Source organism: Desulfovibrio sp. X2, assembly GCF_000422205.1.
In the GTDB taxonomy this organism is placed as follows: domain Bacteria; phylum Desulfobacterota; class Desulfovibrionia; order Desulfovibrionales; family Desulfovibrionaceae; genus Alkalidesulfovibrio.
Genome location: NZ_ATHV01000044.1, coordinates 57,672 through 149,648, shown reverse-complemented (window position 1 = coordinate 149,648; position 91,977 = coordinate 57,672). Strand labels below are relative to the sequence as shown.

71 protein-coding genes and 1 tRNA gene (1 of these 72 cut by a window edge) are annotated in these 91,977 nt (G+C 69.5%); 43 read left to right on the top strand and 29 right to left on the bottom strand.

Annotated features, from left to right (window positions below; genetic code table 11):
- Positions 1 to 231: 231 nt before the first annotated feature.
- Entirely contained in the window at positions 232 to 1,659 is a 1,428-nt protein-coding gene (locus tag DSX2_RS12905) for a sigma-54 dependent transcriptional regulator (protein ID WP_020881265.1), read from the bottom strand.
- A gap of 3 nt (positions 1,660 to 1,662) precedes the next feature.
- Positions 1,663 to 4,413, bottom strand: a complete 2,751-nt coding sequence (locus DSX2_RS12900; protein ID WP_020881264.1) for an ATP-binding protein — start codon at positions 4,411 to 4,413, stop codon at positions 1,663 to 1,665.
- A 550-nt stretch (positions 4,414 to 4,963) separates the two neighbouring features.
- Between DSX2_RS12900 and nifJ the strand changes: the two genes are divergently transcribed.
- The 12 genes from nifJ to DSX2_RS17720 all read left to right on the top strand — a co-directional run bounded on the left by nifJ (position 4,964) and on the right by DSX2_RS17720 (position 24,906).
- The gene (nifJ, locus tag DSX2_RS12895; RefSeq protein WP_020881263.1) at positions 4,964 to 8,587 is read left to right on the top strand and encodes a pyruvate:ferredoxin (flavodoxin) oxidoreductase; all 3,624 of its coding nucleotides are present in this window, start codon (positions 4,964 to 4,966) and stop codon (positions 8,585 to 8,587) included.
- A 195-nt stretch (positions 8,588 to 8,782) separates the two neighbouring features.
- Positions 8,783 to 10,498, top strand: coding sequence for an L-lactate permease (locus tag DSX2_RS12890; RefSeq protein WP_020881262.1), 1,716 nt, complete (start codon positions 8,783 to 8,785; stop codon positions 10,496 to 10,498).
- Between the two features lie 746 nt (positions 10,499 to 11,244).
- Positions 11,245 to 12,885, top strand: a complete 1,641-nt coding sequence (locus tag DSX2_RS12885; protein WP_020881261.1) for an L-lactate permease — start codon at positions 11,245 to 11,247, stop codon at positions 12,883 to 12,885.
- 153 nt (positions 12,886 to 13,038) lie between these two features.
- Positions 13,039 to 14,430: an FAD-binding oxidoreductase gene (locus DSX2_RS12880; RefSeq protein WP_020881260.1), complete on the top strand. Its 1,392-nt coding sequence runs from the start codon at positions 13,039 to 13,041 to the stop codon at positions 14,428 to 14,430.
- A gap of 25 nt (positions 14,431 to 14,455) precedes the next feature.
- Positions 14,456 to 15,742: a (Fe-S)-binding protein gene (locus tag DSX2_RS12875; protein WP_020881259.1), complete on the top strand. Its 1,287-nt coding sequence runs from the start codon at positions 14,456 to 14,458 to the stop codon at positions 15,740 to 15,742.
- A 39-nt stretch (positions 15,743 to 15,781) separates the two neighbouring features.
- Positions 15,782 to 17,893, top strand: coding sequence for a phosphate acetyltransferase (gene pta, locus DSX2_RS12870; RefSeq protein WP_020881258.1), 2,112 nt, complete (start codon positions 15,782 to 15,784; stop codon positions 17,891 to 17,893).
- Between the two features lie 4 nt (positions 17,894 to 17,897).
- Positions 17,898 to 19,112 carry an acetate kinase gene (locus tag DSX2_RS12865; RefSeq protein ID WP_020881257.1) on the top strand — a complete coding sequence of 405 codons (1,215 nt, stop codon included), beginning with the start codon at positions 17,898 to 17,900 and terminating at the stop codon, positions 19,110 to 19,112.
- A 65-nt stretch (positions 19,113 to 19,177) separates the two neighbouring features.
- Positions 19,178 to 19,807, top strand: a complete 630-nt coding sequence (locus DSX2_RS12860; protein WP_020881256.1) for a lactate utilization protein — start codon at positions 19,178 to 19,180, stop codon at positions 19,805 to 19,807.
- On the top strand, positions 19,807 to 21,960 hold the full coding sequence (gene ldhH, locus DSX2_RS12855; RefSeq protein ID WP_020881255.1) for an L-lactate dehydrogenase (quinone) large subunit LdhH: 2,154 nt from the start codon (positions 19,807 to 19,809) through the stop codon (positions 21,958 to 21,960). Before DSX2_RS12860 ends, ldhH begins: the two co-directional genes overlap by 1 nt.
- 567 nt (positions 21,961 to 22,527) lie before the next feature.
- A complete protein-coding gene (locus DSX2_RS12850) occupies positions 22,528 to 23,178 on the top strand; it encodes a hypothetical protein (protein ID WP_020881254.1) in 651 nt (216 codons plus the stop codon).
- Between the two features lie 10 nt (positions 23,179 to 23,188).
- Entirely contained in the window at positions 23,189 to 24,484 is a 1,296-nt protein-coding gene (locus DSX2_RS12845; protein WP_020881253.1) for a (Fe-S)-binding protein, read from the top strand.
- The gene (locus DSX2_RS17720; protein WP_020881252.1) at positions 24,484 to 24,906 is read left to right on the top strand and encodes a cytochrome c3 family protein; all 423 of its coding nucleotides are present in this window, start codon (positions 24,484 to 24,486) and stop codon (positions 24,904 to 24,906) included. Before DSX2_RS12845 ends, DSX2_RS17720 begins: the two co-directional genes overlap by 1 nt.
- 354 nt (positions 24,907 to 25,260) lie before the next feature.
- Here the strand turns inward: DSX2_RS17720 and feoB are convergent, their stop codons facing one another.
- From feoB to DSX2_RS12815, 5 genes are all read right to left on the bottom strand, one after another.
- Positions 25,261 to 27,477, bottom strand: a complete 2,217-nt coding sequence (feoB, locus tag DSX2_RS12835) for a ferrous iron transport protein B (RefSeq protein ID WP_020881251.1) — start codon at positions 27,475 to 27,477, stop codon at positions 25,261 to 25,263.
- 28 nt (positions 27,478 to 27,505) lie between these two features.
- Positions 27,506 to 27,757, bottom strand: coding sequence for a FeoA family protein (locus DSX2_RS12830; RefSeq protein ID WP_020881250.1), 252 nt, complete (start codon positions 27,755 to 27,757; stop codon positions 27,506 to 27,508).
- 134 nt (positions 27,758 to 27,891) lie between these two features.
- The gene (locus DSX2_RS12825; protein WP_020881249.1) at positions 27,892 to 28,134 is read right to left on the bottom strand and encodes a FeoB-associated Cys-rich membrane protein; all 243 of its coding nucleotides are present in this window, start codon (positions 28,132 to 28,134) and stop codon (positions 27,892 to 27,894) included.
- Positions 28,135 to 28,364: 230 nt separating this feature from the next.
- Positions 28,365 to 28,616, bottom strand: coding sequence for a FeoA family protein (locus DSX2_RS12820; RefSeq protein WP_020881248.1), 252 nt, complete (start codon positions 28,614 to 28,616; stop codon positions 28,365 to 28,367).
- Positions 28,617 to 28,890: 274 nt separating this feature from the next.
- Positions 28,891 to 29,328: a Fur family transcriptional regulator gene (locus DSX2_RS12815; RefSeq protein WP_035042316.1), complete on the bottom strand. Its 438-nt coding sequence runs from the start codon at positions 29,326 to 29,328 to the stop codon at positions 28,891 to 28,893.
- Between the two features lie 115 nt (positions 29,329 to 29,443).
- Between DSX2_RS12815 and DSX2_RS12810 the strand changes: the two genes are divergently transcribed.
- The 3 genes from DSX2_RS12810 to DSX2_RS12800 all read left to right on the top strand — a co-directional run bounded on the left by DSX2_RS12810 (position 29,444) and on the right by DSX2_RS12800 (position 32,255).
- The gene (locus DSX2_RS12810; RefSeq protein WP_020881246.1) at positions 29,444 to 30,859 is read left to right on the top strand and encodes a diguanylate cyclase; all 1,416 of its coding nucleotides are present in this window, start codon (positions 29,444 to 29,446) and stop codon (positions 30,857 to 30,859) included.
- 59 nt (positions 30,860 to 30,918) lie between these two features.
- Positions 30,919 to 31,470 (top strand): DinB family protein, encoded by a 552-nt coding sequence (locus DSX2_RS12805; protein WP_020881245.1) that lies wholly within the window; start codon positions 30,919 to 30,921, stop codon positions 31,468 to 31,470.
- Positions 31,471 to 31,682: 212 nt separating this feature from the next.
- Positions 31,683 to 32,255 (top strand): hypothetical protein, encoded by a 573-nt coding sequence (locus DSX2_RS12800; RefSeq protein ID WP_035042313.1) that lies wholly within the window; start codon positions 31,683 to 31,685, stop codon positions 32,253 to 32,255.
- Positions 32,256 to 32,312: 57 nt separating this feature from the next.
- On the opposite strand, the gene larB is transcribed toward DSX2_RS12800, so the two are convergent.
- The 5 genes from larB to DSX2_RS12775 all read right to left on the bottom strand — a co-directional run bounded on the left by larB (position 32,313) and on the right by DSX2_RS12775 (position 38,124).
- A complete protein-coding gene (gene larB / locus DSX2_RS12795) occupies positions 32,313 to 33,149 on the bottom strand; it encodes a nickel pincer cofactor biosynthesis protein LarB (RefSeq protein WP_236615119.1) in 837 nt (278 codons plus the stop codon).
- Positions 33,150 to 33,189: 40 nt separating this feature from the next.
- Positions 33,190 to 34,035 carry an ATP-dependent sacrificial sulfur transferase LarE gene (larE, locus tag DSX2_RS12790; protein WP_020881242.1) on the bottom strand — a complete coding sequence of 282 codons (846 nt, stop codon included), beginning with the start codon at positions 34,033 to 34,035 and terminating at the stop codon, positions 33,190 to 33,192.
- A gap of 7 nt (positions 34,036 to 34,042) precedes the next feature.
- Positions 34,043 to 35,335, bottom strand: a complete 1,293-nt coding sequence (larC, locus tag DSX2_RS12785; protein WP_020881241.1) for a nickel pincer cofactor biosynthesis protein LarC — start codon at positions 35,333 to 35,335, stop codon at positions 34,043 to 34,045.
- Positions 35,336 to 35,424: 89 nt separating this feature from the next.
- On the bottom strand, positions 35,425 to 36,630 hold the full coding sequence (locus DSX2_RS12780; RefSeq protein ID WP_020881240.1) for an aldo/keto reductase: 1,206 nt from the start codon (positions 36,628 to 36,630) through the stop codon (positions 35,425 to 35,427).
- Between the two features lie 315 nt (positions 36,631 to 36,945).
- Positions 36,946 to 38,124, bottom strand: a complete 1,179-nt coding sequence (locus DSX2_RS12775) for an NADH:flavin oxidoreductase (protein ID WP_020881239.1) — start codon at positions 38,122 to 38,124, stop codon at positions 36,946 to 36,948.
- Between the two features lie 244 nt (positions 38,125 to 38,368).
- Between DSX2_RS12775 and DSX2_RS12770 the strand changes: the two genes are divergently transcribed.
- Complete coding sequence (locus DSX2_RS12770) at positions 38,369 to 39,271, top strand: AraC family transcriptional regulator (RefSeq protein WP_020881238.1); 903 nt, start codon at positions 38,369 to 38,371, stop codon at positions 39,269 to 39,271.
- Here DSX2_RS12770 and DSX2_RS12765 read toward each other — a convergent pair.
- From DSX2_RS12765 to DSX2_RS12755, 3 genes are all read right to left on the bottom strand, one after another.
- Positions 39,268 to 40,161 (bottom strand): YkgJ family cysteine cluster protein, encoded by an 894-nt coding sequence (locus DSX2_RS12765; RefSeq protein ID WP_020881237.1) that lies wholly within the window; start codon positions 40,159 to 40,161, stop codon positions 39,268 to 39,270. The genes DSX2_RS12770 and DSX2_RS12765 overlap by 4 nt on opposite strands.
- Positions 40,162 to 40,303: 142 nt before the next feature.
- Positions 40,304 to 41,140 (bottom strand): TVP38/TMEM64 family protein, encoded by an 837-nt coding sequence (locus tag DSX2_RS12760; RefSeq protein ID WP_020881236.1) that lies wholly within the window; start codon positions 41,138 to 41,140, stop codon positions 40,304 to 40,306.
- Positions 41,141 to 41,144: 4 nt separating this feature from the next.
- On the bottom strand, positions 41,145 to 41,870 hold the full coding sequence (locus DSX2_RS12755) for a glycosyltransferase family 2 protein (protein WP_020881235.1): 726 nt from the start codon (positions 41,868 to 41,870) through the stop codon (positions 41,145 to 41,147).
- 90 nt (positions 41,871 to 41,960) lie between these two features.
- Here DSX2_RS12755 and DSX2_RS12750 point away from each other — a divergent pair.
- The 6 genes from DSX2_RS12750 (at position 41,961) to queD (ending at position 45,562) form a co-directional block, all read left to right on the top strand.
- Positions 41,961 to 42,037, top strand: a tRNA-Met gene (locus DSX2_RS12750).
- 107 nt (positions 42,038 to 42,144) lie between these two features.
- Positions 42,145 to 43,119 (top strand): hypothetical protein, encoded by a 975-nt coding sequence (locus DSX2_RS12745; protein WP_152512943.1) that lies wholly within the window; start codon positions 42,145 to 42,147, stop codon positions 43,117 to 43,119.
- A 202-nt stretch (positions 43,120 to 43,321) separates the two neighbouring features.
- Complete coding sequence (queF, locus tag DSX2_RS12740; protein ID WP_020881233.1) at positions 43,322 to 43,741, top strand: preQ(1) synthase; 420 nt, start codon at positions 43,322 to 43,324, stop codon at positions 43,739 to 43,741.
- Between the two features lie 2 nt (positions 43,742 to 43,743).
- The gene (queC, locus tag DSX2_RS12735) at positions 43,744 to 44,463 is read left to right on the top strand and encodes a 7-cyano-7-deazaguanine synthase QueC (RefSeq protein WP_020881232.1); all 720 of its coding nucleotides are present in this window, start codon (positions 43,744 to 43,746) and stop codon (positions 44,461 to 44,463) included.
- A complete protein-coding gene (gene queE / locus DSX2_RS12730; RefSeq protein WP_020881231.1) occupies positions 44,463 to 45,128 on the top strand; it encodes a 7-carboxy-7-deazaguanine synthase in 666 nt (221 codons plus the stop codon). Before queC ends, queE begins: the two co-directional genes overlap by 1 nt.
- 47 nt (positions 45,129 to 45,175) lie before the next feature.
- Entirely contained in the window at positions 45,176 to 45,562 is a 387-nt protein-coding gene (queD, locus tag DSX2_RS12725) for a 6-carboxytetrahydropterin synthase QueD (RefSeq protein ID WP_020881230.1), read from the top strand.
- On the opposite strand, the gene DSX2_RS17715 is transcribed toward queD, so the two are convergent.
- On the bottom strand, positions 45,559 to 46,062 hold the full coding sequence (locus tag DSX2_RS17715; protein ID WP_020881229.1) for a bacteriohemerythrin: 504 nt from the start codon (positions 46,060 to 46,062) through the stop codon (positions 45,559 to 45,561). The two genes, queD and DSX2_RS17715, sit on opposite strands and share 4 nt — an antisense overlap.
- 101 nt (positions 46,063 to 46,163) lie before the next feature.
- Entirely contained in the window at positions 46,164 to 47,360 is a 1,197-nt protein-coding gene (locus DSX2_RS12715) for an NAD(P)-dependent alcohol dehydrogenase (protein WP_020881228.1), read from the bottom strand.
- A gap of 155 nt (positions 47,361 to 47,515) precedes the next feature.
- On the opposite strand from DSX2_RS12715, the gene DSX2_RS12710 reads away from it, so the two are divergent.
- Complete coding sequence (locus tag DSX2_RS12710) at positions 47,516 to 48,940, top strand: SLC13 family permease (RefSeq protein WP_020881227.1); 1,425 nt, start codon at positions 47,516 to 47,518, stop codon at positions 48,938 to 48,940.
- Here DSX2_RS12710 and DSX2_RS12705 read toward each other — a convergent pair.
- From DSX2_RS12705 to DSX2_RS12695, 3 genes are all read right to left on the bottom strand, one after another.
- Positions 48,937 to 51,510, bottom strand: a complete 2,574-nt coding sequence (locus tag DSX2_RS12705) for a molybdopterin-dependent oxidoreductase (protein WP_020881226.1) — start codon at positions 51,508 to 51,510, stop codon at positions 48,937 to 48,939. The two genes, DSX2_RS12710 and DSX2_RS12705, sit on opposite strands and share 4 nt — an antisense overlap.
- A 196-nt stretch (positions 51,511 to 51,706) precedes the next feature.
- Positions 51,707 to 52,291, bottom strand: coding sequence for a dienelactone hydrolase (locus DSX2_RS12700; protein ID WP_020881225.1), 585 nt, complete (start codon positions 52,289 to 52,291; stop codon positions 51,707 to 51,709).
- Positions 52,288 to 52,602 (bottom strand): GIY-YIG nuclease family protein, encoded by a 315-nt coding sequence (locus DSX2_RS12695; protein WP_020881224.1) that lies wholly within the window; start codon positions 52,600 to 52,602, stop codon positions 52,288 to 52,290. Before DSX2_RS12695 ends, DSX2_RS12700 begins: the two co-directional genes overlap by 4 nt.
- A 174-nt stretch (positions 52,603 to 52,776) precedes the next feature.
- On the opposite strand from DSX2_RS12695, the gene DSX2_RS12690 reads away from it, so the two are divergent.
- Together DSX2_RS12690 and DSX2_RS12685 are read left to right on the top strand one after the other, a co-directional pair.
- Positions 52,777 to 53,160, top strand: a complete 384-nt coding sequence (locus DSX2_RS12690; protein WP_020881223.1) for a response regulator — start codon at positions 52,777 to 52,779, stop codon at positions 53,158 to 53,160.
- Positions 53,161 to 53,562: 402 nt separating this feature from the next.
- Positions 53,563 to 55,503: a PAS domain-containing sensor histidine kinase gene (locus DSX2_RS12685; protein WP_020881222.1), complete on the top strand. Its 1,941-nt coding sequence runs from the start codon at positions 53,563 to 53,565 to the stop codon at positions 55,501 to 55,503.
- Between the two features lie 48 nt (positions 55,504 to 55,551).
- Here DSX2_RS12685 and DSX2_RS12680 read toward each other — a convergent pair whose 3' ends face one another.
- On the bottom strand, positions 55,552 to 60,204 hold the full coding sequence (locus tag DSX2_RS12680) for a two-component regulator propeller domain-containing protein (protein WP_020881221.1): 4,653 nt from the start codon (positions 60,202 to 60,204) through the stop codon (positions 55,552 to 55,554).
- 703 nt (positions 60,205 to 60,907) lie between these two features.
- On the opposite strand from DSX2_RS12680, the gene DSX2_RS12675 reads away from it, so the two are divergent.
- The 9 genes from DSX2_RS12675 (at position 60,908) to DSX2_RS12635 (ending at position 74,923) form a co-directional block, all read left to right on the top strand.
- The gene (locus tag DSX2_RS12675) at positions 60,908 to 62,572 is read left to right on the top strand and encodes a SulP family inorganic anion transporter (protein WP_236615118.1); all 1,665 of its coding nucleotides are present in this window, start codon (positions 60,908 to 60,910) and stop codon (positions 62,570 to 62,572) included.
- 199 nt (positions 62,573 to 62,771) lie between these two features.
- Positions 62,772 to 64,682, top strand: coding sequence for a malto-oligosyltrehalose trehalohydrolase (gene treZ, locus DSX2_RS12670; protein ID WP_020881219.1), 1,911 nt, complete (start codon positions 62,772 to 62,774; stop codon positions 64,680 to 64,682).
- On the top strand, positions 64,679 to 67,147 hold the full coding sequence (locus DSX2_RS12665) for a DUF3536 domain-containing protein (RefSeq protein ID WP_020881218.1): 2,469 nt from the start codon (positions 64,679 to 64,681) through the stop codon (positions 67,145 to 67,147). Before treZ ends, DSX2_RS12665 begins: the two co-directional genes overlap by 4 nt.
- Complete coding sequence (gene treY, locus DSX2_RS12660) at positions 67,144 to 69,987, top strand: malto-oligosyltrehalose synthase (RefSeq protein ID WP_020881217.1); 2,844 nt, start codon at positions 67,144 to 67,146, stop codon at positions 69,985 to 69,987. The genes DSX2_RS12665 and treY overlap by 4 nt, the downstream gene beginning before the upstream one ends.
- Positions 69,988 to 69,998: 11 nt before the next feature.
- Entirely contained in the window at positions 69,999 to 70,379 is a 381-nt protein-coding gene (locus tag DSX2_RS12655; protein ID WP_020881216.1) for a Dickkopf N-terminal cysteine-rich domain-containing protein, read from the top strand.
- A 180-nt stretch (positions 70,380 to 70,559) separates the two neighbouring features.
- Positions 70,560 to 71,384 (top strand): hypothetical protein, encoded by an 825-nt coding sequence (locus tag DSX2_RS12650; RefSeq protein WP_020881215.1) that lies wholly within the window; start codon positions 70,560 to 70,562, stop codon positions 71,382 to 71,384.
- A complete protein-coding gene (locus DSX2_RS12645) occupies positions 71,381 to 72,847 on the top strand; it encodes a RimK family alpha-L-glutamate ligase (protein WP_020881214.1) in 1,467 nt (488 codons plus the stop codon). Before DSX2_RS12650 ends, DSX2_RS12645 begins: the two co-directional genes overlap by 4 nt.
- On the top strand, positions 72,844 to 74,115 hold the full coding sequence (locus tag DSX2_RS12640) for a glutamate-cysteine ligase family protein (RefSeq protein ID WP_020881213.1): 1,272 nt from the start codon (positions 72,844 to 72,846) through the stop codon (positions 74,113 to 74,115). The genes DSX2_RS12645 and DSX2_RS12640 overlap by 4 nt, the downstream gene beginning before the upstream one ends.
- A gap of 43 nt (positions 74,116 to 74,158) precedes the next feature.
- The gene (locus tag DSX2_RS12635) at positions 74,159 to 74,923 is read left to right on the top strand and encodes an N-formylglutamate amidohydrolase (protein ID WP_020881212.1); all 765 of its coding nucleotides are present in this window, start codon (positions 74,159 to 74,161) and stop codon (positions 74,921 to 74,923) included.
- Between the two features lie 45 nt (positions 74,924 to 74,968).
- On the opposite strand, the gene greA is transcribed toward DSX2_RS12635, so the two are convergent.
- From greA to DSX2_RS12620, 3 genes are all read right to left on the bottom strand, one after another.
- Positions 74,969 to 75,448: a transcription elongation factor GreA gene (greA, locus tag DSX2_RS12630; protein ID WP_020881211.1), complete on the bottom strand. Its 480-nt coding sequence runs from the start codon at positions 75,446 to 75,448 to the stop codon at positions 74,969 to 74,971.
- A 269-nt stretch (positions 75,449 to 75,717) separates the two neighbouring features.
- Complete coding sequence (locus DSX2_RS12625; RefSeq protein WP_020881210.1) at positions 75,718 to 77,511, bottom strand: ATP-binding protein; 1,794 nt, start codon at positions 77,509 to 77,511, stop codon at positions 75,718 to 75,720.
- 189 nt (positions 77,512 to 77,700) lie between these two features.
- Positions 77,701 to 78,270 carry a putative molybdenum carrier protein gene (locus DSX2_RS12620; RefSeq protein WP_020881209.1) on the bottom strand — a complete coding sequence of 190 codons (570 nt, stop codon included), beginning with the start codon at positions 78,268 to 78,270 and terminating at the stop codon, positions 77,701 to 77,703.
- Between the two features lie 226 nt (positions 78,271 to 78,496).
- Between DSX2_RS12620 and DSX2_RS12615 the strand changes: the two genes are divergently transcribed.
- From DSX2_RS12615 to DSX2_RS12585, 7 genes are all read left to right on the top strand, one after another.
- Positions 78,497 to 79,447, top strand: coding sequence for a UDP-glucuronic acid decarboxylase family protein (locus DSX2_RS12615; RefSeq protein WP_020881208.1), 951 nt, complete (start codon positions 78,497 to 78,499; stop codon positions 79,445 to 79,447).
- Between the two features lie 133 nt (positions 79,448 to 79,580).
- Positions 79,581 to 80,138 carry a hypothetical protein gene (locus DSX2_RS12610; RefSeq protein ID WP_020881207.1) on the top strand — a complete coding sequence of 186 codons (558 nt, stop codon included), beginning with the start codon at positions 79,581 to 79,583 and terminating at the stop codon, positions 80,136 to 80,138.
- Between the two features lie 12 nt (positions 80,139 to 80,150).
- Positions 80,151 to 81,476, top strand: coding sequence for an alkaline phosphatase family protein (locus DSX2_RS12605; protein WP_020881206.1), 1,326 nt, complete (start codon positions 80,151 to 80,153; stop codon positions 81,474 to 81,476).
- A gap of 76 nt (positions 81,477 to 81,552) precedes the next feature.
- Positions 81,553 to 83,712: an ATP-dependent helicase gene (locus DSX2_RS12600; RefSeq protein WP_020881205.1), complete on the top strand. Its 2,160-nt coding sequence runs from the start codon at positions 81,553 to 81,555 to the stop codon at positions 83,710 to 83,712.
- Entirely contained in the window at positions 83,709 to 84,674 is a 966-nt protein-coding gene (gene thiL / locus DSX2_RS12595; protein WP_020881204.1) for a thiamine-phosphate kinase, read from the top strand. Before DSX2_RS12600 ends, thiL begins: the two co-directional genes overlap by 4 nt.
- Before the next feature lie 22 nt (positions 84,675 to 84,696).
- Positions 84,697 to 85,692: a tRNA (N6-threonylcarbamoyladenosine(37)-N6)-methyltransferase TrmO gene (gene tsaA, locus DSX2_RS12590; RefSeq protein ID WP_020881203.1), complete on the top strand. Its 996-nt coding sequence runs from the start codon at positions 84,697 to 84,699 to the stop codon at positions 85,690 to 85,692.
- Entirely contained in the window at positions 85,689 to 86,702 is a 1,014-nt protein-coding gene (locus DSX2_RS12585) for an HD-GYP domain-containing protein (RefSeq protein ID WP_020881202.1), read from the top strand. The genes tsaA and DSX2_RS12585 overlap by 4 nt, the downstream gene beginning before the upstream one ends.
- 508 nt (positions 86,703 to 87,210) lie before the next feature.
- Here DSX2_RS12585 and DSX2_RS12580 read toward each other — a convergent pair.
- The 4 genes from DSX2_RS12580 to DSX2_RS12565 are packed head-to-tail and all read right to left on the bottom strand — an operon-like array spanning position 87,211 to position 89,982.
- Positions 87,211 to 88,254 (bottom strand): low specificity L-threonine aldolase, encoded by a 1,044-nt coding sequence (locus DSX2_RS12580; protein WP_020881201.1) that lies wholly within the window; start codon positions 88,252 to 88,254, stop codon positions 87,211 to 87,213.
- Complete coding sequence (locus DSX2_RS12575) at positions 88,251 to 88,865, bottom strand: GDSL-type esterase/lipase family protein (RefSeq protein WP_020881200.1); 615 nt, start codon at positions 88,863 to 88,865, stop codon at positions 88,251 to 88,253. The genes DSX2_RS12580 and DSX2_RS12575 overlap by 4 nt, the downstream gene beginning before the upstream one ends.
- 14 nt (positions 88,866 to 88,879) lie before the next feature.
- Entirely contained in the window at positions 88,880 to 89,503 is a 624-nt protein-coding gene (locus DSX2_RS12570; protein ID WP_020881199.1) for a LysE family translocator, read from the bottom strand.
- A gap of 2 nt (positions 89,504 to 89,505) precedes the next feature.
- Positions 89,506 to 89,982: a pyridoxamine 5'-phosphate oxidase family protein gene (locus DSX2_RS12565; RefSeq protein ID WP_020881198.1), complete on the bottom strand. Its 477-nt coding sequence runs from the start codon at positions 89,980 to 89,982 to the stop codon at positions 89,506 to 89,508.
- A 21-nt stretch (positions 89,983 to 90,003) separates the two neighbouring features.
- Between DSX2_RS12565 and DSX2_RS12560 the strand changes: the two genes are divergently transcribed.
- Both DSX2_RS12560 and DSX2_RS17710 read left to right on the top strand, forming a co-directional pair.
- On the top strand, positions 90,004 to 90,810 hold the full coding sequence (locus DSX2_RS12560) for a TIGR04283 family arsenosugar biosynthesis glycosyltransferase (protein ID WP_020881197.1): 807 nt from the start codon (positions 90,004 to 90,006) through the stop codon (positions 90,808 to 90,810).
- Positions 90,807 to 91,709: a DUF2064 domain-containing protein gene (locus DSX2_RS17710; RefSeq protein ID WP_020881196.1), complete on the top strand. Its 903-nt coding sequence runs from the start codon at positions 90,807 to 90,809 to the stop codon at positions 91,707 to 91,709. The genes DSX2_RS12560 and DSX2_RS17710 overlap by 4 nt, the downstream gene beginning before the upstream one ends.
- On the opposite strand, the gene DSX2_RS12550 is transcribed toward DSX2_RS17710, so the two are convergent.
- Positions 91,699 to 91,977 carry the final stretch of a tetratricopeptide repeat protein gene (locus tag DSX2_RS12550; protein ID WP_020881195.1) on the bottom strand. Its footprint extends 600 nt past the window's final position, so the window shows 279 of its 879 coding nt (coding positions 601-879); the start codon falls outside the window, past its right edge; the stop codon is at positions 91,699 to 91,701. The two genes, DSX2_RS17710 and DSX2_RS12550, sit on opposite strands and share 11 nt — an antisense overlap.

Genomic DNA, 91,977 nt, shown 5'->3' with positions numbered 1-91,977 from the left:
CCACGCCCAGGTCGCCCGTGTTCATGGGCCCTGCGTGCCGCGTGCGAAGCGGGTCCAGGCTCAGCCTGGCGCGGGAGGGTCCAGGGAGGGGCGCGCAGCCCCTCCCTGGCCGCCGGAGGCATTCTGTCTTCGGCTGTCTTCTAGATATGTCCGGGCGAGATGCCTGCCTCTTCAATACGCGAGGATTCGGAGTCTTCGCGGCGACGCCGCAGATGGCGTTTTTTCAGCGGCCTAAAGATGTCCGGGAGAGATGCCTGCCTTCTTCAGCAGGGCATAGAGGTGGGACTTGGAGACGCCGGAGCGTTCGATCATGGCGTCGACGTCGCCGTTGGTCTCGCGGGCGAGGGCTTTGAGGTAGCGGCGTTCCATCTCGTCCTTGAAGACGCGCAGCGGCAGGGAGGTGTCCACCGCGCCCGGCCGGGCGCCGAAGCCGTTGTCGTCGCGCGGCAGGGCCTGTCCGGCCTCGCCGTGTCGGCCCTTGGCGATGTTGGCGCGGGCCAGGGCCACGCGCACCTCCTGGGGCAGGTGGCGGGCGTAGAGGATCTCGGTGCCGCCCGCGGCGTGGAAGGCGGTCTCGAGCACGGCGAAAAGCTCGCGCACGTTGCCGGGCCAGGGGTAGGCGGCCAGAGCCTGGAAGAATTCGGGATCGTAGCGCTTGGCGGGCAGGGAGTTCTGCTCGCACAGGGCGGAGATCTTGTACATGGTCAGCAGCTTCACGTCCGCGGTGCGTTCGCGCAGGGGGGGCAGGCTGATGACGAAGGTCTTGAGGCGGAAGTAGAGGTCCTGGCGGAAGGCGCCTTCCTCGACCATGGCTTCGAGGTCGCGGTTGGTGGCGGCGATGAGGCGGAAGTCGCTGGCCTCCTCGCGCATGCCGCCCACGGGGCGGAAGCGGCGTTCCTGGAGCACGCGCAGGAAGGACTTCTGCAGGGCCAGGGACATCTCGCCGACCTCGTCGAGGAAGAGGGTGCCGGTGTTGGCCAGGGCCACGAGGCCGGTGCGGTCGGCGCTGGCGCCGGTGAAGGAGCCTTTCTTGTGGCCGAAGAGGGCGCTCTCCACGAGGTTTTCGGTGAGCGAGGCGCAGTCGATGACCACGAAGGGGCCATCCTTGCGCTCGGAGTTGGCGTGGATGGTGCGGGCGAAGAGTTCCTTGCCGGTGCCGGTCTCGCCGGTGATGAGCACGGAGGCGTTGGTGTGGGCGGCACGGGCGATCTCCTCGTAGCAGCTCTTCATGCGCTGCGAGAGTCCGACCACGCCTTCGAGGTCGACCTCCACGGGCGGCTGGGCGGCCATCTTCTCCTGGCGGTAGAGCAGGGCGCGTTCGAGGGAGAGCATGGTGTCGCGGATGGGGGTGGGCTTGACGAGGTAGTCCCAGACGCCTTCCTGGATGGCGAGCTCGGCGCCGTCCGGGTCTCCCTGGCCGGTGAGGATGATGACCTCGGGCGCGCCGGGCAGGGATTTTATGCGCGGCAGGGCGTCCAGGCCGTTGCCGTCGGGCAGGCTGATGTCCAGGAAGACCACGTCCACGCCGCCGTGCTCCACCTCGGCCAGGCCGAGGGCCAGGGTCGGGGCGACCAGGGCGGTGTGGTGCATGCGCTCGATGATGCGGCGCATGGTTTCGAGGATGCGTTCGTCGTCGTCTATGACCAGGATGTTCGCCATGCGTCACTTCCGTTCGGCGGCCGGGGCCGGGCCGTCCAGTACCTGCCCCAGGGCGCGGGAGAGATCCGAGGCATTGTACGGTTTGGGGAGCACGAGCCGGATGGAGGGCGCGCGCACCGCGGCGTCCACCGCTCCGCGGCGGCCGGAGACCATGACCACGGGCAGTCCGGGCGCGATCTGGGCCAGGTTGCGGGCGAACTCCACGCCGTCCACCTCGGGCATGTCGTAGTCGGTGATGACCACGTCGAAGGGCCGCTCGGTGCGGGCCAGGGCGTCCAGGGCCTCGTGGGCGTCGCGCGCGGGGGTCACGGCGTAGCCGAGGCGTTCCAGCGCCTTGGGCACGGTCATGAGCTGGTCCGGGTTGTCCTCGACGAAGAGCACGTGCTCGGTGCCGGGCCTGGGGGAGGAGGGCGCGTCCTCGTCTTCTCCGGGCGCGCTCATGCAGGCGGCGATGCAGGGCAGCCAGACCTCGAAGCGCGCGCCCTCGCCCGGCGGGCTCGAGAGGATGACGGCGCCCTTGTGCGCGGCGATGATGCCCTGGACCACGGCCAGGCCGAGGCCGGTGCCTTCGCCCTTGCCCTTGGTGGTGAAGAAGGGGTCGAAGATCTTGTCGCGGATGGAGGCCGGGATGCCGGGGCCGGTGTCGCCGACCGCGAGCATGAGGTAGTCGCCCGGGGGCAGGCTCGGGGCCTCGGGGTGGATCTGCGCCAGGTGGTGGTGGGCGAGCCCCACGGAGAGGATGCCGCCCGTCTCGCGCATGGCCTGGAAGGCGTTGGTGCACAGGTTCATGACCACCTGGTGGATCTGGGTGGGGTTGGCGAGGCTGGTGGCGTGGCCCGGCTCGATCTCCTCGGAGAGGCGGATGTTGCCCGGCAGGGAGGCGCGCAGGAGGTTCAGGGCCTCGCGCACGGCCTGGGCGATGTCCACGGGGCGGAAGCCCTCGCGCGAGGGGCGCGAGTAGGTGTGCATCTGCGAGACGAGGCGCGAGCCGCGCTGCGCGGCGCGGAGCGAGCGGGCGATGTCGCGGGTGGCTTCGGTGTCCTTGGGCAGGTCGAGGAGGGCGAGCTCCGCGGAGTTGATGATGGTGGTCAGGATGTTGTTGAAGTCGTGGGCGATGCCCGAGACGAAGGTGCCGAGCGCCTCCATCTTCTGCGACTGGATGAGCTGGCGCTCGAGGCTCAGGCGGCCGGAGATGTCCTCGGCCGTGGAGAGCACGCCCACGACCTGGCCCTTGTGGTCGCTCAGGGGGACCTTGGAGACCTTGAGCACGGCCACGGAGCCGTCGGCGCGCTCGAGCTCCCAGGTCATGCGCGCCGGGCCCTGGCCCGAGACGAGCACTCCCTGGTCCGCGTCGTCGCCGCGCTGGGCGTGCTCGTCGAGGTCGATGAGGTCGCGGTTGGTGAGGCCGATGACCTGGGTCACGTCGCCCAGGCCGAAGAAGTCGACGAAGGACTTGTTGGCCCCCATGTAGCGGCCCTTGGTGTCCTTCCAGTAGACGAGCTGGGGTATGGTGTCGAGGAGGAGCTGCATGAAGGTCAGCTGCTCCTTGACCTGGGTCTCGGCGCGGCGGCGCTTGGCGTTGATCAGGATGAGCTGCACGAGGATGGCGCTCATGATCATGAGCGAGGCGATGATGGTCCAGAAGACGGGCTTCTGCAGCTCGTAGAAGGGCGCGGGCTCGTTGATGAAGACGCTGCCCGCGGGCAGCAGGCGCGTGGGGATGCCCAGGCGCTTGAGCACCAGCCAGTCGAAGATGTACTCGTCCTGCGGCTCGGTGTTGATGGGGATGTTCCTGGGGTTCGCGCCGTTCAGGATGTCGATGACCGTGCGCGCGGCGGCCTCGCCGTGGCGCACGCCGGAGAGCAGCTTGCCGCCCACGATGCCGTGGCCGAGCATGAACATCCAGGCGCTGTACACGGGTCCCTTGAAGCGGCGGGAGACGAAGGCGGTGATCTCCTCGGTGGAGTAGGAGTAGCCCTGCTCGTCCATGTAGAAGGGCACGAGGAAGATGATGGCGTCGTCGCCCACGGCGGCGGCCTTCCTGCCTATCTCGGCCATGCTGTGCACGATCTCGAAGTCGAAGTCGAAGCGCTTCTCGAAGGCGGGCATGGCCTGGCGGAACTGGGCCATGATGGCCTTGGAGGTCACGGCCTCGTCCGAGATGACCACGCAGCGCCTGCGCGTGGGGTGCAGCCGCGCGGCCAGGGCGAGGTTGGCGGCGATGTCCGGGTTCTCCACTAGTCCGGTGAAGGGCAGCCCCTTGATGCGATCGGGCTTGAAGTCGTTCACGCCGCAGAAGACCACGGGCACGCCCGGGAAGAGCTTGGGCTGCTGCTCGATCATGAAGTCGTAGGCGTCGTTGTCCGAGACGATGATGGCGTCGAGGTGGGTCTTGGCGAACTTGGCGGCCAGGAGCTTGGCCAGGAGCATGGCCTTGTCCGGGCCGGGGTGCTTCTTGGCGTCCAGGTACTCGACCTGCAGGTCGATGTCGTAGGGCGCCTTGTCGAGCCCCAGGCGCACGCCCTCGAGGATGTGATCCGACCAGGAATAGCCGTTCTGGTAGCTGTTCAGGTAGAGGACCTGGCGCTTGGGCGTGGACAGGTAGCGCTCCTCGTCCGCATCGCTGAACCCTGCCTGCCCGGGCCGCTGCGCGATGGCGTGCTCGGCGGCGTGGACGGGGTGCAGCGGCCGGGATGCGGCCAGGGCCGCCAGACAGACGACCAGGAGACAGAGAGCGCGCGAAAACAGTTTCATCGTCTTGGCGTATACCACTTTTCCCAGGTTTTTCCGACCGATCAGGGCCTGGATACCGGACGCGGGGAAAAATGCAAGCGGCCCCCCGTCTGCATCCCCGGTCCGGCGCGGGGGGGCCGTCTTCCGGTCCGCTTTCCGGCATTCCGGAAAAGCGGTCCTGTTTTACGGAATTTAAGAATGCTTTTTATTTTGGCAAGATATGCCGACTCCGCGTTCCTGGCCCCTCTCGACCGATCAACACGAGAGCGCCGTATTTTCTTGACAATACAGCGATAAGTCCGGTTTAAACTAAGGTAAGCCCGCTTCTCCATTTTTTCTCCGCTATTCCGGAATCGGACACCCTGCGGCCCCTCCTCCTGCGGCCCACTCTCCTGTTGAAAGCCCGTGATAATTCTGTAACCTAGCGGACCAGTGCCATGGCATGTTTCTTGTTTAAGCTTTGACCGGATCACTTCGCGCGCGTGGCGGGCGCGTGCCGGACGCGAGCCGGCCGAAGTTCGAACCAATCCTGGCCGGGGATCCCCCCGGCCGACTCGGAAGGAGAACACTGATGTCTAAGAAGAAGATGACAGTCGACGGAAACACCGCGACCGCCTACGTGGCCTACGCCCTGAGCGAGACCACGGCCATCTACCCCATCACCCCGTCCTCGACGATGGGCGAGGTGTGCGACGACTGGGCAGCCCAGAAGCGCAAGAACGCCTGGGGCGAAGTCCTGGCCGTGCGCGAGATGCAGTCCGAGGCCGGCGCCGCCGGCGCCGTGCACGGCTCCCTCGCCGCCGGCGCCCTGACCTCGACGTTCACCGCGTCGCAGGGCCTGCTGCTGATGATTCCCAACATGTACAAGATTTCCGGCGAGCTGCTGCCCGGCGTGTTCCACGTCTCGGCCCGCGCCATCGCCGCGCACGCCCTGTCGATCTTCGGTGATCACCAGGACATCTACGCGACGCGCCAGACCGGCTTCGCCATGCTGGCCTCCAACTCCGTCCAGGAAGCCCACGACATGGCCCTGGTCGCCCACCTCGCGGCCATCGAGACCAGCGTGCCCTTCCTGCACTTCTTCGACGGCTTCCGGACCTCGCACGAGATCCAGAAGATCGAGGTCCTGCCCTACGAGGACATGCTCGGCCTGGTGAACCAGGAGGCCCTGGCCCGCTACCGCGCCCGCGCCATGAACCCCGAGCATCCGAACATCCGCGGCACCGCGCAGAACCCCGACGTCTACTTCCAGGGCCGTGAGGCCTCCAACCCGTACTACCTGAATGTCCCGGCCGTGGTCTCCTCCTACATGGAGAAGGTCGCCGCCCTGACCGGCCGCCACTACAAGCTCTTCGACTACGTGGGCCACGCCGAGGCGGACCGCGTGATCATCTGCATGGGCAGCGGCTGCGAGGCCATCGAGGAGGTCGTGAACCACCTCCAGGCCAAGGGCGAGAAGATCGGCCTGATCAAGGTCCACCTCTACCGTCCCTTCAGCGCCGAGGCCCTGTTCTCGGTCCTGCCGGCCACGGCCAAGACCGTCACCGTGCTCGACCGCACCAAGGAGCCGGGCTCGCTCGGCGATCCGCTCTACCTCGACGTCTGCGCCGCGGCCGTCGAGCGCGGCCTCTCCGGCGTGAAGTTCCTGGCCGGCCGCTACGGCCTGGGCTCCAAGGAGTTCACCCCGGCCATGGTCAAGGCCGTGTACGACAACATGTCCGCGGCCGCTCCCAAGAACCACTTCACCGTGGGCATCGAGGACGACGTCACCGGCACCTCCCTGCCCGTGGACGCCTCCTTCCCGGACACCACCCCGGCCGGCACCATCCAGTGCATGTTCTGGGGCCTGGGCGCCGACGGCACCGTGGGCGCGAACAAGCAGGCCATCAAGATCATCGGCGAGGCCACCGACCTCTACGTGCAGGCGTACTTCGCCTACGACTCCAAGAAGTCCGGCGGCATCACCATCTCCCACCTGCGCTTCGGCAAGGCCCCGATCCAGTCCACCTACCTGGTGACCAGCGCCGACTACGTGGCCTGCCACAACCCGGCCTACGTGACCGCCTACGACCTGCTCGAGGGCATCAAGGACGGCGGCACCTTCGTGCTCAACTCCCCCTGGTCCCTGGCCGAGATGGAAGAGCACCTGCCCGGCGCCATGAAGCGCCAGATCGCCGCCAAGAAGCTCAAGTTCTACACCATCGACGCGGTCAAGATCGCCCAGGAAGTGGGCCTCGGCGGCCGCATCAACATGATCATGCAGACCGCCTTCTTCAAGCAGGCGGGCGTCATTCCCTTCGAGCAGGCCGTGGCCATGCTCAAGGACTCCATCAAGAAGGCCTACGGCAAGAAGGGCGAGAAGATCGTCTCCATGAACGTGGCCGCCGTGGACAAGGCCATCGAGGCCCTCGAGCCCGTGGCCTACCCCGAGTCCTGGGCCACCGCCGCCGACACGGCCGCGCCCGTGCGCAACGAGCCGGAGTTCGTCTCCAAGGTCATGCGTCCCATGCTGGCCCAGCAGGGCGACAAGCTGCCCGTCTCGGCCTTCTCCGTGGACGGCACCATGCCCTCGGGCACCACGCAGTACGAGAAGCGCGGCGTGGCCATCAAGGTCCCCGAGTGGATCAAGGAAAACTGCATCCAGTGCAACCAGTGCGCCTTCGTCTGCCCGCACTCCGCGCTCCTGGCGGTCCTCGGCACTGACGCCGAGCTCAAGGGCGCCCCGGCGGCCTTCGAGACCGTCGAGGCCAAGGGCAAGGAGCTGAAGGGCATGAAGTACCGCATGCAGGTCGACACCCTCGACTGCATGGGCTGCGGCAACTGCGCCGACATCTGCCCGGCCAAGGACAAGGCCCTGGTCATGAAGCCCCTGGCCAGCCAGACCGACGCCCAGGTGCCCAACTACGACTTCGCCGTCTCCGTGCCCCTGAAGGACTCCCTGCTCTCCCGCTCCACGGTCAAGGGCAGCCAGTTCCAGAAGCCGCTCATGGAGTTCTCCGGCGCCTGCGCGGGCTGCGGCGAGACGCCGTACGTGCGCGTCCTGACCCAGCTCTTCGGCGAGCGCATGATGGTCGCCAACGCCACGGGCTGCTCCTCCATCTGGGGCGCCTCGGCTCCGGCCATCCCCTACACCGTGAACAAGGACGGCCACGGCCCGGCCTGGGGCAACTCGCTCTTCGAGGACGCGGCCGAGTTCGGCTTCGGCATGGCCATGGGCACCCGCCAGCGCCGCGAGAAGCTGGCCCTGCGCATGCAGGAGGCCATCGCCGCGGGCGTCTCCGACGAGCTCAAGGAGGCCATGCTGGCCTGGATCAACGGCAAGGACTACGCCGACGCCTCCAAGGCCGCCGGAGACAAGCTGAAGGCCCTGCTGCCCGCCGAGACCTCCCCGATCTGCAAGGAGATCGCCGCCCAGGCCGACCTCCTCACCAAGAAGTCCGTGTGGATCTTCGGCGGTGACGGCTGGGCCTACGACATCGGCTACGGCGGCGTGGACCACGTCCTCGCCTCGGGCGAGGACGTGAACATCCTCGTCATGGACACCGAGGTCTACTCCAACACCGGCGGCCAGTCCTCCAAGGCCACCCCGACCGGCGCGGTGGCGAAGTTCGCCGCCTCCGGCAAGCAGGTGCGCAAGAAGGACCTGGCCCGCATGGCCATGACCTACGGCTACGTCTACGTGGCCTCCGTGGGCATGGGCGCCAACAAGAACCAGCTGCTCAAGGCCTTTGCCGAGGCCGAGAGCTACAAGGGCCCGTCCCTGATCATCGCGTACGCCCCGTGCATCAACCAGGGCATCCGCAAGGGCATGGGCAAGACCCAGGAAGAGACCAAGCTGGCCGTGGATTCCGGCTACTGGCCGCTCTTCCGCTACGATCCGCGCCGCGCGGGCAAGGGCGAGAACCCCCTGGTGATCGACTCCAAGGCCCCGGACGGCACGGTCAAGGACTTCCTCTCCGGTGAGAACCGCTTCGCCATGCTGGAGAAGTCGGCCCCCGAGGAGGCCAAGATCCTGCGTCAGGCCATCGAGAACGAGGTCAACGAACGTTGGCGCATCCTGAATCTGATGGCAGATCAGAACCCCTACACCGCGGAAGAGGTCGCCCCGCTTCCGCAGTGCGTGCTGTCCGATACGGCCGAGCATGTTCGCCCCACCGCCGGGGGCGAGCCCTGCGACGCCGGCCTCGGCGGCTAATACAGGGGGGAATCGGCCGGGGTCGCAAGGCCCCGGCCGCATTCCTCGAAAGACCGGTTTCAGGGACAGAGGAGGTCCCCCCACGCGCCAGTCGGACAACGGCGCCGGGGGGAGAATGCGGCCGAGCCGAGCCGGATGAGGAGGCGAGGCGAGACCGCGAAGAGGCAACACGCAACACATTTCGGAGGCTCGTTGATGTCAATCGGAGCACTGGCGATAATCGCCGCAATTCCAATCATCCTGGCACTCGTTCTCATGGTGGGCATGCGTTGGCCCGCCACCCGGGCCATGCCCCTGGCCTGGCTCGTCACGGCCCTGGCAGGCGTCTTCGTCTGGCAGCTGCCCGTCGGCTACATCGCCGCACTGTCCATTCAGGGCGTGATCACGGCCATCGGCATCCTGATCATCGTCTTCGGCGCGATCTTGATCCTCTACACGCTGCGTGACTCCGGAGGCATGGAGACCATCCAGTGCGGGATGCAGAACATCTCGCCGGACATGCGCGTGCAGGCGATCATCATCGGCTACCTGTTCGCCGCCTTCATCGAGGGCGCGGCGGGCTTCGGCACCCCGGCCGCCCTGGCCGCTCCGCTGCTCCTGGCGCTGGGCTTCCCGGCCATGGCCGCCGCGGTCATCTGCCTCGTGTTCAACTCCTTCCCGGTCACCTTCGGCGCGGTCGGCACGCCCATCGTGCTCGGCCTGACGCCCCTGAAGGACCTGGTCGCCAAGGCCGCTGCCGCCGGCGGCGCCAACGTCAACTTCACCGACCTCGCCTCCTTCAACGCCCTGATCGGCCAGTGGGCCAGCCTCATCCACGTTGTCATGGCCTTCATCCTGCCGATCTTCATGCTCGGCTTCATCACCCGTTTCTTCGGCCCCAAGCGCTCCTGGAAGACCGGCTTCCGCGCCTGGAAGTTCTGCGTCTTCGCGGCCGTGGCCTTCTCCGTGCCCTACCTCTTCTTCGCCTGGGTGCTCGGACCTGAGCTGCCGTCCCTGATCGGCGGCCTGGTCGGCCTCGGCGTGGTGGTCTGGGGCGCCAAGCAGGGCTTCTGCCTGCCCAAGGACGAGGTCTTCACCTTCGGCCCGCAGAGCAAGTGGGATCCCGAGTGGACCGGTTCCGTGAGCGCTGCCGAGGACTGCAAGTTCACGGCGCACATGAGCCAGTTCCGCGCTTGGCTGCCCTACGTGCTGATCGGCATCATCCTGGTCATCACCCGCATCCCGGCTCTGGGCCTCAAGGGCTTCCTGGCGCACCAGGCGATCAGCTTCAAGGCCATCCTGGGCTTCCCCACGGTCAACGCCTCCATCGCCTACCTCTACCTGCCCGGCACCATCCCCTTCATGCTCGTGGCCATCCTGACCATCGCCATCCACGGCATGAACGGCGCCAAGGTCAAGGCCGCCTGGACCGACTCCATCGCCAAGATGAAGAACCCGGCCATCGCCCTGTTCTTCGCCGTGGCCCTGGTCTCCATCTTCCGCGGCTCGGGCATCGGCGACACCACCCTGAACCCCAACGCCTACCCCTCCATGCCGCTGGCCATGGCCCACGCCGTGGCGGCCATCGTGGGGCTCGGCTGGCCCATGTTCGCCTCCTTCGTGGGCGGCCTGGGCGCCTTCATCACCGGCTCCAACACGGTCTCGGACCTGCTGTTCTCCGAGTTCCAGTGGGGCGTGGCCACCACGTTGCACCTGCCCAGGGAGATCATCGTCGCGGTCCAGGCCGTCGGCGGCGCCATGGGCAACATGATCTGCATCCACAACATCGTCGCCGCCTGCGCGGTGGTCGGCCTCTCCGGCAGGGAAGGCGACATCATGCGCAAGACCTTCTGGCCCTTCCTTCTGTACGGGTTGGTCACGGGCATCATGGCGCTCATCTTCTGCTTCGTCCTGTTCCCGGGGACCTTCTAGGCCCAGGACCGATCGAAACAGACGCAACGACGAAAACGGCAACGGTATAAAGACATGCGGCTTCCCGTTCTGAACCCACCCTCTCCCGCACGCGCGGCCTCCCTCGCATCACTGCGAACGGCGACCCGGTCGGAGACATCCAAGCGGATGGTGAACAACACCACCGGCGTTCCCACGATGGCGACCCCAAGGCCCCAGGCCGCGGCTGTCGCGCAGATCGCGGGCTCGTCCTGGCCGTTGTTCCCCTCTCGCGAGAGGAACGACGGCTGCCGGTCCCGGGCAGGCGAACTCATGGTTCGCCTGGCCACGGACCCCGGCGGCACCTCTGCCTGGATTCTTCCTCCTGGACATCGTCGCGCCGGTAGCCGCGGGCGGAACGACGGGACAAGGGACGGGCGGCTTCACGCCGCTGCAACGGTACCGACGTCCGGAGAGGTTCGGACGGGGCGCGAAAGCGCCCCGTCTTCCGCCTCTCCGGACGGTCGGCCCCGTGACGAAGAGCGAGGCATGATCTCCATATACCGTCCATCGAGAACCTGACGAGTTGCAATGAGGCGTCACCCGAAGGCCGCGCGGCCCGAGGGCTCATCCGACCCGAAACCTCAACGGCAAGTGCACGGAAGACCAAACCATGATCTCAACGCCGAACCATACCGGACACGCGCAGCGCTCCTGCGCCGCGTCCGCGCACGGACCGGCGCGAGAAAGAGGTTCCCGCGGCGTGGGATTCCCCTGGGAGTGAGAACATGACTTGGTTGCAAGTGTATAATCCGCTCGGCGGCATCGTGCTGTCGGCGCTCGTAGCGGGCATTCCCCTCTACATCCTTTTCTACATGCTGGCCGTGAAGCGCGCCAAGGGACATTGGGCAGCCCTGGCGTCCGTCGTGGCCGCCCTGGTGCTGGCCGTGGCCGTGTGGGGCATGCCCGTGGGCATGGCCGTGAGCTCCGTGTTCTACGGCGCCGCCATCGGCATCTTCCCCATCGTCTGGATCGTGGTCTGCGCCATCTGGGTCTACAACATGACGGTCGAGTCCGGGCAGTTCGAGATTCTGAAGACCTCGCTCGCCAGCATGACGGAAGACCGCAGGCTCCAGGCCATCTTCATCGCCTTCGCCTTCGGCTCCTTCATCGAGGGCACGGCGGGCTTCGGCACGCCGGTGGCCATCACCGCCGCCATGCTCGTGGGTCTCGGCTTCGAGCCGCTGTACGCCGCGGGCATCTGCCTCATCGCCAACACCGCGCCCGTGGCCTTCGGCGCCCTGGGCATCCCCATCGTGGTCGCCGGACAGGTGACAGGCCTCGACATCCACACCATCTCCCAGATCGTCGGCCGCCAGCTGCCCTTCCTCTCGGTCATCGTGCCCCTGTGGCTGACCGTGACCATGTGCGGCTTCAAGCGGACCTTCGAGGTCCTGCCCGCGATCATCGTGGCGGGCCTGTGCTTCGCCGTCTCGCAGTTCACGGTCTCCAACTTCATGGGCCCCTACCTGCCGGACATCATCGCGGCCATCGTGACCATCCTGGGCCTCGGCCTGTTCCTCAAGGTCTGGCACCCGAAGAACATCTGGCGCTTCGCGCACGAGCCCAAGGCCACCTGCGCCCGCTCGCAGTGCCCCTACACCCAGGGCCAGGTCATGCGCGCCTGGATTCCGTGGATCATCCTGGCCTTGTTCGTCTTCCTGTGGGGCCTCGATCCGGTCAAGAAGGTGCTCGGCTCCGCGCTGGTCGTCTCCCTCAACTGGCCCGGCCTGCACAACCTGGTCGTCAAGACCGTCCCCATTGTGGCCAAGGACGCGCCTTACGCGGCCGTGTACAAGCAGGCCCTGCTCGCCTCGGCCGGCTCCGCCGTGTTCTTCGCGGGCTTCGCGTCCCTGCCCTTCCTGCCGAACTACGGCCTGGGCAAGGCCGTGAACTGCTTCGGCCGGACCATCCTCATGCTGCGCTACCCGATCCTGACCATCGCCCTGGTCCTCGGCCTGGGCTTCATCATGAACTACTCGGGCATGAGCGCCACGTTGGGCCTGGCCTTCACCATGACCGGCGCGATGTTCCCGTTCTTCTCGCCGTTCCTGGGCTGGCTCGGCGTGTTCCTGACCGGTTCGGACACGTCCTCCAACGCCCTGTTCGGCGCCCTGCAGAAGACGACCGCGCAGCAGATCGGCGTGGACCCGCACCTGTGCGTGGCCGCCAACTCGTCGGGCGGCGTCACCGGCAAGATGATCTCCCCGCAGTCCATCGCCGTGGCCACCGCGGCCTCGAACATGGTCGGCCGCGAGGGTGACATCTTCCGCTTCACCGTCCTGCACTCCATCGCCATGCTCGTGGTGGTGGGCATGATCACCCTGGCCCAGGCATACTGGCTCAAGTTCATGCTGCCGGGGGGATAGACTGTCTTTGGGGAACGGTCCGGCGAGAGATCGCCGGACCTCCCCGTTCCGAAGCGCCCTGCCCCGCGGGACGCTTCGGAACGCGGAGGTCCGGAAGCGGCCACAAGGCCGCCGGAAGACCCGAAACGCGATAACGACAAAAGGAGAGCCATCATGACGTCCAAGGCCCTCGTTAGCGAATTCGAAGCCGTCGTCGGCAAGGACAACGTCCTGACCGACGCCACCGATCTGCACGCCTACTCTTACGACGCCGCGGTCCTCGACAAGGTCGAGCCCGCCCTCGTCGTCCGGCCCGCCACCTCCGAAGCCCTCGGCAAGGTGGTCAAGCTGTGCAACGACAACGGAATCAAGCTCACCGTGCGCGGTTCCGGCACCAACCTCTCGGGCGGCACCATCCCGCATCCCGGCGGCGTGGTCTGCCTGACCACCGCCCTGGACAAGATCCTCGAGCTGAACGTCGAGGACATGTACGCCGTGGTCCAGCCCGGCGTGATCACCGCCAAGTTCGCGGCCCAGGTCGCGGCCAAGGGCCTGTTCTACCCGCCCGATCCGGGCTCCATGGCCGTCTCCACGCTCGGCGGCAACGTGGCCGAGAACGCCGGCGGCCTTCGCGGCCTCAAGTACGGCGTGACCAAGGACTACGTCATGGGCGTCGACTTCTTCGACGTGAACGGCGAGCTGGTCCACTCCGGCTCCAAGACCGTGAAGTGCGTCACCGGCTACAACCTCGCCGGGCTCATGGTCGCCTCCGAGGGCACGCTCGGCGTGTTCGAGAAGCTCATCCTGAAGCTCGTGCCGCCCGCCGCGGCGCACAAGTCCATGATGGCCATCTTCGACGACGTCATGGCCGCCTCGCGCACCGTGTCCGCGATCATCGCCTCCAAGATCGTGCCCGCCACCCTCGAGCTCATGGACAACTTCACCATCCGCACCGTGGAGAACTTCCGCAAGGCCGGTCTGCCGACAGAAGCCGCGGCCCTCCTGCTCATCGAGGTGGACGGCCACCCGGCCCAGGTCGAGGACGAGGCCGCCAAGGTCGAGGCCATCTGCAAGGAGCACAAGGCCAGCGCCGTGCAGGTCGCCAAGAGCGAGGCCGAGCGCAACGCCGTGTGGCAGGCCCGCCGCGACGCGCTGCCCGCCCTGGCCCGCATGCGCCCGACCACCGTGCTCGAGGACGCCACCGTGCCCCGGTCCAAGATCCCGGCCATGATGGAGGCCCTGGGCAAGATCGCCAAGAAGTTCGAGCTGACCATCGGCACCTTCGGCCACGCGGGCGACGGCAACCTCCACCCGACCATCCTCACGGACAAGCGCGACCACAACGAGTGGGTGCGCGTGGAGAAGGCCATCGACGCCATCTTCGACGAGGCGCTGGCGCTGGGCGGCACGCTCTCGGGCGAGCACGGCATCGGTCTGGCCAAGGCCAAGTTCATGAAGAACGAGATCGGCGTCGCGGGCATCGAATACGCCCGCCGCATGAAGAGCGTGCTCGATCCCAAGGGCATCCTCAACCCCGGCAAGCTGCTCGGCCCCCTGCTCGGCTAGCCCGGACGGTCCATAGGAGGAACCCATGGCGGACATCAAGAAACTCGTGTCCATGCTCAAGGAGCTGGACGATCTCCTGACCGGCTGCATGCGCTGCGGCATGTGCCAGGCGCAGTGCCCGGTCTTCGCCCAGACGGGCCGCGAGACCGACGTCACGCGCGGCAAGCTGGCCCTGCTCTCCGGCCTGGTCGAGGAGATGGTCAAGGACCCCGAGGCGGTCAACGAGAAGCTGCAGCGCTGCCTGCTCTGCGGCACCTGCGAGGCCAACTGCCCCTCGGGCGTGAAGGTCACGGACATCTTCCTGCGCGCCCGCGCCATCCTGGCCGGCTACCTCGGCCTGCCCCCGGCGCAGCGCCTGATCTTCAGGAAGCTCCTGACCAACCCCAAGCTCATGAACAACCTGCTCAAGTTCGGAGCCTCCTTCCAGGGGCTGTTCACCAAGGACGCCGATGCGATCATCGGCACGTCCTGCGCGCGCTTCAACGCGCCGGTCATCGCGGATCGCCACTTCAAGAAGCTGGCGGCCAAGCCCCTCGGCTCCCTCGTGCCCCGCATGGACACGCCTCCGGGCAAGTCGGGCCTTCGCGTGGCCTTCTTCCCCGGCTGCGTCACGGACAAGATCTTCCCGAACGTGGGCCTTGCGGTCCTGAAGATCCTGGAGCACCACGGCGTCGGCGTCTTCATGCCCGCGAACCAGGCCTGCTGCGGCATCCCCGCGCTGTCCTGCGGCGAGCCGGAGTCCTTCGACAAGCTCGTGCACCAGAACCTGGACCTCTTCGCCAAGGCGCCCTGGGACTACCTGCTCACCCCCTGCGCCACCTGCACCTCGACCATCTCCCACCTCTGGCCCAAGTACTACGGCGACCAGCTCGACCAGGGCCGGGTGCGCATGGTGGCCTCCAAGGTCATGGACGTGAGCCAGTTCCTGGTCGACGTCCTGGGTGTCACGGCGCTTGCGGGCAAGCCCTCCAACGTGGCCAAGGCCGCCTACCACGACCCCTGCCACCTGCGGAACGCCCTCGGGGTTACCAAGCAGCCCCGCACGATAATCGAGGCCACCGCCGGATACTCCGTGGCGGAACTTCCCGGCGGCCCCTCCTGCTGCGGCAACGGCGGCAGCTTCAACCTCAAGCACTACAAGCTCTCCGAGACCATCGGCCTGAAGAAGGCGGAGAGCATCGCCGCGACGGGGGCCCAGGTCGCGGCGACGTCGTGTCCGGCCTGCATGATGCAGATCGCGGACATGCTTTCCAGAAGCGGGCACTCCATTCCCGTGAAACATGTTATGGAGCTATACGCCGAATCGCTCTAGCGTCGGGCGAGACGGTAACACCGAACAAGAAGGTGCATCATGGCCAAGAACCTCTATGTCATCAACACCGAGGCCCGCAGCGGCAAATCCGCCATCTGCCTGGGGCTCATGCAGCTGCTCATGCGCGACATCCGCCGCGTGGGCTTCTTTCGGCCGATCATCAGCGGCAGCGTCGAGGGCAAGCGTGACCACGACACGAACCTGATCCTCTCGCAGTTCTACCTGAACGAGACCTATCAGGACGCCTACGCCTACACCCTCGAGCAGGCCCGGGACCTCATCAACCGCGGCGAGCACGCCCTGCTCATGGAGAACATCCTGGCCAAGTACAAGGCCCTGGAGTCGCGCTTCGACTTCATCCTGTGCGAAGGCACGGACTTCATGGGCGGCGACGCCTCCTTCGAGTTCGACATCAATGCCGAAATCGCGGCCAACCTCGGCGCACCGGTGGTCCTCGTGGCCAACGGACAGGGCAAGACCGCGAAGCAGATCATCGCCCAGACGCAGATCGTGATCGACACCTTCACGGACAAGAACCTCGACATCCTGGCGACCATCGTCAACAGGGCCGAGGTCCAGGACAAGAACGAGATCCTCACCGGGCTGCGCTGCAAGTACCGGGTCAACGAGGAATGCCTGGCCTACGTCATCCCCGAGGTGGCGTCGCTCGGCAAGCCGACCATGCTCGACGTGCAGAAGTGGCTGAACGCCGAGCCCCTGTCCGGGCGCGAGCACCTGGACGTGCAGATCGACGACTACGTGGTCGCCGCCATGCACGTGGACAACTTCCTGGAGTACGTCTCCAAGAACTGTCTGGTCATCACCCCGGGTGACCGCGCGGACATCATCCTGGCCTGCTTCGCCACCCGCCAGTCCCACTCCTATCCGGAAGTGGCCGGCATCGTGCTCACCGGCGGACTCAGGCCCCCGCAGACCATCCAGAAGCTGCTCGAGGGCTGGACCGGCGTGCCCCTGCCCGTGCTCGTGGCCGAGGGCCACACCTACAAGACCACGCGCACGCTGACCGAGCTCTACGGCCGCATCGACCCCGAGGACCAGAAGAAGATCGCCACCGCGCTCGGCTCCTTCGAGGAGCACGTGGACACCCGCGAGCTTCGCGACCGCCTCGAGGCCAAGCGCTCCACCAAGGTCACCCCGATCATGTTCGAGTACAGCCTGATCGAGAAGGCCAAGGCGGACAAGCGCCACATCGTGCTGCCCGAGGGCTCCTCGGACCGCATCCTGCAGGCCGCCGACATCCTGCTGCGCCGCGGCATCGTGGACCTGACCATCCTCGGCGACGTGGACAAGGTCGTCGACCGCGCGGGCCAGATGGGGCTGAGCCTCGACACCGCCCAGATCATCGACCCGGTGAACTCCGCCATGTACGAGGAGTACTGGAACACCTTCCTCGAGATGCGCAAGACCAAGGGCGTGACGCCCGAGCTGGCCCGCGACACCATGGCCGACCCGACCTACTTCGGCACCATGATGGTCCAGCTGGGCGCGGCCGACGGCATGGTCTCGGGCTCCATCACCACCACGGCGCAGACCATCCGGCCCGCGCTCCAGATAATCAAGACCAAGCCCGGCATCTCGCTGGTCTCCTCGGTCTTCCTCATGTGCATGCCCGACCGCGTGCTGGTCTTCGGCGACTGCGCGGTCAACCCGAACCCCACGGCCCCGCAGCTGGCCGAGATCGCCGTGGCCTCCGCGGAGACGGCCGTGCAGTTCGGCGTGGAACCGCGCGTGGCCATGCTCTCCTACTCCACGGGCGAGTCCGGCTCGGGCCAGGACGTGGACAAGGTCCGCGAGGCCGTGGCCCTGGCCAAGAAGATGGCCCCGAACATGGCCCTCGAGGGGCCGCTGCAGTACGACGCGGCCTACGACCCGGAGGTCGCCCGCACCAAGATGCCGGGCAACCCGGTGGCCGGAAAGGCCACGGTGTTCATCTTCCCGGACCTGAACACCGGCAACAACACCTACAAGGCCGTGCAGCGCGCCGCCAACGCCATCGCCGTCGGCCCCGTCCTGCAGGGCCTGAGAAAGCCTGTGAACGACCTGAGCCGCGGCTGCACGGTGCCCGACATCGTGAACACCGTGGCCATCACCGCCATCCAGGCCCAGTTCAGCAATACCAAGGGAGCTTAAGACCATGAAGATTCTCGTCCTCAACTCCGGAAGCTCGTCGCTCAAGTACCAGCTTCTGGACATGGACAGCACCACCGTCCTGACCACGGGCCTCGTCGAGCGCATCGGCGAGAGCATCGGCGCGGTGCGTCACAAGCGTTTCCCCGGCTCCCCCAAGGAGGAGTCCTTCTCCTACGAGATGCCCATCAAGGACCACGCCTTCGGCCTGACCAAGGTCATGGACCTCATCGTGGCCAAGGACACCGGCGTGCTCGAGAACATCTCGGACGTCGACGCCATCGGCCACCGCGTGGTGCAGGGCGGCGACCTCTTCAGCCAGCCCATGCTCGTGGACGACTCGGTCGTCGAGGGCATCCGGAAGCTCATCCCGCTGGGCCCGCTGCACAACCCCGGCCACCTGGCCGGCATCGAGACGGCGCGCAAGCTCCTGCCCGGCGTGCCCAACGTGGTCGTCTTCGACACCGCGTTCCACCAGACCATGGCTCCCGAGGCCTACCGCTACGCCATCCCCAAGGAATACTACACCGAGCTGAAGATCCGCCGCTACGGCTTCCACGGCACCTCGCACGGCTACGTGGCCAAGCAGTGCGCCAAGCTGCTCGGCAAGCCCTTCTCCGAGACCTCGTGCATCACCGTGCACCTGGGCAACGGCTGCTCCATGGACGCGGTCAAGAACGGCAAGTGCATCGACACGAGCATGGGCCTGACCCCGCTCGGCGGCCTGGTCATGGGCACGCGCTGCGGCGACATCGACCCGGCCGTGATCGCCTTCCTGGCCTCCAACAAGGGGCTGACCGCCGAGGAGATCGACACCATCCTGAACAAGCAGAGCGGCCTCAAGGGGCTTTGCGGCTACAACGACATGCGCGACATCCACGCGCGCGTGAGCGAGGGCGACGCGGACGCGGAGCTGGCGCTCAAGGTCTTCTGCCGCCGCGTGACCCAGTTCATCGGCCAGGACCTGGCGGTCCTGGGCGGCTGCGACGCCATCTGCTTCACGGCGGGCATCGGCGAGAACGACGCCGTGGTGCGCCAGCTCGCCTGCGCGACCCTGGCCCCCCTCGGCGCGGTCATCGACAGCGACAAGAACATGCACGCGCCGCGCGGCCAGGCCGTGGAGATCAGCGCCGCGGGCAGCCCGATCAAGATCTTCATCATCCCGACCAACGAGGAGCTCGAGATCGCCACCGAGACCCTCGAAGTGCTGCGTAACCAGTAAGATCAAACGCCGCGCCGCCGCTGTCGGACGATACGGCGGCGGCGCGGCAATCCCGGAGGTGCCACGTGGTGCAACAAGAGATCGAATCCCTTTTCACCCAGAAGGCGGAGGCCGTCTCCGCCGTCGTGAAGAAGGTGAAGTCCATGAAGGAGGCCTACGCCTACGCCGTGGACATCTGCCTGAAGAAGGAAGCCTGCCAGCTGCTCATGTCCGGCTGCGGCGAGCCCGTGTCCGATGCGGCCGGTGAGCTCTGCGGGCAGAAGACCGCCGAGCGCGTCATCGCCGCGCCGCAGCTGTCCGGCAAGGCGCTCAAGGAGCTGAAGACCCTGGCCGACAAGGCCGGGATCAAGCTGCTCACCAAGGACATGCGCGACCACCTGGCGGGCATCGACATCGGCTTCACCCTGGCCGACTACGGCCTGGCCGAGACCGGCACCGTGGTGGTGGACTCCTCCGCCGAGGAGGTCCGCCTCTCGACGATGGTCAGCGAGATCAACGTCGTGGTCCTGCCCGAGTCCAAGCTCAGGGCCGGCACCTACGAGTGCGAGGAAGAGCTCCTGGACATCGTCAACAAGACCCCGAGCTACATGGCCTTCATCACCGGCCCGAGCCGCACCGCCGACATCGAGCGCGTGCTGGCCATCGGCGTGCACGGCCCCCTGGAGCTCCACGTTCTTCTTCTGGAGGCTGCCTGATGCAAACCGCGACCACTCTCGACCAATACCTGTCCGAGCTCGAGGATTCGCTGAGCAACGACTTCCAGCGCAAGATCCTCGACACCTTCGCCGTGGCCTACCGCACCGGACGGGCCAACGCCTTCGCGGGCATGGACGTCAAGGGCCTGATCGCCGAGATCGCCAAGGCCAAGGACGAGGCCATGCCGCGCATGGACGAGCTCTTCGAGCAGTTCAAGGCCAAGGCCGAGTCCATGGGCATCAAGGTGCACCTGGCCAAGACCGCCTTCGAGGCCAACGAGATCATCGCCAAGATCGCGCGTGAGAACGACGTCAAGAAGATCATCAAGTCCAAGTCCATGACCGCGGAGGAGACGCTCCTCAACCACCACCTGGAGGACGTGGGCCTCGACGTCGTGGAGTCGGACCTGGGCGAATGGATCATCCAGCTGCGCCACGAGGGGCCGTCCCACATGGTCATGCCGGCCATCCACCTCTCCCGCTACCAGGTGGCCGACCTCTTCACCGAGGTCACCCACAAGAAGCAGGAAGTGGACATCCAGAAGCTGGTCAAGGTCGCCCGCCGGGAGCTTCGCCGCAAGTTCGTCGAGGCCGACATGGGCATCTCGGGCGGCAACTTCGCCGTGGCCGAGACCGGCACCATCGGCATCGTGACCAACGAGGGCAACGCCCGCCTGACCACGACCCTGCCGCGCGTGCACGTCGCGATCATGGGCCTGGACAAGCTGACGGGCACGATGCACGACGCCTTCCGCGTGCTGAAGGTCCTGCCGCGCAACGCCACGGGCCAGCAGCTGACCTCCTACGTGACCTGGATCACCGGCCCCAACGAGTGCAAGAGCGCGCCCGAGAACAAGAAGATCATGCACGTGGTCTTCCTGGACAACGGTCGCCGCGCCCTGGCCAAGGACAAGGACTTCGGCCAGGCCCTGCGCTGCGTGCGCTGCGGCGCCTGCGCCAACGTCTGCCCGGTGTACCGCCTGGTGGGTGGCCACAAGTACGGCCACATCTACATCGGCGCCATCGGCATGATCAACACGTACTTCTTCCACGGCCGCGACAAGGCCAAGTTCCTGGTGCAGAACTGCGTCAACTGCGGGGCCTGCAAGGAGGTCTGCGCCGCGGGCATCGACCTGCCGCGCCTGATCAAGGAGATCCACGCCCGCATCCAGGACGAGGAAGGACATCCCACGCAGAGCAAGCTCCTGGGCCTGGTGCTGAAGAACCGCGCCCTGTTCCACACCCTGCTGAAGAACATGCGCTGGGCCCAGAAGCCCTTCTCCGACAAGGAAGGGCAGTTCATCCGCCATCTGCCCACCGTGTTCATGAAGGGCCAGGACTTCCGCAAGCTGCCGGCCATCGCCCCCAAGGCGTTCCGCGACATGTGGAAGGACGTGAAGCCGAACGTCCCGCACCCCACCCTCAAGGTGGCGCTCTTCTCGGGCTGCGTGCAGGACTTCGTCTACCCCGAGCAGATGGTCGCCGCGGTCAAGGTCATGACCAAGCGCGGCGGCGTGGCGCTCGACTTCCCCATGAAGCAGTCCTGCTGCGGCCTGCCCGTGACCATGATGGGCGAGAAGGAAGCGGCCAAGGACGTGGCTCGCCAGAACCTGACGGCCATGGACCCGGCGGACTACGACTACATCGTCACCCTGTGCGCCTCCTGCGCCTCGCACCTGAAGCACGGCTACCCCAAGCTGCTCGAGGACGACACGGCGCTGGCCGCCAAGGCGGAGCAGTTCTCGGACAAGGTCATCGACTTCAGCTCCTTCGTGCACGACGTGCTGGGACTTGACGAGAACGACTTCACCAACTCCGGCAAGGCCGTGGGCTTCCACGCCCCCTGCCACCTCTGCCGCGGCATGGACGTGCACGAGGCCCCGCGCGAGCTCCTCGGCACGGCCCACAAGTACGTGCCCACGGACGAAGAGGAGGTTTGCTGCGGCTTCGGCGGCTCCTACTCCATGAAGTTCCCGGTCGTCTCCAGGACGCTCCTGGCCAAGAAGCTGGCCAACCTGGAAGCGGGCGGCGTCTCCGTGGTCGCCACGGACTGCCCGGGCTGCGTCATGCAGATCCGCGGCGGCATGAACGCCTCCGGCCGCAAGATCGAAGTCAAGCATACCGCCGAGCTCCTCGCCGAGCGCCTGAAGTAGCGGCGATCCCGAAAAAAAATACGGCCGGGGGGGCTTCCCCCGGCCGTATTTTGCTTATAGATAATACACATGAGTCTCATTGAGGTGCGCACGGTTGCACGGGAACGCCTCACGAGGTATTGCCGCGGCAGACGGGTACGCCGCGACCGCGATGCGGCCGGTCTTCGGACCGGCGCCCGGTCGGGCGTCTTGTTGCGCGCGCAGGAACAGGGACCCTCTTCCGGAGATGGTGGGATCGACGGAAGCGGCCGCCTTCCCGCGGGCGCGACCCTGGCGGCAGGCCTTGTCACGGCTGGATGGGCCGGATCGTCGGTCGACTGCGGCGCAGTGTGCGCACGGCGGGCCGCGCTCCTTGCCCCGAGCCTTGGGCCGGAATGATCTTCCGGCCCGGCCTGTCGGGCTTTCCCTCTTCTGAGTGAGCGCCTCAAACGGCAACGGCGGAGCCGAAATTTCCGCCCGCGTCAGAAGGGAGCAGCCTGTCCGGCAGGTGGCGTGCCGGACTCCGACACAGGCATCGGCTGCACAAACAATCATCATCCCTGCCCACCACGGGCAGAAGGAGAAGACATGTACGATTTCGTGAACGGTCCCTTCCTGTGGATCGCCTTCACCGTGCTGATCTTCGGGAGCATCTGGCAGATAGGCTCGCTGGTTCTGCGCTCCCGTCGCACGGACAAGGTCTTTTTCGATCACGCCAAACCCGGCTGGATGTTCGCCTCCATCGTCAACTGGCTGATCCCCTACGGCTCGCGCAGCTGGCGCGAGCATCCGGGGACCACGGTCCTGACCTTCGCCTTCCACTTCTGCCTCATCTTCGCCCCGCTCTTCGCCCTGGGCCACGTGGTGACGCTGGCCTACAACTGGGGCGTGGACTGGCCGAGCGTGTCCGATCCGGTCACCGACGGCCTGACCATCGTCTTCCTGATCGCGGCCGCGGGCCTGCTCATCCGCCGCCTCGTGAAGCCCGAGGTGCGCATCGTCACCGGCCCGGCCGACTGGCTGCTGTGGGCCATCACCATCCTGCCCTTCCTGACCGGCTACCTGGCGGCGCACAAGATGCTGCTCACCCCGGACAACATGCTCATGGTCCACGTGCTGACGGGCGGCATCATGCTCATCTGCCTGCCCTTCACCCGGCTGGCGCACGCCTTCCTCTTCTTCTTCGGACGCGCCTTCATCGGCAGCGAGTTCGCCCGTCGCGGCACCAAGACCTGGTAGGAGTATCGACATGACTGACATCAAGCCCGTCGAGCCCGCCAAGATCCGCGAGGTCCTGGCCCGCAACGACACCGCGCGCCTGCGCCTGTGGCTCAAGGCCTGCACGTCCTGCGCGATCTGCGCGGACTCCTGCTTCTTTTACCTGACCAACGACAAGAAGCCCGAGTACATGCCCCAGTACAAGGTGCGCAAGACGCTCGGCGAGCTCATCAAGCGCAAGGGCGAAGTGGACCGGGAGTTCCTGGAAGAGGCCAAGGAGATCGCCTGGGGCCGCTGCAACATGTGCCGCCGCTGCTCCCAGTACTGCCCCTTCGGCATCGACATGGGCGTCATGATCCACATCGCCCGGCAGTGCCTGCGCACGCAGGACGTCTGCCCCGATCGCCTGATGACCATCGACGAAAGCTACGTGAAGACCGGCAACCAGATGGAGATGACGGACGACGAGTTCGTCGAGACCTGCGAGTGGATGGCCGAGGAAGGCGAGGACGTCATCAAGGGCCTCGAAGTCCCCATCGACCGCGAGAACTGCCGCATCATGTACACGGTCAACGCCCGCGAGCCCAAGTACTACCCGCAGGACATCCAGATGGCCGCCCAGGTCTTCCAGGTGGCGGGCGAGTCCTGGACCATGCCGAGCCACGGCTGGGAGGCCACCAACCTGTCCATGTTCTCGGGCAACGTCGAGGTCGCGGGCATGCTGGCCCAGACCATGTACGACGCGGCCAAGAAGCTCGGCGCGGAGAAGATCTGCATCACCGAGTGCGGCCACGCCTACCGCGCCGCCAAGTACGAAGGTCCCTACTGGACCAAGCAGCCCAACGGCCAGGCCCCGGTGCCCGTGACCCACGCCGTGGCGGTGTTCCACGAGTACATGAAGTCCGGCAAGATCAAGCTCCGCCACAAGTTCAAGGAGCCCGTCACCTACCAGCACCCCTGCAACCTCTCGCGCAACGGCGACCTGGCCAAGCTGGGCGTCGAGCTGCTCTACATGGTCGCCGAGGACGTGCGCCTCATGGAGCCGCACGACGAGTACAGCCACTGCTGCGGCGGCGGAGGCGGCTTCATCCCCATGGGGCCGGACTACAAGAAGCTGCGCATGGTCTCCGGCAAGTACAAGGCCGACCAGATCAAGGCCACGGGCGCCAAGTTCGTGCTCGCGCCCTGCCACAACTGCACGGACCAGATCAACGACCTGAACAAGGAATACGACCTCGGCATCAAGGTCATCTCGTTCAAGGAAATCCTCTGCGAGCTCATGGTGATTCCGCCCCATCTGCAACCCGACGAGGAGGAGGCCGAGTAATGCGCGCCACGCACATCATCATCGCCGCTCTGGCCGCGGCCCTGCTCTGCGCCTTCGCGCTGCCCGGCTTCGCGCAGCCCGACTCCGTGACCATCGGCAACCCCGCCGACTTCCCCGGCGGCCTCAAGCGCGGCCCGGTGAAGTTCAACCACGACGCCCACGTGAGCCTGGGGCTGGACTGCACCGCCTGCCACCACCGCTACGAGAACGGCAAGAACGTGCTCGATCCCTCGGAGCTCCTGGACGGCACCACCCCGGGCACCTGCGACTCCTGCCACGGCGGCGACAAGCCCGCCGGTGGCCTGGGCCTGCAGGCCGCCTTCCACAAGGAATGCATCGGCTGCCACGCGGGCCACGGCCCCGACCCGAAGATCAAGGGCGGCCCCCGCGCCTGCGCCGGCTGCCACGAAGTGCAGAAGTAGCCGCACCACGAAGAATACGCGCGCGAGCGCGTCCGCAGGGGCGGGGAAGGAGCGATCCTTCCCCGCCCCGAGCGTTTCCGGCCCCCTGCCTGGGTCTTCCCTCGAGTCGGCGTGCGGCCGCCCGAAGTGCACCGGCGGCCGGACATCTCCTCTCTCCTCTCTCCTTTCCTTTCGTCCCATCCTGCGGCTTTGCCGCAGGCTTTTGCCGCCCTTCTGCCCGGCACGAGGGCGCAAGGCCTCTCCTCGAGTGTCCGCCGAATGTCCGCCGCAGCACAAAAAGGGGGCCGGGAACCTGGGTTCCCGGCCCCCTTTAAGGAGCGCCGCGCGTCCGGTGCGCGCGTCGGATCGGCCGCGTCAGGCCATGCTCTGGTAGGCCACCACGGCCACGGCGAAGGCCAGGGTCGTGTTGAAGATCATGGAGAAGGCCGCCCAGCCCCAGGACCCCGCCTCCTGGCGGATGGTGAACACGGTCACGAAGCAGGGCGCGTAGAGCATGGTGAAGAGGATGAGGCTCACGCCCTTGGCGAGGTTCCAGTCCGGGTCTGTCTGCAGCTTCTCGACCAGGGGGGTGGTCTCCTCGGGATCGGTCTCGCCCAGCGAATAGGCGGTGCCCAGGGTGGAGACGATGACCTCCTTGGCGGCGAAGCCCGCGGCCAGGGCGATGTTCGTGCGCCACTCGAATCCGGCGTAGCGGGAGATGCCCTCCACGGCGCGGCCGAAGCGGCCTGCGGCGGAGTATTCCAGGGCCGCCATGGCCTCCTCGTGGTCGATTCCGGACAGCGCCTCCTGGACGTCCGCGACCTTGTCCTCGTCGTTGTCCGCCTGCGCCGCGGCCAGTACCTGCTCCTGCTGCGCGCGCTGCGCCGCGAAGCGCTCGGCCTCGTGCGCGGGCAGGCCCGGGTAGGTCATGGCCGCCCAGAGCAGGACCGAGATGGGCAGGACCACGGTGGTGGCGCGCTTGATGAACTGCCAGGTACGCTCCCAGGCGTGGATGAGCATGCCGCGCAGGGTGGGCAGGCGGTAGGGCGGCAGCTCCATGACGAAGGGCGTGGAGGGGCCGGAGATGACCGTGGAGCGCAGGAGCTTGGCCACGAGCAGGGCCACCAGCCAGGACGCCAGGGTCACGGCGAACATGGCCTGGGCCTGGTACTTCGGGAAGAAGGCGGCCACGAGCATGAGGAAGACCGGCAGCTTGGCGCCGCAGGTCATGAAGGGCGCGGTGAGGATGGTGGCCAGCTTCTCGCGCGGGCTGCGCAGGGTGCGCGCGGCCATGACGCCGGGCACGGCGCAGCCGCCCGCGATGCCGCCCGAGACGATGAAGGGCATGACCGAGCAGCCGTGCAGGCCGAACATGCGGAAGACGCGGTCCAGCATGTAGGCGATGCGGGCCATGTACCCGGAGTCCTCCAAAAAGGAGATGATCAGGAAGATGATGACGATGAGCGGCACGAAGCCGAGCACCCCGCCCACGCCCGCGATGACCCCGGAGACGAGCAGCGACTTGAGCGCCCCGTTCGGCAGGGCCGCGCCCACGAGGCCGCCCAGCCAGTCGAAGAAGCTGCCCATCAGCCCAACCGGGATGTCGCCCAGGGTGAAGGTGAAGGTGTAGATGGCGTAGAGCACCGCGAACATGAACAGCGGGCCGAGCAGCTTGTGGGTGAGGAAGGTGTCGATGCGGTCGGACAGGGCCACGCGGTCGATGCGCCTCACCTGGACCACGTCCTGGCGCAGGATGCTCGAGATGAAGCCGTAGCGGTAGTCCGCGATCAGGGCCTCGGGGTAGGTGTCGAGCGTCTTGCGGCAGTGGTCCGCGACCTTGGCGCTCATCTCCTCGAGCCTCGCCGCCGCGTCGGCGTCGCGGGCGCGCAGCCACTGGGCGACCTCGGTGTCGCCCTCGAGCACCTTGAGGGCCACCCAGCGGGGCATGTAGCCCGCCTCTTCCAGCCCCTTGCCCTGGAGCAGGGCGGACATCTCGGCCAGGGCCTGGTCCAGGTCCGGGCCGTAGGAGATGACGAGCGGGGTGAGGCTGCCGCGCCGCTCCTGGGCCAGGGCCACGGCGGCGTCCAGCATCTCGTCCATGCCCTTGCCCACGCGGGCCACGGTCTCCACCACGGGCACGCCGAGGAGCTTGCCCAGGCGGGCGGCGTCCACGGTGATGCCCTGCCGCTTGGCCTCGTCCATCATGTTCAGCGCCAGGACCACGGGCACGCCGATCTCCAGGAGCTGGACCGCGAGGTAGAGGTTGCGCTCGAGCACGCCCGCGTTGGCCACGTCGATCACGGCGTCGGGCCGCTCCTCGATGAGCACGCGGCGCGCGACCAGCTCCTCCTGGCTGTAGGCGGTCAGGGAATAGGTGCCGGGCAGGTCGGTGATGCGCAGGTCGAGCTCGCCGCGGCGCATGGCGCCCTCTTTGTGCTCGACGGTTATGCCGGGATAGTTGCCCACCTGCTGCCGCGCCCCGGTCAGGGCGTTGAACACGGTGGTCTTGCCGGCGTTGGGGTTGCCGGCCAGGGCGATCTTCAGGGCCTGCGCCGCCTGGTGGGGCGCGTGTCCGGGCGTCTGCTGGGTCATGTGCGGTATCCTCGTCCCGGCGCGCGCATCAGGACGCGCCGTCGGCTTCCACGGGCGTGACCAGGATCTGGTCGGCCTCGTTGTTGCGCAGGGTCAGGGTGAAGTTCTTGACGCGCAGGGCCACGGGATCCTTCAGGGGAGCGCGCCCCACGACCTCGATCTCGGCGCCAGGGGTCAGGCCCATGTCGCGGATGCGTCGGCCGAGCTCCCCGCCGGTCATGATGCGTGTGATGACGGCCCGCTGGCCGACGGCCAACCGGCGAAGACCGATGGTCTCCATGAAGTCCTCCTCGTGTGGTGACTGCGCTCTGCGGGACGCTCTCTGGTCCTGTCCCGGGCCGCGTTCGTGCGGATGAAGTCGTGCGTGTCGGCCGGATCGGGGAACCCGGCTTCCTTGTCCGGCGTCGGGAAATGCTAGGGCTGCTTGTGCGCGCGGCAGGAGTTCCCTCCCGTCGTGTCGCGCATGTCCTTCAGGTCGTTCAGATCATTCAGGCCGTTCGCGGCGTGCCCAACGTGCCCGGAACAGCAGCTCACCCCGGAGCAGCCGTCCGAGCAGCCGCCGGAGCAGGCGCAGCCGCCCGCCTTGGAGGCCCGCGCCTTGCGGATGACGTATATGGCGGCTGCGGCGACGATGGCGAAGACGATGATGTTCTGCATTGCTTGCTCCTGTCCGGCCCGTCTTGCGGCGTGCGGCCGCAGGGTGCCGGACCTGGTCCTAGTGTGACGTCCGCAAAATACTCAAAGCCGTATTTTGCGGAGGATCGCTGCGCAGAAAACGTGGTTTTCAGCTTGCTCACGCCGCCTTCGGCGGTGGAACCGGGCATGTGCCCGGTTCGAGTGTCGCGTATGATCGCCTATGGCAACCGGCGTTCTTCATGGACGCGACACTAGGTCTGCGGCGAGGCGAGCACCTTCTCGGCCATGCCGCGGCCGATGACGAGGTCCGAGCCCCGCACCTTGATGCGGCATCCGCCGGGGCCTGCGGAATCCACCTCCACGAGCGTCCCGGGGGTCAACCCGAGGGCGCACAGGCGGCAGCGGCAATTGCCGCCGGCACACTCGCAGAAGCGCTCGATCTTCACCCGGCTTCCGCTGGGGAAGTCGCTCAGGGGTCTATGTACTGCGCAGACTGAACACATACCGATACACCTCGAGGTTGCGACGTCGTGTGGAGAGACAATAGCTAATTGAGAATGATTGTCAACTCCTTTTTCGATCACTTTCCGCTGGAATCTCTCATGCGAAATAAACCCGCCATCTTACGAACAGGCGACCAGGGCCGCGAATGGCCTCTCGGGTTTACCGAACGGAATGGGCACAGGATGCGGGGGCCGATGCCGGGATGCCGGAAGGCCGGAGAGCGCGCGAAAGGGGACGAGGCAGCCGGGGTGGGCGGAGGCGGGGTCCGGGGGGCTATTCCTTGCCGCGGCAGCGGGGGCAGACGCCGTACAGGCACATGCTGTGGCCGGTCAGGCGGAAGCCGTGCGCCCGGGCCAGCTCCTCCTGGAGCTGCTCGATGCGCTCGTCCGCCACTTCTACCGTCGTGCGGCAGCGGATGCAGATGAGGTGGTCGTGGTGGTCTTCGTTGAAGCCGTGCTCGTAGCGGGCCACGCCCTCGCTGAAGTCCACTTCCTGGGCGATGCCCGAGTCCGAGAGCAGCTTCAGCGTGCGGTAGACCGTGGCCTGGCCCACCGAGGGGTCGATGGCCTTGACCTTCTGGTAGAGGTCCTCGGAGGTCAGGTGGCCCTGCTCCTTGAGGAAGACGTCCAGGATGAGCATGCGCTGCGGCGTCATCTTCAGCCGCTTGCTCGACAGATACTCCCTGAAGACTTCGCGCTGATCGCGATGCATAGCATCCTGCCTGCCCATGGCGCTCAACTATCCTCTCGCCGCCCCCTGTGTCAAACTTCCACACCCGGCCACGGCCACTTGCCGGTCCCCTTCGATTGTGGGATAAAGCCCCATAATGGACGAGAAATCGGCTTCCGCCTCCGGCGACCGGGCGAAAAACCGGACCCCCTCCCCCCAGGGCGAGGCCCTGCGGGCCCTCGTGGTGGAGGACGACGCCATCATCCGCGAGGACATGGTGCAGTGCCTGCGCCGCGCCGGGGTCATGGTCATCCCCGCCGGGGACGGCAAGGAGGCGCTTGGGCTCTTCCTCGAGCATTTCCCGGACCTCGTGGTCACGGACATCCGCATGCCCCACATGGACGGCCTGGAGCTCGTGCGCCGCATCCGCGAGCTCTCGGACGAGGTCTGCGTCGTCCTCATCTCCGCCTTCACGGACAACGAGACCCTGCTCGCCTCCATCAACCTCGGCGTCAACGGCTTCATGCCCAAGCCCGTCGCCCGCCAGGAGCTCATCGACCTCTCGCAGCGCTGCTCCCTTGCCGGCAAGGGCGAGCGCACCCTGCTGCGCAAGGTCCTGGACAACAACCCGGACCTCTTCCTGACCACGGACGGCGAACGCATCCTCTACGTCAACCGCCCCTTCCTCGACTTCCTCGGCATCCAGTCCATCAGCGGCATGGACGCCATGGCCCTGGTGGCCTCGCGCATCTCGCCCGCCGAAGGCTACGAGGGCGACAACTGGATCGCCGCCCTGGCCTCGGACGACTCCGCCGCGGACCACCTCATGGCCCTGGCCCCGCCCGTGGGCGGCGAGGGCGAGCGGGCCTTCCTCGTGCGCGTCAGCCGCCTGCCCGTGGAGGACACCCTCTTTTCCATCATCAGCTTCATCGACGTGACCAGCATCCAGGAGGAGCGCGACTTCTACCTCGACCTGGCCCTCAAGGACCCGCTCACGGGGCTCGGCAACAGGAAGCGCCTCATGGACGAGCTCGAGAAGGAGATCTGGCGCGCCGAGCGCTACGCCAAGGACCTGAGCCTGATCATGTTCGACATCGACGACTTCAAGCGCGTCAACGACACCTGGGGCCACCAGGAGGGCGACCACGTGCTGCGCGAGATGGCCCGCATCGTGCGCGAGGACATGCGCCGCGTGGACCTCGTCACCCGCTACGGCGGCGAGGAGTTCTGCTGCCTGCTGCCCGAGACCGACCTGCGCAGCGCCTGCTGCCTGGCAGAGAAGCTGCGCCGCATCGTGGCCACGCACGACTACGGCAAGCCGGGCAGGCTCACGGCCAGCTTCGGCGTGGCCCAGCACTTCCCGGGCGAGTCCTCGGACGACCTCATCGCCCGCGCGGACCAGGCCCTGTACGCGGCCAAGCGCTCCGGCAAGGACCGCGTGGAGCCCGCGCCCGACCCGAGCGACCTCGAGGAGCTCTCGGCCGCGGGCAGCATGCCGCCCCCCCTGCTCCCCGTCGCGGACGCCGACGAGGACGACGCGGCCGACCTCGACCCGTCGCGCCGCGGGAACTGACGCGCCGTCCAGGCCCCGCCCGCAGAGCCTCCCCCAACCCTTCCATCGGAGGATGCACCATGCCTCCCGAGACGCCCCGGATTCCGTCCCCGAGCCTCATCGACGTCTTCCGCATCCAGGCCGAGGCAGGCCGCTTCGCCGACCGCCGCCTGGCCCAGGCCCTTCTGCGCCTGCCGCCCGGGGAATACGCCCGGCCGCGCGCCTCCTGGTACGGCTCCCTTCAGGGCGTGCTCTGCCACGTGCTCTGGGCCGACCGCATCTGGCTGGCCCGCTTCCAGGGCACGCCCCTCCCGAAGCTCGACCAGCGCGGCGACCCGGACGAGTGCCCGGACGCGGCGGCCTGGGCCGCGGCGCGCGAGGCCTGCGACCAGGCCGTCGTCGACTGGACCCAGTCACTCGCTCCAGTCGACCTCTCTCGGGAGATCACCTGCCGCACCACCTCGGGCGAGGCCTGGCTGCACCCCCTCTGGCAGGCCGCCTGCCACCTCTTCAACCACCAGGCCCACCACCGCGGCCAGGTGGACGCCATGCTCGCCCAATCCGGCATCCCCGACCTCCTGACCGACATGATGCTCTACCAGCGCGAGGCCGGGCTGGCCCGGAAGGGATGAGCGGGGGGAAGGAGAGGGAAGAGGACGGCGGCGGGGCGGGCCGGGGAACATTCAGGACAGTTTCGGTTGAATATACAAGCCGTTACGCCTGTGGTACCGACCAGTCCATGTTCTTCCTGATCTCTTCGGCTTTTGCGTCTCTGCGGGCATCGCGGGATGTGTTTTCGGCGCGCGAGGTGAAGGGAAGCCGACAACGTTCTCCACGAGGAAGCATGAGCGAAGCCCCTGATCCTGCGGAACTGACGAAGATGTGGGCATCGATAGACGTCCACATGATAGACATCCCGAACGCCCCGTTGCAGACCTATCTGAAGGAGCTGGCGAAAGTATACGCGAACGGCTCAGTCATGTACCGATCCTTTCAGATCGGACACCATGATGCGTTCGAGTGGTACTGGTCCAAGAACCGCTTATACGAGATGTCGTTCTTCAACAATTTCATGTCATCGGACTACGTGCGTTATTCATTGCATCTCGGACACGTCGACGAAGAGCTCGATTCACAGTTCATCCTCAGGTATTCCTTGGAAATGCCGTTCCGCATGGCATCCGCACTGTATTCCGGAGGAGTGTACCTACGGCCGGAGATGACTGCCGTCGAGGTGCGGGAACTTGCAAACGCGGCAGTCGATACACTGATCGGCCGCGACTACGAGAATACGCTCTTTTTCGACTGCTATGAACCTTGGACGACGTTCTTCATGGGTTCCTGGGATTACACCTGGGTGCTGGCCCAGACCAAGGAACGGAGAGTCCACGTCATCATCGCCACGGACATCGACTGACCGCGGCCTTGCGGCGTGCTTCGCGGAAACGGGACTGGACGCGAAGGACGGAGCGGATCAGGAGCGGGCCGCGACGAGGTTGTTGATCTTGCAGGCCGCGCAGGCCGCGCCGAAGCCGTTGTCGATGTTCACCACGCTGACGCCGCTGGCGCATGAGGTGAGCATGCCGAGCAGGGCGGAGAGGCCGCCGAACGAGGCGCCGTAGCCCACCGAGGTGGGCACCGCGATGATGGGCGTGGAGACGAGCCCGCCCACGACGCTGGCCAGCGCCCCTTCCATGCCCGCCACAACGACGATCACGCTCGCCTGCCGGATGCGGTCCAGCCGGTCGAGCAGGCGGTGGATGCCCGCCACGCCCACGTCCGAGACCACGAAGGCCCGGCTGCCGAGCATCGCGCAGGTCACGCGGGCCTCCTCGGCCACGGGCAGGTCGGACGTTCCGGCCGTGACGATGCAGATCTCCCCGCCCCGGTACGCGATCTCGCCCCGGACCAGGGTCAGGGTGCGGGCCACGGGGTTGTACTCCGCCCCGGGGCAGGCCTCCTGCACGCGCAGGGCCGTCTCGGGCGGCACGCGCGTGGCCAGCACGTGGTCGTGGTCGCGCAGGCGCAGGAATATCTCCACCATCTGCTCGGGGGTCTTGCCCGCGCCGTAGACGACCTCGGGAAAGCCGTTGCGCAGGCTGCGGTGCAGGTCGAGCTTGGTGTGGCCGAGGTCGAGGAAGGGCAGGTCGCGCAGCCGCTCCATGCCCTGCTCCACGTCCAGGCCGCCGTCGCGCACCGCGCCGAGCAGTGCGCGCAGGGAGGCCTCGGTGCCGCCGAGATCCTCGTGCGCCGCGCACTTCGCCGTTTCGTTCGCCGCATCCTTCGTCGTTTCGTTTGTCATCGTGTCCATCGGGTCGCTCATCGTATACTTCCGGCTGCTCCGGGCGTCCTCAAAGGGCGTGCCCCGGGTTTTCCGTCTCGTTCAGGCTGCCCATGCGGTATCCGGCCAGGTCCAGGGCCACGTGGGCGTAGCCGAGCGCCTTGAGCCGCGCGTCCACGCCGAGCCGCGCGGCCGCGGCCGCGAGCGCCGCGACCTGCCCGGCCGGGACCTCGATGCGCGCCACGTCGCCGTGGCTGCGCACGCGCACGGCCGCAAAGCCGCTGTCCTTCAGGAACTCCTCGGCCGCCTCGATGCGCCGAAGCTCCTCCTCCGCGACCCGCGTGCCGTGGGGGATGCGCGAGAGCAGGCAGGCGGCCGCGGGCTTGTCCCAGGTGGAAAGGCCGAAGGCGCGCGAGAGCGCGCGGATCTCCGCCTTGCCGAGCCCGGCGTCCAGGAGCGGGCTCTCGATGGCGAGCTCGCGCAGGGCCTTGAGCCCGGGGCGGTGGTCGCCCAGGTCGTCGGCATTGGTGCCGTCAAGGACGCGGCCGACGGCCTCGGCCGAGGCCATCTCCAGGAGCAGCGAGAAGAGGCGGCGCTTGCACAGGTAGCAGCGCTCGGCCGGGTTGGCGCGCAGCTCCTCGGGAAAGGGCAGCTCGAGCACGCGGTGCTCCACGCGCAGGGCCGCGGCCGCGGCCCGCGCCTCGGCGATCTCGGCCCGCGCAATGTAGGGCGTGGCCAGGGTCACGGCCAGCACCCGGCCGGAGGTCCCGGCCGCGACGCAGGCGGCGTGCAGCAGGAAGGTGCTGTCCACGCCGCCGGAAAAGGCCACGAGCACCCTTCCCTCGGCGCGCAGTCGCTCCAGCAGCCGGGCGTATCCGGCCTCTGTCTCGGGGGACGTGTACATGGACGGGTCCATGGGCAGGCTACTCCCGCACCTTGCCGATCTGCAGGTAGACCTCGGACAGGGGGATGCCGTGGCTGCGGGCGAGCTCCCGGCAGTCCTCGAACTCCGGCTTGGAGCGCACGATCCTGCCGTCCAGCAGGGCGTCCTTCATGGTCACCGGGCCGAGCGGCGTCTCCAGCCGCGTGAAGCGCGTCTCGAGCACGGTCTTCTCGAGCGGGAAACTCTTGATGCCGAGCGTGGTGGTGTGGCGGAAGAGCAGCTCCTTGAAGCGCTCCTCGTCGCCCGCCGCGCAGAGCAGCGAGAGGCAGGTGGCGGGCCGGTTCTTCTTCATCACGATGGGCGTGAAGTGCACGTCCATGGCCCCCTCCTCCAGGAGCAGGTCCATGGCCGCGCCGAGCGCCTCGCCGGTCATGTCGTCGATGTTGCACGAGAGCAGCCGCGCCTCGTGCACCGTGCCGCCCGCCGAGGCGCGGGGCGTGGGCTCCTCCGCCTCTTCGGCCGCGCGGGCCAGATGCACGCGCAGCACGTTCGGGATCTCGTCGTCGCGGTGCCCTATGCCGTAGGCCGTGCGTTCCACGACCATCTCCGGGCGGGCGGTGAAGCGCGTGGCGAGTGTGGCCAGGATGGCCGCGCCCGTGGGCGTGGTCGTCTCCTTGTCCGTGGCCCCGCGCGTGGCGGGGAGGCCCTGGAGGATCTCCACCGTGGCCGGGGCGGGCACCGGGATGAGGCCGTGCGCGCAGCGCACGAAGCCGCCGCCGAGCTCGGGCGGGGAGGCCCAGACCTCGTCCACGCCGAGCGCGTGGAAGCAGATGGCCGCGCCCACGATGTCCACTATGGAGTCCGTGGCCCCGACCTCGTGGAAATGCACCTCGTAGAGGTCCTTGCCGTGCACCCGGGCCTCGGCCTCGGCCACGCGGCGAAAGATCGCCAGGCTCGTGTTCTTCACGGCCTCGGGCAGCCCGCTCTTCCCGATGAGGGCCTCGATCTCGCGCAGGCCGCGCTGCGGCGGGTGGCCGTGATGGTGGTGGCCGTGATCGTGCCCGTGATCGTGCCCGTGATCGTGCCGATGACCGTGCCGATGACCGTGCCGATGACCGTGCGCGTGCTCCTCGGCGCGCAGCACCACGTCCACGCGCAGCCCGTGGATGCCCATGCGCGCGTCGCGCGAGACCCTGAGCTCGAACTCGTCGTCCAGGCCGAGCCTGGAGAGCCCGGCGCGCAGATGGTCCGCCTCCACGCCCAGGTGGAGCATGGCGGCCAGGTTCATGTCGCCGCAAAGCCCGGCGAAGCAGTCGTAATAGAGTATCTTCATGGATGCTTTCCAGTGTCCGGGGAGACGCGGACGGCCCGAGGACGGCCCGAGGACCGTCCGCGTCCCGGATCGTTTTTCCTGCGGGCGGGCTACTGCGGGCGGACCCTGAACAGTTTCCTGGCCGCGGCCAGGCGGGCGTCCAGGCCCGCGTCCTCCATCTCGGCCGCCACCTTCTCGAGCACATCCGGGATCCGGATGTGCTGCGGGCACTTCTCCAGGCACTCGCCGCAGGCCACGCACTGCGAGGCGAAGCCCGGCTCCTCGAGGCCGATCTGCCCGCCCACGCCGGCGGCGTAGAAGAACTTCGCGGTGTCCGGGTCGCCGAACATGTGCATGCGGTTGTAGGAGTCGAAGCACTTGGGGATGGACACGCCCGCGGGGCACGGCATGCAGTAGCCGCAGCCCGTGCAGCCGACCTGCATGAGCTCGTGGTAGGCGCGGGCCGCACGGTCGACGAGTTCGAGCTCCTCCGGGGCGAGGGAGCCGGGCAGTGCCTCGGAGGCCACGGCCAGGTTCTGCTCGATGTGCGCCTCCTCGTTCATGCCGGAGAGCAGCAGCGTGACCTCGGGCCGGTTCCAGACCCAGCGCAGCGCCCACTCCACCGGGGTGCGGCGCGTGGGGGCCGTATCCCAGATCCCGGCCACGGCGGGCGGCTGCTCGGGCCTGCCGAGGCTGCCGCCGCGCAGCGGCTCCATGATGACCACGCCGAGCCCCCTGGCGGCGGCGTACTCGAGCCCCTCGGTCCCGGCCTGGAACGCCTGGTCCAGGAAGTTGTACTGGATCTGGCAGAACTCCCAGGGGTGGGCGTCCACGATGCGCTTGAAGTCCGGCAGCAGGCCGTGGAACGAGAAGCCCGCGTTGACGATGCGGCCGTCGCGCCTGGCCGTGTCCAGGAACTCGGCGATGCCGAGCGCCTCCACGCTGTCCCAGAGCCCGCCGTCCAGGGCGTGCACCAGGTAGTAGTCGATGCGGTCCGTGCCCAGGCGCTCGAGCTGGGCGTTCAGGAAGGTGTCCATGTCCTCGCGGCTCTTGATCAGCCAGGAGGGCAGCTTGGTGGCCACCTTCACGCGCTCGCGGTAGCCGTCGCGAAGCGCCTTGCCCAGCAGGGGCTCGCTCGCCCCGGCATGGTACGGCCAGGCCGTGTCCATGTAGTTGACGCCCTTGTCCACGGCCGCGCGGATCTGGGCGATGGCCCGCGGTTCGTCGATGGCCCCGTCCGCCATGGGCAGGCGCATGCACCCGAAGCCCAGAATGGAGAGCTCGTCCCCGTTTTTCGGCATTTTCCTGTACAGCATGGTCATGTCTCCTTTTCGCCGCGGCACGGCGCGCCTCTCCACCGGGCGCGGGAAGCCGCAGCGATGCACAGTCAGTAAGCTATTTACATGTGGAAGAAGAATACCGATTTCTGCAAAATCATTGCCTGATCATATGGAAATACATAGTAATGATATAAAGAGACAATCCGGTTGCAGCCCGCAAAAGCCCCCCCGGGGCCGGGGCGCGGACCTCGCGGGCCGGGTGCACCGGGGAGCCGGAGCGCGCCGGAAGGGGGGCGGCCTCTTGCGGCCGCGCCACGGCACAGGCGCGCCCGGGCCTTCCGGGCGAACGGGTCAGGCGGTCTCGGCCAGGGAGGCTTCCGGAGATGCGCCCGGGAATCCGGCGAGATGCCACCTGCCCTGCGTGGTGGCGCAGAGCTCGCCCTGGCCCGCAACGGCCGGGGCGAAGCAGGCGTTGTCCGAGACGCAGCGCGCCCTGCGGCGGTCGCCCTCCTGCCAGCGGCGCACGAGGCCCGGCTCGCAGATGAGCGGCCTGGAGAGCGAGACGTAGTCGGCCACGCGGCCGCGCACCAGCTCCTCGGCCACCTCATAGGAGCGGATGCCGCCCACGAGCAGGAGCGGGATGCCCACGTGGCGTTTGTAGAGCGCCGCGGCCTCGCGGTAGTAGACCTCGCTCGCCGCGTCCTTCAGAAATCCCGGCCGCACGGCCGAGCGCTCGGGCCTGGAGAAGACCGTGCCGCCGGAGAGCTCCACTCCGTCCACGCCCGCCTTCTCCAGCATGTGCGCCACGGTGGCGGACTCCTCGCGGGTCAGGCCGTTCTCCAGGAAGTCCTCGGAGTTCAGCTTGACCAGCAGGGGATAGTCCCGGCCCACGGCGCCGCGCACCGCGGCCGTGACCTCGAGCAGCAGGCGCGCGCGGTTTTCCAGCGTGCCGCCGTACTCGTCCGTGCGCGTGTTGAGGGCCGGGGAGAGGAACTGGCTGAGCAGGAAGCCGTGCGCCGCGTGCAGCTGCACCGCGTCGAAGCCCGCGGCCTTGCCGCGCGCCGCGGCCCGGGCGAAGTCCTGTGCGATGCGGGCGAGGTCGTCCCGCGTCGCGGCCCGGCAGACGGGGGCGTCGCCCGCCTCGCCGTCCGGGCCCCGGCCCGGCACGGCGTCCGTGGGGCCGAGGACCGCGCCCTCGGCCGGAGAGGCGGCGCATCCCGCGTGCACGATCTGCAGCGCGATCCGTCCGCCCGCCTCGTGCACGGCCCCGGTCATCTCGGCCAGTCCGGCCACGAAGCGGTCGTCGTGGGCCGCGAGCTGGCGCGTCTGCGACTGCCCTTCCGGGCTCACGTAGGCGTAGCCGGTGATGATGAGCCCCACGCCGCCCCGGGCCAGCTCGACCATCATGGCGGTCAGCTCCGGAGTGGCGGCGCCGTCCTCGGCCGCGCGGCCTTCCCAGGTCGCGGAGCGCACGAAGCGGTTCTTGAGGACCAGGGTTCCGATGAATCCGCTCTCGAACAATTGGGCCATGTGCGTGTACGTCCTCGTTGTCTTCCCGCGCACCCCGGCCGGGCGCCATGCCTTCGGGGGGGCGGCGGGAGGTTCTGCATGACACATGTCATGATCCTGAAAAGGCTTCCTCTCAATACATGAAACTCGCCAATGCTTGCCCATTCCTCCAGCCGGGCGCATCTTCCCGTGCACTTTTTCCTGAAAACGTGCGACAGAGGGGCCGGCGCGGGAGAGACCCGCGAAGCAGACGGGAGGTCTGACGATGGTCACTGAAGATACTGCCGCGGCCGACAAGAAGCGGCTCGCCGAGCTGATCGGCTCCCTGGCCAAGGCCCAGGGGATAACGCCCACCTGCGTGCCCGGGGTGCGGCTCATGATGGCCAACTGCTCCTGCCGCCGGGCCAAGACGGTCTACGAGCCGAGCATCGTCATCGTGGCCCAGGGCCGCAAGCGGGGCTACGTGGGCGAGGACGTCTACACCTACGACCCGGACAACTACCTCGTGCTCTCGGTGCCCCTGCCCTTCGAGTGCGAGACCGAGGCGGGGCCGGACGGCCCCCTGCTCGGCCTGTCCGTGTCCGTGGACCACATCATGCTGGGCGAGCTGCTCATGGAGATGGACGAGGGCGCGCCGCCCGCGGAGATGCCGCGCGGGCTCTACGCCACGCGCCTGACGCAGGAGCTGCGCGGCGCGGCCATCCGCCTCGTGGAGTCCATGCGCTCGCCCCTGGACGGCCGCATGCTCGGCAGGCAGATCGTGCGCGAGATCGTCTACCGCGTGCTCTGCGGCGAGCAGGGCGGCGCGCTGCGCGCCGTGGCCGCGCGGCACAGCGGCTTCGGCCAGATCGCCCGCGTGCTCAAGCGCATCCACTCCGAGTACGACCAGGCCCTGGACATCGAGACCCTGGCGCGCGAGGCGGGCATGAGCGTGTCGAGCTTCCACCAGAGCTTCAAGGCCGTGACCTGCACCTCGCCCATCCAGTACCTGAAGAGCATCCGGCTGCACAAAGCCCGGCTGATGATGCTGCAGGACGGCTACAACGCCAGCACCGCGGCGGGCCGCGTGGGCTACCAGAGCCCCTCGCAGTTCAGCCGCGAGTTCAAGCGCTTCTTCGGCCACAGCCCGGCCGAGGAGGCCGCGCGCCTGCGCGGGGCAGAGGCCTAGGGCGAGGGGGGGTCGGAGGACGCCGCGCCGGACGATTTGCCGGGCGGCGTTTCGGCCGTTGCGCAGCGCAGGGCCTCCGCCAGGCCCCCGGCCAGGAAGCGGCGCACCAGCTCGGGCATGAGCCGGGTGCGCACGCGGGAGGGGTCTATGCCGAAGCGGCGCCAGAGCATGGCCCGCACGGCCGCGCGGGCGTCCATGTGGCTCGTGTACACGCCGAAGCCCATGCCCTGCATGCCGGGCTTCTCGGCCGGGTCCGCGGGCGCGGGGCAGGCCGGGGAGACCGAGATGTAGCTGCGGCAGGCGTAGGGGCGGACCGGATAGACCCGGCACAGCCCGTCGCGCAGGAAGACGCAGGGCACGACGAAGTCCGCGAACCTGTGGCTGCCGTCGTCCACCCCGTCGCGAAAGCGGCGCTCCGCCCAGGCCACGAAGGCGTCGCGCACGTCGCGGGTGCGCTCGTCCCACTCGGCATGGGCGGCCTCGAAGGCGGCGCGCAGCTCCGGGCGGCGTTCGAGGTAGAGCCCGATCAGGGCCGCCTCGAAGGGGTCGCAGGTGATGGGCTGGTGGCAGCAGCCCGTGCACCCGGCCCTGCAGACCACCGGGCTGCCCTGCTCCGCGACGAACTTGAACATCTCCCGGCCCTCGGCATCCAGCACCGTGTTGGCCGCCTGCATCACCAGGGCCGCCTTGCGGGCCTCGGCCTTGTCCGCGCCGCCCTCGCTTTCCGCTCCGTCGGCCTCGCCGATCTCGCCGATCTCGTAATCGAACCCGCCGAGCGCCGCCCGCCGCTCCTCGCACGGATCCAGGAAATACCTGAGGACCGCCTCGAAAAGCTCCAGGTCGTGGGCCGTCTCGCACGGCACGGCAAGGTTCTGCGCGTCGCGATGCATGTGTCCCTCATACGACGCGCGGCGCGCCTTGACAAATCTTGACGCGGCGCGGCGGGCGAACGCCGCGCGGGATGCGAGGGGGGACGGGCGGAGGCCGGAAAGCGCCGAAAGGCAGGGACGGATGCGAAGAGGGGCGGAAGGGCTAGTCGCCGGTCGTGCCGTCGTCGGGCAGGACCTTGTCCACGCGGTAGCGGCGGTAGAGCCAGAAGCCCCACAGGGTGGAGGCCACGAAGAGCACGGCGGCGATGGTGATGCGCACGGCCGGGGCCACGCGCACGCCCTTGCCCACCAGGGCGAAGACGAGATTCTGGGGCACGTAGCCGATGAGCGAGCCCGCGAGGAAGGGCAGCAGCGGGATGGAGGTGAGCCCGGCGAGCAGGCTGGTGACCAGGTTGTTGCCCACGGGCAGGAGGCGCAGGACCATGCTCATGGCGAAGGGGTTCTTGCCCAGGAAGCGGTCGAAGGAGGCGATGCGGCGGCCGAAGCGGCGCGCCGCGAAGCCGCGCCCGAAGAAGCGGGCGTAGGCGAAGATGAAGGTGCTGCCGAGCGCCGCGCCCAGGCAGGAGAGCAGCGTGCCCATGCCGACGCCGTAGACGTAGCCGCCGAGGAAGGCCGGGAGCTGGCGCGGCATGCCGAGCACCGAGACCAGCGCCGAGCCGAGCACGAAGAGCAGCCAGCCGAGGGCGCCCATGCCCTCCAGGCTCGCGGCCAGGGCGTTGCGGTCCAGGTTCTGGTTCAGCTTGGCCGCGTGCATGGCGAAGCCGATGGCGGCCAGCGAGACTATGAGCAGAAGGCCCTTGAGGATGGCGCGCACGCGGCGGCGGGACGAGGCCGCGGGAATGTCTTCCCGGTCGGGCGCGGCATCGGCGTTTTCGGAAGCGGCGGACGCGGCATCGGCGTCATCGCGGGGCGCGGACGCGCCGGGGGCGCCGGAGGTGCCGACCTCGTCCGGCCGGTCGGGGCGCGGGGGGGTGGCCATGCGGCTAGTTCTTTTCCTTGATCTCGTACTGGATGTAGCGGGCGCGCAGCCAGCGCACGCCCAGGAGATCGTACCCGCCGGAGATGGCGCGGTCCAGGGTGCCGTACTTGGACTTGCCCGCCACGCGCGGGCGGTGGTTCACCGGCCGCTCGGCCACGCGCGCGCCCTGCCAGAGCATGAGGTTCGGCAGGAAGCGGTGCATGCCCTTGAACACGGGCATGCGCCGGGCCATGTCGGCGCGCATGATCTTCAGCGAGCAGCCCGTGTCGGTCACGGTCTTGCCGGTCATGCGGGTGCGCACGAAATTGCCGATCTTGGAGGCGATGCGCTTCATGAAGCTGTCGCGGCGCCTGGCGCGCAGGCCGCAGGCCATGTCGTAGCCCTGGTCGATGAGCTCGAGCAGCAGCGGGATGTCGGCCGGGTCGTTCTGCAGGTCCGCGTCTATGGTCACCACCAGGTCGTGCCGCGCCGCGGCGAACCCGGCGGCAAAGGCGGCGGACTGCCCCCTGTTGGCGGCGAACGCGGCGTAGCGCACGTGCTCGGGATCGGCGGCTGCCAGCTCGCGGATGACGGCGAGGCTCCTGTCCGTGGAGCAGTCGTCCACGAACACGGCCTCCCAGGGGCGGCCGAGCGGTGCCAGCGCGGACCGGATCTGGTCCATGAGGGGCCTCAGATTGTCTTCCTCGTTGAAGACGGGGATGACGACGGAAAGGGAGGAATTGCTCTGCATGACCGTCCCCGTCTAATTGAGGCGCGTAAAAAAGTAAAGATTGGGGTTGACAGTCAGCCGCACCGTAAGTACATACACCTTCCTTCGTGACGCGGGGTGGAGCAGTACGGTAGCTCGTCGGGCTCATAACCCGAAGGTCGTCGGTTCAAATCCGGCCCCCGCTACCAAAGAAATCAAGGGCTTGCAGGAGAAATCCAGCAAGCCCTTTTTCTTTGTCGCGGGCATCGCGCGGGAAGCGATTGAGCTGTCCGGCCTCTCCGGCTATTTTCGGCCCATGACGACACGCACGCCGCTCACCTCTCTCCTCGCCGCCCTTCGCCCCGTCGCGGTCCTCTGCGCGGCCTGCCTCCTCCTGGGCGCCGTCCCGTTGGTCGCGCTCGCGGAGCAGGCGGCCTGGACCTCGCCGGACGGACGCTACGGGGCGGCCTTTCCCGGCGCGCCCACGGCGGTGGACGCGGCGCCCGGGGGGCTTCAGGGCACGTCCTACGTCTACGTGCGCAAAAGCGGCGTGGCGGCGCGATTCATCCTTTCGGCCATCACCGAGCCGTCCCTGGCGCAACTGTCCGGAAGCGACGCCAGGCGCGCGGCCCTCGAGAGCGCCGTGCGTTCCTTCGCGGCCACGCTCGGGGTGGACGAAAAGGACCTCCAGCTCGACTGGGACGTCTTCCCCGGCTTCGGCCCGCGCTGCCTGTACGACTTCGTGCACCGGAGCAGGAGCGGCAAGACACTGCTGCGCATCGTCGGCTTCGAGATCATCGACGGCGACCGGCTGGTCGATGTGAACGTGACCGTCCGCTCGGACTACGACTATGCCGGGGACGCCCAGATCAGGGCATTTCTCGGGAACTTCAAGGTCTTCGTCAGCGAGGCGGAGTACAAGCCGCTGCTCGACGCCGTCGCCGCGACCGCCGCGCGCGTTCCCCTGGCCGAGACGGCGTGCCCGGCGGACCTCGCGCGGGACATGGCCTCCATCGCGAGCGGCAACGGCTACCTCCAGGTGGGGCTGCGCTGCTACGCCTCGTCATCGAGCGTCGCGGACGTCACGCGGGCGCTCGATGGTGCCGGAAACGGCGGCCGCGCCGAGGTCCGGCCCGGAACGTGGCACGACGCCTTCGCCAACGGCAAGGAGCGCACCGACGTGGTCGGCGACAAGGGCATCCTCTGGTTCGTCTGGCCGCTGGCCGAACTCGACTGGCCCGGCCTGCCCCAGGGAACGCGCTCCGTGGTCGTGGCGCAGCCCGTGCAGTAGGCGCTCCTCCGCCCGCCCGTTTCTTCTTCCGCGGACATGCCTCTGCCCCCGCTTGCGCACAGGCCCCGGCTGTTTTAGATGATGGCCTTCGCGCGCGCTTCGGGTCAGCCGATGCAATCGCACGCAGGCGGACCGTGAAGGGCCGCGCGCGTGCCGTCCGAAGAGGCCGCGCGGGACGATATTTTTCCCGAGGAGGGCCGCAATGGCCGAGACGAACGACGACGTGAGCCGCCTGCGCCACCTGGGCAGCAGCGAGGTGGAGCACAACTATTCCGATCCGTCCGGGGAGATCCTGGACACCTTCGACAACCGCTATCCCGAGCGGGACTACGTGGTCACGCTGACGTTTCCGGAGTTCACCTCCCTGTGCCCCAAGACCGGCCAGCCGGACTTCGCGACCATCACCATCCAGTACACGCCGGACAAGCTCTGCGTGGAGACCAAGTCGCTGAAGCTCTACTTCGCGGCCTTCCGCAACGCGGGCTGCTTCATGGAGAGCATCACCAACCGCATCTGCGACGACCTCGCGGCGGCGCTTTCGCCGCGCTGGCTCAAGGTGACGGGAGACTTCAACCCGCGCGGCGGCATCCATCTGGTGGTGGACGCCGAGTACAGGAAGTAGGCATGGCCGGCCTTTGCGACGAATCCGCCCTGGTCGTCTTCTCCGGCGGTCAGGACTCCACGACCTGCCTGGCCTGGGCGCTGGCGCGCTTCTCCCGCGTGGCCACCCTCGGCTTCGACTACGGCCAGCGCCACGCCGTGGAGCTCACCTGCCGCCAGGACGTGCTCGGCGCCATGGCCGAGCTCTCGCCGGACTGGGCCGCGCGCCTGGACGCCGACCAGACCCTGCACCTCGGCCTGTTCAAGGAGATCGGCGGCACGGCCCTGACCGAGGAGATCGAGGTCCAAATGGCCGAGAGCGGCCTGCCCAACACCTTCGTGCCGGGCAGGAACCTCGTCTTCCTCACCGCGGCCGCGGCCTACGCCTACCGCCGCAACATCCGGCACATCGTCATCGGCGTGTGCGAGACGGACTTCTCCGGCTACCCGGACTGCCGCGACGACACCGTCAAGGCCATGCAGGTGGCCATCAACCTAGGGATGGAGACGCGCTTCGTGGTCCACACGCCGCTCATGTGGATCGACAAGGCCGCCACCTGGCGGCTGGCCGAGGAGCTGGGCGGACAGGAGTTCGTGGACCTGGTGGTCTCGCGCACCCACACCTGCTACCTGGGCGAGCGCGGCGAGCTGCACCCCTGGGGCCACGGCTGCGGCGAGTGCCCGGCCTGCGAGCTGCGCGCCAGGGGCTACGAGGCCTACGCGGCGGGCAAGACGAAAAGCTGATGGCCTACCGGGTCAAGGAGATCTTTTACACCCTGCAGGGCGAGGGGGCGCGCGCGGGCCGGGCGGCCGTGTTCTGCCGCTTCTCCGGCTGCAACCTGTGGAGCGGCAGGGCCGAGGACCGCGCGACCGCGGCCTGCCCCTTCTGCGACACGGACTTCACGGGCACGAACGGCCCGGGCGGCGGGGTCTTCGCCACGGCCGACGAGCTCGCGGCCGCGATCCTGGCGCATTTCCCCGCCTTCGCGCACCCGGCCTACCGGCCCTACGTGGTCTTCACCGGCGGCGAGCCCGCGCTGCAGCTGGACGAGGCGCTGATCGCGCGCCTGCACGCCGTGGGTTGCGAGCTGGCCGTGGAGAGCAACGGCACCCTGCCCTTGCCCCCGGGGCTCGATTGGGTCACCATCAGCCCCAAGGCGGGCATGCAACTCGCCACGCGCGCGGGCCAGGAGCTGAAGCTCGTCTGGCCGCAGCAGGGCCTGGGCCCGGACGACCTGGCGGAATTCGAGCGCCTGGACTTCGCCCACTTCTTCCTGCAGCCCTGCGGCAGCGGTGGGCGCGGCGAAGACGCCCGCGCCGGGGCGAGCGCCGAGGCGGTGCGCGCCTGCCTCGCGCGGCCCGTGTGGCGCCTGAGCCTTCAGACGCACAAGTACATCGGGATCCCCTAGCCCGGGGCCCCGTAAAATTTCAGACCGGATCAGCACAGGTGGAACAGATGGACATCTACGTGACCCTCAGCTTCGACGCGGCCCACCGCCTGCCCTGCGTGCCCGAGGGGCACAAGTGCGGCAACCTGCACGGCCACACCTTCCAGGTGGAGGTGCACGTGAGCGGCGAGGTCGAGGAGGCCTCGGGCTGGGTCCTGGACTTCGGGGACATCAAGGAAACCGCCAAGCCGGTCATCGCCCGCCTGGACCACGCCTACCTGAACGACATCGAGGGGCTCGAGAACCCGACCAGCGAGAACATCGCCCGCTGGCTCTGGCCGCAGCTGAAGTCCCGACTGCCTGCCCTCTCCTGCCTCGTGGTCCGCGAGACGCCCACCTCCGGGGCCGTCTTCAGGGGTGAGGGGCGCGGAGAGGGGCGCGGCGGCAAGGGTTAGCCCGCGCCCGTTCCGCCCCCGTCTTCCCGCACGCCCGGCCCGCCCGCCGGGCCGACATTCCCGCCCTGTTCGTCCCCGCCGCTTCCGTCCACCTCGCCCGTGGCGTGCTCCTTGAGCCAGCGCCCGAACTTCCCGTCCACGACCAGCAGGTGGCCGATGAGCCATTCCTTGAGCAGCGCCAGGACCTCCTCGGGCGTGACCTCGCTGTGCACGTAGAGCGACTGCTGCATGACCAGGACCCGCTTCCCCAGGTTGCGGTGCGCCTCGCGCTGCTCCTCGAGCCCCGGATAGCCGAGCCGGGCCATGTACTCCTCCTCCATGGCGCAGTGGGAGGAGAGGTAGTCGCGCAGCTCCGCAACGCAGGTGGCCACCTTGTTCTCGCCGCTGCCGACGTGCATGGCCGTGACCAGCCCGTCCGCCAAGCGGACCAGGTGCTTGTGCTGCTCGTCGAGCTTGCGCACGCCGAGGCTCAGGTTGTCGCTCCAGGGCAGGCGGGGCATGGCGTCTCCAGGGTGCGGGTGAACGGGCAGAGATCGTCCGAACATAGCACGGCACAGGGAAAGGGCAAGGCCGTGCCGCGCGAAACGGTGTTCAGGCCCCTTCAGGCGAAATCACGGCCCCCGCTCACGCGCCCTCTCCGTGTTGGGGGTGCCATCCCGGCCTCGATCTCGGAAAGCTCGGCGATGCGCAGCACGGGCTTCACGGTCGTTCCCGCCAGGGAGTCGGCCATGGCCCGGTTCACGTCCGCGAAATCGTAGAAGCGCACCAGCCGGTCGAAGGGGAAGCGCCCGGCGCGGAAGTGCCCGATGAGGGCCGGGATGAAGCGCTGCGGCACGGCGTCGCCCTGGATGACGCTCATGGCCCTGCGCCCCCCGGACAGGGAGGCGGGCGCGGCCTCGCCCGTGAGCAGGGCCGTGCTGCCGCCCGGGGCCAGGATGTCCAGGGAGAGGCTGTGCATGGCGCCGCTCCCCGTGGTCTCCACGGCGTGGTCCACGCCGCGCGGGGCGATCTTCCCGATGCGCGCGGCCACGTCCGCCGCGCCCGCGTCCCGCTCCGTGCGCACGGCGTGCGTGGCGCCCAGCTCTTCCGCCAGGGCCAGGCGCTCGGGCACCGTGTCCACGGCGATGACGGGCGAGGCGCCCGCGATGCGCGCCGCCATGACCGCGGCCAGCCCCACGGAGCCCGCGCCGAGCACCAGCACGCTCTCCCCGGCCCCGACGGCCAGGGAGTTCAGCACCGTGCCCGCGCCGGTCTGCAGGCCGCAGCCCAGCGGGGCCAGCAGGTGCAGCGGCAGGTCCTTGTCCACGCGCACGATGTTGCGCGCCGTGGCCAGGGTGTGGGTGGCGAAGGAGGACTGGCCGAAGAAGTGGCCGCGCACGCCGTCCGAATAGGCGTTGCTGCCGTCCAGGCGCGCGAAGCCGAAGTTGGCGTCCCAGAAGTTCTCGCAGTGCACGGGCCGTCCGGCCAGGCACTCGGGGCAATGGCCGCAGGACTGGTAGGAGAGCACCACGTGGTCGCCCGGGGAGAGGCCCTGCACCTCGGCGCCCACGGCCTGCACCACGCCCGCGCCCTCGTGCCCCAGGATCACGGGGCCTGATTCGCCGTATTCCCACAGGCCGATGTCCGTGTGGCAGACGCCGCTGGCCGCGAGCCGCACCAGGATCTCGTCGGGCCTCGGCGGCTCGAGGCGCAGATCCTCCATGCGCAGGGGCTCGCCGCCCGCGCGCAGCACGGCCGCGCGCAGGGGAACGGAGCCGTGCGGCGCGGGACCTTTGCCGGAACTTTTTCTCGCGGGCATGGATGACCTCGCTCGTGATCTCCCCCGGCGCCGCGCCTGTCCGTTTCGCGAAATCGCCTGTCCTGGACACGGAAGACGCCCGGGCTCCTTGATGATACTCCTTGCCGTGCCGTACGCAACTTTCGCGCGCAACCGCTGAAAAAAGGTGCCTTTGCATGGCCGACCAGGCTTCCGCCCCCCTGCTCCCGCCGCGCCGCCCGGGCCTCCGCCATCTGCTCGCCTGGCTCGTGGTGCTCGTCGCCGCGGCCGTGCTCGCCGCGCCCTCGCTGCTGGCCCCCTCCCTGCTCGCGCAGCACGGGCTCACGCCCGCCCTGGTGCGCGGCAGCTCGGCCATCGTCCTGGCCGTGGGCTTCTGGGCCCTGGGCACGCTGCCGGAGTTCGTCACCGCGCTGCTCTTCTTCCTCGTGTGCATGGTCTTCCGGCTGGCCCCGGCGGACGTGGTCTTCTCGGGCTTCCAGTCCAGCGCGGTCTGGCTGGCCTTCGGCGGGCTCATCCTCGGCGCGGCCATCCGCCGCTCAGGCCTTGCGGGCCGCATGGTGCGGCTGTGCCTCTCGCGCTTCTCGGGCGGCTACGCCGCGCTCATGGCCCTGCTCGTGGCCGTGGGCATGGGCCTGGCCTACTTCATCCCCTCGTCCATGGCCCGCGCCGTGCTGGTCACGCCCATCGCCGCAGGGCTGGCCGAGAACCTCGGCTTCGGGCCGGACTCGCGCGGCCGCATGGGGGTCATCGCGGCCGCGGCCCTCGGCTCGACCCTGCCCGCCTTCGCCATCCTCACCAGCAACGTGCCCAACATGGTCATGGCGGGCGCCAGCGAGAGCATCTACGGCCTGCCCATCCACTACGGCGACTACTGGCTGCTCAACTATCCGGTGCTCGGGCTGGGCAGCGCGGCCTTGTGCATCCTGCTGCTGCCGTTCTTCTTCAGCGAGGCCCCGGGCCACGAGCGCAAGGCGGCCGAGCCCAGGCCCTGGTCGCGCGAGGAAGGCGTCCTCTCCGTGGTGCTGCTGGCGACCCTGGTGCTGTGGGCCACGGACTCGCTGCACGGCATCGCCCCGGCCTGGGTGGCGCTGGGCGCGGCCGTGCTCTGCTTCCTGCCCACCATGGGCAGCCCGGGCGACCTGCTCGAGCGCGTCAATTTCGCGCCCTGGCTGTTCATCGCGGGCGTCACGGGCATGGGCGCCGTGGCCGCCAGGATCGGCCTGGCCGATGAGGCGGGCAGGCTCATCGCGGGCTTCGTGCCGCACGGCGGCTTCCCGGCCTACGCCGCGCTGCTGGCCATCGGCGCGGCCGTCTCGTTGTGCACCTGCCACCCGGCCGCCCCGGCCGTGCTCACGCCCCTGGCCGCCACCCTGGCCCAGGCCAGCGGCTGGCCGCTTCAGAGCGTGCTCATGGCCCAGGTGCCCGCCTGGGTGGTCTTCCCCTTCCTCTACCAGGCGCCGCCGCTCATCGTGGCCCTGTCCCTGGGCCGGGTGCCGCTGTCCAAGGTCATGCCCATGTTCCTGACCTACTTCGTCCTGGCCGCGGTGCTGCTCCTGCCCCTGCACTACCTCTGGGGCCGCCTGCTCGGCGTGTTTCCCTAGCCCTGCTTCGCGCCCGCGCCCCAGGGCAGGCGGCGGATGCGCCTGCCCGTGGCCGCGAAGAGCGCGTTGGCCACGGCCGGGGCGATGGGCGGCACACCCGGCTCGCCCACGCCGGTGGGCGGCTCGCTCGACTCCACCACGTGCACCTCGATGCGCTTGGGCCTGCGCGCGAAGCGCAGGACCTTGTAGTCGTGGAAGTTCGATTCCTTGACGCGCCCCTCTTCCAGGGTCACGCCCTCCTCCCAGGCGGCTGACAGGCCGAAGGTGATGCCGCCCTCCATCTGGGCGCGCACGACGGCCGGGTTCACGACCCGGCCGCAGTCCACGGCGCAGACCACGCGCTCCACGCTGAAGCCGCCGTCCTCCGCCGGGGCGATCTCGGCCACGTGGGCCACGAAGGAGCCGAAGGACTCGTGCACCGCGAGCCCGCGCGCGTGCCCCTCGGGCAGGGGCGAGCCCCAGCCCGCCTTGTCCGCGGCCAGCTCCAGCACGCCCAGGTGGCGCGGATGCCCGGCGAGCAGGTCGCGGCGGAACTCCAGGGGATCGCGCCCGGCCGCGCGGGCCAGCTCGTCCATGACCACCTCCACCGCGAAGGCCGAGTGCGAATGGCCCACGGAGCGCCACCACAGCGTGGTCACGCCCGTCTCCATGGTGTGCTGCGCCACGGTGAGGCCGGGCACGGCGTAGGGCAGGTCCGCCGCGCCCTCCACCGTGGTCATGTCGATGCCGTCCTTGACCGCCATGGCCTCGAAGGGCGTGTACAGCGTCAGGGACTGCCCCGCGATGTGCTGCTCCCAGGCCGTGAGGCGGCCCTCGGCGTCGAGCCCGGCCCGGATGGAGTGCACGTAGAGCGGCCGGTAGCGGCCGCCCCGGATGTCGTCCTCGCGGCTCCAGACCAGGTGCACGGGCGCGGGCTCCTTCAGGGCGCGCAGCACCTGCGCGGCCTCGCTGACGTAGTCCGAGGGCGGGTTGGCCCGCCTGCCGAAGCTGCCGCCCGCGAAGACCGTGCGGATGTCCACCTGCCGCCGGTCGAGCCCGGCGGCGTTGGCCGCGTTCTGCTGGTCCACGGTCTGGAACTGGTCGCCCGCGAAGATCTCCAGGCGTCCCTCGTCCGTCATGCGCGCCACGCAGTTCAGCGGCTCGAGCGGGGCGTGGGCCAGGTAGGGGAACTCGAAGACCGCCTCCACGGTCTTGGCCGCCTGCGCGAGCGCCTTGGCCGCGTCGCCGTCGCGCCGCGCCAAGAGCCCCTCGCCGGAGACCGCCTCGCGGTACTCGGCGAACAGCTCCTCCGAGCCGCGCGACTCGGCCCCTGCATCGTCCCACTCGATGGAAAGCGCCTCGCGGCCGCGCAGCGCAGCCCAGGTGTTCTCGGCCACCACGGCCACCCCCTGGGGGATCTCCACCACCTCGCGCACGCCGGGCGTATCGAGGGCCTCGGCGGGGTCGAAGGACTTCACCCGGCCGCCGAAGCGCGGCGGCCGGGCCACCACGGCCGTGAGCATGCCGGGCAGGCGCACGTCCATGGCGAACCGCGCCCGGCCCGCCACCTTGGCGGGAATGTCCAGTCGCTCGTCCTGGCGGCCGATGAGGCCGAAGTCGGCCGGGTTCTTGAGGGGGATGTCGCGCCCGTTTCGGGCTCCCTTTTCCTCCCTCAGGGCCTCGGCCTTGGCCGCGAGCCCGCCGAAGCCCGCCTCCCGGCCGCTCGGGCCGTGGCGCACCACGCCCTTCGCCACGTCGATCTCCGCCGCGGGCACGTCCCACTCCTCGGCCGCGGCGGCCACGAGCAGCGCCCGCGCCTCGGCCCCGGCCGTGCGGTACTGCTCGAAGGAGTTGGCGATGGCCGTGCTCCCGCCCGTGCCCTGCATGGGGCCGAAGAAGAGGTTGTTGTAGAGCCGCTCGTCCGCGGGCGCGCCCTCGGCGCGCATCTGCTCCCAGGCCGCGTCCATCTCCTCGGCCACCAGGGTGGCGAGCCCGGTGTAGGCGCCCTGGCCGGCCTCCAAATGCTTTACGAGCACCGTGACCGTGCCGTCGGCCGCGACGCGTACGAAGGGGTTGGGGGAAAAGACGGGCGCGGGCGCCTCCCCGTCGCCGGGAAGCGAGACCTCCGGGGTCGCGCCCTTCCCGGCCATCTCTTTGGCCGCGCGGCGCACGGCCGCGGCTATGCGCGTGTAGGTACCGCAGCGGCAGAGGTTCTTCTGCATGGCCTTGGCCACGGCCGCGTCGTCCGGCTCCGGGTTCTCCGCCAGCAGGGCCACGGCCTGCAGGATCTGGCCCGGCTGGCAGTAGCCGCACTGCGGCACCTGCTCCGCCACCCAGGCCCGCTTCACCGGATGGTCCTCGGCGATGCCCTCGATGGTCGTGACGGCCGCGCCCTCGGCGTCCTTGGCCTTGAGCGTGCACGAGGGCCTCGCCTTGCCGTCGAGGAGCACCGTGCAGCCCCAGCACTGCCCCTTGCCGCAGCCGAACTTCGGCCCGGTGATGTCGAGAACGTCGCGCAGGACCCAGAGCATGGGCATCTGGGGATCCACTTCCACCGTGTATTCCCGGCCGTTGACCGTGAACTTCGCCATGGCGTCTTCCTCCGGCAGGACCGGCGTGAGGCCCGGTCCTTTTTTTGGGAGAAAGCGTACCACGGCGGCGCGGCTAAAGTCACTTCCAAGGCGCGGCAAGACGGAAAAACATGGCTTTGCGGCTGGGAGACGGGCTTTTCCGCCATTGCGCAAAGACGCGCCGCTTCGGTACGGCGCAAAGGAGGAGCGGCCCGGCTCAGGCCAGCTCGCGGGTCAGGAAGACGAGGTGCTCGGCGTATCCCGTCTCGTCGAAGCCCGGGGAGGCGTGGTTCATGAAGCCGTGGGCGTAGGGGGTGGAGACGCAGGTCACGTTCGGCCGTCCGGCCAGCCGCTGCTGCATGGCCGCCACGTCCATGACCTCCTCGCGCGCCGGGAAGACCAGGGTGCAGGGACAGCGCGGCGCGAGGTCCGCGTCGTGGCGGATCTGCACGCTGTAGTAGCAGTAGGCCCGCAGGACGCCCTGCGCGGCCGGGCCGCAGGCCGCGCGCCAGACGGCACCGGCCCCGGCGCTGAAGCCGAGGAGCACCGGCCGCGCGGACGCGTCCTCTTCCCGCAGCCCGGCCAGGGCGGCGGCCACCACCTCCGCGTAGCGGTCCGGTCCGCACTCGGCCTTATAGGCGGCGTAGGCCTCGTCGCGACCCGCGAAGCGGCGCCGCCGCCCCTCGTAGGGGTCCGTGACGCGCCCGGCGCCCGGAGCGGGCGCGAGGACGCGGGCCAGGATGTCCATGTACTCGTTCTGGCCGAATATGTCCGTGGCCAGGATCAGGTGGGTGGCGTTCACGGGCTTTCCTCCAGGTCGGGAGAACGGGGCGATCGCCTGTACGCGGCCAGGACGGCGCGCTTGTCTTCCTTGCGCAAGAGCTTGATGCGCCTCTCCAGGCGGCAGGCCTCGGCCCGGTCGCCCACCCGCGCCGCGGCCGCGAGGCTCACCGGCCTGCGGGAGCGGGTGTAGCGCGCGCCGCCGGGCAGCTCGCCGTTGTGCTCGGCCAGGCGGCGCGAAAGGTCGGTGGTCACGCCGCAGTAGAGCGTTCCGTCCGCGCATCGCACCAGGTAGACGAACCACCCCTTTGCCTGCGTAAAACCGCTGTCCATGCGCAGTCATACGCGCCGCAAAGGCGGGCGCGCAAGGCCGGACGCACGACGATGCAAAAAGAATCGCGCCCTTTGTCGACAAGGACGTGGCTTTGGAGGTAGAAGGGGCATGGTGCGTCGACCGCTGCGGCGCATGGGCCCGCGCGTCGAACCCCAAGTCCAGGAGGCCTGAGAGTGAAGGTTGCAGCTTCCCCCGTCGTTCTCATCGTGGAGGACGAGAGCGTCACGGCCATGTTCGTGAAGCTCATGCTGCAGCGCCTGGGCGCGCACGCCGTGGCCACGGCCGCGAGCGGCGAGGAGGCCCTGGAGATGGCCGAGAGCCTGAAGCCGACGCTGGCCGTCCTGGACATCTGCCTGGGCGAAGGCATCGACGGCATAGAGACCGCGCGCCGCCTCAAGGAGTCCCACGCCGTCGAGGTGGTCTTCCTGAGCGCCTATTCCGACGCCGAGATCCGCTCCCGGGCCATGGCCGTCGGCCCCCTGGCCTATCTCCTGAAGCCCCTGGACGTGGACCGCCTGCAGGACGTGCTGCAGACCCTGCGCGCCCGCAGCGCGTAAGATTCCAAGTCCCCGGGTTCCCCTTCCCGCGCCCTTCCGCGAGCAGCCCCTCCGGCTCGCATCCCCGCCTTCCTTTCCGTCCCGGTCCGTCTCGTGCCGCGCTCGCGCCTGCCGCAAGCGCGGGGGAGCACGCAGGCGACGGCCTGTCCAGCGAACACCCCGTCCGAGCGATCCGCCGGGGTCTGACTGTGCGTTCAGAAAAAAATGTCGCCATGGTGATAATAACGCACCGGAGCGCGTTTCCGCCGCCTTTTCCCTGGACGGCCAGGAACCCGGCATGCTAAAAGGAGGCCGAGGGGTATTTGCCTGTAACGGCACGTCATATATACGCTAGTTTTCGTCAGGAATACTTTTCGGAAGCCCTCTCGCGCGACGAGCGAGAGACTTCACAGCGAGTTGAACATGTCTTTAAAAGCAGGAGTGCAGGGAAAGCCCGGACCGGGCCCTGACGGCCGGAGCGCGGGCACCGCCCCGGACGAGGCGGGCATCCTCCCCTTCGCCGCCGACCCGGCCATGCTGGCCCGGCTGTTCGGCAGCGGCCCGGCACTCCTTTTCAAACGCCACGCCGCAGACGGCTGGCCCCTTGCGAGCGTCAGCGGCGATCTCGGCCTTTCCTCCCCGGGAAGCGACCTCCTGCGCCCGGGCAGACGCTACGCGGACCTGCTGCACCCGGACGACGCGGCGCGGGTGCGCGCCGCCGTCGCGCGGGCCGAATCCGACGGCGCGGGCGAACTCAGCCAGAAATACCGCATCCTCGTCCCCCAGGGGCCCGTCGAGGCCTGCGCGCAAGGCTCCGGCACCGCCACGGCCAGGCAGCGCGCCGTCTGGCTGCACGAACGCATGGTCATCGAGCGCGACGCGGCGGGCCTTCCCACGGCCCATGTCGGCTACCTCCTGGACGTCAGCACGCAGCACACGGCCGAAGCCGAGGCCGCCGCCCTCGAACAGGTGCGCGGCGTCCTGCAGAAGCACCTGAACGGCGTGGCCGTGGAGTATCTGGGGCCGGACCTGCGCGTGCGCTGGGCCAGCAACACGCTCTTCCGCAATTCCGGACACGGGCTGGAAGCCGTCCTGGGCCGGACCTGCCACGAGGTCCTGAAGGGCCGCGGCACCCCCTGCCCCGGGTGCACCGCCATACGCGCCCTGCGCAGCGGCGAGCACGCCGAGGGTGAAAGCGTCACGCCGGACGGCCGCTCCTGGTGGCTGTCCAGCACCCCGGTGCGCGACCCCTCGGGTGTCATCGACGGCGTGGTGCACGTGGCCACGGACATCACCGGCCGCCTGCGCATGGAGCGCAACCTGCGCAAGAGCGAGGAGCGCTTCCGCTTCCTGGTGGAGAACATGCCCGTGCTCATCCACGCCCACGACCGCGAGGGCCGCTACATCTTCTGGAACAGGGAGGCCGAGCGGGTCACGGGCTGGGACGCGGACAGGATCATCGGCAACCCGGACGCGGCCCGCCTGCTCTACCCGGACGACGCCTACCGCGTCGAGGCCATGGAGCATATCCACGAGCAGAGGGAATACCGCCACCACGAGCTGGAGACGGTCTGCGCCGACGGCTCGCGCCGCATCATCGCCTGGACCAACGTCTCCCGCACCCTGCCCGTCCCCGGCTGGGCCTCGTGGGAGATCGGCGTGGACGTGACCGAGCACCACCGCCTGGAGGAATACCGCGCGGACGTGGAGCGGATCATGCGCCACGACCTGAAGAAGCCGCTGGTCCAGGCCGTGGAGATGGCCCGCCTGCTGCGCGAGACGGGCGACGAGGACGAGCTGCAGTCCTCGCTGCTCTCCGAGCTCGAGGGCAGCGCCCAGCGCAGCCTGCGCATGCTCGATGCCTACGTCAGGCTGCAGGCGGTGGAGGACGGCGGGCTGGACGGCGGAAACACGGCCAGCGTGTGCCTGGACGACCTGGCCGAGGCCGTGCTGGCCCAGACGGCCTTCACGGCCTCCAAGACGAACGGCTGCGTCTGCTGGACCTGGGAGGTCGACGAACTGCGCCGGCAGAGGATCACGGGCGACTTCTCCCTGCTCACGGCCATGCTCGCCAACCTCGTGGGCAACGCCCTGGAGGCCAGCCCGAGCGGCGCGCCCGTGCAGGTCGCGTGCTCGGCCGCGAACGGCCAGGCCATGCTCCGTATCTGGAACGACGCCCCCATCCCCGAGGCGGTGCGCGACCGCTTCTTCGAGAAGTTCGCCACCTACGGCAAGTCGGACGGCCTGGGGCTCGGCACCTTCGCGGCGCGCTTCATCGCCCGCGCCCACGGCGGCGATATCACGGCCGAGACCGCGGAAGACGCGGGCACGACCCTGACCGTGACCCTGCCGCTGGCCGACTGAAACCGGCCGATCCCGAAAGATCCCGAAAATGCCCCCGCCCGGCCGCGCCTAGGCCTTTGCCGAGGCTTCCCGTTCGATGGAAAGCGCCTGCGCCAGGATCTCCTGCGCGAGATCCGCAAGCCTCGCCGCCGTCTCGGCGCAGGCGGCCAGATCGCGCGCGAAGGCCTCGCCCTCGAGCTTAACCGCGAGCCCGATGGCCTGCTGCGCCCCGAAGATGCGGAAGGTGGTCTTCAGCTTGTGGGCCTCGAGCTGCACCGTGGCCGGGTCGGCCTCGGCCACGGCCTTCTCGATGGCCGCGATCTGTCCGGGGAGGTTGCCGCGCAGGGTGGCGCACATCTGGGCCACGGCGGCCGGGTCTCCGTCCACGAAGCTGTCCAGGACCGCACGGTCGATGAGCCCCGCCGAGTCCCCGTCCGCGGCTTCTCCCGCTTCACGCGTCCCGCCCTCGCCACCGGCATCGCCCGGGCTGCCCTCACCGCGGACGTCCGGCTCCCCGGCCTGATCGGTCGATTGCTCCCGGGCCGTTCCGCCCCGTCCTTCCGCGGCAAGCCTGGAGAGGATGGCCAGGAGCATGTCCGGGTCGGGCGGCTTGACCAGAAAGACGTCGATGCCCGCGGCCTCGAAGCGCTCGCGGTAGTCGGCCATGGCGTGCGCCGTGAGCCCGACGATGGGCGTGGCGGCCTTTTTCGCGTCCGGCAGGGCGCGGATGCGCTCGGCCGTCTGCATGCCGTCCATGCCCGGCATTTGCCCGTCCAGCACGATGACGTCGAAGTCGCGCTCCTCCAGGCGGGCCAGCGCCTGCTCCCCGCTCTCCGCCAGGCCCACGGAGTGGCCGTGGCGCATGAGCAGCTGGCGCAGGAGGATGCGGTTGATCTCGTTGTCCTCGACCACCAGCACGCGCATGGGCCGACCCGGGCCGAGCTGCTCCGGGCGTTTCGCGGCGGGCAGCTCCTCCTCCCGGGCCAGGCGCAGGCGCACGCTGAAGGAGAAGGTGCTGCCGCTGCCCTCCGTGCTCGAGACCTCTATCTCGCCGCCCATGAGCTCCACCAGACGGCGCGCGATGGCCAGCCCCAGACCGGAGCCTCCGAAGCGGCGCGCCATGGTGCCGTCGGCCTGGGTAAAGCTGTTGAAGACTGCGGAAAGCTTCCCGGCCGGGATGCCGATGCCCGTGTCGCTGACCGTGAAGCGCAGCAGCACGGTACGCTCGCTGCGCCCGACCACGCCGCACGCCATGGTCACTCCGCCCCGCTCCGTGAACTTGACGGCGTTGGAGAGCAGGTTGTTCAGCACCTGGCGCAGGCGCACGGGGTCGCCGTGCACGGCGGAGGGCACGTCCTCGGAGAAGGTCGCGGCGAAGGAGAGGCCCTTCTCGCGGGCCAGGACCTCGGCCAGGGAGAGGGTCGAGCGCAGCTCGCGCCTGAGGTCGAGGACGATGTCCTCGAGCTCCAGGCGTCCGGCCTCGATCTTGGAGAGGTCGAGGATGTCGTTGATGATCTCGAGAAGCATGGCCCCGGAGTCCTGGATCAGGCGCAGGGCCTGGCCGGTGCGCCCCTGCGGGGCCTCGTCCAGGAGAAGCCGCGTGATGCCGATGATGCCCGTGAGCGGCGTGCGGATCTCGTGGCTCATGTTGGCCAGGAAGGCGCTCTTGGCCCGGTTGGCCTCCTCGGCGTTGCAGCGGGCCTGCACGAGCTCCGCCTCCAGCCGCTTGCGCTCCGTGATGTCGTTGACGATGGCCAGGACGCAGCGCCTGCCGAAGGCCTCGATGCGCACGGCCGAGAAGAGCCAGGTCCGGGGCGTGCCGTCGTGTCTGATCCAGGAGATCTCCCGGTTCAGGACCACGCCGTTGTGCCTGATGGCCGCAAGGAAGTCCGTGCGCCCGCCGAGCCCGGGCCAGATGCCCGCGGCCACCGTGGTGCGCCCCACGAGCTCCTCGACCGGGACGCCCACGAGCTCGGCCATGGCCTTGTTGACCTGCAGGATGAGGCCGGTCTCCTCCTCGCAGATGGCGGCGCCGAGCGGGGTGTGCTCGAAGATCTTGGTGAAGCTGTCACGGCTCTGCCTGAGCCTCTCCTCGGCGGCCCGGCGCTCCTCGATCTCCACGCGCAGCGAGGCGGTCTGCGCGTTCACCGTCTCCTCCAGGTCGCGGCGCCGCGCCAGCAGGCTGCGCACGCGGGCCTTGTGCGCGCCGTAGATGATCATGCCGAGCAGCCCGAGGGAGAGGAGGGCGAACCACCAGGTGCGCCAGAAGGGCGGGGCCACGACCACGCGCAGCTCGCGCACGTCGGGGTTCCACAGGCCGTTGTTGTTGGCCGCCCGAACCTTGAAGACGTAGGTCCCCGGGTCGAGGTTGGTGTAGGTGGCGGACTGGCCGCTTTGCACCGTGGTCCAGTCCTTGTCGAAGCCCTGGAGCATGTAGGCGCACATGTTGCGCCTGGGGTCGGCGTAGTCCAGGGCCGCGAAGCGCAGGGTGAAGACGCGCTCGCGCCAGCTCAGTTCGACGGTGCCCGCGGCGCTTATGTCCGTGGGCAGGGGGTGGGGCCGGTTGAAGACCGTGAAGTCCGTGAGCGCGGGCGTGGCCCGGTGGCGGTTGGGCCGGATGTTCTCGGGGAAGAAGTAGGTCAGCCCCTTCTGGCCGCCGAAGAACATCTCCCTGGTCCAGCCGCGATGGTACGAGTTCATCCAGAACTCCGGCCCCTGCAGGCCGTCGCGCGCGGAGAAGTTGCGGATCGAGAAGTCGCCCGTGTCCATGCGTGAGAGACCGCGGTAGGTGGACATCCAGAGCCCGCCCTCGTCGTCCAGGAGCATGCCCTGGATGGCGTCGCTCGGCAGGTCCGCATTGCCCGACTGGAAGCGCATGAAACGCCCGCTCGCGCGGTCGAAGCGGTTGAGCCCGCTGTCCGTGCCCACCCAGAGGATGCCCGTGGCGTCCTCGACCACGGGCGTGACGCGGTCGTTGGACAGGCTCGCCGGATCGTCCGGGTCGTGCCGCCAGTGGGTGAAGACCCCGGTCTTCGGGTCCAGGCGGTTCAGCCCGCCGTTGGTCCCGATCCAGAGCATGCCGTCGCTCGTCTGCATGACGCTGCGCACCCGGTCGTGGCTGATGCTCGCGGGATCGGCCGGATCGTGCCGGTAGTGGGCGAAGGCACCCCTGCCTCCCCTCGCGTCGGGGTCGAAACGGTTGAGCCCTCCCCGGCTCGTGCCGACCCAGATGACGTGGTCGCGGTCCTCGAAGAGGCACCAGACCTTGTCCTGGCTCAGGCTCTGCGGATCGTCGTCGCTGTGCCGGTAGTGGCAAAACGTCCCGTCCGGCAGCAGCAGGTTCAGCCCGTTGTCCACCGTGCCCACCCAGAGGCGGTGCTTCGAGTCCTCGAGCAGGCAGCTTATGCGGTCGTCCGAGATGCTGCCCGGGTCGGCCGGGTCGTGGCGGAAGACCCGCACCCTGCCCCTGGCCCGGTCCACGCGGTCGAGCCCGTTGTAGCTCGTGCCCACCCAGAGCGCGCCCGAATGGTCCAGGAAGACGGCGCTGACGAGGTCGCCGGACAGGCCCCTGCCGGGATCCCAGGGCTCGCGGCGCAACAGCCCGAAGCTCTGGAAGTCCGGATTGTAGACGTTGAGCCCCCCGGCCGCGGTGCCGATCCAGACCACCCCGCCCGCGTCCTGCAGCAGGCACTGCACGTCGTCGTGCGACAGGCTCAGGGGGTCCGCGGAATTGTGGCGGAAGAGGACGAAGCCGCCGGCCCCGGGCTCGCGTATGGCCAGCCCCTCAGACGTTGCGGCCAGGAGGTTGCCCTTCTCCGTGCGCAAAAAGGCCTGCACCGACAGGCCGGGCAGGTCCTGAACCGCGCTTGCGGCACCCTCCCCGCGCTCGTCCATGGTCCACATGCCCGCCGTGTCCGTGCCCACGAGGACCCGGCCGGGCCCGTCCGCGGCCAGGGCCTGCACGGCCGCGTCACGCGGCAGGAAGGGCTCCCCGGCCCTCTTCAGGCGCATGGGAACGTCCCCGCCGCCGGTCCCGTCCCCGTCGGGCAGGGCATGAAACAGCCCCTTGTCCGTGCCGATCCAAAGCCCCCCCTCGCCGTCGTCCGCCAGGCTCAGCACGGTCCGCTCGCCGAGCCCCTCGCCCTCCGCCGTGCGCGCCGCGAGGCGGGAGAAGGCGTCGCGCTCCGGGAGGTAGACGGCCAGCCCCTTGCCCGTGCCCACCCAGAGCCTGCCCGCGCCGTCCCGGCACAGGGCGGTAACGTCGTTGCCCGGCAGGGACGCGGGGTCGTCCGAGGCGCGGTAGACCTTGAAGCGCTTGCGCCCGGAGTCGAGGCGGTCGAGCCCGCCCGAGCGCGTGCCGATCCACAGCGTGCCGTCGGGCGCGGCCAGCAGGGACTGGATGTTGTTGTCGGAAAGGCTCGCCGGGTCGCCCGGATCGTTGCGGTAGACCACGAAGGACAGGCCGCCGAAGCGGTTCAGGCCGTCGTAGGTGGCGATCCACAGGAACCCTTGCGGATCCTGGGCCATCTTGAGCGCCGAGGAGAGGGACATGCCGTCCTCCACGCCGTAGTGGCGGAAGCGGGGGGGCTGCAGGGCCTCCGCCCGCGCGGGCACGGCGGGGATCGCGACGGACAGGGCGGCCAGGAGCAGGCCGAGGAGCGCCGCGAACGCGCGCCGGTCCTCGTGCAAGACGGGCTTTGGCGCGCGGTTCGGGTGCTCCATGGAAAGAAAATCTCCGGCGATTGGTGGATGCTTTACGGGTTGATATCGGCCACGGAATAAAAAAAGTCAATTTGAGCCCTCCGAGATTGCCCGGGGAATGTGGAAATTCGATGACCAAGGCCTTTTTTTCCACAACGATACATCCGCAGGGAAGACGCCGGGCCGCCTGCGGGGCATAAATGTTCGGCCGCGGCCGGGGTTGACCTTTTCGAGTTCCCCGAAACTGAACGACAGGCAGGACGAAAAACAGAGGGAAAGGGTCGTTTTCCGAGGGCGAACTTTCCGGTTGCCATGAACCAAAGCCGGGTGTAGTGAGCGCACGTTTCTCTCGCGTTCGGGAGAAGCCGGACGGCCGGTGGGCCGCCCGCCACACCTGGGCAAGGTGGCAGCATGGACGGTATCCGTTCGGTCCCTCGTCCCGAGGCTCGCCCCGGAGACGATTGCGGCCGCGCTGACGCGCGACGCCGGACCCTGCACCCCTGCCCGCCGCCCATCCCCTCCCCGGGCCTCGCAGAATGAACGCCCCCCTTTCGCGCTTCGTGCGCATCCCGGCCCCGTGCACAGGGACCAGGTCCGATTCGTCGTGACGCCGCGCCCGCGCCAAGGCGCAACGACGGCCACGACCAGCTCCCGGCAACGACAACAGCACGGACGGTGCACCACGATGGACAACAAGGCTTCCGGCACGAAATCAGGCAGATTCATGCCGCGTTTCTTCTCCATGCTCGGGCGGGGATATTCCGCCGAATTCTTCATGCGCGACCTCATGGCCGGCGCCACGGTCGGCGTGGTCGCCCTGCCCCTGGCCATGGCCTTCGCCATCGCCTCCGGAACCACGCCGGACAAGGGGCTCGTGACCTCCATCGTGGCCGGGTTCCTGATCTCGTTTCTGGGCGGCAGCCGCTACCAGATCGGCGGCCCCACCGGCGCCTTCGTGGTCATCATCTACAGCGTGCTCTTCCGCCACGGCTACGACGGCCTGGTCCTGACCACGCTCATCGCGGGCGTGCTGCTCATGATCCTCGGCTTCTGCCGCATGGGCACGCTCATCAAGTTCATCCCCTATCCCGTGACCACGGGCTTCACCGCGGGCATCGCGGTGATCATCTTCTCCTCGCAGATGAAGGACTTCTTCGGGCTCAAGATGGGCGCGGTGCCGCCCGACTTCCTGCCCAAGTGGGGCGCCTTCCTCTCCAACGCGGGAACCTTCGACCCCGCCACGGTCGGCGTGGGGCTGGCCTCGCTCGCGGTCATCCTCCTCGTGCGCCGCTTCTCGCCGCGCATCCCGGCCCCGGTGGTCGCGGTCGTCCTCGGCTGCCTCGTGACCGGCCTGGCCGGGCTGCACGTGGAGACCATCGGCACCCGCTTCGGCGGCATCCCCTCGAGCCTGCCCGGGCTGCACATGCCGCACATCACGCTTGCGGCCGTGCGCGCCGTCTTCCCGGACGCCCTGACCATCGCCATGCTCGCGGGCATCGAGTCGCTGCTCTCCTGCGTGGTCGCGGACGGCATGACCGGCGACCGGCACAACTCCGACGTGGAGCTCGCGGCCCAGGGCGTGGCCAACATCTTCTCCGTGCTCTTCGGCGGCATCCCGGCCACCGGCGCCATCGCGCGCACGGCCACGAACATCAAGGCCGGCGGCCAGACGCCCGTGGCGGGCATGATCCACGCGGGCGTGCTGCTCTGCTTCATCCTCTTCCTGGCGCCCGTGGCCTCGTTCATCCCGCTGGCCAGCCTCGCGGCCGTGCTCATCGTGGTGGCCTGGGACATGAGCGAGTTCCACAAGTTCCTGCGCCTGTTCAAGGCCCCAAAGTCCGACGTCATGGTCATGTGCGCCACCTTCCTGATCACGGTGCTCATCGACCTCACCGTGGCCGTGTTCACGGGCATCGTCTTCGCGGCCATCCTCTTCATGCGCCGCATGAGCGAGGTCACGCAGATCACGGTCAGCAACGGATACGCGGCCGAGGACGACGCGGCCGAGGGCGGGGAGCTGCCCCACGACGAGTTCGTGCAGACCTACGAGATCGACGGCCCCTTCTTCTTCGGCGTGGCCGACCGCTTCCGCGCCACGATCAACGCCATGCAGCGCCAGCCCATGGTCTTCATCCTGCTCATGGACAAGGTGCCGACCATCGACTCCACGGGCCTCTCGGCGCTGGAGTCGTTCATCGGACAGTGCGCCAAGAGCCGCACCGAGGTCATCCTGGCCGGAGTCAAGGAGAAGACCCTGAAGCGGCTGCGCAAGATGGGCACGGACCGCGTCGTGGGCGCGGAACGCATCGTCGAGGACTACGCCGGGGCCAGGGCCCTGGCCCGCGCGCTGGTGGCCGAGCGCCGTGCCCTGGAGGGCGCCTCGGCCTGATCCCGGCCACGGCACCTCTTCCCCGCGCGGCCGAAAGGCCGCGCGGCACTCCCCGAAACCCGCGTCCGCGCGGGTTTCGCCGTTTCCGGCGGCAAAAAACTCCCGTTTCCAAGGGTTTTTGCTGGAACGCGACCCGCTGTTTCCTGTATGCTTGCGCCAAATTCCCCCGCAGGGACGCGGGTGCCATACGAGGAGACGGATGCGAGCGGGACATACCTTTGCCGACGGATCGTGCGGGTTCACCTGCTGGGCTCCCGAGGCCAAGCGGCTCGAGTTGGTGCTGCCCGGCCCGGAGCAGGGCCGCCTGAACATGGAACGGGAGACGGGGCCGGGCGGCGACGGCTGGTGGCGGCTGCAGCTTCCGGGCATCGTCCCGGGGCTGCGCTACGCCTACTCCGTGGACGGCGGCCCCGAGCGGCCCGATCCGGCCTCGCACCTGCAGCCCGAGGGCGTGCACGGCCCCTCGGCCGTGGTCGACCACGCGGCCTTTTCCTGGACCGACCAGGGCTTCCGCCCACCCGCCTTTGCGGACTGGGTGATCTACGAGCTGCACGCGGGCACCTTCACCCCGGGCCGCGACCTGTTCGCAGCCGCTGACCGCCTGCCCCTGCTCGCCGAGCTCGGCGTCACGGCCGTGGAGGTCATGCCCGTGGCCGCCTTTCCGGGCAGCCGCAACTGGGGCTACGACGGCGTGGCGCCCTATGCCGTGCACGCGGCCTACGGCGGGCCCGAAGGGCTCAAGGCCTTCGTGGACGCGGCCCATGCCCTGGGCCTCGCCGTGATCCTGGACGTGGTCTACAACCACCTCGGGCCGGAGGGGAACTACCTGCGCGAGTTCGGCCCCTACTTCACCGACAGCCACCACACGCCCTGGGGCCAGGCCGTGAACTACGACGGCCCGGGCAGCGACGGCGTGCGCGCCTACGTGGTCGGCAACGCCCTGCACTGGCTCTCGCGCTACCACCTGGACGGCCTGCGCCTGGACGCGGTGCAGACCATCCACGACGAATCGCCCCGCCACATCCTGGCCGAGCTCTCAAAGGCCGTGGACGGACTGGCCGAGGAGCTCGGCCGCCCCCTGCGCCTCATCGCCGAGTCCGACGCCAACGACCCGCGCCTGGCGAGGTCGCGCGAGCTCGGCGGCTACGGCTGCCGGGCCGTGTGGAGCGACGACCTGCACCACTCCCTGCACGCCCTGCTGACGCGCGAGACGCGCGGCTACTACAGGGACTACGGCCGCGCGTCCCACGCGGCCGAGGCCCTCGAGCACGGCTTCGGCTACCGGGGCGCCTTCTCGGCCTTCCGCGGCCGCAGCCAGGGCCTGCCGCCCGACGGCCTCGCCTGCGCGGCCCACGTGGTCTGCCTGCAGAACCACGACCAGGTGGGCAACCGCATGCTCGGCAAGCGGCTCTGCGCCCTCACGGACCTGGAAGCCTACAAGGCCGCTGCGGCCTGCGTGCTGCTCTCGCCCTTCACGCCGCTGCTCTTCATGGGCGAGGAGTGGGCGGCGGACGAGCCCTTCCTCTATTTCGTCTCCCACGGCGACCCGGACCTGGTGCGCGCCGTGCGCCGGGGCAGGCGGCGGGAGTTCCGCGCCTTCGGCTGGCGCGGGCAGCCGCCCGACCCGGACGCCGAGGAGACCTTCGCCCGTTCCACCCTGGACTGGGAGGCGCGCGCGAGGCCCGGCCACGCGGGCGTGCTGGCCTGCTACAAGGAGCTTTTGTCCCTGCGCCGGGCCGAGCCCTTCGCCACGCGCACCCGGGAGTCCGTGCGGGCCTTTCCCGTGGTGGCGGCCGGGCGCGAGCGCCGCGCCGTGTGCATGCGCCGCGCGGGCGGCGGCCGCGAGGCCCTGCTCCTGGCCTCCTTCGAAAAGCGGCTCGCGGCCGACTTCCCCTCCCTGCTCGAAGGCACGGGCTGGCGGGTGCTGCTCGACACGGGCGCGGCCGTCTTCGGCGGCCCGGGCGCGGTCTTTCCCGACTCCGCCCCCGGCCCCGACGCCGCGCGGCGCATGACGCTGCCCGGGCCGCGCGCCCTGGTCCTGGCGCGCGACCTGCCCCCCTATCCGTCCCTTCGGCAGTCCCCCCAACCGGCCCGAGAGGCGACGCCATGAGCCTGCCCCGCTACATCTGTCTGCACGGCCACTTCTACCAGCCCCCGCGCGAGAACCCCTGGCTCGAGGAGGTGGAGGTGCAGGACTCGGCCTGGCCCTACCACGACTGGAACGAGCGCATCACGGCGCAGTGCTACGGCCCCAACGCCCAGGCCCGCATCCTGGACGGGGAGGGCCGCATCGAGGACATCGTCAACAACTACTCGCGCATGAGCTTCAACTTCGGCCCCACGCTGCTCTCCTGGCTCGAGCGCCGCCACCCCGAGGCGCACGACGCCGTGATCCAGGCCGACCGCCTCTCGCGCGAGCGCTTCTCCGGCCACGGCTCGGCCCTGGCCCAGGTCTACAACCACATGATCATGCCCCTGGCCACGGAGCGCGACCGGCGCACCCAGCTCGCCTGGGGGCTTTGCGACTTCCGCCGTCGCTTCGGCCGCGATCCCGAGGGCATCTGGCTGCCCGAAACGGCCGTGGACATCCTGACGCTCGAGCTCCTGACCGAGGCCGGAATCGCCTTCACCATCCTCGCCCCGCGCCAGGCCGCGCGCGTGCGCCGCCTGGACGGGGAGGAGTGGCGCGAGGTGCAGGACGGCGGCGTGGACCCGACCACGCCCTACCTGCAGCGCCTGCCCTCCGGCAGGAGCATCGCCCTGTTCTTCTACGACGGCCCCATCTCCCAGGACCTGGCCTTCGGCGGGCTGCTCACCAGCGGCGAGGCCTTCCGAGACCGCCTCCTCTCGGCCTTCGCGCCCGAGGGGGAGAACGGGACGGCAAACGGCTCCGACAACGGGCGGGACTGGCCCCAGCTCGTGCACGTGGCCACGGACGGCGAGACATACGGCCATCACCACGCCCACGGCGAGATGGGGCTGGCCTTCGCGCTCAGGCTCATCGAGCAGGACGAGGGCCTGACGCTCACCAATTACGGCGAATATCTGGAACGCCACCCGCCGACCATGGAGGTGGAGATCTTCGAGAACTCGTCGTGGAGCTGCGTGCACGGCGTGGAGCGCTGGCGGGCCGACTGCGGCTGCAACTCCGGCGGCCACCCGGGCTGGACCCAGGCCTGGCGCGCCCCCCTGCGCAACGCCGTGAACCGCCTGGGCGAACGGCTGGACGCGATCCTCCAACGCGAGGGAGGGCCGCTCCTGAAGGATCCCTTCGCCGCGCGCACGGCCTACATCGAGGTCATCCTCGACCGCTCCGAGGAGAACGTGCGCCGCTTCCTGGCCGAGCACGGCCGCCGCTCCCCGGCCCGCGACAAGCGCCTGCGCACCCTGAAGCTCCTGGAGATGGCCCGCTTCGGGCAGCTGACCTACACGAGCTGCGGCTGGTTCTTCGACGAGGTCTCGGGCATCGAGACCGTGCAGGTGATGATGTACGCCGTGCGCGCCATGCAGCTGGCGCGCGAGCTCACGGGCGAGGACCTGGAGCCCGGGTTCCTGGAGCTCCTGGCCGAGGCGCCCTCCAACGTGCTCGAGAACGGTGCCGCGGCCTTCACCGCCTACGCCAAGCCCGCCTGCGTGGACCTGCCGCGCGTGGCCGCGCACTACGCCATCGCCGCGCTCTTCCAGTACGCGGGCACGGACAAGGCCTTCGGCGCCTTCTCCTTCCACGAGGAGCGGGCCGAGCGCCTCGTCCGCGATCCGGCGGCGCTCCTGTGCGGCGCGGGCCGCCTGCGCTCCCTGGTCACGGGCGAGGAGCTGCCGCTGCTCTTCGCCGTGCTGCACGAGGGCGGCCACGAGCTGACCTGCGGCGTCTCGCCCTCGACGCTCAGCAGCCGCTTCGGGCCCATGCGCCGAGAGATCGCCGCGCCCTTCGAGAAGGACGACCTGGAGGCGACGCGCGGGCGGCTCGAAAAACGCTTCGCGGACTCCATCTTCACGGTGCGCGACCTCTTCCGCGACGGGCAGCGCCGCGTGGTCCGGGCCATGCTGAGGCCCGCCAGGGCCGAGGCGGCGGAAGCCTTCCGGGACATCCACGAGCGCCACTGCGGCATGCTCGACTTCCTGCACTGGCTGGACATCCCGGCCCCGCGCCACATGGTCGAGGTCGCGCACTTCGTGGTCGGCACGGAGCTCAAAAGGCTCTTTCGCGCCCGGGAGATAGACGGCGAGGAGCTGGGCCGCCTGCTCGACGAGAACCAGCGCCTCGCCCTGGGCCTGGACGAGAACCGGCTGGGCATGTGGGCCGCCCGCTGGCTGGACGCGCGGGCCGAGGAGTTCGCGGCCGCTCCGGCGGACATGGGGCTTCTGAACAGGCTGCGCGACGGCGCGGTGCTCCTCGCTCGCCTGCCGCTCGGGCTTCACCGCTGGCGGGCGCAGAACATCTGGTTCAACCTGAGCGCCTCCCTGCGCCCGGAGATGGAGGAACGCACGGGGCAGGGCGACGGCACGGCCGAGGCCTGGATCGCGGCCTTCGACGAGCTGGGGGCCGAGCTCGGCATGCGGACGAGGCAGCCGTGAACGTCCCCTCGGCCACCTACCGCCTGCAGTTCTCGCCCGCCTTCGGCTTCAAGGAGGCCGAAGCCGTGCTGCCCTATCTGGCGCGCCTGGGCATAAGCCACATCTACGCCTCGCCCGTCTTCGCCGCGCGGCCCGGCTCGGCGCACGGCTACGACGTCTGCGACCACCAGCGCCTGAATCCCGAGCTCGGCGGCGAGGAGGGCTTTACGAGGCTGCGCGCCCTGGCCCGGGAGCTCGGCCTGTCGTGGATCCAGGACATCGTGCCCAACCACATGGCCGTGGACGGCGGGAACCGCATGCTCGTGGACCTGCTCGAGAACGGCGAGGCCTCGCGCTTCCACGGCTTCTTCGACATCGACTGGGACCATCCGCTGGAAAGCCTCAAGGGCCGGATGCTGGCGCCGTTTTTGGGCGGCTTCTACGGCCACACCCTGGAGCACGGCGAGATCGGGCTCGGCTTCGACCAGGACGGCTTCTTCGCGCGCTACTGGGAGCTGCGCCTGCCGCTGGCGCTCGAGACCTACCCCCTGCTCCTCACGCACGGGCTGGCCGGGCTGCGCGCCGGGCTCGGCCGCACGCACACGGACTACCTGAAGCTCACCGGCGTGCTCTACGCCATCAGGAACCTCTCGGCCGAGTCGCCCCGCGAGCGCTACGAGCAGATCTCCTTCATCAAGGGCATGCTCTGGGAGCTCTGCGAAGCCTCCGCCGAGGTGCGCGGCCACGTGGATTCCGTGCTGGCCGAGGCCAATTCAGGCGGCGAGGACGGCTCCTGGGACTTCCTCGACGAGGTGCTCGCCAGGCAGCGCTTCCGCCTCTCCTACTGGAAGGTGGCGGGCGAGGAGATCAACTACCGCCGCTTCTTCTCCATAAACGACCTCATCTCCCTCAACGTGCAGAAGGAGGAGGTCTTCGACCACACCCACCGCATGATCCTCTCCCGGCTCGCCTCCGGGGACTTCGACGGCCTGCGCGTGGACCACATCGACGGCCTCTACGACCCCTCGACCTATCTCAGGACGCTGCGCGCCAAGGCCGGGGAGGCCTACATCGCGGTGGAGAAGATCCTTTCGCGCGACGAGCCCCTGCCCGCCTTCTGGCCGGTGCAGGGGACCACGGGCTACGACTTCGCCGCGGCCGCCACGGGGCTGCTCGTGGACCCGGCGGCGGAGCGCGACTTCGACCGAGCCTACCGCGGCCACGCGGGCCCCCTGCCGCGCCGCGCCCAGGTCGTGGCGGCCAAGAAGCGGCGCATCATCGAGACGCACCTCTCCGGCGACGTGGACAACCTGGCGCGGCTGGTGAAAAGCGTCTCCAGCCGCGACCGCGACGCCTTCGACATCACCCTGACCGCGCTCCGCCAGGCCATCGCCGAGCTGCTGGTGGCCTTTCCGGTCTACCGCGCCTACCTCTCGCGCGACTCGTTCCGCCCGGCGGACCTCTCCTACATCCGCGAGGCCGTGCGCCGAAGCCGCCAGGCCGAGCCGCTCCTGAGCGCCGAGTTCGACTTCCTCGAGCGCTTCCTGCTGCTCGACTTCCCCGAGCGCATGGGCCAGGAGGAGCGCGGCCAGTGGCTGCACATCGTCATGCGCTTCCAGCAGATGACCGGCCCGCTCATGGCCAAGGGGCTCGAGGACACGGCCTTCTACGTGCTGAACCGCCTGCCCTGCCTGAACGAGGTGGGCGGCGACCCGGGCCGCTTCGGCCTCGCCGTGGACGAGGCCCACGCCTTCTTCTCCGGCCGCGCCAAGGACTGGCCCGCGACCATGAACGCCACCGCGACCCACGACACCAAGCGCGGCGAGGACGCGCGCGCCCGCCTGGCAGCCCTGACCGGCCTGCCGGGCGCCTGGCGCGCGGCGCTCAAGAGCTTCGTGCGCGCCATGGCGCCCCGCCGCCGCACGACCGCGAGCGGAACGGCCGCGCCCACGCGCAACGACGAGTACCTGATCATGCTCTCCATGCTCGCCTGCTGGCCCTGGGAGGGGCCGCGCGCGGACGATTTCCCGCGCCGCATGCAGGAGTTCCTGCAGAAGGCCCTGCGCGAGGGCAAGGAGAACTCCGGGTGGCTTCGGCCCGACGAGGAGTACGAGGCGGCCTGCCGCGAGGCCGTGGACGCGCTGCTCAGGCCCGGGCGCAACGCCTTTGCGCGGGCCATGCAGGCCCTGGTCGATTCCCTGGCCCGCCCGGCCGTGGCCGCCTCGCTCTCCCAGCTCGCGCTGAAGCTGGCGGCGCCGGGCGTGCCGGACGTCTACCAGGGCACGGAACTGTGGGACCTCTCCTTCGTGGACCCGGACAACCGGCGGCCCGTGGACTTCGATCTGCGCGCGCGCATGCTCGCGGAGATGGAGGAGGCCTTCGCCGACAACCCGGAGAAGCTCGTGCGCACCCTGCTCGCCAGGCCCGAGGACGGCCGGGTCAAGCTCTTCGCCCTGTGGCGCGGCCTGCTGGCCCGCAAAAACGCCCCGGAACTCTTCGCGCGCGGCGGCTACGAGCCCATGGAGGTCGAGGGGCCGGGCGCGGCGCGCCTCTTCGCCTTCGCCCGCCGCCTGCCGCCCGGGGACCCCGCCGCGGGGCAGGCCGGGTCGGACACGGCCATCGTGCTCGCGCCGGTGCGCACCGGGCCCCTCTTCGGCACGGACTATCCCCTGGGAGCGCCCTGGGGCGAGACGCGGCTGAAAGCCCTTGACGGACTGCCCGAAGTCGTATTCAACGCCTTCACGGGCGAGTCGCTTCCCCTGTCCCGCGCGCTTCTCCCAAGGGAGTCGCTCGCACGGTTCCCGGCGGCGCTCCTCCTCGGCCAGGCCGCTTCGGCCGCGCCGCACCAGAAGACCCCGTAAAGGTGTCCCCCATGCGCCGCGCAGCGCCGCTCCTGTGGACCCTGCTCCTGCTGCTCCTGGCCGTCCCGGCCGCGGGCCAGTCCGGCCCCCCGGTCTCGAACACGCCCTGCCGCGGCTCGCACGAGTGCCCCAACGGCGAGTACTGCGCGGTCACGGACATGACCGGGACCTGCCGCCCCCTGCCGCGCAGGCGCACGCCCTGCAAGTCCAACAGCGACTGCGGCGACCGCGCCTGGTGCGATCCCCTGCACCTCGTCTGCGTGCCGGACGCGGCCAAGCCGCCGTCCTGGCTCGGCAAGCCCTGCGATCCGGACATGGAGTCGTTCTGCGGCTCCGAGGCCACCTGCTGCGAGGTCACGGGCGACTTCTACTGCGAGATCGACTGCCCCTGACGCCCCGGCCCGGGATTTTGCGCCGGGCCGACCGCAGGCCGGGCTTGGAAAAATCGCGGATTGCGGGTACCCAGGAGAGAAGACCAGGGGTATCGGCAGCCGATTTCCGGCCGCCGCCCCGCGCCGCAACACGTACGGCCGCACGCGCCGCCTGACGCGCAGGCCCTGCGAGGACGCATCATGCCCATCGAGGCGAGCATCGTCGAACCACCCGAACCCATGCAGGCCTCCTTCCGCCTGCCCATCAACCCCCAGCCCGACGACTCCACCTGCGGCCCGACCTGCCTGCAGGCGGTCTACGCCTACTACGGGGACCCCGTGCCCCTGGACACCGTCATCCGCGAGGTCACGCGCCTGGAGAACGGCGGCACCCTGGCGGTGATGCTCGGCTGCCACGCCCTGCGCCGGGGATACAGGGCCACCATCTACACCTACAACCTGCAGGTCTTCGACCTGACCTGGTTCAGGCGCCCGGGGCTCGACCTCGCGGCCAAGCTCAAGAAGCAGCTCTCGCACAAGCGCACGCGCAGGCTGGGCGAGGCCACGGCCGCCTATCTGGAATTCCTGCGCCTGGGCGGCGTCATCCGCCACCGCGACCTGACCGGCGCCTTCATCCGCCACTTCCTCAAGCGCGGCGTGCCCATCCTGACCGGGCTCTCGGCCACCTACCTCTACCGCTCGGCGCGCGAGATCGAGATCAAGGACAGCACCTACTACGACGACGTGCGCGGCGAGCCCTCGGGCCACTTCGTGGTCCTGTGCGGCTACGACATGGCGCGCCGCACCGTGGTCGTGGCCGACCCGCTGCTCTCCAACCCCCTGGCCGAGGGGTCGCAGCGCTACGAGGTCTCGGTGGGCCACCTGGCCAACGCCATCATGCTCGGCATCCTGACCTACGACGCCAACCTCCTGGTCATCGAACCCGCCGCGCCCGGCCGGACGGCCGAGCAGGGGCGGACGGAACCGGCGAAAACCGCACGCAAAGGGGAGAAGACGCAGCAGTGAACATCCTCGCAGTCCTCGAGAACCCGGAAGAATGCCCGCTCTCCTTGGCGGGCGTGGATACCGTGGCCGCCAGGACCTATCTTGCCGACGAGGCCTTCGGAAACCTGAAGAACGTCCGCATCGTCAACATCTGCCGCTCGTACCGCTACCAGAGCATCGGCTACTACGTCTCGCTCCTGGCCGAGGCGCGCGGGCACCGCTCCTTCCCGAACATCCTGACCATCCAGGACCTGAAGTCGCTCGGGCTCATCCGGCTGACCTCGGAGGAACTCTCCGAGCTCATCCAGAAGCAGTGCGGGCTCATGGGAGGGGCCAAGGCCTCCGTGAACATCTACTTCGGCCGCACGCCCGGGAGCGAGCCGGACACCCTGGCCCAGGCCCTCTACGGCCGCTTCCCCGCGCCCTTCCTGGTGGCCGAGTTCTCCTGCGGCCGCGCGGGCTGGCAGCTGCAGAACGTCTCGCCGCTCGCGGTCAAGGACATCCCGCCCGCGGAGCGCGAGTTCGCGGAGAAGGCGGCCTCGGAGTGGTTCCACGGCAGGCGGCGGGCGCGGCGCAAGCCCGTCTACCGCTTCGACATGGCCATCCTGATCAACCCCCAGGAGGCCACCCCGCCCTCCAACAAGAAGGCCCTGGCCCGCTTCGCCAAGGCCGCGCGCAACAACGAGATAAGCCCCGAGTTCATCACCCGCGACGACGCGGGCCGCATCTGGGAGTTCGACGCCCTGTTCATCCGCGAGACCACGGCCGTGGACCACCACACCTACCGCATGGCCCGCAAGGCGGAGTCCGAGGGGCTCGTGGTCATCGACGACCCGGTCTCCATCCTGCGCTGCACGAACAAGGTCTTCCTGGCCGAGCTCCTGGGCCGGCACAAGATCCCCGCGCCCAAGACCCGCATCGCCCACGGCCGCAACCTCGACGAACTGCTGGCCGAGTTCGACTTCCCCGTGGTGCTCAAGCAGCCGGACAGCTCCTTCTCCCAGGGCGTGCTCCGGGCCGACACGAAGGACGAATTCACGGCCGGTCTCAAGAAGCTGCTCGAGAAGTCGGAGCTGGTCATCGTGCAGGAGTACACGCCCTCGGACTTCGACTGGCGCATCGGCATCCTGGACGGCCAGCCGCTTTACGCCTGCAAGTACTACATGGCCAAGAAGCACTGGCAGATCATCCACCGCGACGGCCGGGGCCACCTGGACGAGGGCCGGGTGGAGACCCTGCCCGTGGAGTTCGCGCCGCCCAAGGTGGTGCGCACGGCCCAGAAGGCCGCGTCGCTCATCGGCGAGGGGCTCTACGGCGTGGACCTGAAGGAGCACGGCAACAAGGTCACGGTCATCGAGATCAACGACAATCCGAGCCTGGACGCGGGCTTCGAGGACGGGGCGCTCAAGGACGAGCTCTACGAGCGCATCATGCGCATCTTCCTGCGCCGCCTGGAGGCGGCCAAGCAGGGGGGGCGCAGATGAGGCTCAGGCTCTTCGAGGCGTACGGCGTGGAAATCGAATACATGATCGTGGACCGCGCGACCCTGGACGTGTCGCCGGTCTGCGACGGGGCCCTGGCCGCGGCGGCCGGGGAGACGGCCGCAGGAGGGACCGGGGACGTGGCGGACGTGGAGTTCGGGGACATCGCCTGGTCCAACGAGCTGGTGCTGCACGTCCTGGAGATGAAGACGGACGGCCCGGCCGCGAAGCTTCCCGGCCTGGCCGCGGATTTCCAGCGCTACGTGGGCAAGGCCGACGCCATCCTCGAGCGCTTCGGCGCGCGGCTCATGCCCACGGGCGCGCATCCCTGGATGGACCCGCACCGCGAGACCAGGCTCTGGCCGCACGAATCCGGCCCCATCTACCAGGCCTACGACCGCATCTTCGGCTGCAGGGGGCACGGCTGGTCGAATCTCCAAAGCACGCACCTGAACCTGCCCTTCGACGGCGACGAGGAGTTCGCCGCGCTGCACGCGGCCATCCGCCTGCTCCTGCCGCTCATGCCCGCGCTCACGGCCTCCACGCCGGTGCTCGACGCCAGGGCCCAGCCCTGGCTCGACGCGCGCATGGAGTACTACCGCACCAACTCGGCGCGCGTGCCGAGCCTCACCGGACTCGTGGTGCCCGAGCCCATCGGCGACGAGGAGACGTACCGCCGCGAGGTCTTCGAGCGCATGTACCGCGACATCGCGCCGCTGGACCCCGACGGCGTGCTGCACGACGAGTTCCTGAACGCGCGCGGGGCCATCGCCCGCTTCGGCCGGGGCAGCATCGAGATCAGGGTGCTGGACTCCCAGGAGTGCCCGGCCGCGGACCTGGCCTGCGCCGGGCTCATCTGCGCCGCGCTGCGCAGGCTGTGCAGCGGCCGCTGGTCCGGCCCGGCGGAGCAGTTCGCCCCGGACACGCAGCGGCTGCACGCCCTGCTCCTCGCTGCGGTGCGCGACGCGGACCGCGCCGTGGTGGCCGACGAGGAGGTGCTGCGGCTCCTTCGTTTCCCCGGGAAGAAGGCCCGCGCGGGCGAGGTCTGGGCGCACCTGGCCGAGACCTGCCTGCCCGAGGAGGAGCGCGACCCGGCCTGGGCCGAGCCGCTCGGCGTGCTGCTGGGCCAGGGGCCCGAGGGCTCGGGCCAGGGCTGCCTGGCGCGGCGCATCCGCGAGGCCCTGGGGCCGGACTTCGACCGCTCCGGGCTTTCCCGCGTCTACGGCGAGCTCTGCGACTGCCTGGCCCAGGGCCGGGTCTTCAGGGGCTGAGAAGAACCGAGGAAATCGGGTCGGACCAGGGAGGCCGGGCGCCATGCTCGAGAACGCACTGCTGCTCATCACCTGCGAGCACGGCGGCAACGAGGTGCCTGCACGCTACGCGGCGCTCTTCACCGGACAGGAGGGGCTCCTCGCCTCGCACCGGGGCTACGACCCCGGCGCCCTGGCCCTGGCGCGGCTCCTGGCCCGAAGATTCTCCGCCAGGCTGGCCGCGCCGCTCCTCTTCTCCGAGACCACGCGCCTGCTGGCGGACCTGAACCGCTCGCGCGGCCATCCCCGCCTCTTCTCGCAGACAACCGCCGCCCTCCCGAAGGAGGAGCGCGAGGCCATCCTCGCGCGGCACTGGCAGCCGCACCGCGAGGCGGCCACGGCGGCCGCGCGCGCGGTCCTCGCCTCGGGCCGTCCGGTGCTGCACCTGGCGAGCCACAGCTTCACCCCGGTGCTGGACGGCGCGGTGCGGCGCGCGGACGTGGGCCTGCTCTACGACCCGAAGCGGGCCGAGGAGAAGGCATTCTGCGCCGCCTGGGCCGCCGCGCTCGCGCGGCGCGCGCCCGGCCTGCGCGTGCGGCGCAACCAGCCCTACCGCGGCGCGGCGGACGGGCTGACCACGCACCTGCGGCGCCTTTTCGCGGCGGAGTTTCCCGAGGGGCCGCCCTATCTGGGGGTGGAGATCGAGGTCAACCAGCGCTTCCGCTCGGCCGACGGGGAATCCGGCGGCGCGTCCTGGCGTTCCGTGGCCGGGGCCCTGGCGGAGTCTCTCGAGGAGACGCTCGCCAGGGCCCCGGGGCCGGACGCGTGATGACGCGGCGGAGGGTCCTGAGATGACCCGATGGTCGGATGCGGCTTACTGGCAGGCCTCGAAGACGACGGAGACGATTTCGTACTGGATCTTGCCGCGCGGGGCCTCGACCACGATCTCGTCGCCCACTTCCTTGCCCAGCATGGCCCGGCCCACGGGCGAGAAGACGGAGATGCTGCCCTTGGAGGGCTCGGCCTCGTCCGGTCCGAGCAGGGTGTATTTCTTGAGTTCGCCCGTGTCCACGTCCTCGATCTCCACGGTGGCGCCGAAGGTCACGATCTCGCCGTCCAGGGTCGCGAGGTCGATGAGGGTGAAGCGCGACATGCGCGACTCGATGTAGTTGATGCGCGCCTCGAGCATGCCCTGGCGCTCACGCGCGGCGTCGTAGCCCGCGTTCTCCTTGAGGTCGCCTTCCTCGCGCGCTTCCTTGATGGCCTGGATGACTTCCGGCCGTTCCTTCTTGAGCCTGTGCAGCTCTTCCTCGAGGCGCTTGAATCCCTCAATGGTAATGGGAATGCTGTCCATTACTGGTTCCTCTGAGTCTCGTGATGTGGGTGGTTGTCGAAGTCCGGCTTCGGCCCGATCACGCGGGCCGGACCGCAGGTCCGCGCTGCGGACCACGGCACGATGACAGTTCATGTAGCTAGAACATACCTCGCACGCGGTCAAGGGGGGCCCTGCCGGGATCCGGGCCGAACGCCAACCCTTTGCCGCGGCGAAGGATTTGCGTCCGGCCTCCCCGGAGCGCATGCGGCCCTCTGCCGCGTCCGGCGCCCGCTGTCGCTCGGCCGCGGTCAGTCGGCCGCCGTGCGGGCCCGGGGCAGATCGAAGGCGAAGGCCGAGCCCTTGCCGTCGGAAAGCGGGCTCTCGACCCAGATGGTGCCGCCGAGCGCGGTGACGATGTTGCGGCAGATGGCGAGCCCGAGCCCGGCGCCGCCGTCCTTCTTTCCCGGGCCGTCGCCCACGCGGTAGAAGCGCTCGAAGATGCGGTCCTTGGCGTGGCCGGGGATGCCCGGGCCCTGGTCCTCCACGCGGAAGACCACGCGCTCGTCCCTCGCCTCGGCGGCCACGCGCACGCTGCCGCCCTCGGGGCTGTACTTCACGGCGTTGTCGATGAGGTTGCGGAAGACGTCGGCCAGGCCGCCCGCGTCGCCCATGACCTCGGGCAGGTCCTGGGGCGCGTCCACGGCCACGCTCACGGACTTGCCCTGGGCTGCGGGCCAGATGTTCTGCGCCGCCTCCTCGGCCAGGGCGCGGGCGTTCACGGCCACGGTGCGCGACCCGGGCTGGCTGTTCTCCCAACGCGCGAGCGCGAGCAGGCTGTCCACCATGCGGCTCATGTGGTCGGCGTTGCGCTGGATCACGCCCAGGAAGCGGTCGCGGTCGGCCACGTTCTCGGGCGGCATGGCCGAGAGCGTCTCGGCGTAGCCCTTGATGGAGGTCAGCGGGGTGCGCAGCTCGTGCGAGACGTTGGCCACGAAGTCGCGGCGCACGCGGGCGAGCTTCCTGATCTGGCTGACGTCCTGGACCACGACCACGGCGCGGCGCGCGCCCGAGGGGTCGGGGTAGGCGTCCACCCGCGCCTCGAGCTCGCGGCCGCTCGGCCGCGTCAGCACCAGGCGGGGCCCTTCGCCGGAGAAATCGGGCTTCAGCGCCCGCTCCACGAGGCGGGCGAGCTCCGCGTCCAGGGTGGCCTCGAGCACGGCCTTGCCCTCGCCGTGCTCGGCCTCGGGGAACATCTCGCGGAAGGAGGAGTTCACCGAGACCACGCGGCCCTGGCCGTCCACGGTCATGACGCCCTCGGAGAGGCCGTTGAACAGGGCCTCGAGCTGGCCCTTCTGCTCCTCGACCATGCCCACATGGCGCTCGATGTCCCCGGCCATGCGGTTGACCGCCTCGACCAGGGGCGCGAACTCCTCGCCCGAGTAGACACGCACGCGGCGGCCGTAGGCCCCGCGCCCGATGTCCGCGACCAGGGAGGAGAGCTCGCGGATGGAGGTGGCCATGCCGCCCGTGGCCCAGTAGGAGAGCAGCGCCGCGCAGCCCATGCAGGCCGCCAGGATGATCAGGAAGCGGGTCTTCAGCGCGTCCAGGCGCTGCGTGAGCTCGGCCATGGGCAGGGCCACGCGCACCACCAGGGGATGGTCGTGGCCCGGCAGCTCGGCCAGGCGGGCGACGTAGATCAGGTCGCGGTCCAGGGTGGCGCTGTGGCGCACGGACATGCCGGTGCCGCCGTGCGCGGCCTCCACGACCTCGGGCCGCGTGCTGTGGTCTTCCATCTCCGGGACGCGGTCCCAGGGGACCTTGCTGTCGGCCAGCACGTGGCCGCCGTCGATCACGGTGAGCCGCAGGCCGAGCCGGTCGCCCACCTGCTGCGCCCAGTCCTCGAGCCGCGCGTCATCGGCAAAGGGCTCGTGGTGCGTCAGGAGCCAGCTCGCGCCGTCGAGCATGTGCAGGGCCAGCTGGCGGTCGTTGTTCAAGAGGTCGGTCTTCACCGAGTCGGCGATGAAGAAATAGAGCGGCGCCGCGGCCAGCAGAAGCAGGGCCCAGAACCAGAGCAGAAGCCTCGAGCGGAAAGTCGTGCGCATTCGCGTATCCTGGCGTTTGCATGCGGCGGGTGCGTGAACCGTGCGTGGCGTTCGCGTGACGGGCCCCGCCCCGGTCTCCGGTCCGTCGACGTTTCGGGATTCTTCCCGATCCCGGAAAGTAGCCGAGCTTTTCGCGGCGGGCAAGGCCGCGCCCGGTCCTCCCGGAGGACCGGCTCCCGGGAGACCGCCTCACTCCCCGTGCCCGGGCGGTCGGGCGCAGGCGCACGGGGCGAGGAGGCGCAGGAGGAACGCGAGGGCCAGGGCGTGGATGCCGGGCCGCTTGGACTCGCTGGAACCGGCCACGTTCAGGGCGGCCACGCGGCGCTCGGCCAGCCAGTGGGCCACGGCCTCGTCCAGGGGCGGACGGCGCAGGTCCACCACCAGGCAGGGCTTGTCCGCGGCGCGCGCCACGCGCCTGGTCAGCTCGCTGCCCGGGGTCAGGCCGTCCAGGCAGAGGATGAGCGTGGCGTCGGCCTCGACCACGTTGCGCTTCGTGCGCTCGCGGTATCCGGCCGAGGCGGTCTCGCGCAGCCCGTAGGCTTCGGGGACGGCGCCGTCCTCGGCCCTGCGGCCGCGCGGGCACCAGCCGCCGTGCGGCAGGCCCAGCGCCCTGGCCGCGTCCAGCGCGGCCCGGTCCACGCCTGTCTGCCCGCCGGAGACGATGCGCAGCCGCGCCCCCTCCGGCGGCGGGACGGCGGGACGGTCCGGGGACGGGGCGCGCGGAGCCTTTTGCGGCGGGACGGGAGAGGATGCTGACACGACGGCCTCCTGCCATTCGATAAAGGATAATAATAAATTATCCGATATGAGGCCGTTGGTAAACCGTTTTTTCTCTCCCCCACGCCGGGGCCGACGGCGCGGGAGCCCCGCCGCCGCGCGAGGCGGCATTGGACAGGGGCGCCGCGGCAGGCTATTTTCCCCCCGGGCCATGCGCGCGCGGCGCAGGCCACCGGATGGTCCCGGGATCCTCCACGAAGGAGCACGCATGCATCTGAAGAAACGCATCCTGGTCACCGGCGGCGCCGGGTTCCTGGGCTCCCACCTGTGCGACCGGCTGATCGCGGCGGGCCACGACGTCATCTGCGTGGACAACTGCTTCACCGGCACCAAGCACAACGTCTACCACCTGATGGACGACCCGCACTTCGAGTTCATGCGGCACGACATCACCTTCCCGCTCTACCTGGAGATGGACGAGATCTACAATCTGGCCTGCCCGGCCTCGCCCATCCACTACCAGCACGACCCGGTGCAGACGACCAAGACCTGCGTGCACGGCTCCATCAACATGCTGGGCCTGGCCAAGCGCACCCGGGCGAAGATCCTGCAGGCCTCCACCTCCGAGGTCTACGGCGACCCCGAGATGCACCCGCAGCGCGAGGACTACTGGGGACACGTGAACCCCATCGGGACGCGCTCGTGCTACGACGAGGGCAAGCGCTGCGCCGAGACCCTGTTCATGGACTACCACCGCCAGCACGGCGTGCGCATCAAGGTCGCCCGCATCTTCAACACCTACGGGCCGCGCATGCACCCGAACGACGGCCGCGTGGTCTCGAACTTCATCGTGCAGGCCCTGCGCGGCGAGGAGATCACCATCTACGGCGACGGCTCGCAGACCCGCTCCTTCTGCTACGTGGACGACATGATCGAGGCCTTCCTGCGGCTCATGGGCACCGGCCCCGAGTTCACCGGCCCGGTCAACCTGGGCAACCCGCACGAGTTCACCATCCGCGAACTGGCCGAGAGGATCGTGGCCATGACCGGCTCGCGCTCGAAAATCGTCCACAAGCCCCTGCCGCACGACGACCCCAGGCAGCGCAAGCCCGACATCGCCCTGGCGCGCGAAAGGCTCGGCTGGGAGCCGCGCGTGCCCTTCGAGGAGGGGCTGATCCGGACCGTCGCCTACTTCGAGGAATTCCTGCGCGCCCTGTGAGGCGCGGGTCCGCGGCAGGCCCGGGGAAAGATCCGGCGGACATTTCGCGCCCGAAAGGTCGTGCGCACAGCGAGGCTTGACGCCCCGGCGCCCGATGACCATAACATGGGCATTCCAGTCGCGAGGCGAGGCAATGGACATCCAGACGCAACCCGGGCTCCTGACCCAGAAGCACATCCAGGCCCTGAAGGACATCAACAGGTTCTCCAGGATCGGGCGCTACCACGGCATGCTCCCGGAAAAGCACTCCCTGCTCTACGACGCGGGCGTGCTCGAGTTCCTGGAGGAGAACAACCTCATCGAGGTCGGCACGGTCATCGCCACCTGCGGCGCGCACATGACCGGCTACCGCCTGACCGACGAGGCCCGCCGCGACCTCTCCTCCCTGGGCGTGGAGCTGGACGAGAAGCCGCCCGAGGAGCTGCCCACCGAGGACGAGGACGGCTGCCTGACCCGCGGGCAGATCGACATCCTGGCCGACCTCTACCACTTCGGCCGCATCAAGAAGTTCGGCGGCATCACGCCCAAGCACGAGGTCGAGGAGTACGACAAGCGCGACATCAAGCTCCTCTACGAGCTCGGCTACATCCTCTACATCAGGCTCAAGGGCAAGGCCGTGCGCCACGGCAAGGGCTACATCCTCACCGAGCAGGCCATGCGCCTGCTGCGCCGCCTGGGCATCGCCCTGTGAGCCGCCGCTGAAATGACCCTCTCCGCACGCCCCCGCCTGGCCGTGCTCGGCCTGGACGGGCTCTCCCTCGATCTGGGCCGCGCGCTCTGCGGCCTGACCGACCTGCCCGCGCTCTCGCGCCTGCTCGAGGATGCCCGCGCCCACGAAACGACGGCCGAGCTGCCCGAGCTCTCGCCGGTCAACTGGACCTCCCTGGCCACGGGCCAGGGGCCGGGCGGCCACGGCGTGTTCGGCTTCACCCGCCTGGACCCCGCGCGCTACGAGATCGCCCTGACCGACGCCGCGTCCGTGGCCGCGCCCCGCTTCTGGGAGCGCTACGGCGAGCTCGGCCTGACCTGCAAGGTGGTCAACTGGCCCCACGCCCATCCGGCGCGGCCCTTTCCCGGCTGGCTGGTGGCCGGGTTCGCGGCCCCGGAGCTTGCCCGCGCCTGCCACCCGCCCATGCTGGCGCGCATCCTGGCGGGCAAAGGCTACCGCATCGAGCCGGACACGGCCCGCGGCAAGGAGGACCCGGACGCGCTCCTGCGCGGCCTGCACGAATCCCTCGCCTGCCGCCGCACGGCGCTGGACCTCCTCTGGCCGGACCTGGCCTGGGACGCCTTCGCCCTGGTCCTGACCGAGACGGACCGCCTCTTCCATTTCCAGCTGCACAGCCTGCTCGATCCCGCGCGGCCCCTGCACGCCGACTGCCTGGCCTGGCTGCGGGCCTGGGACGGCCTGCTGGGCGACTTCCTTGCCCGCTACGACGCCCTGCCCGGGCAAAAGCGCCTCCTGGTCATGGCCGACCACGGCTTCGCGCCGCTCGCAAGCGAAGTGGACCTCAACTCCTGGCTCGTGCGCCAGGGGCTTTTGCGCCTCGCGGGCCCGGCCCGCCACGAGCTGGACGCCGCGCGCGTCGCCCCCCCCACGCGCGCCCTGGCCCTGGACCCGGGCCGGATATTCATCCACACGCACGGCCGCTTCGCCCGGGGCGAGGTCGCGCCCGGCCAGACTGCCCCCCTCGCGGCCGAGATCCGCGCCGCGCTCCTCTCCCTCACCTTCGAGGGACGGCCGGTCATGGAGGAGGTCTTCCTCGGCCCCGAGCTCTATCCCGAGGCCGCGGGCACGCCGCACGCCGCCGAGGTCCCGGACCTCGTCTGCCTCGCGGCCGAGGGCTTCTCCCTGACCGCCAAGTGGGACGGCCGCGAGGTCTTCGGCCTGCACGGCCGCACCGGCTGCCACACGGCGCGCGGCGCCCTGTGGTGGGATTCCGAGGGCTCGCGGCCCGCCCGCATGCGCGACGCGGGCCGAGTGATCGCCGAGGCCCTCCTGCCCCCGGAGCGGGGGCGGACGGACTGAGGCCCGTCGTTTCTTCCTCAACGCCGACCCGGCCGGGCTTGACAGCGGCCCGCCCGGCATCAATGATGCTTCTCCCATGTCCATAGACTACCAAAACGACCTGAACGAGGCCCAGTACCGGGCCGTGATGCACGGGGGCGGCCCGCTCCTGGTCATCGCGGGCGCGGGCTCCGGCAAGACCCGGACCATCGTCTACCGCCTGGCGCGGCTGGTGGAGCAGGGCACCCTGCCCGACCACATCCTGCTGCTCACCTTCACCCGCAAGGCCTCCCAGGAGATGCTGGCGCGCGCGGGCTACCTGCTCGGCATGGGGCTCTCCCAGGCCGCGGGCGGCACGTTCCACTCCTTCGCCTTCGCGCAGCTCCGGCGCTACGCCAACTTCGCGGGCTTCGAGAACGGCTTCACCATCATGGACAGGGCCGACGCCGCTGCCCTGGCCAAGGAGGCGCGCGAGCGCCTGGCGCTCGGCAAGGGCGACAAGGCCTTTCCCAAGCGCGAGACCTGCCTCGAGCTCATCTCCAAGGCGCGCAACAAGGAGCTGACCATCGAGCAGGTGGTGACGGCCGAGTACTTCCACCTCACGGCCTATGCCGAGGACCTGGCCAGGATCGGCGACGAGTACCAGGCCATCAAGCGACGCCACGGCATGCTCGACTACGACGACCTGCTCTTCGAGCTGGAGAAGCTGCTCGTCTCCGAGGAGCACGTGCGCGTCTCGGTGAACGCCCGCTACCGCCACGTCATGGTGGACGAGTACCAGGACACCAACCTGGTCCAGGCGCGCCTCGTGAAGCTGCTCGCGGGCGAGGAGCGAAGCGTCTGCGCCGTGGGCGACGACGCCCAGTCCATCTACGCCTTCCGCGGCGCCAACGTGGCCAACATCCTGGACTTCCCCAAGACCTTCCCCGGGGCCGAGATCGTGCGCCTGGAGCAGAACTATCGCTCCACCCAGCCCATCCTGGACCTGACCAACGCCATCCTCGCCAATGCCCGCGAGAAGTACGAGAAGCACCTCTTCACCGCGCGCACCGAGGGCGCAAGGCCCGAGATCGTGCGCACCCTCTCCGACGCCTCGCAGGCGCGCGCGGTCATGGAGAAGCTGGCCGAGCTCCGGCGCGACTACGCCCTGCACGAGATCGCCGTGCTGTTTCGCGCGGGCTACCAGTCCTATCCCGTGGAGCTCGAGCTGAACAAGCTCGGCCTGCCCTTCGCCAAGTACGGCGGCATCCGCTTCACCGAGGCCGCGCACGTGAAGGACGTGCTGGCCTTCCTGCGCCTGGCCGTGAACCCCTCGGACCTCGCGGCCTGGCGCCGCGTGCTCGAGCTGGTCAAGGGCGTGGGCGCCAAGACCGCCCTCTCCATCGCCCAGGCGGCCATCACCGGCGACGTGGCGACCCTCGAGAAGCACAAGCGCAAGAAGCCGCTGCTGGCGGACATCCTGAACCTCGCGGACTCCCTGCGCGCCGACCGGCCTTCCCCGGAGCGCGCCCTCACCCGGGTCATGGAGTTCTACGTGCCGATCATGGTCGAGAACTACCCGGACGACTACCCGCGCCGCCAGCAGGGGCTGGACGAACTGGCGGGCCTCAGCGCGCCCTACCGCGACATGGAGGGCTTTCTGGCCGACATCTCGCTCGAGAACCCGGGCGAGGACGAGCGCGAGGCGCGCGAGGACACCCTGGTGCTCTCCACCATCCACTCGGCCAAGGGGCTCGAATGGAAGGCCGTGATGGTCATCGACCTGGTCGAGGACCGCTTCCCCTCGCGCCGCGCCATGGGCAGGCCCGAGGACCTGGAGGAGGAGCGGCGCCTGATGTACGTGGCCTGCACCCGGGCCAAGGACCGGCTCGTCCTCTTCGTGCCCGAGACCATCTACATCCGCCACCTCGAGCGCCACGAGCCCATGCGGCCCTCGCCCTTCATCCTGGAGCTGCCCGCCGAGACCTACACGGACATGCGCGAGGGCTTCGGCGGCCGCATCTCGCCCGTGCGCCACGGCGCGGCCCCAACTCCTGCGGACGCGCCCCGCACCGTGGCCCGGAACGGCGCACCGTCCTTCGGAGGCAACGGCAACGGCACCACCCCGCCGCCCAAGGCCTTCGGCTTCTGCACCCACAAGATCTACGGCCGGGGCAAGATCATCGAGCACATTCCGCCGGACAAGTACCGCGTCAACTTCCAGCAGTTCGGGCTCAAGGTCATCGTGGGCCAGTACCTGGAGATGGAGGAGGCGTGAGCAGGCTCAGCTCGGAACAGGCCTTCCTGGACCTGATCGCCGAACACTTTCCGAACGCCCACCCGAACCTCGAGCTCGGACGGGGCGACGACTGCGCGCTGCTCAAATGTCCGCCGCGCGTCTGCCTGACCACGGACCTGTTCCTGGAGGACCGCCACTTCCGCCGCGCCTACTTCGCGCCCGAGGACGTGGGCCGCAAGGCCCTGGCCGTGAACGTCTCGGACATCCTCGGCATGGGCGCGCGGCCGCTCGGCTTCGCCCTGAACCTCATGGCCCCGCCGGACGTGGAGCGCGAGTGGTGGAGCCGCATGTTCCTGGCCATGAGCGGCCTGGCCCGCGAGTACGACCTGCCCCTGGCGGGCGGCGACCTCTCGCTGGACGAGCGCATCGGCCTGGCCGTCACCGTCTGGGGCGAGCCCTGGCCCGGCGGCGAGTTCAAGCGCCGGGGCATGGCCGAGGCCGGGGACACGCTCTTCGCGGTCGGCCACCTGGGCCTCGCCCGCGCCGGGCTCCTGGCGCTCGAGGAAAAAGGCCGCCACGCCCAGGCGGACTTCCCCCACGCCGTGGCCTGCCACCTCTGCCCCTGCCTCTCCCCCAAGGCCTCGAACACCCTCTCCCGTCTGCCCTTCGTGCGCGGCCTCATGGACGTCTCGGACGGCCTGGCCCAGGACGTGCCCCGCTTCGTGGGGCCGCGGCTCGGCGCCGCGCTCGACCTCGACCCTGCCGTGCTCCACGAGGAGGTCCGCATCGCGGCCGGGGCCCACGGCCAGGACCCCGCCCTGTTCGCCGCCCTCGGCGGCGAGGACTACGCCCTGCTCGGCGCCCTGCCGCCCGACCGCCTGGCCGAGGCCAGGGACCGGGTGCCGGAGCTCGTGCCCATCGGCACGGTCACGCCCGAGCCCGGGCTCACGCTCCACGGCGCGCCGCTCGGACGCGGCTTCGACCATTTCCAGAAAGACTGAGAACAGATTCCAGGAGGACGCAATGCGCGAGGCGGTGTTTTCCCCCGTGGCCGTGGCCCGCACCCCCTACTCCGACCGCAAGGACTGCCCCAAGCAGGCCACGGAGAACGCGGCCGACGCCGAGATCGTCGTGGACCCCGCCTTCGCCCGGGCCGCTGCCGACCTCGCGCCGGGCATGGAGGTCTGGCTGCTGACCTGGCTCGACCGCGCCGACACCTCCTGCCAGGCCGTGCATCCGCGCGGCGACCCGAAGAACCCGCTGACAGGCGTCTTCGCCACCCGCTCCCCGGACCGTCCCACGCCCATCGGCATGCACCGCTGCCGCATCCTGGGCGTGGACCTCGCGAGCGAGGCCCCGCGCCTCACCGTCTCCGGCCTCGAGGTCCTGGACGAAACGCCCGTCCTGGACATCAAGCCCGTGACCCGCGGCGACGAGCGGCCCGTGACCTCACTCGAGGAAGAGATCGTCCGCGTCGGCCGCCTGGGCTGGGAAAAGGGCCTCTTCTCCGGCCGCGAGGGCAACATCTCGGCCCTCCTGCCTGACGGTGGCCTCCTGGTCACGGCCTCCGGCGTGTGCAAGGGCCGCCTCGCGCCCGGGCAGATCTGCCGCGTGGACTCCACCGGCACGGCCAGGCCCGGCGAGCGGCCGACCTCCGAGCTGCCCGCGCACCTGGCCATCTACCGCGAGCAGCCGCAGGCCCGGGCCATCGTGCACACCCACCCGCCCCATCTCCTGGCCCTGGAGCAGCGCCTGCCCGAGACCCGCGAACTCCTCGACCTCACCCTCTACGAGTCCGCCGTGGTGCGCGAGTGCTTCACCACCGTCCCGGCCCTGCCGCCGGGAGGCGCGAAGCTCGGCGAGGTCGTGGGACGCACGGCCCGCAACAAACGGGCCTTGCTCCTGCGCCGCCACGGGCTTATATGCTGGGCTGAAAGCCTGGAGGAGGCGCTGTGCCTCTCCGAGGAAGTGGAGAATCTGGCGCGCATACGATTGCTCAGAGGCGACAGCGAGACATGAAGAACGATCGCGGCAACCCGGCCGAAAAGGTCGGCGCGACCATCGAGCCGGGCAAGGAAAAAAGCTTCTTTGCGGTTTCCCCGCTCATGCTCTTCCCGGACACCAGCCCGGAATTCAGGGTCTACCTGAACCAGGGCGGCAAGTACGTCCTCTACACCCGCGAGCAGGACAGCTTCGACGACACCACGCGGCGCAACCTCTTCGACCTCGGCATCACCAAGGTCTTCGTCCCGGCCGAGCAGCGCGGCCTCTACGACGTCTACCTGGAAGCCAACCTGGGCCGCATCCTGGACAACAGCGCCATCCCCCTGGAACAGCGCTCCCAGACCTTCTACAGCGCCGCCACCGCCATCCTGGAAGACGTCTTCCGCTCCCGCCTGCCCGAAGCCCTCTCCAAGAAGCTCTTCGCCCGCGTCATGGCCTTCGTGCAGGAAAGCGTGCGCTTCCTCTCCTCCGAGGAATCCCTCAAAAGCCTGGCCAAGCTCATATCGCACGACTACCGGACCTTCACCCACTCCGTGCACGTCTATACGTACGCCCTGGCCATGTTCAACTCCTACGGCCTGGCCCACGAGGACTGCGTGCGCGCGGGCCTGGGCGCCATGCTGCACGACATCGGCAAGGCCCGCGTGCCCCGCTCCATCCTGGAAGAGGCCGGGCCCCTGACCGAGGACGAGCTGGCCAAGCTGCGCATGCACCCCATCCACGGCGTGGCCATGTGCTCCATGCTCCCCCTCACCCAGGAGAGCGTGAACGTCGTCCTCTTCCACCACGAGCGCTTCGACGGCAAGGGCTACCCCACCGGCACCCCCGGCTCCGCCATCCCCCTGCCCGTGCGCATCGTCTCCGTGTGCAACGTCTACGACAACCTGACCACCAACCGCCCCGGCCAGCGCGCCCTGCGCCCCTTCGAGGCCCTCAAGCGCATGCGCGAGGACATGCACGGCGCCTTCGACGTCGACGTCTACAAGCGCCTCGTCCTCGTCCTCTCCGGGGCGGAGATCGTCTAGCCCCCGAATCCGAGATGCCCCCGCCCTGGACCCACCCCGCGCCAGGCTGAGCCTGGACCCCTTCCGCGCGCGAAACGCCGCTCGATGAACCCTGCGTCGCCTGGGCGTGGAGGCTCGTCGTCTGCGCCCTGTCGTGTGCCGCTGGATGAAAAGAGGACGGGCGGGAGAAGAAACGGCCCGCGCCATCTCTTTTGCCTGTGACGATGCGAGCGAGCGCCTTTGAAGGCTCAGGGCAAAGGAGAAAGTGAAGAGGCCTGAAAGAATACCTGAGGTGTGAGCGGGAGGGTGTGGAAGGCCACGTCCCGAGAATCAGTCTTCGGGTACATCCGTGCTGCGGCCTGCCACGCCCGGGCAGCCCTTGTCCGGCCATCAGCCGTGCCGCATGCGGAGCGGGTCGAGGCAGGGCCTCGCGCGGGAAGGGCTCAGCCCTACGGGGCAGGGAGGGGGCGCGTAGCCCCCGTAGGGCTGAGCCCTCCCTGCCCGCCGGAGGCATCCCCCGGCTTGATCATCAGGCCTGGCAGTCCTTGCAGGCTTCGGCCAGGGCGTCGGTGAAGGCGATGACGTCCTTCTCCTCGGTGTCGAAGGAGGTCATCCAGCGCACCTCGAAGGGGTCCTCGCGCCAGGTGTAGAAGTGCCAGTCCTGCTGCAGCTTCTCGGCGGCCTTGCGGGGCAGGGTGGCGAAGACGTGGTTGGTCTGCACGGGCCTGGTCAGGCGCACGCCGGGCACGGCCGCGGCGCGCTCGGCCAGGAGCGCGGTCATGGCGTTGGCGTGGCGCGCGTTCTCGAGCCACAGGCCGTCCTCGAGCAGGGCGGAGAACTGGGCGGCGATGAAGCGCATCTTGGAATAGAGCTGCATGGCCTGCTTGCGCTGGTAGCGGAAGTCCTCGCCCAGCTCCTTGCGGAAGAGGATGACGGCCTCGCCGAACATGAGGCCGTTCTTGGTGCCGCCGAAGGACAGGGTGTCCACGCCGCAGTCCGCGGTGAGCTGGCGCGGGGTCAGGTTCAGCGCGGCGCAGGCGTTGGCCAGGCGGGCGCCGTCCATGTGCAGGTAGAGGCCGTGCTCGTGGGCGAAGTCGGCCAGGGCCGTGATCTCGTCCGGGGAGTAGAGGGTGCCGTACTCCGTGCACTGAGTGATGGAGATGACGGCGGGCTGGGAGTGGTGCTCCACGCCCAGGTCGTAGAGGTAGCGGCGGAAGTCCTCGGGCGCGACCTTGCCGTTGCGCGAGGGCACGGTCAGCAGGCGGGCGCCGGAGAAGCGCTCGGGCGCGCCGCACTCGTCCACGTTGATGTGGGCGCTGTCCGCGCAGAGAACGGCCTTGTAGGGCCGCAGCATGGCGGCCAGGGAGAGGACGTTGGCCGCGGTGCCCAGGAAGACGAAGTAGGGGTCGATGTCCTGGCCGAACTCGCGGCGCAGCAGCTCGTCGGCCCGCGCGGTCCAGGGGTCCTGGCCGTAGGGTTTTGCCGGGCCCTGGTTGGCCTCGGCGATGGCCTGCATGATGCGGGGATGGACCCCGGTGACGTTGTCGCTGGCGAAGCTCTTGAGATCGTTCATGGCTTGGTGTGCAGTCCTTTGTGGAGCGCGTCGCGCCAGGCGGGCCACTGTCCCACGAGTCCGGCTATCGTGGCGTATCCCGCTGCCGTGGGGTGCAGCCCGTCCGCGGCGCGCACGTCGCGTATGTAGTCCGCGTCCGCGGACAGCGCCTGATACACTTCCAGGTAGGGAATGTGAAGCGTGTCGCAGAGCCCGTGCAGGGCCTGGGAGAGCCGGGCGATGCTTCCGGACGCCTGTGCGGCGCGCTCACGGTCCTTCGGGGCCACGGGCAGAGGGCCGACGCACAGCGTGGGCCAGGCCGCACAGGCCTCCTCGAGCAGGGCCCGGGCGTCGGCCAGGGACTGCTCCATGGGCAGGCCGTGCCAGACCTCGGCCACGCCGAAGGAGAGGACCACGAGGGCCGGGTCGCCGGGCACGAGGCGACGCTCGATCTCGTCCTTCAGGCGCGCGCGGATGGAGGCCGCACAGGCGCGGCGCACGCCGAGGTTGTAGGGCGTGAGGGAGAGGGCCGGTCCGTTCCTGGTGGCGGCGCAGAGGCGCCCGGGCCAGCCCAGGACCTCCTCGTCGCCGAAGCCGAGGGTCAGGGAATCGCCGAAGAAGAAGACGTGCATGGCAGTGTTCCGGTTCAGAGTTTGAGGGCCGCGGAGACGAGGGCCGCGACGCCGAAGCAGCCGATGGCCACGGAGGCGGCCACGCGCACCCGCGTGAGGTAGGTGGAGAGGTGCGCGCGCAGGCGCTCCCCGCCGAAAAAGATGCCCACCCACCAGGAGAAGGAGCCGGTGAAGACGCCCAGGGTGGCGGCCAGGGCGTGGCCGTGCCCCTGGCCCGAGGCGCCCAGGCCCAGGGCGGCGAAGATGCCTGCGAAGGCCAGGATCACGGCCGGGTTGGTGAGCCCCATGAAGAGCGTCTGCAGGAAGGTGCCCGCCAGGCGCAGCGACTCGCCCGCGCCCAGGGCCACGGGGTCGTGGCCGCGCAGCATGCGCCAGGCCACGACGAGCAGGAAGAGCCCGCCCGCCAGGCGCAGCCAGCCCTGGTGCCCGGTCAGGAAGGCGGAGACGAAAGTCAGTCCGAAGGCGGCCACGGCGGCGAAGAAGGCGTCGGCCACGGCCCCGCCCAGGCCGCAGACCAGGCCGGTGCCGCGCTTCTCGGTGAGCGAGCGCTGGATGCACAGCAGCCCCACCGGCCCCACCGGGACGGCGATGCACAGGCCCACGGCCAGGGCCTCCAGGTAGACGGTCAGGGGGCTCATGCTCAGTCTTTGGGCGACGGGTTCCGCTTGGCGATCAGCCGTTCGGGCACGATCTCGACGACGCAGGTGCGGGCCAGTACCTCGTCCGGGTAGTCGCGCTCGGCGGCGGGCGCCAGGCGCTCGGCCAGGGCGTCCAGGCCGCGGCGACGCTCGGCGTCGTCGGTCAGGATGCGGGCGGTGCCCGTGCCGCAGACGGAGGCGAAGTGGGCCGTGGCGTTGCAGGCCTTGGGACCGTTCACCAGGGTGTAGCGGGCCACGACGGAGAAGCCCACGCGGGGGTCGGCGCGCATGAGGTCAAGCTTGGTGCCCTCGGTGGCGCAGTGCACGTAGAAGCGGCCGTCGGCGTAGGCGTAGCTGAGCGGCACCACGTAGGGAGCGCCCGAGCCCGCGTCGTTCAGCGCCAGATGCAGCACCTGCCCTTCGTGCAGAAGCTCGACGACGGCCTGCTTGTCCTTGATTTCCCTGTGCGCCTTGCGCATGGTTCTCTCCTTGAGGTCCGAATGAATGACGTCCCCGGAATATGCCACGCCCCTGGCCGCTCGGAAAGTCCAAAGCCGCGCTTCAGCGTGGTCGTGCCCGCGCTCTTCGAGGCCGCGTCCATCTGCCGCACGCTGGACGCGGTGCGTGCGGCGGCGCTGCGGGCCGGGGTGCGGGTCGAGGTGGTCGTGGCGGACGGCGATCCCGAAGGCTCGACCCTGGCGGCGCTCGCACAGTGCGGAGCGGACGGCGAGGCCCGGGGCGACGGGGGCTTCACGCTGCGCGGCCTGGGCGCGCCGCGCGGCCGGGCGCTGCAGATGAACGCGGGCGCGTCCGCCGCCTGCGGCGAGATCCTGGTATTTCTGCACGCGGACACGCTTCTGCCCGAAGAGGCGTTCTCGGCCGTCGAGGAGGCCTTGGCGCGCGGCGCGCGGGCCGGGGCCTTCGCCCTGGACATCGACTCGAAACGGCCGTCACTGCGCCTAGTGGCGGCCGTGGCCACGCTCAGGGGCAGGCTTTTCGGCCTGCCCTACGGCGACCAGGCCTGTTTCCTGCGGCGCGAGGATTTCGCGCGCCTCGGCGGCTTCGCCGAGCTGCCCCTGATGGAGGACGTGGAGTTCGCGCGGCGCCTTTCGCGCGCGGGCATGCGGCCGCGCATCCTGCCCTGCGCGGTCCTCACCTCGGCCCGCCGCTGGGAACGGCAGGGCGCGCTCTGGTGCACCCTGCGCAACTGGCTCCTGGTGGCGCTCTATTCACTCGGCGTGCCGCCCGCGCGGCTGGCCCGCTTCTACGGAGCCATGGGCGGAAACACGGGAGAGAAACGATCATGAAGGGAAACAGGCTGATCGTCTTCGTCAAGGAGCCGCGTCCCGGACGCGTCAAGACGCGCCTCATCGCCCGGCTCGGTGCGGAGCGCGCGGCAGAATTCTACCGCGCCATGGCAGGCGACGCGCTGGACGCCGCCTGCGGGGCCGTGACGGCCCTTTGCCGAGGAACGGGGGACAAGGAGTGGGCGGGCCTGGCCCTGGCCTATGACCCGCCCGGCGCGGAGGCGGCGATACGGGCCTGGCTCGGAAGGCAGCTCTCCGACTGGCTCGGGCCGAGCGGCCGCGCGGGTTCCGGACCGGACGGCGCGCCCGGCCACGACTACTGGCTGCAGCCCGGCGGCGACCTCGGGCGCCGCATGGCCGCGACCTTCGTCCGGGCCTTCTCGTCCGCGGGACGGGGCAAGGACCGCGGCCCGCTCCTGGCGGCGACGAATCCGAAGGTTGAGCGCGCCGTGCTCATGGGCAGCGACCTGCCGCTCGTCGCGTCCCGGGACATCGTGCGGGCCTTCGAGCTGCTCGCGCCGGGCCCGGACGGCCACGACGCCGTGCTCGGGCCGTGTCCGGACGGAGGCTTCTGGTGCGTGGGGTTCAGGGCCGCGGCCTTCAGGCTCGACGTCTTCGACGGCGTCCCCTGGAGCACGGCCGACACGGCGGGTGCGGCCCTGGCCCGGCTGAAAGCCCTGGGAATGCGCACCGCGCTCGCGCCCGAGACCCTGGACGTGGACACGGTCGAGGACGTGGCGAAGCTTCGCCGCGCCCTTTTCGAGTCTCCGGAGCAGCCGGACGGTCGGACGGGAGAACAGACGGAAGGACGTGCGCTCGAGACCCGCGCTCCGCGCACGGCCCGCATGCTCGCGGGGATGCCGGACGACTCCGGGTCCTTGGCGGCGCCTAGAGATTGAAGGTGTAGGTCTTCTTGTCCTTGATCTTGCCGTCGGCGTCGCGGCCGAAGATGCGCGGCCTGACCTCGTCCAGGATCGCCTCGGCCTCGCTGGCGTAGGGCGAGAGGTCCAGGGCCGCGTTGGCCATGTCGAAGGCCTCGTCCCACTGCTTCAGCGCGCAGTGCAGCCGGGCCATGATGGTGTAGGTGCGCTCGCTCGGACCGAAGTTGCGCAGCGCCGTCTTGGTCATTTCCAGCGCGCGCTCGGTCTCGCCCAGGTTCTCGAGCGC

Excerpts from the sequence above, each read along its gene's own strand:
- DSX2_RS12585 (WP_020881202.1), top strand. The coding sequence starts at position 85,689 with ATGAAGAACGATCGCGGCAACCCGGCCGAAAAGGTCGGCGCGACCATC.
- DSX2_RS17710 (WP_020881196.1), top strand. The coding sequence starts at position 90,807 with ATGAAGGGAAACAGGCTGATCGTCTTCGTCAAGGAGCCGCGTCCCGGA.
- DSX2_RS12675 (WP_236615118.1), top strand. The coding sequence starts at position 60,908 with ATGCCGCGTTTCTTCTCCATGCTCGGGCGGGGATATTCCGCCGAATTC.
- DSX2_RS12765 (WP_020881237.1), bottom strand. The coding sequence starts at position 40,161 with ATGCATCGCGACGCGCAGAACCTTGCCGTGCCGTGCGAGACGGCCCAC.
- DSX2_RS12695 (WP_020881224.1), bottom strand. The coding sequence starts at position 52,602 with ATGGACAGCGGTTTTACGCAGGCAAAGGGGTGGTTCGTCTACCTGGTG.
- DSX2_RS17715 (WP_020881229.1), bottom strand. The coding sequence starts at position 46,062 with ATGCCCCGCCTGCCCTGGAGCGACAACCTGAGCCTCGGCGTGCGCAAG.
- larC (WP_020881241.1), bottom strand. The coding sequence starts at position 35,335 with ATGAAGATACTCTATTACGACTGCTTCGCCGGGCTTTGCGGCGACATG.
- DSX2_RS12640 (WP_020881213.1), top strand. The coding sequence starts at position 72,844 with ATGAGGCTCAGGCTCTTCGAGGCGTACGGCGTGGAAATCGAATACATG.
- DSX2_RS12800 (WP_035042313.1), top strand. The coding sequence starts at position 31,683 with ATGAGCGAAGCCCCTGATCCTGCGGAACTGACGAAGATGTGGGCATCG.
- DSX2_RS12815 (WP_035042316.1), bottom strand. The coding sequence starts at position 29,328 with ATGCATCGCGATCAGCGCGAAGTCTTCAGGGAGTATCTGTCGAGCAAG.
- DSX2_RS12705 (WP_020881226.1), bottom strand. The coding sequence starts at position 51,510 with ATGGCGAAGTTCACGGTCAACGGCCGGGAATACACGGTGGAAGTGGAT.
- DSX2_RS12845 (WP_020881253.1), top strand. The coding sequence starts at position 23,189 with ATGACTGACATCAAGCCCGTCGAGCCCGCCAAGATCCGCGAGGTCCTG.
- DSX2_RS12685 (WP_020881222.1), top strand. The coding sequence starts at position 53,563 with ATGTCTTTAAAAGCAGGAGTGCAGGGAAAGCCCGGACCGGGCCCTGAC.
- nifJ (WP_020881263.1), top strand. The coding sequence starts at position 4,964 with ATGTCTAAGAAGAAGATGACAGTCGACGGAAACACCGCGACCGCCTAC.
- DSX2_RS12665 (WP_020881218.1), top strand. The coding sequence starts at position 64,679 with ATGAGCCTGCCCCGCTACATCTGTCTGCACGGCCACTTCTACCAGCCC.
- DSX2_RS12780 (WP_020881240.1), bottom strand. The coding sequence starts at position 36,630 with ATGCTGTACAGGAAAATGCCGAAAAACGGGGACGAGCTCTCCATTCTG.
- DSX2_RS12890 (WP_020881262.1), top strand. The coding sequence starts at position 8,783 with ATGTCAATCGGAGCACTGGCGATAATCGCCGCAATTCCAATCATCCTG.
- DSX2_RS12570 (WP_020881199.1), bottom strand. The coding sequence starts at position 89,503 with ATGAGCCCCCTGACCGTCTACCTGGAGGCCCTGGCCGTGGGCCTGTGC.
- DSX2_RS12880 (WP_020881260.1), top strand. The coding sequence starts at position 13,039 with ATGACGTCCAAGGCCCTCGTTAGCGAATTCGAAGCCGTCGTCGGCAAG.
- DSX2_RS12655 (WP_020881216.1), top strand. The coding sequence starts at position 69,999 with ATGCGCCGCGCAGCGCCGCTCCTGTGGACCCTGCTCCTGCTGCTCCTG.
- DSX2_RS12875 (WP_020881259.1), top strand. The coding sequence starts at position 14,456 with ATGGCGGACATCAAGAAACTCGTGTCCATGCTCAAGGAGCTGGACGAT.
- treZ (WP_020881219.1), top strand. The coding sequence starts at position 62,772 with ATGCGAGCGGGACATACCTTTGCCGACGGATCGTGCGGGTTCACCTGC.
- DSX2_RS12810 (WP_020881246.1), top strand. The coding sequence starts at position 29,444 with ATGGACGAGAAATCGGCTTCCGCCTCCGGCGACCGGGCGAAAAACCGG.
- DSX2_RS12575 (WP_020881200.1), bottom strand. The coding sequence starts at position 88,865 with ATGCACGTCTTCTTCTTCGGCGATTCCCTGACCCTCGGCTTCGGCGAC.
- DSX2_RS12605 (WP_020881206.1), top strand. The coding sequence starts at position 80,151 with ATGACCCTCTCCGCACGCCCCCGCCTGGCCGTGCTCGGCCTGGACGGG.
- feoB (WP_020881251.1), bottom strand. The coding sequence starts at position 27,477 with ATGACCCAGCAGACGCCCGGACACGCGCCCCACCAGGCGGCGCAGGCC.
- DSX2_RS12625 (WP_020881210.1), bottom strand. The coding sequence starts at position 77,511 with ATGCGCACGACTTTCCGCTCGAGGCTTCTGCTCTGGTTCTGGGCCCTG.
- DSX2_RS12905 (WP_020881265.1), bottom strand. The coding sequence starts at position 1,659 with ATGGCGAACATCCTGGTCATAGACGACGACGAACGCATCCTCGAAACC.
- queD (WP_020881230.1), top strand. The coding sequence starts at position 45,176 with ATGGACATCTACGTGACCCTCAGCTTCGACGCGGCCCACCGCCTGCCC.
- queF (WP_020881233.1), top strand. The coding sequence starts at position 43,322 with ATGGCCGAGACGAACGACGACGTGAGCCGCCTGCGCCACCTGGGCAGC.
- pta (WP_020881258.1), top strand. The coding sequence starts at position 15,782 with ATGGCCAAGAACCTCTATGTCATCAACACCGAGGCCCGCAGCGGCAAA.
- DSX2_RS12755 (WP_020881235.1), bottom strand. The coding sequence starts at position 41,870 with ATGCAGAGCAATTCCTCCCTTTCCGTCGTCATCCCCGTCTTCAACGAG.
- DSX2_RS12565 (WP_020881198.1), bottom strand. The coding sequence starts at position 89,982 with ATGCGCAAGGCGCACAGGGAAATCAAGGACAAGCAGGCCGTCGTCGAG.
- tsaA (WP_020881203.1), top strand. The coding sequence starts at position 84,697 with ATGCGCGAGGCGGTGTTTTCCCCCGTGGCCGTGGCCCGCACCCCCTAC.
- DSX2_RS12885 (WP_020881261.1), top strand. The coding sequence starts at position 11,245 with ATGACTTGGTTGCAAGTGTATAATCCGCTCGGCGGCATCGTGCTGTCG.
- DSX2_RS12615 (WP_020881208.1), top strand. The coding sequence starts at position 78,497 with ATGCATCTGAAGAAACGCATCCTGGTCACCGGCGGCGCCGGGTTCCTG.
- DSX2_RS12865 (WP_020881257.1), top strand. The coding sequence starts at position 17,898 with ATGAAGATTCTCGTCCTCAACTCCGGAAGCTCGTCGCTCAAGTACCAG.
- larB (WP_236615119.1), bottom strand. The coding sequence starts at position 33,149 with ATGGACACGATGACAAACGAAACGACGAAGGATGCGGCGAACGAAACG.
- DSX2_RS12710 (WP_020881227.1), top strand. The coding sequence starts at position 47,516 with ATGGCCGACCAGGCTTCCGCCCCCCTGCTCCCGCCGCGCCGCCCGGGC.
- DSX2_RS12775 (WP_020881239.1), bottom strand. The coding sequence starts at position 38,124 with ATGGCCCAATTGTTCGAGAGCGGATTCATCGGAACCCTGGTCCTCAAG.
- DSX2_RS12825 (WP_020881249.1), bottom strand. The coding sequence starts at position 28,134 with ATGCAGAACATCATCGTCTTCGCCATCGTCGCCGCAGCCGCCATATAC.
- greA (WP_020881211.1), bottom strand. The coding sequence starts at position 75,448 with ATGGACAGCATTCCCATTACCATTGAGGGATTCAAGCGCCTCGAGGAA.
- DSX2_RS12580 (WP_020881201.1), bottom strand. The coding sequence starts at position 88,254 with ATGAACGATCTCAAGAGCTTCGCCAGCGACAACGTCACCGGGGTCCAT.
- DSX2_RS12830 (WP_020881250.1), bottom strand. The coding sequence starts at position 27,757 with ATGGAGACCATCGGTCTTCGCCGGTTGGCCGTCGGCCAGCGGGCCGTC.
- DSX2_RS12745 (WP_152512943.1), top strand. The coding sequence starts at position 42,145 with ATGACGACACGCACGCCGCTCACCTCTCTCCTCGCCGCCCTTCGCCCC.
- DSX2_RS17720 (WP_020881252.1), top strand. The coding sequence starts at position 24,484 with ATGCGCGCCACGCACATCATCATCGCCGCTCTGGCCGCGGCCCTGCTC.
- DSX2_RS12600 (WP_020881205.1), top strand. The coding sequence starts at position 81,553 with ATGTCCATAGACTACCAAAACGACCTGAACGAGGCCCAGTACCGGGCC.
- DSX2_RS12650 (WP_020881215.1), top strand. The coding sequence starts at position 70,560 with ATGCCCATCGAGGCGAGCATCGTCGAACCACCCGAACCCATGCAGGCC.
- DSX2_RS12850 (WP_020881254.1), top strand. The coding sequence starts at position 22,528 with ATGTACGATTTCGTGAACGGTCCCTTCCTGTGGATCGCCTTCACCGTG.
- DSX2_RS12635 (WP_020881212.1), top strand. The coding sequence starts at position 74,159 with ATGCTCGAGAACGCACTGCTGCTCATCACCTGCGAGCACGGCGGCAAC.
- DSX2_RS12805 (WP_020881245.1), top strand. The coding sequence starts at position 30,919 with ATGCCTCCCGAGACGCCCCGGATTCCGTCCCCGAGCCTCATCGACGTC.
- DSX2_RS12715 (WP_020881228.1), bottom strand. The coding sequence starts at position 47,360 with ATGCCCGCGAGAAAAAGTTCCGGCAAAGGTCCCGCGCCGCACGGCTCC.
- DSX2_RS12760 (WP_020881236.1), bottom strand. The coding sequence starts at position 41,140 with ATGGCCACCCCCCCGCGCCCCGACCGGCCGGACGAGGTCGGCACCTCC.
- DSX2_RS12680 (WP_020881221.1), bottom strand. The coding sequence starts at position 60,204 with ATGGAGCACCCGAACCGCGCGCCAAAGCCCGTCTTGCACGAGGACCGG.
- larE (WP_020881242.1), bottom strand. The coding sequence starts at position 34,035 with ATGGACCCGTCCATGTACACGTCCCCCGAGACAGAGGCCGGATACGCC.
- DSX2_RS12820 (WP_020881248.1), bottom strand. The coding sequence starts at position 28,616 with ATGTGTTCAGTCTGCGCAGTACATAGACCCCTGAGCGACTTCCCCAGC.
- DSX2_RS12560 (WP_020881197.1), top strand. The coding sequence starts at position 90,004 with ATGAATGACGTCCCCGGAATATGCCACGCCCCTGGCCGCTCGGAAAGT.
- DSX2_RS12610 (WP_020881207.1), top strand. The coding sequence starts at position 79,581 with ATGGACATCCAGACGCAACCCGGGCTCCTGACCCAGAAGCACATCCAG.
- DSX2_RS12900 (WP_020881264.1), bottom strand. The coding sequence starts at position 4,413 with ATGAAACTGTTTTCGCGCGCTCTCTGTCTCCTGGTCGTCTGTCTGGCG.
- ldhH (WP_020881255.1), top strand. The coding sequence starts at position 19,807 with ATGCAAACCGCGACCACTCTCGACCAATACCTGTCCGAGCTCGAGGAT.
- DSX2_RS12770 (WP_020881238.1), top strand. The coding sequence starts at position 38,369 with ATGGTCACTGAAGATACTGCCGCGGCCGACAAGAAGCGGCTCGCCGAG.
- queC (WP_020881232.1), top strand. The coding sequence starts at position 43,744 with ATGGCCGGCCTTTGCGACGAATCCGCCCTGGTCGTCTTCTCCGGCGGT.
- queE (WP_020881231.1), top strand. The coding sequence starts at position 44,463 with ATGGCCTACCGGGTCAAGGAGATCTTTTACACCCTGCAGGGCGAGGGG.